This window comes from Dyella sp. 2HG41-7, assembly GCF_021390675.1.
Lineage (GTDB): Bacteria > Pseudomonadota > Gammaproteobacteria > Xanthomonadales > Rhodanobacteraceae > Dyella_B.
Genome location: NZ_JAJEJV010000004.1, coordinates 1,091,299 through 1,206,641, shown reverse-complemented (window position 1 = coordinate 1,206,641; position 115,343 = coordinate 1,091,299). Strand labels below are relative to the sequence as shown.

Sequence of the window (115,343 nt, the reverse complement as noted above, 5' to 3'; positions counted from 1 at the left end):
CGATCCGCTTCGAATCCCGGTGTTTTCATTGCAAGGTAATAAAGCGTTTTCCCATCCGGCGACGGCACGGGAGACGCGTCCCATGCCTTGTTAGCTTCGGTCAGATTCTGCGGCGCGGAAGAACCGTCGGCGGAAACCTTGTAGACATCGAAGTTGGTCGACCACGGCTCGCTATTTCCCGCGATACGCACATCGAAATAGACGGTATTGCCATCCGGTGAGAAAGCAAATTCGCTCTCGTCGCCGAACGGTTTGCTGGGAACGTCGCCATCGATGCCATGGCTGAGCAAGGTCGGCTCGACCGGCAGTTGTCCATCCGCACCGAAATGGGCGATGTACAACTGGCTGCGGCGGCCATCCGACCACGTATCCCAGTGGCGAACAAAAAGTTTCTGGTACACGGTTCCGGTGGTTTTATCTTTGGCGCGGCCGTCGAGCCGTTCCTTAGTGCACGCCAAATCGTTGCAATCGGTGAATACGGCATACGACAACAACACGCTCTTGCCATCGGGCGAGAGTTTGTAGGCATCGACATCCAAGGGACCATGACTTACTTGTGTCGGCGAGGACGCCGCTTGTAAATCGAGACCGTGCTTGCCGCTGGTGAAATCCAACCGCCACAACTGAGCGACACCATTGGCAGCCGCTACGTAATACAGGCTGTGACCATCCGGCGACCAGCGCGGCGACGATCCCTTCGCAACGACTTTGATCGGCTTTCCCGATTCGCCCAAGTCCTGCACATACAACGCGCTGACACCTTTGTTCGCCGCGTAATCGGTGCTGCGTACGCTAAACGCCGCATAGCGGGCATCCGCCGAAAGCTGCGGATCGCTGACCCGATCCATCATGACAAGATCATTGATACTGAATGGGTGGATCGAATGATCTTCCAGAGGCGTGCCGTTAGTGGCTGCCGATGCCATTGGCAACCCCAACAGCAATGCAGCGAACATTACTTTCATAGCGTCTCCCTTCAATGTTTTTTTGGCTCGGCGGATGCCCCGATTGGAGCACTGCCAACCTTGTCTATGCGCACGGAATTCGCAGGTCCCTACGCCCAGTGCACCATAGTCCCCAACGACGCTCCCGGCGGCAAGCCGGGTTTCACGGTGTTACCTGCTTAGTCACCTAAGCGTGTGTCTGCCAGCGGCAAGACTGACAAAAAACGTCACAGATGGACGCAAAAGAATCATCCACTTCCCGCTTGCCACGCGAATGTCCTTTGTGACAGGGATCGAGTCTTTTGCCCCGCGACTCAACCGCTTTCGTGATGCTTAACACATTACGAGCAAGGCCCTTGTTCAGGCCTTTTTGCAGGGCATCTTGTGGCATGTATAGTGCTTCGACTTCATCAGCTTCCTGGTCGTTCCTGACCATGATGAATGGGGCCGAGCCTGCCTAGGGGGTTTCGGGTTTAGGGCTCAGGGGGCATCTACGGTTAGCTAACCAAGTAAAAGGAACCATCCATGAAGACCATGCAAAAAGGTTTTACCCTGATCGAACTGATGATCGTGGTTGCGATCATCGCGATCCTGGCTGCGATCGCTATTCCGCAGTATCAGAACTACATCACCAAGGCTCAGTTTTCGGAAACTCAAACCATCGCTGACGGCCTGAAAACGCCGATCGTGGAGTACTACAACCAGACCGGTCAGTGCCCGAATAATGGCCAGGGCGGCATTTCGCTGGACACCAGCTACTTCGGCAAGTACGTTGCTACCGCAACCACCTCCGGTGGTGGCGGTCCGTGCGTGATCACGATGACCTTCAAGCCTTCGGGTTCGGTGTCTTCACCGCTGGTAGGTCAGAGCGTAACTTTCACTGGCACGAACAACGGCGGCACCTTCTCGTGGGTTTGCGCAGACGCAGCGCTTGATCAGAAGTACAAGCCTGCTGCTTGTAACTAATAGGTAGCACTCAGTAACTGCCTCTGTGCAATTGTTTTAATCCGAAGGGGCTCCAAATTCATGGAGCCCTTTCTTTTAGTACCTAAGTCTGTTTTGAACGGCTTCATGGCACGCCGGTTGCTCTGCTTTGATACATAGAAACGGGGGGTTTCTGCAAACCATGAAGATCCAAAAAGGATTCACGCTGATCGAACTGATGATTGTGGTGGCAATCATGGCAATTCTTGCTGCCATCGCCATCGCTATTTATCAAAACGCCACCGGCAAGGCACAATTGAGTGAAGCCGTTACTTTAGCCGATGGCCTGAAGACCGATGTGGCCGACTACTACAACCAGGCTGGCGTCTGCCCCACAGCCGGCAGCAACGGACTCAGCGCGGCAACAAGCTACAGCGGCAGATACGTTGCGCAGGTGAACGTGGCGCCGATCGCAGCCGGAGGCTGCGCGGTGACCGCCACCATGCGCAATGCCAGCGTCTCGCCTCGTTTGCAAGGCAAAACAGTCACACTCAGTATGAGCGTCAACAACGGCACAACCAACTGGCAGTGCACGAGCAACGCGGACATAGTCTATCTGCCGACGACCTGCCAATGAACGTTTAATCATCGACTTTGATCATCGCCGTAGCTGCGGCATCGGCCACCTAGTCCACGCCACTAAGGCCCATCATGCCGCTGCAACAACGTGCCTTGTTTTTCCTGGTTCTGCTGCTAATTGTTTGTACCGCACTTTATTGGCCTGCTCTGCACGGTCCATTTCTATTCGATGATTTTCCCAATCTCGCAGCATTGACCAGCATCGATCATGTTTCGAGCTGGCGCGACTTGGGCCTCTACCTGTCTCAGCCCCGTAGCTTCCCTGGCCGACCATTGGCCATGCTTAGTTTCTTGCTGCAGAAGTCGGCATGGCCCGATCATCCGATGCCGTTCCGCTTGGTGAATGTCGGCCTGCATTTGCTCAATGGCGTGCTGGTGTTTCTGCTTGTGCTGCGCCTCGCGCGCAACTACCTAGCGGACCATGCCGAAGACAAGCGTGCCTGGCTGGCCGCCTGTCTCGCAACGGCGGCATGGTTGCTCGACCCGATCCAGATATCGGGCGTTGTGCTCGTCGTGCAACGCATGACTCTTCTGATGGCGTTCTTTGTGCTGCTTGGTCTGCTGGCCTATCTGCGCGCCCTGTTGGCGACAAGCGAGCCACTGTGGCGCCGCGGCGCATGGTTGATGTTTGGTCTTGGCGCATGCATGGGGCTGGCCTTTCTCAGCAAGGAGAATGGAATCCTGTTGCCGCTGTATGCCTTGGTGCTCGATGCCACGGTGTTGCGCCAAGCCGTGCATCGACTGCCCCGCAAGCTTTTATGGCTACGCCGCTTGCTTATCTGGCCGCCAGTGTTGTTCGTGATCGGCTACTTGCTGTGGCAGATACCTGAACAGTGGGGTGTTCACGGATTCCGTGATTTCACCCTTGGTGAGCGTCTATTGACCGAGCCGCGTGCACTAGTCAGCTATCTCGGCAAAACGTTTCTGCCTCAATTCGGGCTTTACGGTCTATACCACGATAGTTTTGCCGTATCGCAGAATGTGTTCAGCCCGTGGACCACAGCTCCGTCCCTGCTCGCTCTTTTGGCCGCGCTGATGGTGAGCCTGGGTGGCATGCGTCGTTGGCCGTTGCTGTCAATGGCCATTCTCTGGTACCTCGGCGGTCAGTTGCTCGAAAGCTCCACGACGATGCTGGAGTTGTATTTCGAGCATCGCAATTACATGCCGTTGGTGGGTGTCATGGCGGCGATCGCCATCGGGATTGCACGGCAAGTTCCACAACGCAGGCGCGTTCTCCTACTTGTTTACGGCTTGTGGCTGCTGGCCTGCTGTTTCACGACAGCCCTCAGTGCCAGTGTCTATGCCTCCGCGGACCGTCTTGCTGCCACGTGGGCGCATAGTCAGCCGGACTCGATCCGCGCCCAAACGTTTCTGGCCCAGCAACTGTTGCAGCACGGCATGGTAAGCCAGTCCCTACAGGTGATCGAAACCATCGACGCTCGCCATCAAAACAACGCGGGTCTTGCGGAAAATCGTGTCTATTTGCTGTGCATGGAAGGTCAGCTGACGACCGCGGACGTGCAACGAATGGACGACGTCCTACGCGTGGCGCCATTCGATCGCAGCGGTTTTGAAAATGTGTCGACATTGCGCGAGCTTGCATCCGGCGGGCATTGTCCGGCATTTGACGATCAGGCATGGCTGCAAAGCGCCAACATCTTGCTAGACAACCCAGCTTATCGAAATGATGGCCTGGCCGCTGGATTTCTGCATTACCAAAAACATTTCTGGGCGGTGGCGCATGGCCAATTGGGTATGACCATCCAGGAACTAGACGAGACCTTTCGTAACGACCCCGATGCTGAAATTCCACGCCTGCAGGCCAAGTACTTGGCGAGCGCAGGATTGTACGGCCAAGCGATGGAAACGCTGCGCCGAGCGGACTACAGCCATCTACCGTTTTTACGGCACTTGCTAGTGGATGATCGAGCGATCAATACGGCCGACATCGCCGAAATCGAAAAAATGCGCGAAACGCCATCGTCCGGGACTAACAAAGCTCAATAACCGCATCACACGGCGTCGTGCGGCAGAATAGCAGCTCTCCCTTTGCGCCTGGACGACATGATCATCCTCCGTAAATTGTGCACGACATGCTGGCTGCTTCTCTTTGCGCTGCTGATCACGGCGACGGTCTACTGGCCAGGTCTTTCTGGCGGCTGGTTGTTCGACGACTATCCCAATATCGTCGACAACTCGGGGGTGCAGCCGCACGAGATAAGCGTGCCCGCAATATGGCGCGCCGCGCTTTCCTCGCCCGCAAGCGAATTCAAGCGACCGCTCGCTTCGCTGAGTTTCGCAGTGAACTACCTAATAGGTGGACTAGATCCCTGGACCTGGAAGTTATTCAACCTCGTCACACACCTGTTGAACGGAGTTCTGGTTTTCCTGCTGGCGCGAGCGTTAATACAAGCCATTGACCTCCCCGATCGCTCCCACCCAACAAGTACAGCTCGGGCTGTGCAAGCTGGCAAAGACTGGCAACTCGCGCGTGAGGGATGGCTTGCCGTGCTCATTGCAGCCGGTTGGATGCTATTGCCGATCAACTTGACCTCAGTGCTGTACGTCGTACAGCGCGAAGAGAGTTTGGCGAACGTGTTCGTTCTTTTGGGCCTGCTCTGCTACATGACGGGCCGGAGGCGCATGCTACACATTGGTGCTACGGAAAGTCATTTTTCCGAAAGTGTAAGTACACAAGAGCACGAATCACGCTCGACCGAAGCCGCGCAGACTTCTGCCAGCCGCAAAGACCCAGCACTGGGCGGATTGTGGCTGTGCTGCGCAAGCTTGATTCTGTGCACATCAATGGGATTGATGTTCAAGGAGACAGCGGTGATGTTGCCGCTGTATGCGTTCCTGATCGAATGGATTGTTTTCCGCCTGAAAACGTCGCTTACGAACAGAGCCAAGACCGATCGGCGCATTGCCGCCCTCTTTGTGTTCATGCTCCTGCTGCCGCTCATCGTCGGCTCGATATGGCTGCTACCCAGAGTGCTCAGCCCTGCCGGATGGGCCACGCACAGCTTCAACCCAGGCACTCGATTGCTGAGCGAAGCACGCATTCTCTGCGACTATCTCGTTTGGACATTGTTCCCTCTGCCGCATAACTTGTCGTTCTATCACGACGAGTTCATGGCTTCGACCGGTTTGCTGTCGCCGTGGACCACCCTAGCAGGCATCCTCTGCCTAGCTGTCCTGGTCGCACTCATGTTCACGCTGCGCCGCAAACAACCACTGCTCGCCCTTGGCATCGCCTTGTATCTGGGATGCCACTTGCTGACCGGCACTATCCTGCCGCTGGAACTGGTTTACGAGCATCGAAACTATTTCGCCAGCTTCGGACTGCTGCTGGCCGTTGTTCCCCTGCTCGCTGCCATGCCTACTGAAATGCGTGCATCGGCACACAAATCAGCAACGCCCTTACCAACCTGGTTACTCCGGGCTTTGCTCGCTTGCTTGGTGTTTTGGTGGGCCGCATCGACAGCAAACACCGCGTATGCTTGGGGGGATCCCCTGCGCCTCGCTCAAGAATTGGCATCGCGCGCCCCCGATTCCCCACGTGCTCAGTACGAGTTGGGTCGTACCTATATCATTTACTCGCACTACGATCCCGCTTCGCCTTATACGCAGCTGGCCTATGCGCCACTGGAACGGGCGGCTGCACTACCGCAGTCTTCGATCCTTCCGCAGCAGGCGCTGATATTCATGAATTCGCGCATGGGTCTGCCCCTCAAGGCCCAGTGGTGGGACAGCCTGATTGCCAAGCTCGGGGCAAGACCACCGGGCGTACAGGACGAAAGCTCGCTCGTTGCACTCGTCGAATGCGCTAGGGAAGGTGCCTGCTCCCTCCCTAGCGACCGCATGGTAAAGGCCTTCGAGACTGCTCTAGCCCACCCCACCCCGCGCCTTGAAGCCACATACAGCGACTACGCGTGGAACGTGCTTGACGACCATGCGCTGGGCTTACAAATGATCGAAGCAGCCGTTCAAGGGGCCCCCAGTGAACCCGCGTACCAGGTCACAATGATCCGCATGCTTACGGCGCAGGGGCAACGTCAAGAGGCGATTAAGGCACTGGATCGGCTACGCTTGTTCAATACGGGCGGCAGGCTGGATGGTCAATTGGACGAGCTCAGCAACCGCCTAGACTTGCACTAAGGCAAAAGAATTCCTCGATGAAGCGTGCACTGATTTCAGGCGTCACCGGCCAAGACGGGTCCTACTTGGCCGAATTCCTCTTGGCAAAAGGCTACGAGGTGCACGGCATCAAGCGCCGTGCTTCGTCCTTCAACACAGATCGCATCGACCATCTCTATCAGGATCCGCACGATCCGGAGCGCCGATTCTTTTTGCATTACGGCGACCTCACCGATGCCACCAACCTGATCCGCATCGTTCAGCAGGTCCAACCTGACGAGATCTACAACCTCGGCGCGCAAAGCCACGTGCAAGTGTCGTTCGAGACGGCCGAGTACACCGCAAATGCCGATGCTCTTGGATCTCTTCGCCTTCTGGAAGCTATTCGCATCCTCGGGCTTGAGGACAAGACCCGCTTCTACCAAGCTTCGACTTCGGAGCTGTATGGCTTAGTGCAAGAGAGTCCACAACGGGAAACCACTCCTTTTCACCCACGCTCGCCCTATGGTGTAGCCAAGCTCTACGCCTATTGGATTACCGTCAACTATCGCGAGTCCTATGGGATGTATGCCTGCAACGGCATCCTTTTCAACCACGAATCTCCCTCGCGCGGTGAAACGTTTGTAACGCGCAAAATTACCCGCGGACTGGCGCGTCTCCACCAAGGGCTCCAGCAATGCCTTCATCTTGGCAACCTCGACGCCCGGCGCGATTGGGGCCACGCGCGCGATTACGTCGAAGCGCAATGGCTCATGTTGCAGCAACCGAAAGCCGATGACTTCGTCATTGCAACGGGAGTCCAGCACACGGTTCGTGAATTCGTGGAACTCGCCGCTAAAGAAGTTGGCATCTCGCTCCGTTGGCAAGGTAAGGATGCCGAAGAAGAGGCCATCGTGGTCGACGCGCCGGCTGAATCCGCGGTTCATCCAGGCCAGCGCATCGTGGCGATTGACCCGCGCTACTATCGCCCCGCCGAAGTCGATACGCTGCTCGGCGATGCCAGCAAAGCGCGCGAGCGCCTCGGCTGGTCGCCCCGCATCGGTTTCCGCGAGATGGTTTCCGAGATGATGCGCTCTGATCTGGCATTGGCCCGTCGCGACGCGCTTATGCGCACCGCCGGCTTCCATGCTGCATCGGGACAGGACTAAGCCATGGACCTGCAACAAAGCCGAATCTACGTGGCCGGCCATCGCGGTCTGGTGGGCGGTGCGATCGTCCGTCACCTGACATCTCTGGGTGCGCGCAATCTGATCCTGCGCTCACACCGCGAACTGGATCTTTCCAATCAGGCCGCCGTTGACGAATTTTTCGCTGCCAAGCGACCGGACTATGTTTTCCTGGCCGCGGCGAAGGTCGGCGGCATCCATGCCAACAGCACCTACCCGGCCGAATTTATCCGCGACAATCTAGCTATCCAGACCAATGTCATCCATTCGGCGTGGAAACATCGCGCGAAGAAACTTCTCTTTCTCGGGTCTTCGTGTATTTATCCGCGTGACTGCCCTCAGCCCATCAAAGAAGAGTACCTGTTGACCGGGCCACTGGAGTCCACCAACGAGCCCTATGCAATCGCGAAAATCGCGGGCCTGCGGATGTGCCAGGCGTATCGTCGGGAGCATGGTTTCGACGCCATCGTGACCATGCCGACCAACCTTTACGGTCCCGGCGACAACTATCATCCAGAGAATGCGCATGTCATCCCAGCATTGATCCGGCGCTTTCATGAGTCAAAGCTGTCGAACGCATCCGATATCAATATCTGGGGAAGCGGCAAACCATTGCGTGAATTCCTGTATGTCGACGATCTCGCCCGGGCGCTGGTCCTTCTGATGGAGCATTACAGCGGCGAAGAAATGGTCAATGTTGGATCTGGCATTGAAGTCAGCATCGCGACATTGGCGCATGCGATTTCTAACGTCGTCGGATATGAAGGAAAAATCATGTTCGACCACAGCAAGCCAGATGGAACGCCACGCAAACTGCTGGATTGCAGCCGCATGCGTGCATTGCTCGGACCGACCGTCATGACCGCTCTCGAAGACGGCCTAACGAAAACGTACGTCGATTTCCGCGACAACGTCTTGAACGCACAACGTGACATGCACCCAGACCTTGCGCAGGATGCCGAAAAATGAAAGCTGTCATTCTCGCGGGCGGTCTGGGCACGAGGATTAGCGAAGAATCCACGGTCCGCCCCAAGCCCATGATCGAAATCGGCGGCAAGCCGGTGCTGTGGCACATTTTAAAAATGTACTCCCATCATGGCATCAATGACTTCATTGTTTGCCTTGGCTACAAGGGGTACATGATCAAGGAGTATTTCTCCAACTACTTTCTGCACACATCCGACATCACGTTCGACCTGTCAAAAAATCAAATGCACGTGCATCATCGCCATGCAGAACCATGGCGCATCACACTGGTCGATACCGGCGAGCTGACCCAGACCGGGGGACGACTGAAGAGAGTGAGCGAATTTCTCGACGACGAGACATTCTGCTTCACCTACGGCGATGGTCTATCGGACATCGACATTCAAAGCGAACTCGCTTTCCATCGCTCGCAAGGAACGCTAGCCACGGTATGCGCCGTGCAGCCACCGGGACGATTCGGCGCTCTTGATCTTGTCGGTAACCGCATTACCCGATTCAGCGAAAAACCACTGGGCGACGGCTCATGGATCAATGGCGGTTTCTTCGTGCTTGAACCCGGAGTTTTGAACTACATCGCTGGCGATGACACCACGTGGGAACGAGACCCCTTGGAATTGCTCGCCCATGACCATCAGCTGTCCGCCTACATCCACGACGGCTTCTGGCAGCCAATGGATACGCTGCGCGACAAGATTAAGCTGGAAGAACTCTGGGAAACGGGCAAGGCGCCTTGGAAGGTATGGCCTTGAACCTATTCGATGGCACCTATTCCGGGCGTCGGGTATTAGTCACCGGCCATACCGGGTTCAAGGGCTCATGGTTGGTGATGTGGTTGCGTGCGCTGGGTGCGCACGTCGCGGGGCTCGCATTGGATCCGGACACCGATCCATCGCATTGGCGCCTGCTTGGCTTGAACGATGTCGCCGACCATCGGGTGGACCTGCGCGATGCCAACGGCCTCGCCGGGGTGTTCGACGCCCATCACCCGGAAATTGTGTTCCATCTTGCCGCGCAACCTTTGGTTCGGCGCAGCTACCGCGCCCCCACCGCTACGTTCGATACCAACGTGATGGGTCTGGTCAATCTATTTCAGGCCGTTCGCCATTGCGATTCCGTGCGCGTGCTGGTCAATGCGACCACCGACAAGGTCTACGCCGACCATGCGAATCCTGACGGATATCGAGAAAACGATCCGCTCGGTGGACACGATCCGTATAGCACCTCCAAGGCATGCGCCGAGCTTGTCTCGGACTGCTACCGCAAGAGCTTTTTCGCGGCGGAAGGCGCTGGAGAATTTCCCGTCCGCGTCGCTACGGCAAGAGCCGGCAACGTGATCGGCGGTGGCGATTGGGCCGAAGATCGGCTGGTTCCGGACCTCGTTCGCGCCGCCGCCGCAAATAGCGCGCTTATGATTCGAAATCCTGCAGCGATTCGCCCTTGGCAGCATGTGTTAGAACCACTTTCAGGCTACTTGCGCCTTGGACAGTTGCTCTGGAGCGATGCCGGCTTCGAGGGCCCATGGAACTTTGGCCCTGATGTTACCGATGAGATCAGCGTCGGCGCCCTCGTTGCACAACTCGGTACGCACTGGCCTGCATTGCGTACTGAACCCGATCGAGCATGGCATCCGCATGAAGCAAAGGTTTTGCGCCTCAATTGCGATAAGGCGCGACAACAACTTGCGTGGCGACCTGTCTGGAATCTTGGTAGAGCGCTAGACAAAACGGCCACCTGGTATCGCGCCTACTACGAAGCCGGACGCATCGAAAGTGAACGCGATCTGGCCACCTACGTCGAGGAAGCTCGCCGCATCCATTTGGAGTGGGCAGCGTGACGATTTACCCCACACCGCTTGATGGTTTGTACGAAATTCACGCGACGCCCGTCGACGATGCTCGCGGCCGTTTCACGCGTCTGTTCTGCGAACAGGAGCTCGCGCCGATACGTCCGGGCCTGCATTTTACGCAAATTAATCTTTCCGACACGCGCACGCGTGGGACATTGCGCGGCCTGCACTATCAGATTCCGCCTGCCGCGGAAGCGAAGCTCATTCGCTGCCTGCATGGACGCGTCTTCGATGTTGCCGTTGACCTGCGCAAGAGCTCGCCCACCTTCCTGCACTGGCATGCCTTCGAACTCGCAGCCGACAATGACCGCGCGGTATTCATCCCAGAGGGTTTTGCCCACGGATTTCAAGCGCTGACCGACGGGGCACAACTCCTTTACATGCACACTATGCCCTGGACCCCCTCCTGCGAAGCCGGGCTGCGTCACGACGACCCGCGCCTTGCGATTACATGGCCGCTGGGGGTATCAGCCATCTCCGAACGGGATTCGGGCTATGCGTTGCTCGATGAAGCATTCTTCGGGATCAGCCTATGAAGTGCCGCTTTTGCCAGACCATGCTGCACGATACGTTCCTCGATCTCGGTAGCGCACCGCCGTCGAACGCTTTTCTCAATGCCAATGAACTGAATGCACCGGAGTTGCACTTCCCTCTTCGTCTTTTCACATGCGCCGAGTGCCATCTGGTGCAAGTGGACGAAGTGCAGAAACACGATGCATTGTTCTCCAGTGACTACGTCTACTTCTCTTCGTACTCCCGTACCTGGCTGGCGCACGCCGAGAACTATGTCAATCGCGCTGTGGAGCGGCTGAATCTAGGTTCGAAAAGCCTGGTCATGGAAATCGCATCGAACGATGGTTATCTGCTGCAGTACGTCAAAGCGCTCGGTATCCCTTGTGTCGGCATCGAACCCACTGCGAGCACAGCGACCGCTGCGCGCAAGCGCGGTATCGAGACGCTGGATCACTTCTTCGGCAAACGCTTCGCGCTGGATTACACGGCGACGCGAGGCCAAGCCGACCTTGTGATCGCCAACAACGTACTGGCGCATGTACCAGACCTCAATGACTTCGTCGCAGGACTTGGCGTCGTGCTTTCGGTACAGGGCGTGATCACTGTCGAATTTCCACATCTGCTGCAACTGGTTGCGCAGCGACAGTTCGATACCGTCTATCACGAACACTTTTCGTATTTCTCGTTCCACACCGTGCAACGGATTTTCTCCAGCCACGGATTGCGCATCTGGGATGTTGAGGAACTACCAACGCACGGCGGCTCGCTGCGTCTGTGGGCCTGCCACGACAATGCCTCACGCACCGAAACGCCTGCCGTCGCCACTCTGCTGGCCAAGGAACGCTTCGCCGGTATGTTGGAGATCGACTATTACCATGGCTTCCAGCCGCTGGCTGACGCTATCAAGAACTCATTTCTGGCCTTCCTGCTTGAAAGCAAGCGCTCCGGCAAACAGGTGGTTGGCTATGGAGCCGCAGCGAAGGGCAATACTTTGCTCAACTACGCCGGTGTTCGTTCCGATCTGCTTAATTACGTCGTAGATGCCTCCCCGCACAAACAGGGACGCCATCTTCCCGGTTCCCGCATTGCCGTAGTCGCGGAATCGCATATCCGAGATACTCAACCTGATTTCGTGGTCATTCTGCCTTGGAATCTGCGCGATGAAATCACAGAACAACTTGACTATATCCGCGACTGGGGCGGAAGGTTCATCACAGCAATCCCGCAATTGGTCGTGTCATGAATGATCTTCGCAAAAGCCGGATCTACTACACCAAGCCGTCTATCACGGAACTTGAGAGTCGTTACGCAGCAGATGCTGCGACAAACGGCTGGGGTGAACGCTGTTATGAATATATCGAGCGCTTCGAAGACCTTTTCCGGCAACACCTGGGGGTTCGCCACGCCATTGCGACGTCGAGTGGCACTGGTGCATTGCACATGGGAATGGCAGGACTTGGCATCGGTGCTGGCGACGAGATCATACTCGGTGATATCAATTGGATAGCTTCCGCCGCTCCTATCGCTCACCTCGGCGCAAAACCCGTCTTGGTTGATGTGCTGCCGGACACATGGTGCTTGGATCCTGCGTCGGTGGAGGCCGCGATCACTCCGCAAACAAAGGCGATTCTTGCCGTTCACCTCTACGGCAATCTTTGCGACATGGATTCGTTGGCCACCATTGCTCGCAAACATAATTTGTATCTTATCGAGGACGCCGCCGAAGCGATCGGCTCTGTGTGGCATGGTCAACGCGCCGGCTCCATGGGCACCTTTAGCGCATTCTCATTTCACGGCACCAAGACCGTCACCACTGGTGAAGGTGGGATCTTCGTCACCAATGACGACTCGTTGTACGAGCGCGTACTGACGCTGTCAAATCACGGCCGTGCGCGCGGCGACAAGCGGCAATTCTGGCCGGAGCGAATCGGATTTAAGTTCAAGATGTCAAATCTGCAAGCCGCAATCGGTTGCGCACAAATGGAGCGTATCGAGGACTTGATTGCTGCCAAACGCAGAATATTCGAGTACTACCGCGACACATTCGCCAACCTACCGTTGTCTATGAATCCTGAGCCTCTTGGTACCGTCAACGGCTATTGGATGCCCACGATTGCCGTAGACGAACGTGTAACGTTCGACCGTAGTGCACTGCTGGACATCTTCAAAGCTGACAACATCGACGGTCGTGTATTTTTTTGGCCGCTTTCGTCACTGGGTTTGTTCGATGCTCAACCTTCTCACCATGTCAGCTACTCGCTTTCACGTCGAGCTCTGAACCTGCCCAGTTATCACGACCTTTCGGACGCCGACTTGGCGCGGGTCTGCGCACATGTCACTCACGTGCTCGGAGCAGCACGATGATGTCGGTCATCTTCTGGGGAGCTACTGGGCAGGCGAAGGTACTGCGAGAAGCGCTCCCCGCCGACCGCGCGAGACTCGTAGCGCTGTTTGACAATCGAAACATCCAATCACCATTCGAAGACGTACCCATTTTCCATGGCGAACCAGGATTTCTCGATTGGGAGCAAACTAGCCCCGGCCATCACCAAATCCATGCTTGCGTAGCAATCGGTGGATCCCAGGGAGAGGATCGGCTATCACGCACGCATTGGCTCAGAGGCCGAGGCTACGCCCCTCTCACAATCGTACATGCTCGCGCCTTCGTAGCAGGTGATGTGCAAGTCGGAAACGGCTGCCAGATTCTAGCGATGAGTGCAGTATGCGCGGGCGCACAACTTGGCGAAGCAGTCATCGTCAACACCAACGCTTCCGTTGATCATGATTGCGTCATCGGCGATGGCGTGCATATCGCCCCTGGCGCGACGCTCGCCGGCGAGGTAATGGTAGACAAATTCGCATTCATCGGAACTGGAGCCGTCATTCTCCCGCGTATCCGAATTGGGGCGCATGCAATAATCGGTGCAGGCGCCGTAGTAACCCGGGACGTTGTGGCTGGAACAACTGTCACAGGCTGCCCTGCGCGACCGTATTTCAAGGATCAAAAATGACCACCCATGAGAACCTCGGCACTGACGCAGTATTCGAGTTCGAAAACTCGGTTTCGCGCAATATTGAGGCGCTCAGTCGAGATACCAATCTTGCAAAGAAATCGCACGACTGGTTGTTGAATACACTTCCGCATCACTATTCTTATAACTTTCGCTGGTTAGGTCGGCCGATAATCCAGTACCCGCAAGATATGGTCGCTCTGCAGGAGTTGATTTGGGGAGTTAAACCTGACCTCGTCATTGAAACCGGCATTGCGCACGGCGGCTCGTTGATTCTGAGTGCTTCGATGCTTGCGTTGCTGGACTATTGCGATGCGGTCGAGACGGGTCAGGTGCTCGATCCGAAATCGCCGCGGCGTCGCGTGCTCGGCATCGACATCGACATCCGCGCACACAATCGAGCGGCTATCGAGGCGCACCCGATGGCACATCGGATCAGCATGATCCAAGGATCCTCCATCGCTCCAGAAACTATTGAGAAGGTTTATGCCGCAACTGCTGATCACCAGCGTGTGCTGGTGATCTTGGACTCCAACCACACCCATGAACATGTCTTGGCTGAACTTGAGGCCTACGCGCCCTTGGTCAGTCCCAATAGCTACTGCGTTGTGTTCGATACCGTGGTTGAAGATCTTCCAGACACAATGTACCCCGATCGCCCCTGGGGAAAGGGGAACAATCCCAAGACTGCGGTGTGGGAATATTTGCGGCGACTGAAACAAGAGGGACATCACGCCGCTGATGGCGCGAGGCTCGACTTCGAACTTGATTCGACTTTGGAAAGCAAGTTGTTGATTACGGTGGCTCCCGATGGCTTCTTACGCCGTCTCGGTTGACGGTCTGACACTCTTGCAAAATTAAACTGTGCAGACGCGGCATATCCGAAGCAACCTGCTTGCCAACCTGTTCGGACAGGGCTGGTCGGCACTGATGGCACTGGTCTTCGTACCCTTCTATCTCCATTTCATAGGTGCCTCAGGATTCGGTCTCATCGGATTCTTCATAACCCTGAGCGCCTTGCTGGTGATCATGGACGGCGGCTTAGGGGCAACCGTCACTCGCGAGGCCGTTGCCTATCCGGCCAGTACAGGGGCAGACCGCCAGAATTTAGCCGACATGCTTCGCACCGTCGAAGTGCTGTTCCTGCTTATCGCGGTTGTGGTCGGGGTCGGCTTGGTTTTACTGGCGCCAACACTTGCCGACTCATGGCTCCACGTGCCAAAGGAAAAATATGCCGATATCAGCCGTGGCTTGATCCTTGCCGGCATCGCCATCGCGTTGCAATTCCCATTGGCTTTCTACATCGGCTGCTGGATAGGATTGCAGCGACAAGTCAGCTTAAACATAATTAATTCGGTGTCGACGACTTGTAGGGGCGTCGGCGCAATATTATTGCTTTGGCTATATTCGCCAACGGTCACGGTCTTCTTTGCCTGGCAGTGCGTGGCTAGTGCTCTGACTTTGGTTTGTTTTCATGTGACGGTTTGGAAGTCTCTGGACTCTCCCAAAGCGCGATTCCGGCTGCAGTCAATCCACAGCACCGGCAGGTTCACCGTAAGTGTCGGACTCATCAACGTGTTGGGTCTGATCCTCACTCAACTCGACAAGGTCATACTGTCTCGTTTATTGCCGTTGGAATCTTTCGGCTATTACATGATCGCTTGGTCGGCTGGCACCTTGACGTTGCGAGCGACCGGACCGGTATTCAATACCTACTATCCGAGAATTGCACAGCTCGCCGATGGGCATGGCAGCAAATCAGACCTTCAAGAAACCTATCTACAGGCGGCGAGCCTTTTGTCAGTCGCTGTAGTGCCTACAACGCTCGTACTGGCCTTTTTCGGGCATGCACTGCTGCTCGCATGGACCGGCAACCAGATCGCAGCCAGTTCTGCGAGTGTGCCTTTGACTCTGATTTCCATTGGAACTATGTGCAATGCATTCATGCACCTACCCTATGCATTGCAACTCGCTCACAAAAAGACCCGACTTACACTAATCCAGAATTTGATCGCTGCCGCGCTGTTTCCGATCCTGACCATAACCTTGACGAGGCAGTACGGCTTGCAGGGCGCGGCATGGCCGTGGATGTTATTGAACTTGGGGTACATGCTGTTTTCGGCCCCGCTAGCCTATGGAAAGCTTCTGGATCCGGCGAGGAGGCCCTGGTATCTAAAGTGCGTACTGGCGCCCATAACCTTGGCAAGCGTGGTGGTGGTGCCACTGTTCGCATGCTCTATCCGGCTAAACGCCACCATTGAACAAGTTTTTCTCGCTGCGATTGCATTCGCCGTATCAGTCGCAGCCTGCATTTGGAACGCAGGCTGGAAGCAGGTTTCGAGTTTATGGCTAAAAGATGATTGAAACGGTGCCGCATGTCTAAAGATCGAAAAAATCGCGTAGCGATCGGCATGCCTGTATTCAATGGCGAAAAAACCGTGGCTGCCGCCATTGAATCGCTTTTACAGCAATCATTTTCTGACTTCCAACTGATCGTTTCAGACAATGCATCCACGGATGCCACGTCCGAGATATGCAACGAACTCGCTAGGGAAGACTCTCGCATCTTCTACTTCAGGCAGGCTATCAATATCGGCGCAGAGGCGAACTTCGACTTTGTCCTACAGGCAGCCGATTCCGAATATTTCATGTGGGCCGCCGCGGATGACGTGCGCTCGCGCGATTTTCTGGCACTGTGTGTCAGCTATCTGGATAGCAACTCCGGATATATCGGATCAACTTGCCCGACTCGATTCGAGGGAATGGAACCCGACCCGATTCGCATGGGGGACAGAACGCTTTGCGATGACGATGTAAATGAAAACATAATCGCGTTTTTTGAAGATTGGCACGCCAACGGCAGGTTTTATTCATTGTTTCGTCGAAAGGAGCTTGGCTTCTGGTTGCATCAGCCCAAACATTTTCTCGGAGCCGATTGGGCATTGATCGTGCAACTGCTCAAGATCGGTAAATTCTGCCGCCTAGACTACGGTCATGTGGAACTTGGCCGACACGGCGCCAGCAATCAGCTGAAAATCTTTTCCAGATATCGCACTGGCTTTGTGCACTGGTTTGTTCCGTTTCTGGACTTGTCACGCATCGCGATGAAATCGGCACAGGCCGCGAACAGGAGACAGAAGCTCCTGCTTATGTGGAGACTTTGTCGTTTAAATTTTCGCGCCGCAAGAAAACAAATCCTGCATGAAACAAGACTCAAGTTCTCCGAAATCCAGCGCAGCATCAAGACGCGAATGCGGCACGCTTGAGGGCACAGCATGAATAGAACCTCATCATCATGAAGATAATCTACGACCATCAGATTTTTATTCGGCAGAAGTATGGCGGTATTTCTCGATATTTTTTTGAGCTGGCAAGCCGGATTTCATCGACGCAAGGCAACTCTACCGATATTTTCGCGCCGCTGCATATCAACGCTTATCTGGAAAACGGTCCTCAATCGTTATGTCGAGGAGTTCGCCTCTCGAAATTCCGCGGCTCGACTGTCGCGCTTGATCTTTTCGACATCATCGCCGGAACCGCCTCGATCAAGCGCCGTAAGGGCATAGACATCGTTCACCAGACTTATTATGCCTCGACGAGCTATGCGCCAAAACGATCAAAACGCGTACTGACTGCCTTCGATATGATCCACGAACGCTTTCCGGAGTCATTCAGTGATGAAGGAAGGACTACAGCGATGAAGCAGGTCGCACTGCGCAACGCCGATCATGTCATTTGCATTTCCGAGAACACGCGGCGCGACTTGATTGAACTTTTCCAGGTGCCCGAGCATAGGACTTCCGTCGTCTACCTCGGTCATTCGCTGATTGGAAAGACAGCAGTGGATGATAAGTTCCATTTGCCGGGCAACAAGCCCTATTTGCTATACGTCGGAAATCGCGATGGATACAAAAATTTTGCAAATCTGATCCGCGCATACAGCCAATCACCGGAATTGGAAAAGTCTTTCGCAATGGTCTTCTTTGGTGGCGGCGGATTTACCGATGAAGAGCAGAGATCAATGCGGTCGCTTGGAATATCGACTGAGGATGTCCACCATGTCGAAGGCAACGATCAGGTGCTTGCAAACCTTTATTCCGGCGCTGTCGCGTTTATCTATCCATCCTTGTATGAAGGGTTTGGCATACCGCCCCTTGAGGCCATGGCCCTTGGCTGTCCAGTAATATGCTCTGGCACCAGCTCGCTTCCCGAAGTTGTTGGTGACGCGGCCGAACTTTTCAATCCGCACGATCCGAACGATATTTGCGAGGCGATCGAGCGGGTGGTTTCGTCCCAACAGCGATCATCTATCCTGATCGCGCGGGGGTATCAGAGAGTCAAGCAATTTTCCTGGGAAAAGTGCGCCCTCGAAACGCTTAATCAATACAAACGACTTGCTGAGGCTTGAACCTCCATGAAGCGCGCTCTTATATGCGGAGTAAGTGGCCAGGACGGAAGTTACCTGGCGAGACTATTGATTTCGAAGGGTTATGAAGTCTTCGGGAGCTCGCGCGACGCGCAGATGGAAGGTTTCAACAATCTAAGGGCGCTGGGTATAAAAGATGAAATGAGCCTCTTATCGATCGCCACCACTGATTTCAGAAATGTTCTGCAAGCTATTTCCCAAGTGGCTCCAGATGAGATTTACAACTTGGCCGGGCAGAGTTCCGTTGCCATGTCGTTTGAACAACCGCTGCAAACGATGGAAAGCATCGGCATATCAACGTTGAATTTTCTCGAAGCCATCCGCTTTACCGGGGCCAAGACGAAGTTTTACAACGCCGGGTCAAGCGAATGTTTCGGGGCTGCCGCCGCTCAACCTTGTGATGAAGGCACCCCCTTTCGCCCTCGGAGCCCTTACGCCGTCGCTAAAGCCGCTGCTTTCTGGTCGGTAGCCAATTATCGCGAAGCATATGGCCTGCACGCCTGCACTGGAATCTTGTTCAACCACGAATCGCCGCTGCGCCCCGAACGCTTCGTCACTCGAAAAATCATTTCGACAGCGGCGAGAATTGCATCCGGAAGCGAGGAAAAATTGCATTTGGGCAATCTTTCGATATCGCGCGATTGGGGCTGGGCGCCCGAATACGTCGAGGCGATGTGGATGATGATGCAGTTGGACGACGCGCAAGATCTGGTGATCGCCACGGGCCATACTTGCACCCTGGAGGAGTTCGTCAGTGCCGCCTTCGCATCGGTGGGACTTTGCTGGCGCGATCATGTCGTCACAGACGAAAAATTGTTCCGCCCGACCGACTTGACTGAAAGCAGGGCCAATCCGGCTATGGCGCACAAGCTGCTCGGATGGCGCGCTAAGAGTGCCATGCTTGATGTTGTCCACAGGATGATGGAAGCAGAGCTCGACAGACCAGGAACGATCAATCACTGAGTACCAGCGTTCAAGTCAGTCCAACTTCGTGAATCCATGCGCGCAATCGACGATAGGGTATATACAGCGACCAATACACGCGCAGGATGCCGCGCAGCAAGCGCGATTGTGCATACCTTTCATTGACCCGCTTCTCCTCTTGCATGCGCCTGCGCACTGCCGGCCAATCGAGGCGGCTACTGATACCTCCATCACTCATACAGCTCAAGACGGGCGCCTCATAAGTTATTAGGCGCGCGCCATTGCGCAAGGCTCTGAGGATGTGTTCGTAGTCCATACAGACCTTGAAGCTGGTATCAAAACTGCCAATGCGCCGAAACAACTCATTCCGCACTAGCATACCCTGATGACACATCCCCATTTTGAAGTTGGTCATGTAGCTTACCGGCTTGGGCCGCACCAATCTGTAGCTCGATTCCGTTCCGAAGAAAACCGGAAACACGGCAACATCGGCATTAAGCGTGATCTTGTTTAAAGCTTGCGCCAGCACCCCGGGGTCCGCCAAACAGTCGTCCGCATGAATGAATATCACCCATTCTCCGGTTGCGCGCGCCACACCCTTGTTCATTGCATCCGCGATGCCACCATCGGGCTCCGAACACCAATATGCTAGTCCGGCATCATGTTCACGCAGTATGTCCACCGTGCCATCTTGCGATCCGCCATCGATCACGATGTGCTCAATAGACACACCTGTCTGGCTTGCCACGCTGAGCAAACATTTCTTTATGGATGCACAGGCATTGTAAGTCGCAGTAATGACAGATATGTCTGGAATCGTGGACATCGATGATTATTCCAAGCTACTCGCGAGTATCTATGCAGGTCACATGAGATAAATTGCCTTTCATCTAGCTCACTATTTCGCACTAGGTTCAAAGTGGCAATTCATGGGCGAGTGCATCAGCAATCACCTTCCAAGTCGTAGACCTCCGCTGGCGAATCACAACCTTTGCTTGCAATTGCGCCCGAAGAGCCCTGGCAAGATCGGCGGCATCTGATGGCTTGGCGATAAATTCCCCCAGCCGCGTCACCTCCTCCGGAAAGTTGGTAACGATGTTTGGCGAGCTGGTGGCAACAATCGGAAGCTCCATCGCGAGGTATTCAGCGATCTTGCATGAGGAGGCCATATCGAGGAACGGCGATCTGCGGTAAGGCAAAGCTAAAACGTCACAGCAAGCCATCGCGGTCGGAACACGTTCGAACGGAAGATTTCCGAGATAGACGACCCCATTTCCGACAACTTGGAGCGTGCCTTCCCGCTTTCCTGCTAGCAGCAGTACAACACTGCCATCCCGCTCACGAAGTATGGCAATGGCTCGGATCAAATCGGAGATGCCGCGATCTTCCGTCAAACTGCCGAAGTAGCCAATGACTTTCTGTTCCGGCGTCAACCCCATTGCTGCCCGACTCTCGGTGGACGATCTGGGTCTGAACAAGTCCTCATCGATTCCGTTGGGGACCAAAAGGCTCGATTTCGCTACATCGCTGTAGTGGTCCATTAAAGCCCGGCTTGCAAACAGGTTTGCATCGGCCTTTCTCATCAAATATCGGAAAAGATCAAACCCAGGGAGGCTGCGATACCCGGCGAACTCATCATATTTGTCGTAAACGTCGAACATGAATCGCGCACCGAGTTTTCGGGCTATTCGCCAGCCCATCCAGCCTATGTAGCAATCGCCGCTGGCAACGACTGTGTCGACCCCCTTCTCTTGCGCGTAGCCACCGAAAAACCAGTGCTTGAACAAGGCCAGGTTTCGAACCGGAGTCGATATCACATCCAGCGAATCATCACTCGCTCGGACGGTGTCATGGCTGTGATAGTCGACCAACCACAATTGCGTTTTGATCCCGGACCGCGCCCAATATCTTGGCAACTGGTAGATGCGGCCGTACTTTTCGCGCAACGCGTCACGATTGGTATAGAAACGCTTACCTATAAATAACACGCTCATGCGTCAGTGCCGAGATTTCACGATGCCGTCAATGAGCTCGGCATATCCATTGGATACCACATTCCAATCGATAGTTTTCAAAACGCGTTCGCGCGCCCGCAAAGCTCGTTGTTCTCGCCCTGCCCGATCTTTGAGCACTTCGACGATTGCAGCTGCGAGCTCGCCCGTATTCTTCGGCCGCACGAATTTCGCGCAGCTCGGGTTCAGAAGTCCGTGTGCACCGGGCACATCGCCGATGATGACAGGACAAGCGCAGCCTGCAGCCTCCGCAGCGACAAGCCCGAGTCCCTCCTGGTCCCCTGACTCGGCTTCAATGAAGGGTGCCACGAAAACAGTTGCGCGCTGGTAATAGGCCGGCAGTGATGCCTGCGGCAATGGGCCAACGAACTGGATCTTGTCGCTCAGCCCGAGACTGCTTGCTTGGTTTTCCAACCTGGTACGCTCCGGGCCGAAGCCAACGACAAAAAGACGCACGTCTGGTATCGATTTCAGCACTTCCGGCATGGCATCAATTAGATAACGAAGACCTTTCTTTTCCACCAGCCTTCCGACGAACAACAGCTCCTGGTCAGCACGCTCCACTAATGAATCTGGCTTGAAGACATGCAGAAGATCTACCCCCATCGGCCTGACGAGCACCCTTTCCATACGCGCGCCAATTCGCGCCAACTCGGGACGCATGGCTTCACTGACCACAGTGAACATGTCGACGTTCCGGGCGACAAAGCGTTTCAGCAAACTCGGCAAGAATCCACGAAGTGCAAACAAATCGGCGCCATGCGAAGTCACAAGCACGGGAGGTGCTCGGTGTGTCAGCTTGCACGCCAGCACCGCAATCAACCCCTGTGGAAGCAGCCAGTGTGCATGAATTGCATCGACCTTGTTCCTTCGCAACAGCCTCCACACCGACCACCACTGCGAGATCGCAAAAGTAGGCAGAAGCAACGGCTTCCATGAGCTTTTCTGCAGATTGGCAATGATGCCTCCGTCATTCACCAAGGTCTGTAAGATGCGTGGTGCGTACCGAAAGCGAACAACCTCGACGCCATCTTGCACGCCGCTCTCATCAGCACCTGGCGCATCCGGAACAACCGCAATCACGCGGAAGCGTCCGATGAAGCGGCGTGACAACTCATGGACGAAAGCAGGCTCCGGATCTCCGTGCCACCGGGGATAGGTCGAGGCTACAACTACCAGCGTCGGTGGTGCATCTCGACTCTCCGTCGTGTTCAAGGCTTGCGTACCTCCATTGCATACCCGGTCGCAACATGCGTCCAATCGGGCCATATCCGCGCAAGCACCCATGTAGCCAAATTCGTGAACAAGACCATCATTGCTGCAAATGGCAACAAGCAGGCCCGCCATATCCGCCTCTGCGCATATATCCCACCAGCAATCGCAAGGCAGAGCAGCAGGCCAGCCGTATCAATCGCATGATTGCGCCGCTGAATAGAGACGACTTGCAATCCACACCGGCTGGCGATCCGCATCAATCCCTGTTCGGTATATCGTTGAAAATCGAAAGGCAAGTCGTGCAGAGGATAGAGAAACGGCATGGATATCCAAGCGCGCCCAGCTGGTTTCAACACACGTTCTATTTCGGTCATGACGGCCATTGGATCAGGCACGTGTTCCAGCACCTCCAAGCACGCAACACCATCGAAGCATTCATTCGGAAAAGGCAAACATGCTCCATCGGCAAAGACATGCGGCGTTCCGCCGTACAAGTCACGCCCCGTGGAAGGATAGTCAAGCGCCACATACTCCACACCCGCTGGCAGCAAGGATTCAACCCAGCAATCAGCAGCACCAATATCCAAGAATCTGCCGGTGCAATGAGCTAATCCCGACGGCGCCGATCTCCGGCCCAACAACCATTGCGGGTGCAAGGGGGTATGGGCAAACCCTTCTGCCCATTTTTTCGAAATTGTGGCCATTAGCGACCGAAACGTGTGTAAAGAAGGGCCGTGATCTGCTCAGACACCAATCCGATCAAAAACACGATCACCGCAGCACTCCACATCAAGGCACTACCATTGGTGAGGCGCCCCTCATGCACGTAGGTCCAAGCGTAATTCGCACAGCCCAACAAAAAGAACAGCGCGCTTGCTGGTACGAACAACTTCAGCGGCGAATACAGGGTGGCAATCTTGAAGATGATGAGCAGGAAACGCACGCCATCGCGCAACGGGCGTATATGGCTCTTGCCCACGCGTTGCGCCGCCTTGATCGGTACATAGGCGACCAGGTAGGCACTACGAAAGAAGGCCATAGTGCTGGTGGTTGGATATGAAAAGCCGTTCGGCAATAGGTGTAAAAACTCGCGGAATTTTTCCGCGCGCACGACGCGAAAACCGGAAGTAAGGTCGGTTACTGCGTGACCGGTCATCCGAGTGGCCAGCCAGTTGTAAAGCGTATTGGCGACGCCGCGTCCAACGCCGGCCTGGCTGCCCCAATCACGGGCGCCGACGACCATGTCGTAGCCTTCGTCCAATTTCGCCAGAAGTCGAGCAACATCGACTTCGCTGTGCTGCCCATCGCCATCCATAAATACCAGCACATCGCCTCGCGCAGCGCGGGCACCGCGTTTAATCGCCGCGCCGTTTCCCATCGAGTAAGGAGAGGACAGGCATGTCACGCCGGAATGTGCGCAAATCTGGGGGGTGTCGTCGGTAGAGCCATCATCGACCACGATGATTTCGGCGGCCGGCTGTGCTGCACGGAGCTTCGGCAATAGGTCGGTCAACGCACGCGCCTCGTTTTTGGCGGGCAAAATGATGCTTAGACTGTTCAAACCTGAATTTCCCTGAGTGTTGATTGATCATAACCTGCCGAAGGTACGCCACCTATGGAAGGCGACCTCGAGTTCGGGTGATTCAGTTCACCTTATCGACCAATCAGAAGACCTTTCCGGCCCTCAGCGCTCAGGCACTACTGGAAAACCGGCCCAGGTCCATAGCCTGAGGCTCCGATGTGCGCTAAATTCGAATCCAATCAGGGGATTTAGGTAGGTTTCGTCATGTCATCCCAGCCGCAGCCCAGCGCACTTGGCCTGTCCGGACTAGCCCGTCGACTCGTCTCCGAGGGAGTGCTGCCAGAAGCCGACGTCCGCAAGGCCGTTACCGAGTCGAATCAGCAAAAAAAGACGCTGACCGCCTGGTTATTGGATCAGTCGCTTGTCGATAACAGCCGGTTGACCCAGGTTGCGTCGGCTGAATTTGGCATGCCTATCTTTGATGTAACGGCGCTTGCCCAGTCCAGCATGCCGATCAACCTGATCAGCCAGGACTTGATGACTAAGCACCAAGCCCTGCCTCTGATGAAACGCGGCAAGCGCCTCTTCGTCGGCATTGCCGATCCGATGCAATTGCACGCCCTGGATGAAATCAAGTTCCACTCCAATTGCATGGTGGAACCGGTTTTGGTGGAGCGTGCCCAGCTGAGCCGGGCGATTGACGCCACCGTTAACACGCTTAGCAATGTCACTCCCGACCTCGGCGGCGGTGATTTGGAAGATCTAGCGCTGGAATCGGTCGATGAAGACGGCGAGTCTTCAGGCGGCGGCATTGATGCAACGGCCAACGACGACGCCCCGGTCGTTAAGTTTGTCAACAAAATTCTGGTGGATGCGATTCGGCGCGGCGCCTCGGACATCCACTTTGAGCCATACGAAAGCAATTATCGCGTGCGCTTGCGCATGGACGGTATGCTGCGAGCCGTCGCCAGCCCACCTACCAAGCTGGCAAATCGAATCTCTTCCCGCCTGAAGGTCATGGCCGGCCTGGACATCGCCGAGCGCCGAGTACCTCAGGACGGCCGTATCAAGCTCAACCTGTCCAAAAGCCACGCGATGGATTTTCGCGTCAGCACCCTGCCGACCCTATTCGGCGAAAAGATCGTGCTACGTATTTTGGACAGCTCCTCGGCCAAGCTCGGCATCGACAAACTGGGTTACGAGGATGAACAGAAGCGGCTTTATCTGGACGCCATCCACAAACCCTACGGCATGGTCCTGGTCACCGGTCCCACCGGCTCGGGTAAGACGGTTTCGCTGTATACGGCGTTGAACATCCTAAATACGGCCGAACGCAACATCTCCACGGTGGAAGACCCGGTGGAAATTCGCGTCGAAGGCATCAACCAGGTCCAGCAAAACACTAAGCGAGGAATGACGTTTGCTGCGGCGCTGCGTTCCTTCCTGCGCCAAGACCCGGACATAATCATGGTCGGCGAAATCCGCGACCTTGAGACGGCCGAGATCGCCATCAAGGCCGCGCAGACCGGCCACATGGTGTTGTCGACCTTGCATACCAACGATGCCCCTCAGACCATCTCGCGTCTGATGAATATGGGCATCGCCCCCTATAACATTACGTCGTCGGTCACTCTGGTCATCGCGCAGCGCCTAGCACGACGGCTGCATAGCTGTAAGAAGCCCATAACCCTGCCTCCGCAGGCATTGCTGGCAGCCGGCTTCACCCAACAAGACATTGACGACGGCTTGACCCTATACGAAGCAGTGGGATGTCAGGACTGCAACGAAGGCTACAAAGGGCGTGTCGGTATCTACCAAGTCATGCCGATGGTCGAAGCAATTCAGAAAATCATCCTGGAAGGCGGAAACGCACTTCAGATCGCAGAAATAGCTACCAAGCTAGGCATTAACGATCTGCGCGCCTCTGCCATGTTGAAGGTGAAGGCCGGGGTCACCAGTCTTGCGGAAATCGATCGTGTAACCAAGGATTGACGGTGTATCGGACCGTTTTCATACCGGACTTGCGCGGGCGGCCACGAAATTGGTCACCAAAGTGACGTAAGCTGGTGATTATCTTGCCCGCTGCGCCTCGGCGCCGGGTCCGATTATTGGGGGAATAAACAGCATGGCCACGGTTACAGCCGCCACAAAGACTCGCCAGCAGGGCGCGCAGCGCGCCCAGATCTCGGAGATGCCCACGTTTGACTGGGTGGCGCTGGACAAGCGCGGTAAGCGCATGACCGGTTCGATGCAGTCGAAGAACCCTTCGCTGGTAAAGGCCGCGCTGCGCCAGCAAGGGATGAACCCGCAAACCGTGAAGGAGCGCTCCAAGCCTCTGTTCGGCGGTTCGGGGAGTGCGGTAAAGCCACGCGACGTCGCAATTTTCAGCCGACAAATCGCCACCATGATGGCTTCCGGCGTGCCGATGGTGCAGGCCTTCGACATCATTGCGGATGGCCAGAAGAATCCGCGCTTCAAAACGATGCTGACCGACGTCAAACAAAGCATCGAGGGCGGCTCCGCATTGCATGAAGCTCTTGGCCAGTATCCAGTGCAGTTCGATGAGCTCTATCGCAATCTGGTTCGTGCAGGCGAATCGGCCGGTGTGCTCGACACCATCCTGGACACAGTCGCGACATACAAGGAAAAGACAGAAGCGATCAAAGCAAAAATCAAGAAAGCGCTTTTCTATCCCTTGATGGTACTGGTCGTAGCATTCGCCGTATGCATGATCATGCTGCTATTCGTCGTACCAGTGTTTGCAAAAACCTTTCAGGATGCAGGAGCAGCCCTCCCCGCGCCGACACAATTCGTCGTGTCGATGTCCGAATTCATGCAGCACTATTGGTGGGTAGTTCTTTTCGGAATTGTTGGCAGCATCACCGCTCTCGTCATGGCCAAGAAACGATCGGAGAAGTTTGCGCACTTGCTTGAGCGAGTGACACTTAAACTACCGGTGATGGGTAATATTCTTCGTCAGTCGGCCATCGCACGATTTTCACGTACCTTGGGTGTTACATTCCGCGCCGGCGTACCGCTGGTCGAGGCGCTGGATGCCGTAGCAGGAGCGACAGGTAGTGTTGTTTACGGAGACGCAGTTCATCACATACGCGAAGACGTTGCAGTTGGTCATCAACTCCAATTAGCGATGCGCCAGACCGGACTGTTTCCCAACATGGTCGTGCAGATGGTCGCCATCGGCGAAGAGTCCGGCGCGCTGGACCACATGCTCTTCAAGTGTGCCGAATTCTACGAAGAAGAAGTCAACAACGCCGTCGACACGCTAGCCTCCCTGCTCGAACCCTTGATGATGGTGATATTGGGTGTCTTGGTGGGTGGCATGGTCGTTTCGCTGTACTTGCCGATCTTCAAACTCGCCGCCACCGTCTGACGCCACAGCGCGCCACATTATTGCCGCCACCGCGGCAATAATGTGGCGCGTTTTCATAACCACGGTACCTGCATGCCCGATTTGCCTTTGATCGTCTGGATCGCCGCTGCAGGGGTCCTCGGCCTGCTTGTTGGCAGCTTCCTCAATGTCGTCATCCTGCGCTTGCCGGCCAGGCTGGAAGCGTTTTGGAAACAGGAAGCGCACGACATCCTGCAATTGGGCACTCCTCAGGAAACCTTACCGCCGGGTATCGTCCGCGAAGGCTCGCACTGCCCGCATTGCAAACATCCTCTCGCGGCGCGCGACAACATTCCCGTCTTCGGCTGGCTGCTTCTGCGCGGCCGGTGCCGTTATTGCCAAGCGCCGATCTCCATTCAATACCCGCTGATCGAACTTCTGACAGGCATTTTAAGCGCGCTCGTAATCTGGAAATTCGGTCCCACATGGTCGGGACTTGTCGGTTTGTGTTTGACGTGGGCGCTGGTTGCGTTGTCGGGCATCGATTTCCGCACGCAGTTGCTGCCGGACCAGATCACCCTGCCCCTGTTGTGGCTGGGATTGTTGTTGAGCGTCGCCCATCTCTTTGTGGAGCCGACATCTTCTATTCTCGGCGCCGCCATCGGCTATCTCAGCCTGTGGAGTGTGTACTGGGCGTTTAAGTTGCTTACCGGTAAGGAAGGCATGGGCTTTGGCGATTTCAAATTGCTCGCCGCATTGGGTGCATGGATGGGGCCCGGCTCGTTGCTTCCGGTGATTCTGCTTTCGTCGCTGATCGGCGCGATCATCGGCGGCACGCTAATCGCGCTGCGCAAACACGCCCGCGAAGTGCCGATGCCGTTCGGTCCATTTATCGCCATCGCGGGATGGGTGTGGTTTATCGCCGGCGATACGTTGTGGCAGGCGTATGCGAGTTTCACCGGAATGCGATGAGCAAGACGGCGCCCTTTACGGTCGCCCTGACAGGCGGCATCGCTTCGGGCAAAAGCTCGGTTGAGCAGCATTTCAAAGCGCTCGGCGCGCATGTGTATGATGCCGACGAAGCCGCACGCGCCGCCGTAGCGCAAGGAAGCAGCGGCTTGGCGGCGATCGTCCAAGCCTTCGGCAGTGATGTACTCGATACGCACGGCCGACTCGATCGACCACGGATGCGCGAGTGTGTCTTCAGCGACCCCACCGCACGCAAGACGTTGGAAGCCATCGTGCATCCGCGCGTACGCCAATGGTTGCTCGAACACGTGCAAGCCGACGAAGGCCCGTACGTGATGCTGTCCATTCCCCTGCTTGCCGAAAACATCGGCCATTACCGTTGGGTGGATCGCGTGGTCGTGGTGGATGTGCCGGAAGCGATCCAGGTTCAACGCCTGATTGCTCGAGACGGCATGGACGAGGACCTGGCCGCCCGCATCCTCGCCACCCAAGCCTCCCGTTCGGCCCGCCTGGCGCTGGCGGATGACGTGATCGATAACAGCGGACCCGAATCGGCGCTGGAAGCCCAGGTCGCGGCCCTCCATCAGCGCTACCTGGACCTGGCCTCGGCGCGTCGCTGAATGGATCGACGCATCCCCAAGCTTCAAACGGTTAAACTTGGTGACCCGCTCTCTCGCGAAGCTTTGATCCAATGTCGACCGAATCTGCCGCCGCCAAGCCCGCTGTAACCCTCGATCCCGACGCGCCGCGCGATTTCGTCCGTCAAATCATCCGCGAGGACCTGGCCAGCGGCAAACATCACGCCATCCGCACCCGCTTTCCGCCGGAGCCCAACGGCTACCTGCACATCGGCCACGCTAAAGCGATCTGCCTCGATTTCGGCATCGCGCGCGAATTCGAAGGCTGGTGCAACCTGCGTCTGGACGATACCAACCCGGGCAAGGAAGATCCCGAGTTCGTCGAAGGCATCAAGGACGACGTGCGTTGGCTGGGTTACGAGTGGCACGACCTGCGCCACGCGTCCGATTACTTCGAAGTGCTTTACCGCGCAGCGATCAAGCTGATCGAAGACGGCCACGCCTACGTCGACGACCTCTCCGCCGAGGAAATGCGCGAATACCGCGGCACGCTCACCGAGCCGGGTCGCAATTCGCCGCACCGAGATCGCAGCGTTGAAGAGAACCTCGACCTTTTCCGCCGTATGCGCGCTGGCGATTTCGCCGATGGCAGCAAGACGCTGCGCGCGAAAATCGACATGACGTCCGGCAACATGAATATGCGCGACCCGGCGATCTATCGCATCCGCAAGGTCACCCATCAGAACACCGGCGACGCATGGCCGATCTATCCGATGTACGACTACGCGCACTGCTTGTCGGACGCGCTGGAAGGCATCACGCATTCGCTGTGCACGCTGGAGTTCGAAGATCACCGTCCGCTCTACGATTGGTTTGTCGACAACGTCGACCTCACCAATCATCCCGAGCTGTGGAAGCACATGCGCGACGCCGGTTTCCGCACGGAGCCGGCCAAACCGCGACAGATCGAATTTTCCCGCCTTAATCTCAGCTACATGATCACTAGCAAGCGCAAACTTGCTCAGCTGGTGAATGAGGGATACGTCGACGGCTGGGACGATCCGCGCATGAATACGCTGCGCGGTTTGCGTCGTCGCGGCTTCACGGCCGGCGGCATTCGCCTATTGATCGAACGCTTGGGCATCAGCAAGCAGAACAGCGTGATCGATTACGCGATTCTGGAAAACTGCGTGCGCGAAGACCTGGACGCCACCGCGCCACGTCGCATGGCGGTCATCGATCCGCTGAAGTTGGTGATCACCAATTTGCCCGGGAACCACGAAGAATCGCTGACGTTTTCCAATCATCCCAAAGACGAAACCTTCGGCACGCGTCATGTACCGTTCGCGCGTGAGCTGTGGATCGAGCGCGAGGATTTCGCCGAAGTGCCGCCGAAAGGATTCCATCGTCTGAAGCCCGATGGCGAAGTGCGACTGCGTGGCGTCGGCATCGTGAAGTGCGAAAGCATCGTCAAGGACGCCGACGGCAACGTCAGCGAGGTCCACTGCACGCTCGATCCGGAATCCCGCTCCGGCATGCCGGGCGCCGATCGCAAGGTCAAAGGCACCATCCACTGGGTGAGCGCCAAGCATGGCGTCAGCGCGGAAATCCGCCTGTACGACCGCCTCTTCAACGCCGCCACGCCCGACGACGAAAGCGACGGCAAGACCTGGCTGGATCACATCAACCCGGACGCCAAGCGCATCGTGCGTGGCTGGCTGGAGCCTTCTTCGGCGCAGGCTGGCCCGGAGCAGCGCTACCAGTTCGAGCGTCTGGGCTACTTTGTGGCCGACCGCATCGACCATCGACCGGAATCGCCCGTGTTCAACCGCACGGTAACCTTGCGCGATACCTGGGCCAAGCACTAGAGCCTGCTTACGGCCTCGGCGTGGCCCGCGCCGGGTCTGTTTGCCTGTCGGGCAAGGAGGAGCGAAGACGTGTATGTCGATACACAACTGAGTGAGGACGTAGCCCGGCGGGCAAACAGACCCGGCCCGAAGGGTTGTCACGGATTGGCCGCCATGCGGCAGCGCACAGCTTGGCTTGCCGGCCAGGCAAGCGCTGCGCCGCGCACTACCACCTGGCGGCCAATCCGTGACAACGCGGGCTACGCCGAGGCCGTAAGCAGGCTCTCGGCATGATGTTGCCGCTGCAGATTCATCTCACTCTGCCGCCCTGGATCGATGAAGTGGCCGACACAAGTCGGCGTTATCTCACCGACGAGGAACGCGTAGGGCTGGCGATCGAGTTGTCGCAGCGCAACATCAAACATGCTCAGGGTGGCCCGTTCGGCGCCGCGGTGTTCGACGAGCACGGGCGCGTGATCGCCACCGGCGTCAATCGCGTGATATCGCAGACCTGCTCGGTGGCGCATGCCGAAATGCTCGCCTACATGGCCGCGCAGCAGCGCCTGGCTAGCTATCGTCTCAACGAGCAAGGCGGCCACTACACCCTCGCCACCAGCGCGCAGCCGTGCTGCCAGTGTTACGGCGCCACGTTCTGGGCGGGCATCGATACCCTGCTAATCGGCGCTCGCGGTGAAGACGTGGAGGCGCTTACCGAATTCGACGAAGGCCCTCTGCCCGCCGATTGGATCGGCGAACTGCAACGTCGAGGCATTACCGTCAGGCGCGATATCCTTCGGGAGCAGGCCCGCGCCGTGCTGGCCGCCTACGGTGAAACAGGGGAACACTATTGAGCCGGTTGCGCGCCGCACTTCCATTGCTGTTGCTGATCGCGGCAGGCATCGTGCTGCTGTATTCCGGTGTTTTCGAGCGACTGCATCCTGAGCAACTCGTCGCGCACCAGCAAGAAATGCGCGCGCACATCGCCGAACATCCGTGGACGACGCGGCTGATTTACACAAGCCTGCTCATATTGGCCACCTGCACGGGTGTGCCCGTCACCATCGTCCTGATCTTGGCCGGCGGGTTTGCGTTCGGCATTTTCGAAGGGACGCTTTACTCGTCCATTGGCCTCACCCTTGGCTCGTTGGTTTTGTTTCTCGCCAGCCGCTACGCGTTTGGTGCGGGAAGCAAGAACCCGCCGCCGATCGCCGATAAATTACATCACGGCTTTGAACGCCATCCGGTCGCTTACACCATGTTTCTGCGTTTGGTTCCGGTCGCGCCGTTTGGGCTCGTCACCGTCGCGCTCGCTTGGTTTCGTTGCCCGCTTTGGCTCTTTCTTGGCGCAACGTGGCTCGGCGGCACGGTGATGTTGGGGTTCGAAACGTCGATCGGCGCCGGATTGGGTCATGCGCTCAGTCACGGGCAGCATCTGGGCCCGGGGCTGCTTTTCGATCCGGATGTGATCATTCCGCTCGGCGCGCTCGCCGTGCTGTCGCTTATTCCGCTATTGATCGACCGATTCCGCGACCGACGTCGACACTTGGCTCCTGATACGCAACAGCCGCCGCACTGATTGCGCTGTTTGCTGCAAAGCGAGTTTTGCGGCACTGCACCTTTCGCGTTCAGATTTTTTTACAAAGGCGCAGCACAAGCGCCACATGCTTGTTCAACGCGAAAAAACGGGCGTGTGGTCAGAAACAAAATGTCCTCGCGATTTTCGCAATGCAACATGGCAATTCCTGCCATCGGAAGTAGAGTCCGAGTTTTAATGCCTTCCCTTTTTATGACGAACAACGTGCGTTGATCTTGCCAGACAGGTGCTTCTCCGTTAGCGTAATGGTAGCGCTAACATTTTACGGCTATGGAATTCGTATGAACCTTGTTGTCGGACTCGATGTAGGCACCCAAAGCGTGAAACTCGTCGCCTACGATCCGGCCGCTCGCCAGGTCGTCGCCACGCATGGGCATGCGCTCGATCTGATTGCGTACAACGATGGGAGTCGCGAACAAAACGCCGAATGGTGGATTTACGCCATCCGCGCCTGCTTCGCCAAACTCGATCGCAACCTGCGCGAACGCGTGATCGCTATCGGCGTGTCGGGACAACAACACGGTTTCGTGCCCGTCGATGCGGCAGGCGATGTGTTGGCCACCGCGAAACTTTGGTGCGACACCAGCACGCAGCAGGAATGCGACGACATCATGGATGCCGCCGGCGGTGTGCAGCGATGCATCGAATTAGCCGGCAATCCCATCCTGGTCGGCTATACCGCGTCGAAGTTGCCGTGGACGCGCAAGCATCGGCCCGAGGCGTATCAGCAGTTGGCAACCATTATGTTGCCGCACGACTACGTCAACTTCTGGCTGACCGGCCAACGCTGGATGGAATGCGGCGACGCATCCGGCACCGGTTGGCTGGATGTGCGCACGCGGAGTTGGAGTGCGCACATGTTGCGCGCTACGGATGCGTCGCGCGATTTGTCGGCCTGTCTTCCCCCGTTGGTGCGTGCCGATGCAAGTTTCGCCATCGCGCCCGCCATCGCCGATGAACTCGGCATACCGCACAGCGTGCGCGTTTCCGTGGGGGGCGGCGACAACATGATGGCGGCGATCGGCACCGGCAATGTCGCGCCCGGCATGCTGAGCATGAGCCTCGGTACATCCGGCACGTTGTTCGCTTACGCGGATCATCCGGTCGTCGACGAGCAAGCACGTTGGGCGGCGTTCTGCTCGTCCACTGGCGGCTGGTTACCGTTGATCTGCACGATGAATTGCACGGTCGCCACCGAAAGCGTGGCGCGCGCGTTCGGCTTCAGCACGCGCGACGGCGATCCACTCATCGCCGAAACGTCACCCGGCGCCTCAGGACTGGTCATGCTGCCCTTCCTCAACGGCGAGCGCACACCGGATCTGCCGTTTGCGCGCGGCAGTTTTCAGGGCATGGATCTCAACAACTTCACGCGCGGCAACGCGTACCGTGCAGCGATGGAAGGCGCGACGTATGCCTTGCGCAATGGCTACGACGCGTGGCAATCGGCCGGCCTTCGATTCAATGCCATTCGACTGACGGGCGGCGGCAGTCATAGCGCCGCGTGGCGGCAGATGGTGGCCGATATCTTCGACCTGCCCGTGGAAGTGCCCGTGCAAACCGAAGGCGCTGCGCTCGGCGCCGCGTTGCAGGCGTTGTGGGCGTTGTGGGCGCATGAGTGCGCCAACCAAGGGAACACCGATATCGCCGCCATCGCACGCGAACACGTGCAGATCGCTCCCGAACTCTCCGCGCAACCTAACGCGCGGAACGTATCTGCCTACCAAACGCACTACGCACAGTTTCTGCGCCATCTGGAAACCGCCAAGTCGTTCTACGCGAATCACCAGACCCCGAGCGCCGCTTGATTCGCCGCCGACCCCATCCCTTTCATTTATCGCCAAGGATTCGAACATCATGAGTACTCCTTTCATCGGAAAACGCGAATATTTCCCGGGTATCGGCCGCATTCCATTCGAAGGTCGCCAGTCCGACAATCCGCTGGCGTTCAAGCATTACGACGCCAACAAGAAAATCGGCGACAAGACCATGGCCGAGCATCTGCGTTTTGCGGTGTGCTACTGGCACAGCTTCTGCAACGCAGGACACGATCCGTTCGGCCCGGGAACGCGCAACTATCCGTGGGATGCGGACGCAACGCCGATCGCGCGCGCCGAAGCTAAGGTCGATGCCGCGTTTGAGTTTTTCACCAAGCTGGGCGTGCCCTACTACTGCTTCCACGATATCGATCTGGCGCCGGATGCGGATGACGTCGGCGAGTACGAAAAGAATCTCAAGCACGTGGTCGCGCTTGCGAAGGAGCGCCAGAAAGCTACAGGCGTCAAGCTGCTTTGGGGCACGGCGAATCTCTTCAGCCACCCGCGCTACATGAATGGCGCGGCGACGAATCCCGACTTTGCCGTCGTGGCGCGCGCTGGCGTGCAGATCAAGGCGGCGCTGGATGCCACCGTCGAACTGGGCGGTGAAAACTATGTGTTCTGGGGCGGTCGCGAAGGTTATGCATCGCTGCACAACACCAACATGAAGCGCGAACTGAATCACTTCGCGCGCTTCCTCACCATGGCGCGCGACTACGGTCGCAGCATCGGCTTCAAAGGCAACTTCCTGATCGAGCCCAAGCCGATGGAACCGATGAAGCATCAGTACGATTTCGATTCCGCCACGGTCGCAGGCTTCCTGCAACAGCACGGCCTGGAAAAAGATTTCAAGCTCAACATCGAAGCCAATCACGCCACGCTGGGCGGTCACACGTTCGAGCACGATCTACAAGTCGCGTCCGATCACGGCTTGCTCGGCAGCATCGACGCCAACCGCGGCAATGCACAGAACGGCTGGGATACGGACCAATTCCCCACCGATCTGTACGACACCGTCGGCGCGATGTTGGTCGTGCTTCGTCAAGGCGGATTGGCGCCGGGCGGTTTGAACTTCGACGCCAAGGTGCGTCGCGAATCCACCGACGCCGACGATTTGTTCCTGGCGCACATCGGCGGTATGGACGCGTTTGCGCGCGGCCTGGAAGTCGCGCACGCGTTGTTGACCAAGTCGCCGTGGGAACAGTGGCGCACTGCGCGTTACGCAAGCTTCGACAACGGCGCGGGCCGCGATTTCGAACAGGGCAAGCTCAGCCTGGCCGATCTGCATGCCTTGGCCGCAAAGCAAGGTGAGCCGACCAAGCGCAGCGGCAAACAGGAAGGATACGAAAACCTGCTCAACCAGTACCTGATGCTTTAACGTCGCGGAGGACGCTTCTCGTAACGGAACGCGAGAAGCGTTTGGACGCTCAAGCGCTCGGCTGGGGGAAACCATGGACTACGTCAACGAGGACTGTGCGGCATGAATAACGTCGTGCTTGAAAATGCGCTTCCCGCGAAGCGAGAAGAAAACACGCGATTTATCGTCCAGATCAGCTGCGTCGCCACGCTTGGCGGCTTTCTGTTCGGTTTCGACAGCGGCGTCATCAACGGCACGGTGGAAGGACTCAAAACCGCCTTCCAGTCCAACGATACGCAGATCGGATTCGAAGTCGCCTCCGTGTTGTTGGGTTGCGCGCTGGGCGCGTTCTTCGCCGGACGCGAGGCCGATCGCTGGGGGCGGCGTTCGGTATTGATCATCTCGTCCGTGTTGTTTCTGCTTTCCGCGCTAGGCGCTGGTGCGGCAAGCACCGCTACGCTCTTCGTTGCGGCGCGCATTCTAGGCGGACTCGCCGTCGGCGCGGCCAGCGTCATCGCGCCCGCCTACATCGCGGAAGTGGCGCCAGCGCGCTATCGCGGCAGGCTGGCGACGGTGCAGCAGATCGCCATCATCAGCGGCCTGTTCTGCGCGTTTCTAAGCAACTTTCTGTTGGCGAAGGCTGCCGGCGCATCGACCGACGCGCTGTGGCTGAATCAGGCGGCGTGGCGTTGGATGTTCTGGATGCAAGTGTTGCCCTCGTCGCTGTTCTTCGTATCGCTGCTTTTTATTCCCGAAAGCCCGCGTTACCTGGTAGTGCGCAAGCGCGATAGCGACGCGGCGAACGTGCTAAGTCGCCTCTACGGCGAAAGCGAAGCGAAATCCAAGCTGATCGACATCCGTTCGTCGCTGGCGCAGGATCGGCACCGCCCGCGTTTGTCCGATCTGTTGGACAAAGCATCCGGCAAGGTTCGTCCCATCGTTTGGGTGGGTATCGGCTTGGCCACCTTTCAGCAGTTGGTGGGTATCAACGTCGTTTTCTACTACGGCGCTGTGTTGTGGCAAGCGGTGGGCTTTTCCGAAAACGACGCATTGCTGATCAATGTAATTTCAGGCGCATTGAGCATTGGCGCATGCCTTGTCGCGGTGATGCTGATCGATCGCATCGGTCGCAAGCCGCTGCTTTGGGTAGGTTCGCTCGGTATGGCTATCACACTCACTCTGGTCGCCTTCGCATTTGCGAACGCGGGCCTCGACGCCAGCGGCAAACTCGCACTGTCCCACAACATGGGAATGTTGGCGCTGATTGCGGCGAATGCCTACGTCATCTTTTTCAATATGTCGTGGGGTCCCGTGATGTGGGTGATGCTCGGCGAGATGTTCCCGAATCAGATTCGCGGTTCCGGCCTTGCTGTCGCGGGCGCGGCGCAATGGACGTCGAATTTCGCCATCACCGTCACCTTCCCTATCCTTCTGGCCGGCATCGGCTTGGCGGGTGCATACGGCCTGTATGCAGCCGCGGCCGTGATATCGCTGTTCTTCGTGCAACGCTATGTGCACGAAACGCGTGGTAAAGAACTGGAAGAGATGGAGGGCTAGCTCCATGCGCCGCCACGCGCCCGAATCAACGCGGAATCCCGCAGAAAAGATCAGTACAGAACGGGATTCCGCGTCAGGTGCGCGGTTTGATGGTGGCTGCGAACGGAGCGACCGAATCGCGCGAAATCAACTGGTGCGCGACAACGTGATCGGCCACGACCTTGGTGTTGTTGTCCTTGCGGCGGATCGCACGCAGCAGAATATCGATGGCCGAATCGGCCATCGTGGAAATCGGCTGGCGCACCGTGGTCAACTCCGGCCACACCGTGGTCGCGGCCGATGTATCGTCGAAGCCGACAATGGAAATATCGCGCGGCACATCCAGGCCACGACGATGCGCGACGGAAATCGCGGCAGCCGCCATATCGTCGTTGCTGGCGAAGATCGCGCTCGGCGGCTTGCGCAACGTCAGCAGATTTTCCACCACCGGCAACGCGGAGCGATACGTGAAGTAACCCTGCTGAACCAACGCGGGGTCAGCCGTGATACCCATTTCCTTCAGCGCAGCCTGATATCCCTCAAGACGCCGTGTGCTGGCCGTCTGATTGGGATGGCCCTTGATAAAGCCGATACGTGTGTGCCCCATTTTGACGAGGTATTCGGTGACTTCCTTGGCCGCGAGAAAATCATCGATGCGCACGCTGGAAATATCGTGATTGAAGCGACCGGAAGCGATCGCCACCACCGGCACGCCCGCTTCGACCAGCTCCTCGATAATCGCTTTGGATTCGCACAACGGCGGCGGCAGGATCACACCGGAAACACCACGTGCAAGCGCGCGAGCCGCCTTGCGCTCGGCGCCGATGTCCAGCTCGTCCCAGTCGGCAATCACCAATTGCGCCGCGGCGCGCGCGGCGCCATGCAGCGCGCCAAGCAAGAGCTCTCGCAAATACGCGGCGCTGGGGTTGGTATAAATCAGCGCGATGCGCGCGTCTTGTGCGGCAGCCAGCGAACTGGCGGCCAGATTGGGGATATAACCCAACTCCTGCACCGCTTGCATGACGCGTTCGCGTGTCGATTCGCGCACTTTGCTATGGCCGTTGACCACGCGCGACACCGTCATGGGCGACACTTTGGCGAGCGTAGCCACCTCGTCGATCGTGACGGCCATTCCCTTGCGGCGAACCGATTTCTTACCTGTCTTCTTCAATGCCGTTTCCCTTCAAACGAGCCCGCAACCACGAAACACGGTTGCCGCGGAGCGATATCAGTCCTGATTTCGGATCGAATATGAGCGCATTCTTGCATAGGTTGGCGACAGCGGAGGCATCCATCGACAGGAATGCCTGCGGCGCCGGCTCACCCATCGCCGCTTTCACCCGTGTTTTCGCAGCGTTCGTGCTGATGCTGGCGATGGCGCTAAGCACGGCGCCCGCGCATGCCGAAGACGGATACGAACTGTGGTTGCGTTACCACCCGCTCGCGACGGAGCAGGCCAGTCTCTATCGAAGCCGCGCTTCGCAGTTGATCGCCGGTTCCGCCACGCCGACGCAGACGGTTACTCGCAAGGAACTGTTGAGCGGATTAAACGGGCTGCTAGGTCGCGAACCTACATCATCCGACACCGTAACAAGCGACGGAGCGATTCTTGTTGGCACGCCAAGCTCTTCGCCGTTGATCGCGAGCCTGCGCTTGGATACCAAGGATCTCGGCAAGGAAGGCTATCTTATTCGCAGCGTTACCGTGGACGGTCACACCGCCACGGCCATCGTCGGCAACGAAGATGTTGGCGCGCTCTACGGCGCGTTCCATTTTCTGCGCTTGGTGCAAACTGAGCGATCGATCGATCGCCTCGACGTGCGCGAATCGCCGCATATCAAACTGCGCGTTCTGAATCATTGGGACAACCTCAATGGCGAGGTGGAGCGCGGCTACGCGGGCGCATCCATTTGGGATTGGTGGAAGCTGCCCGACTGGCGCGATCCGCGCTACACCGATTACGCGCGCGCCAACGCATCGATTGGCATCAACGGAACCGTGCTCAACAACGTGAATGCGGGCGCCGAGATTCTTACGCCCAGGTACCTCGAGAAAGTGAAGGCCTTGGCAGAAGTTTTTCGCCCTTACGGCATTCGCGTCTATATCAGCGTACGCTTCAGCGCGCCGATGGAAATTGGCGGATTGAAGACCGCCGATCCGCTCGATCCTAATGTGCAACATTGGTGGCGTTCGAAGGCCGACGAAATCTACAAAATCATTCCGGACTTCGGCGGCTTTCTCGTCAAAGCCAATTCGGAAGGCCAACCAGGCCCGCAAGACTACGGACGCACACATGCGGACGGCGCCAACATGCTCGCCGACGCGCTCGCGCCACATGGCGGTGTCGTGATGTGGCGAACGTTTGTGTATTCGCAAACGAATGCCGACGATCGCGCAAAGCAGGCGTACACCGAATTCAAACCGCTCGACGGACATTTCCGCGACAACGTACTGTTGCAGGTGAAAAACGGGCCCGTCGACTTCCAACCTCGCGAGCCATATGGCCCGCTATTCGGAGCAATGCCAAAAACGCCGTTGATGATGGAATTCCAGATCACCAAGGAATACCTCGGCTTTGCGACGCATCTGGTTTACCTAGGCCCGCTTTACGAAGAAGTGTTGTCCTCCGACACCATGGCGCATGGGCAAGGTTCGACCGTGGCAAAGGTGATCGATGGCTCGCTCGGCCATCACACACTTTCGGGCATCGCTGGCGTCGCAAACATCGGCGCCAATCGCAATTGGAGCGGCTCGGATTTCAATCAGGCCAATTGGTACGTGTTCGGCCGTCTCGCCTGGAACCCTACTCTTGCTTCGCGCACGATCGCCGAGCAGTGGGTGCGGATGACGTTCACTAATAACGAAGCCTTCGTCAAACCCGTAGTCGAAATGATGATGGGATCGCGCGAAGCCGCCGTCGACTATATGACGCCGCTCGGGCTGCATCACATCATGGGCCCTGGTCATCATTACGGCCCGGCGCCCTGGGACGCCAGCGAGGCGCGCGCGGATTGGCGACCCGTTTACTACCACCGCGCGGACCGCAACGGCATCGGCTTCGACCGCACGCGCGCGGGCAGCGATGCTGTCGACCAATACGCGCCGCCCATTGCCGCCCAATTCAACGACGTAAAGCAAACGCCTGAGCAGCTTCTGCTGTGGTTTCATCACGTGCCCTGGGACTATCGAATGCGTTCCGGCCATACGCTTTGGTACGAATTAGTCGCGCATTACACGCAAGGCGTGGACGACGTCAAACACATGCAGGAGACCTGGCGTGGTATGGACGGCTACATCGATGCCGAGCGCTACCAACAAGTCGCCGCCTACCTGGCGATTCAGGAAAAAGAAGCGCAATGGTGGCGAGACGCGTGCATCGCGTATTTCCAGAGCGTATCCGGTCTGCCGCTGCCATCCGGCTTCGCTCCACCGCAGCATGATCTGAAGTACTACGAATCGCTCACCTTCAAAAACGTCCCCGGCTATTCGTCATGGTGATCCGCGCCACACAGGCCATCGACGACATAAGAGGCTCGACTTGCACGCAGGCGCCATCCGATATTCGCTCACTTCGACACACTTCAACTCGCGAGATTTCCCATGAGCACTTCTGAAAGAACGTCACCTGGTTCGTCTCGCGATCGCGAGATCGTCGATGCACGCGTCATCGTCACTTGTCCGGGGCGGAATTTCGTCACGCTTAAAATCGAGACACGCGCAGGCATTACCGGCCTGGGCGACGCAACGCTCAATGGGCGCGAACTTGCCGTGGCGTCATATCTGCAGGATCACGTCGTGCCGAATCTGATTGGACGCGACGCAGGCCGCATCGAGGATATTTGGCAATTTCTGTATCGCGGGGCGTATTGGCGTCGCGGTCCGGTCACGATGACAGCCATCGCTGCGGTCGACGTAGCGTTGTGGGACATTCTCGGCAAGCTCGCCAATATGCCGATCTATCAACTGCTGGGCGGACGTTCGCGCGAAGGCGCGCTGGTTTACGGTCACGCCAACGGTCGCGATATTGCCGAAACCAGCGACGAGGTCGGTCGTTATATGGAAAAAGGTTTTCTCGCCGTCCGCGCGCAGTGCGCCGTACCGGGCGTGAAGAAAACCTATGGCATTTCGGTTGGCGGCAAGCCATACGAACCGGCGGAAAGCGAATTGCCCGCCGAAACTGTGTGGTCGACGCCCAAGTATCTCGAAGTCGTTCCGAAATTGTTCGAGCGTTTGCGCGCCGACCACGGCACGGATGTTCATCTACTGCACGATGCGCATCATCGCCTTTCGCCGATCGAAGCGGCGCAACTGGCGTGCAGCCTGGAGCCCTACCACTTGTTCTGGCTGGAAGATTCCACGCCGGCTGAAAATCAGAAATCGTTCGAGATCATTCGCCAGCATTCGACCACGCCTCTGGCCGTTGGCGAAGTGTTCAATTCAATATGGGACTGCAAGCACCTTATCGAGAATCAGCTGATCGATTACATTCGTACCACCATCGTGCACGGTGGTGGCATTACGCATCTGCGTCGCTTGGCCGACTTCGCAGCGCTTCATCAAGTGCGCACGGGCTTCCACGGCGCCACGGATCTTTCGCCGGTTTGCATGGGTGCCGCGCTGCATTTCGACACCTGGGTGCCGAACTTCGGCATCCAGGAGTACATGTTCCACTCCGACGAAACCAACGAAGTGTTCCCGCACGATTACGAATTCCGCCATGGCCGCCTGCATTGCGGGGAATCGGCCGGCCACGGCGTCACCCTGGACGAGAAACTCGCCGCACGCTTTCCCTATTCACCCAAACAGCTTCCCGTCGCACGACTGGAAGACGGTTCCATGTGGGACTGGTAAGAAAAAAAGGACTTTACCGTGACAACGCTGCGCTTCAAAACGCTTATCGCCACATTGGCGCTCACCACAGTTGCGCTGCCAGTATGGTCGCAGACGGAGATCTACAAGGACCCTGGCCACAGCTTTAAAGATCGCGCTGCCGACTTGGTGTCGCGCATGACGCTCGAAGAAAAAGTATCGCAAATGCAAAACAATGCACCTGCGATTCCCCGCTTAGGTATTCCGGCTTACGATTGGTGGGACGAAGGTTTGCACGGTGTCGCGCGCGCCGGGCAAGCCACCGTATTTCCACAAGCGATCGGCTTGTCCGCCACCTTCGACACCGCGTTGATGAGCAATGTCGCGACCGCCATCAGCGACGAGGCACGCGCCAAAAACAGCGAGTTTCTCCGGCACGGCATGCATGAACGCTACGAAGGTCTAACCTTTTGGTCCCCCAACATCAATATCTTCCGTGACCCACGTTGGGGGCGAGGCCAGGAAACCTACGGCGAAGATCCTTTTCTCACGTCGCGCATGGGCGTAACTTTTGTTCGTGGGATGCAGGGTAACGATCCCAAGTACCGCAAGCTCGACGCCACAGCTAAGCACTTTGCCGTACATAGCGGCCCGGAGTCGGAACGCCATCAATTCGATGTGCATCCCAGCGATCGCGATCTTTACGAAACTTACCTGCCTGCCTTCCAGGCGTTGGTGCAAGAGGGTCATGTCGATGCTGTAATGGGCGCTTATAACCGAGTGAATGGCGAATCGGCATCGGCCAGCCACGTGTTGCTGCAAGACGTCTTGCGCAAGCAATGGGGCTTCAACGGCTACGTGGTCTCCGACTGCGATGCGGTCGAAGACATCTACCTGCATCACAAAATCGTACAGACCGCCGAACAAGCTGCGGCTTTGGCCGTCAAGAACGGCGATGACCTCGATTGCGGCAAGACATACAGCGCCTTGGTCGCCGCCGTGCACGACGGCCTGATCAGCGAAAGCGACATCGACCATTCGGTTGAACGGTTGATGTTCGCGCGCTTCCGCCTTGGTATGTTCGATTCGCCGGAACACGTGCGTTGGGCGCAAATTCCGTACGCGGTAAATCAGTCGCCTGCGCACGACAAGCTGGCGCGCCGTGCGGCGCAAGAATCGATCGTACTACTGAAGAACGACGGTGTTCTGCCGCTGTCACGCAACGTGCACCGCATCGCGGTGATCGGCCCGACGGCAGACGATGTCTCCGCGCTGTTGGGCAACTACCATGGGACACCGGCTGCGCCGGTCACGATTCTGCAAGGCATTCGTGAAGCCGCTCCCGGCGCAGAAATCGCGTACGCGCGCGGTGCCGATCTGGTCGAAGGTATGAGCGGGCCCGGCGATGCTTCGTTAGTCGCATCGAACTATCTGCGCCCGGCGGCGAACGCAACCGAGCATGGTCTCAAGGCGGAGTATTTTTCTGGCACCGATTTCATCGGCTCCCCTGTGTTGACCCGTACGGACTCGCAAATCAGTTTCAACTGGGATCACAGCACGCCCACAGACGATATGGTGCTTCGTGGCGAATTTCCTGCAAGTAAGGCGCTCGCCAATAACGATTTCAGCGTGCGCTGGAGCGGACAACTTTTGCCGCCGGCGTCCGGTCGGTATGCGTTGAGCGATGCCGCCAGCAATGGGTACCGCTTGTATGTCGACAACCGTTTGGTGCTGGATGCATGGAATACCGGCGCCAATTCGGAGCCACACAAGGCGGTGATCGATCTGGAGGCCGGCAAGGCCTACGACATTCGCCTCGAATACGCGAAAAACAATCGCAACAACGATGTGCGATTGGCTTGGCGACTGCCTCATGCCAAAGCGCCTTTGGACGAAGCATTGGATGTAGCCCGCAACGCCGACGTTGTGATCTTTGTGGGCGGACTCACCAGCGAGTTGGAAGGCGAGGAAATGAAGGTCAACTATCCGGGCTTCGCCGGTGGCGACCGTACCGATCTTCGCTTGCCGGCCACCCAGGAAAAATTACTGGAAGCGCTGCACGCCACCGGCAAACCCGTTGTGATGGTGCTTACCACCGGATCGGCGCTCGCCATCGATTGGGCCAAGCAGCACATCCCCGCTATTTTGGTGGCTTGGTATCCGGGACAACGCGGTGGCAATGCGGTTGCCGATGCGCTCTTTGGCGTCTCCGATCCGGCGGGTCGCTTGCCCATCACTTTCTATAAGGCGGACGAAAAGCTTCCGTCTTTCGACGACTACAACATGGAAGGTCGCACGTACCGGTATTTCAAAGGCGAGCCGCTTTATCCATTCGGATATGGCTTGTCGTATACCCAATTTGCATATTCCGATCTCCAGCTTGATCGAAACGCGGTCAGCGCGCACGATCACGTCAAGATCAGCATGAAGCTTAAGAACATCGGCCATCGCGCGGGCGACGAAGTAGTTCAGCTGTACCTGCGCCCTCTGCATGCTCCGCATTCGCGCGTCAACAAGGAGTTGCGCGGTTTTCAGCGCGTGACGTTGCAGCCAGGCGAAGAACGAAGCGTGTCCTTTGATATTTCCCCGGCCGTCGATCTCAGATACTACGACGATCAGCGCCATGCGTATGCGGTCGATCCCGGGAGCTACCAAGTGCAGATCGGCTCGTCGAGCGCCGATATTCATTTGACGAAGGACCTCGTCGTTCAGGACTGACGGAGGAAGGCGATGCATAACGAACCGCGCAAAAACACGCCCCGTATTCGCATCGCCTTCTTTGGCGAACTGCTGATGCGGTTGTCGCCGCCCGGCAATGAGCTACCGTTTCAATCCCCTCGCTTCGACGTGCATTTTGGCGGCGCGGAAGCGAATGTCGCCGCATCGCTCGCGATCCTTGGGCACGACAGCGCGATGATCAGCGCGCTGCCAGATAACGCACTCGGGCGCGCATGCGCCGGCGAGTTGCATCGTCATGGCGTGGATACCAGCAGCCTTCGCTACACGGGAGGTCGCATGGGCATCTACTTCCTGTCGCCGGGCGCCATGCACCGTCCGTCCGAAGTGCTCTACGATCGCGCAAACTCCGTATTCGCATGCACCTCTGCGGATTCTTACGATTGGCCTCGGCTGCTTACAGGCGCACAGTGGCTGCACCTTTCAGGCATCAACCTTGCGCTTGGCGAATCGACGGCGCAGGCGGCTTTGAACGCCGTTCGCGCCGCACGCGCCGCCGGGCTATCGGTTTCATTCGATTGCAACTACCGCAGCAAGCTTTGGGGATCGCGCTCGCCGCAGGCACCCGCCCTGATTCGCGATGTGGCCGGGCAAGCCGATCTGATCTTTGGCAACGATCGCGATATCGCCTTGATGCTTGGCCTGGAATTTACCCACACCAACGCGCCTGAACGCTTTCGCGCCGCAGCGGAAGCGGCCCTAGACGCGTGGCCGCGACTTCGTCGCTTGGCAGCGACGGAGCGCCATCTTCGCAATGTCGACGATCAAGACATCTTTGGCATGATGGCGACACGCGAGCGTCTATGGATAACCAAGCCGCACACGCTCACGCATATTGTCGACCGCATCGGCGGCGGCGATGCCTTTGCCGCAGGGCTTTTGCATGGCCTGTTTCAGCAAATGACCGACGAGGCTGCGCTCGAATTTGCGATGGCCGCCGCCTGCCTTAAACACTCCGTGCCAGGCGATGTGAATCTGCTGCGCGAAAGCGACATGCTTTCATTTCTTGCGCAAGACGGTTTCGAGGTAAAGCGTTGATGTCTGGAAACGTCAACCATAAAGAGCGCCTATCTCGGGCAACGCTCGCTCAGGCGCCGACATCGGTAACCACGCCCGCGTACGACCCAGCCCAAACACGCATCGGTATCGTGCATATCGGCGTTGGCGCATTTCATCGCGCACATCAAGCCGCTTATGTCGACAACTTGCTGAGTGAACATCCAGATTGGGCGATCTGCGGCGTTTCCCTGCATAGCGTCGAAGTGCGCGATGCACTGCAACCGCAAGACGGCCTTTACAGCTTACTGTTGCTTGGCCAGGAGACGCAGCTGCGCGTGATCGGTTCGATTCGCGAACTGTTGTGTGCGCGCGAACAACAAGCCGACGTCTTGGCGCGGCTCGCCGATCCTGCCGTACGACTGGTGACGTTGACGATTACCGAAAAGGGCTATTGCCTTTCGGGTGACGATTTGGATGTCGCCCATACCGATATCGCACACGATCTAGCGTCGCCGAATACGCCACGCAGCGCCATTGGCTACGTCACAGCAGGCTTGCGCATGCGACGGCAGCTAGGAAGCGCACCCTTCACTGTATTGAGTTGCGACAATCTCGCCGGCAATGGCCATCGCCTACGTGCCGCGGTGCTTCAATATGCGCAACGCATCGATGCGGCGCTGGCCACTTGGATCGAGGCTCATGTCGCATTCCCCTGCTCGATGGTCGACAGTATTACGCCAGCGTCAGACGATGCACTGCGCGAACGCGTTCATGCCCAACTCGGCTATCTCGATGTATGGCCGATTCAGCGCGAGACCTATACGCAGTGGGTGATCGAAAATCGCTTCTGCAACGATCGTCCGCCGTTCGAGCGCGTCGGCGCGACGATGAGCGACGATATCGCGGGCTACGATCGTGCGAAGCTTCGTCTTCTCAACGGCGCGCATTCCACGTTGGCCTATCTCGGTTCGCTGATGAACATCGAGACAGTTGTCGATGCGATGAGCGAGCCGTTGCTTGCTCGCTTTGTCGAACGGTTGATGCGCGACGCCATCGCACCGGCCATCGCGCTGCCCGCCGATATGGACGCCGACGCTTATATCGACGCCATTTTGAAGCGCTTTCGCAATCCGACGATCCGACACCGCCTCTCGCAGATTGCCTGGGATGGATCGCAAAAGTTGCCGGTCCGCTTGCTCAGCACGATCGCCGATGCGCTTGCCTTAGATCTGCCGATACGCACGCTGTGCATTTCGATAGCGGCCTGGATGCATTTTGTGCGTCGGCAAGCTCACGCAGGCGTCGCGCTGATCGATCCTTTGAACGAGGAACTTTCCACGGTCGGCCGAGCGTGCAAGGGTGGTACAGCGGCGGATGTCGAGGCTTTCTTGAAACTCACTGCCGTTTTTGCGCTGCTCGCCGACGACAGGCGGTTCACCCACGCGCTGCAGGACGCGTACCTGGCACTTGGTGATGGAACTCCCGCTTCGATCGCACGCGCGCTTGCTGTGGCAAATAACGCATCACCCACACCACTCCCGTCCAATGGTTAACGAAGGTCTCAAGGGCAAAGCATGAAGATGAAGCGCTTGCTGGTCGGGATAGGTTTGATCGCGCTGCTCGCCGCGTCTGCCTATGGCGCGGAGTTGCCCGCCGTGCGATTGGAACATGGCGCCAGCCAATTGATCGTACACGGCCAACCGTTCCTTGCACTGGGAGGCGAACTCGGCAATTCCTCGGCGGGAACGGAAGCACAGGCGGATGCCATCCTGCCTCGCCTGGCTGCCATGCACGTGAACACGGTGCTTATGCCCGTCGCATGGGACCAGTTGGAACCCACAGAGGGTACCTACGACTTCCGTATCCTCGACCATTGGATCGCTACGGCGCGCGCGAACAACATTCATCTTGTGCTGCTGTGGTTTGGCAGCTGGAAAAATGCGTTCTCCAATTACGCGCCGGCCTGGGTGAAAGCGGATACCGCGCGTTTTCCGCGCGCACGCGCCATCGATGGCGCGCCGCTGGATATCCTGTCCACGTTCGGTGCGGAAACACTTCGCCTGGATAGCCGCGCCTTTTCCGCGCTGATGGCGCGTGTGCGCAAAGTCGATTTGCAGCAAACCGTATTGATGGTGCAGGTGGAAAACGAAGTGGGCTACCTCGGCGATCGCAGGGATCGATCCACCGAAGCCGATCGCGCGTTCAACGAAGCCGTCCCGTCCTCGCTCGTGCAGGCCTTATTGGCAAAACGCAACGCATGGACGCCCGAACTCGCCGCCCACTTTCACCCGGAAGGCCATACATGGAAAGAAGTCTTCGGCGATGCGGCGGACGAAGCCTTTATGACATGGCGCTACGCCACCTACATCGACGCTGTCGCGCAAGCAGGCAAAGCGCAGTACTCGCTCCCGATGTACGTCAACACGCAGCTTCCTGCGCCGGCGGAACGCGCGGGCGAGTATCCAAGCGGCGGATCGTATCCATCGTTTCAGCAGATCTATCGTGCGGCTGCACCGCATATCGATTTCTACTCGCCGGATATTTACTGGCCGGAGTTTGCGTACTGGGTGCAGCGTTATCAGACCCTGGACAATCCCGTTTTTGTCCCGGAGGCGAAGATCGAAAGCGCACCGTATAACGCCTTGTACGCCTATGGCGAAGCGAAGGCGTTCGGCTTTTGTCCGTTCGGCATCGACAGCCTGCGCCCTCCGACCAGCGACAAAGATGCCACGCCGCTTGTCATGCAGGTCTACGGCGCATTGAATCAGCTTGGCGCGCTTCTTCCACAGGCTCAGCTGGACGGGCGTACGCGCGGGCTGGTTCTGCATGCTTCGAGCCCGCGACCAACTCAGACAGTTTCCCTGGGCGGTTATCTGTTCGAGGCCACATTGTCGCGATCGTGGCCTCAAAAAACACTGTTGAGCGACGACGGCGCCGTGCTCGTGCTCGAATCCAAACCGGATGAGTTCTATATCGTCGGCAGCGGCCTGACGGTGTCCATCACGCGCGATTCCGATGTCGATGACCGCGTGGCCGGTATCGCCAGCATCGAAGAAGTTTCTAAATTAGGCGCCGGCTGGAAGGTTCTGCGCAGATTAAACGGCGATCAGAGCAATCAAGGAAGACAGCTCTCGATGGACCCGCATGAGATGCGAATTTATCGCGTGCGGCTTTACGCAATCGCTCGTTAGTGGGTCATCGCGCGACGTGCCCTTCCACGCAATCCAACGCGAGAAAAGGTAAGACCGTTAGAGTTTGTATGCCCTCTTCGGCAAGTTGTACGCGAGGTCCACCGCGAGTTCGGCGGCCTCGTCTTCGTCCAGCCGATGCTCGGCCACCAGCTTGGCGAGGAACGCGCAATCGATACGCCGCGCGACATCGTGACGCGCAGGAATCGATAGGAACGCGCGCGTGTCGTCGTTGAAGCCAACAGTGTTGTAGAAGCCGGCGCTCGCCAACGTGCATTCGCGAAAGCGCCACATCCCTTCCGGCGCATCGTGAAACCACCATGCCGGCCCGAGATACAACGACGGATAGTGCCCCGCCAGCGGCGCAAGTTCGCGGCTGTACGTGCTTTCGTCCAGCGTGAATACGATGAGCTTGAAGTTCGGTTCGTTGCCGAATCGATCCAGCAGCGGCTTCAGTGCATGAACGTATTCCGTGCGCATCGGAATATCGGCGCCTTTGTCGCGACCGTAGCGCTCGAACAACGGGTAATTGTGATTGCGAAAGCATCCAGGATGAATTTGCATCACCAAGCCGTCATCCATGCTCATGGCCGCCATTTCCGTGAGTACTTGCGCACGAAACAGTTCGGCTTCTTGCGTGGTTGCGTTGCCATGCACCACTTTGTCGAATAGTTTGGCGGCTTCCACTTTGGAGAGATTTGCGGTTGCCGCCGTCAGATGTCCATGATCGGTGGATGTCGCGCCCGCTTTCGCAAAGAACGTGCGGCGTTGCCGATGCGCCTTTAGATAGCCGTTCCAGGTGTAAACATCTTCCCCAGTGATCTCGCCGAATGCTTGAAGTGCGGATGGAAACCGCTCGTGCTCCGGATCGACCACCGGATCTGGGCGGTACGCGGTGATCACGCGCCCTTTCCAACCGCTTGCGCGGATAGCTGCATGATGTTGCAGCGGATCGAGCGGCGACTCGGTCGTGGCGATTACTTCGATGTTGAACCGTTCGAACAACGCGCGCGGGCGGAATTCGGGCCGCTGCAACGCTTCGGTGATGTGATCGAAATACGTGTCGGCGGTCGACGCATCCAGGCGCACGCGCAAACCGAATACGTCGTGGAATACATGATTCAGCCACATGGACGACGGCGTACCGCGAAACAGATGAAAATTCTCGGCAAAAACGCGCCACGCTTCGCGCGGTTCGACGTTTGCGCGCGAGCCGTCGCGCCGCGGAATGCCTAATGCATCCAGCGATACGCCATGGCTATAGAGCATGCGGAATACATAGTGATCCGGAACCAGCAACAACTCCGTCGCGTTCGCGAACGGAAGGTTTTCCGCAAACCACGATGGATCGGTATGCCCGTGCGGACTGATGATCGGCAACGCCGCAACATGCGCGTATAAGCGCCGGGCGATCCCACGCTGCGTCGCGTCGCTTGAAAAAAGGCGGTCGTCGTGAAGCGTCAAAGCCATCGATCCGGTGTTCATATCTTGAATAGACTTTTTTGTGTGGAGTGCAACGAGATAAGGCGTCGTACGGATCAAACGTGCGCCGCCATCATGACGGCTTTACTGTCTCATTCCTGCACCGTCGAGGCGAGCGGGCTCCAGACGCGGAACCAACATGTGAATCACAACCAGGGCGACGAGATACGCAGAACCCGCCATCAGGAACACAGGTACGTAGCTCCCTGTGTATTGCAAGAGAAGCCCAACGACCGTCGCGATCAGCATACCGCCCACGGCGCCGGCAAACCCGCCCATTCCCACGACCGACGCCACCGCGCGGCGCGGAAACATATCGGAAGCCAGCGTATAGACATTGGCCGACCAGCCTTGATGTCCTGCCGTGGCCAAGCCGATAAGCGCGACGGCAAGCCACAAGTTGTTCGCCTTCGCGGCGAACGCGACGGGAATCACCATCAGCGCGCAGGTCAGCATGGCGCCTTTGCGCGCGCGATTGACGGTCCATCCGCGTTTGATCAACCTTCCCGCGAACCAACCTCCAGCGATGCTGCCGACATCGGCGAGCATAAAGATCGAGATCAACGGCATGCCGAGGCCCATCAAAGTAAGCCCATATTGGTCATGCAGAAATTTCGGCAGCCAAAAGAGAAAGAACCACCAAATGGGATCGGTGATGAATTTCGCAGCGACCATCGCCCACGCCTGTCGATAACGAAGCAATTGAGACCACGGAATGCGAACCGCAGCGGCGGATGGTTCTTCATCGATATAGGCACGTTCGGCGGCCGATAGTTTGGGCTGACGATCCGGCGTTCGGTACGTCAGCAGCCATCCCGTTACCCACAGAGCGCTTAACACGCCTGTGAACAGAAACGCCGATTGCCATCCCCATCGGAAAGCGACGAAGGGAACCACCAGCGGCGCGACCACCGCGCCGACGTTCGAGCCGGAATTGAAAATGCCCGCCGCCAGCGCCCGCTCTCGTTGCGGAAACCATTCGGCGACGGCTTTGACCGCGGCGGGAAAATTTCCTGATTCGCCAAGCCCCAGCACGAAGCGCGCAACGGCGAAACTGGTAACGCCTGAAGCAAGCGAATGAGCCATGGCGGCGAGGCTCCAAATACCGATCGCCAACGCATAGCCGATGCGCGTGCCGAATCGATCGATAACCGCGCCGGCGCTGAGCAACCCTATCGCGTAGGCGGCCTGAAATGCTGTGACGATGTAACTGTAGTCGAGCTCGGTCCACCCCATTTTTTGCTGGAGAAATGGCGCGAGCACACCCAGTACTTGACGATCAATGTAGTTGATCGTCGTTGCCGCCAGCAGCATGGCGCATACGCGCCAGCGATAATTACCCACGTTGGTCATCGACATCGCAGCATCGTTGGTTCGACTGATCTGATCCATATCACATACAGGCCTTTTGACGTTTTGGCCTATTCCCCCCGGCCGTGGTCGACATTGACGCCGCGCGTTGCTCTCCAAGCCTTGAAGCGTGGACTCCCACGCGTCACATCTGCGTGCGCCCTCTGCAAGATATTGGTAGCGCTACCATTATCACAAGCTTAAATCCAAAAGCTATATCGGCCTATTTCGGTACGGAGACCAGTCCCCTTTCGTTCTTGTTCTATAGCGGATTTATCGGTCTTTTTCGAAAAACAGGAGAGAAGACCAATTTCATGCTGCCCTGCAGCGTGCGCCGTCAAAATGTTAGCGCTACCGTTGCTCGGGCCTAAATCAGAGGGTCCCTGGGAAGGCGTCGCGCTCTAAGACCGAAGGGCCTTGGGTTCGAAGAGGGACTACCTAATTCATAAAAAAGTGGGAGGGGAAGAAGGTGCAGACTCCAGGTGCAAGAACGTTGCTGTCCCATGCTTTAACGCTTGCTTTGCTTGGCGCGGCCGGTATGGCCCAAGCGCAAGATCCAGCTCAGCCACAAACCTCGCAGCAGAATCAAACAACGCCGCAGTCGTCGTCGAATTCGCAGGATCAGAACACGCAAGCACCGTCCAAGACACAGGCCAAGCAGCTCGGCGCAGTGAACGTCAGCGGCGGTTATCGCAGCAGTATCGAATTCTCGACGCAGGCCAAGCGTGACGCGACCAATGTGGTCGACACGGTTTACGCCGAAGACATCGGCAAGTTTCCCGACCTGAACATCGCCGAATCGCTGAACCGCGTGCCGGGCGTGCAGTTGACACGCGACGTAGACGGCGAAGGCATGAACATCCAGATTCGCGGTCTGGGCACGGATTTCACCAAGATTCTGCTTAATGGCGATCAAATCGCCGTGGCCTCCGCCGGTACGCTGAACTCGCAGAACCAGAATCGCGAAGTCGATCTCGATCTGCTCCCCACCGAATTCTTCACCCAGCTGACGGTAAACAAAACACCGCAAGCGGGAATGACCGAAGGCGGCGTGGCGGGCGTAGTGGACATGCGCACCACGCGTCCGTTCGACAACCCCGGTACGCATCTCACCTATTCCGCGCAAGGTACGTATGACTCCATCGGCGGCAATATCAAGCCGCGTGGCGCGCTGATCGGCAGTTGGACCAACGACTCGAATACGTTCGGCGCCTTGATCGGCTTGCAATCGTCGCGCAGCGATTACGACGTGCGCGGCTTCGAAACGATCGGTTGGACCACGCCGCAGCTGAGTGCAGCGCAGTGCGGAAACACCGCAGGCCATTGCAGCCCTTCCGGTGGCAGCTGGTTTATCCCCGGCACCGTACCCGCTGGCGCAGGCGCAGGGTTGACGGCCGGTCAGACGATCAACAATGCGTGGTTGCTGGCCAACAATCCCGGTTTGAACACACAACAAGTCGCCAACGCGCTGATTCCGCGATTGGCGCGCAATGCGTATGTCCAAGGCACCAATGATCACCAGTCGGCCTTGATGTCGTTGGAGTTCCGTCCGGACGAGCGCGCGCATTTCTATCTGGACACGCTATTTTCCAAGCAGGAACGCGATTTCAACCGCCTCGACATGGATCTGATCGGCCGCAACGGCGCCATGATCCCGACCAATATGCAGGTGGATCAGAACAACGTCGTCACCAGCGCCACATTCGCGAATGCGCAGTACTTTCTGGAAGCGCGTCCGTACGAAGAACACGTGAAGTTCTACAACATCAATCCGGGTGGCGAATTGCTGTTCGGCAGCGATGAGAACATCAAGCTGGATTTCCAGGGCTATTCGCAGCGTAGCTGGTATCTCAACCAGGCGCCGTCGATCCTGGTCAGCTCGCCGCTTGGCCAAGGCATCACGGTCAATTACAAGAATGCCGGCGGCAACTACCCCACCATCACGCCGAGCGCAAACCTCAACGATCCGAACCTCGGCTGGGGTTACTACCGCGTCAACGTGCAGAACGAATCGCGCGTCACCGACAACAAAGGCACGCGCGAAGATTTGCAGTTCGGCAGCGACGACAACAACCTCCGCGTCGGCATCGCCTACGACGATATCGCGCGCCAGATCACGGCGTTCGACAACAGCACGGCGTGGGGTAACGCGGTGCAGTCCACCGTCACGCCCGGCACGTGGGGACAATATCTGTCGCCGGGACCGGACGGTTTCATTGCAGTGAACTATCCGGCGTTGATGAACGCCACCAATTACGGTTACTACAACGCCACTGCGCCGCTGTCGACGGCCGCATCCAGCGGCGCGAATACGGCGAACATCGAAGAAAGCAGCTGGGCTTGGTATGTGGAAGGCAACGGCAAGTTCGACCTGTGGGGGCGAGATTTGCGCGTCAACGGCGGCGTGCGCCATGCGTACACCGATCAAACCGTGTCCGGTCCGTCGAATTTTGGCGGCCAGCTTCAGTACGTCACACTGAAGCACGCTTACGGGTATTACTTGCCATCGTTCAACCTGGCCTACAACGCGGCGGACGATATCGTTCTGCGCTTGGCGGCGTCGCGTTCGATGACTCGCCCCGATCCAAGCGCGATGGTGCCGGATATCAACTTCAGCGATCCGTCGGCGGAAACCGCCACGCAGGGCAACCCGAAGCTGGCGCCATATCTCGCCACCAACCTCGACTTCGGCGGCGAGTGGTACACGGGCAATGAAGGTTATGTGGGCCTGGATCTGTTCGGTAAGCGCATCACCGGCTTTACCGTCAACGGCGTCAACCTGATTCCCTTTACGCAGTTGGGCGTTCCCTATGCGACGCTGACGCCGCAGCAACAGGCGGCGATCAACCAACGCGGCGGCCCGAACGCGGCGCTGGTGCAAGTTCAGCAGCAGGTCAATGCCGACGGTACGCTGTTTATCAAAGGCGCGGAAGCGACGTGGGTGCAGCCGCTGGACTTCCTCTACAAAGGGTTGGGTCTGCAAGCCAATTACACGCTGGTTTCCCAGCGCAATATCGGCAGCGGCATACCGGCGCAAGCGGTTGGCATCTCACCGCACACCTATAACCTCACCGGCTATTGGGAGGGTTATGGCGCAACGGTTCGCTTGTCGTACGTGTGGAATTCGGCGCAGATCAGCTCGACGGCAAATCAGAACGGCTTGCCGTTCGCGCAGATCAAATCCGATGCGCGCGGCCAGCTCGACTTGTCCGCCAGCTACGAGTTCGCGCATCTGCCGTCGAAACCAATGGTCACGCTCAACTTCATCAACATGACGAAGGCAGGGTTGCGGCAAACGCTTACCTATAGCAACGCCACGTATACCTACTACGATCCGGGCTACACGATTCTGCTCGGTGTGCGCGGCAGCTTCTAAGCGCATCATGCACGCGTGATTTACCCGCGGCCCATCCGGTTCCCCGAGCCGGATGGGCTGTTTTTTATCCGGCCCGTGTTAGATGGCCGCGATACCATTCCACTGTCTGACCTCGGCCACGGCAAGCGCGCATGAACGGTACTTCTCAAACGCTCTCGATCACGGAAAAAGTCGGCTACGCGCTGGGCGATCTTGCCGCCAACCTGATTTTTCAGACACTAGTGACGTTCCTCGCATTCTTTTATACCGACGTATTCCAGATTCCTGCCGCAACGGCGGCGACCGTCATCTTTGTCGTAGGCATACTTGGCGCATTTGTATTTACACCGATCATCGGATTGGTGGCCGATCGCACGCATACTCGCTGGGGCAAGTTTCGGCCATGGGTGCTGTGGACGGCGCTCCCCTTCGGTGCGCTCTCGCTGCTGGCCTTCAGTACGCCGTCGCTGACTGGTCAGGCAAAAGTGACGTATGCCTTCGCAACGTATTCGCTGTTGGTGCTGGTCTACGTGGCGAACAACCTGCCATACGCCGCATTGAGCGGCGTGCTCACCGGCAGCATGGCGGAGCGCAACAGCCTTTCTTCCTACCGCTTTGTGGCGGTGATGGTGGCGCAGTTCATTATTCAGGTGCTGTTGCTGCCGCTGGTGTTGATCCTCGGCAACGGCGACAAGGCGCTTGGCTTTCACAACACGATGACGGTGTTCGCCATCATCGGCACCGTATTTTTCTTGATAACGTTCTTCACGACCAAAGAACGCATCGTGCCGACGCACGAACAGAAATCCAGCGTGCGCGACGACCTCGCCGACCTGGCGAGAAATCGACCGTGGTTGATCATGCTGAGCGTCACGGTGCTGCTGTTTATCAATCTCGCGCTCAAGGGCGGGATGTACATCTATTACTTCAAGTACTACCTGAGCGAAACGCAGCTCGCGACGTTTCTCCAAACCATCGGCTTCAATCGCTTTATCGCAGGGTTGAATAGAATATTGGTCGGCATCGGCCTTACCAATTTCCAATGGCCCAAGGATGCGCCGACGTCGGCATTCAGCCTGTTCAATGCGCTCGGCATCATCTTTATGATTGTGGGCATCGGCTTCTCCAAACGATTGGCCGATCGATTCGGAAAACGCGACGTATTTGCCGGCGCGCTGTTCGTTTCGACGCTCTTTCTGCTGGATTTCTATTTCTTCTCGCCGAACGCCATCGGCTTTGTGGTGATGTCTTATATCTGCCACGGGTTTTTCTACGGCATCACGATACCGCTGCTATGGGCAATGACAGCCGATGTGGCGGACTATTCGGAATGGAAGAATCGGCGGCGCGCCACGGCCATCATTTTCTCCGCCATGCTTTGCGGGCTGAAAATCGGCCTGAGCGTCGGTGGCGCCCTTGTCGCAGGCATTCTGGCTTATTACGGTTACCACGCCGATGCGGCCGCGCAATCGCCGGATGCCGTCAACGGGATTCGGCTCACGGTCAGCGTATTGTGCTCCCTACCCTTTCTCGTGGCCGTCGTGCTGATGTGTTTGTATGAAATCAACAAGCCGATGGAATTGCATATCGAGCAAGAACTCGGTGCGCGCCGCCTTGAGGCCAGCGCGGCTTCGTGATCCCAAACGCCATACGGAACGATTGACCGCAATGTCCAACGAAACTGCAGACCTCGATCTATCGTCCTTGGCGACGCGCGCTATTTCAAGGCCACTGGTAACGCATATCTACACCGCCGATCCTTCTGCACACGTGTTCGACGGCGCGATTTATATCTATCCCTCGCACGACATCGAAGGCGGCGTGCCGTTCAACGACAATGGCGATCACTTCTGCATGGAGGACTACCACGTCTTCCGCATGGCGTCGCCCGATAGCGAGGCCGTCGATTGCGGCGTCGCACTGCATGTGAAAGACATCCCGTGGGCAGCGCGACAGGTGTGGGCGCCGGATGCGGCCTGCAAAAATGGGCGCTACTACCTCTACTTTCCGGCCAAACGCGCCGATGGCATCTTTCAGATTGGCGTAGCGGTATCAGATCGCCCGGAAGGGCCGTTCGCGCCGGAGCCAGAAGCGATTCGCGGCAGCTATTCCATCGATCCTGCCGTTTATGCCGACGACGATGGCGCGTTCTATATGTATTTCGGTGGCATTTGGGGCGGCCAGTTGCAGAAATACCGCGATAACACCTACGCGGCAGCGTATGAAGAACCGTGCGCCGACGAACCTGCATTAGGGCCGCGCGTGGCGAAACTCAGCGACGATATGAAGCAGTTCGCCGAGACACCGCGCGAAATCGTGATCCTGGACGAGAACGGACAGCCGCTACTCGCTGGCGACAATCAACGTCGCTATTTCGAAGGGCCGTGGATGCACCGGTATCAAGGCAAGTACTACTTGTCTTACTCCACCGGCGACACGCACTTGCTTTGCTACGCGATCGGCGACAACCCTTATGGCCCCTTTACCTATCAAGGGCAGATCCTGACCGAGGTCGTCGGCTGGACCACGCATCACTCCATTTGCGAAGTCGACGGTCGGTGGTATTTGTTCTATCACGACGCGATATTGTCGGGCGGCGTGACGCATCTGCGCTCAATCAAGATGACGGAGCTGCACTATGACGAACGCGGAAGCATTCTGACGCTTCACCCCTATGGAAAATAACGTGCACGACACGACGCCGCCACGCGATAGCGCGCAAAATCCGCTGGAGCCCGGCCCGATTATTCGGATCGCGCACGGTGCGCTCGCCGTCGACATCGCCCCTGCAGCGGGCGGCCGCATTGCGCAGATCACCTTCGACCAACACGCGTGGCTGATCGGTCACAGCGCCGGGCACGAAGCCATGATCGCTTGGGGAAGCTATCCGATGCTTCCTTGGGCGGGACGCATACGCCATGGGCGATTCCGTTTCCAGGGTCACGACTATCGGCTTCCCATCAATCTCGGCGATCACGCGATTCACGGCGTCGCACTCGATGCGTCATGGCACGTCGATGCGCGATCGCACACGAGCGTCGCGCTTTCGTTGCAGTTGCCCGAAGACGAGCGCTGGCCGTTCGGCGGTATCGCTCGCCAGCTTATCGAGGTCGGCGAGCGGCGATTGCGGATGGTGCTGACACTCAGCGCGGGCAAGCATGCGATGCCTGCGACGATCGGATGGCATCCCTGGTTTCGGAAGCCGGATCGTATCGATTTCGCTCCTGACTATGTCTATCCGCGCGACGCGGAAGGCATCGCCACGCTTCCTTTGGCGCCACCGCCTGCTGGTCCGTGGGACGATTGTTTTCTCAACACCAAGCCCGTGATGCTCTATCGCAATGGACAACAGGTTCGCCTGACGTCAGATTGCGATCATTGGGTGGTGTACGACGAAACCTCTCACGCGACGTGCGTCGAACCGCAAAGCGGTCCGCCGGATGCCTTCAATCTTGTTCCGTCGGCGACGATCGCGGCGGCCGAGTCCCTCTCCGCGTGGTTTTTGATGGAGTGGTAGTTCATCGATACGCACTGCTTTTGAGCGGCGCAAAAAAAAGGACTTGCACAAAGCAAGTCCTTTTTCACTATTGGTGGGCCGTGACAGATTCGAACTGTCGACCAACGGATTAAAAGTCCGCTGCTCTACCGACTGAGCTAACGGCCCGTAAAAAAGTGAGCTGACAATTTTATGGCTTGGCGGCTCGCGATACAACCCGCGAATGGGACTTTCTGATCAATTCAGGCATATCGGGTGGGGTCGGGCAAACCCGCCTGACGAAATCCCTGCTCACGCAAACGGCAGGCGTCGCAATGACCACAGGCGCGGCCCTCGGCATCGGCCTGATAGCAGCTGACGGTGGCGGCGAAGTCCACGCCCAATCGATGGCCTTCGCGCGCGATGTCGGCTTTGCTCATGGCCATCAGCGGCGCATGAATGCGGATACCGGCGCCTTCCACGCCCGCCTTGGTCGCCACATTGGCAAGCGTCTCGAAGGCTTCGATAAACGCCGGACGGCAATCCGGATAGCCGGAATAGTCCACCGCATTGACGCCGCACCAGATGTCGGTGGAGCCGAGCACCTCGGCCCAACCCAACGCAATCGACAGCATGATGGTGTTGCGCGCCGGTACGTAAGTGATGGGAATGCCTTCACCGCCCTGCTCCGGAACGTCGATATCGGCCGTGAGCGCGGAGCCGCCGATCGAACGCAGATCGACATGCACCGTTTTATGTCTGACGGCGCCGAGCATATGTGCGACGCGCTCAGCGGCTTCCAGCTCGGAACTGTGCCGTTGACCGTAAGCCACGCTCAGTGCGTAAACCTGATAACCCTGTTCGCGCGCGATGGCGATGGTCACGGCCGAATCCATGCCCCCGGAAACGAGGACGACGGCTTTGCGGGGTGTAGAACCTGACATGGTGATTTCCAAGTACCGAAGAACGGCCGGTCACCGGCCGGAAGCGCTGCCGGCGACACAGGCCGAGGCGCATGGTTTTCGCTTTCTATCGTCATTCCGGCGAAGGCCGGGATCCAGTCGAATACGTCGTGCGAAGCACACAAAACCTTTTATATGCCGTGTGCTTCGCACGTCACTTTTTACTGGATCCCGGCCTTCGCAGGGATGACGTTGAGGCAAGCTCGTGCATAACGCACGGAGCGACGTGTTCAATGCCCCGGCGCATCATTCCACAGCAGCTTGTGCAGCTGCAGTTGAAAACGCACCGGCAACTTGTCTTCGATAATCCACTCGGCCAACGCGCGCGGCTCAATGGCGCCGTGCACGGGCGAGAACAGCACCATGCATTTCCGATCGATGCCATGCTCGACCACGACGCCGCGCGCCCATTCGTAATCGGCGCGGCTGGCGATCACGATCTTGACCTGATCCTGCGCAAGCAGATGATCGAGATTGGACCAAAGATTGCGCGCGAGCTCGCCCGAATCGGGCGCTTTCAGATCCATCACTTTGCGCACGCGCGGATCGACGGTTGAAACATCCAGCGCGCCGGAGGTCTCCAGCGATACGTCGTAACCGAGATCGCACAGTTTGCGCAGCAATATCAGGCATCGCTTCTGCGCGAGCGGCTCGCCGCCGGTGACGCAAACGTGCTTGGCGCCATGCGCGGCGACCTCGGCGAGGATATCGTCGATATCGCGCCAGTTACCGCCGTAGAACGAATACTCCGTATCGCACCACACGCAGCGCAACGGGCAACCGGTCAGGCGAACGAAGACGGTGCGCCAGCCGATTGCATCAGCCTCGCCCTGAATCGAATGGAAGATCTCGGTGATGCGCAAACGTTCGGCCGCCGAAGAAGCCGAGGTGGTCGTTTCCACGCTCGCCGAATTACTGCTCACCGCCATACCCTTAACGAGACGGCTGCGACAGTCGACGCAGACGCTCCTGAGCAAGCTTGGCCGCGTTCGAATTGGGGTACTTGGCGACGACCGATTTCAGGGTCGCGACGCCGGCGTCCTTCTGCTTCATTTCCAACTGGCTGTAGCCAAGCTTGAGCGTCGCGTCGGCGATCTTGTCGCTTTGCGGATACTGGCTCAGCAGATGTTTGAACGCCTCCACGGCAACTTGATAGTTGGTGGTGGCGTAGTACGACTCGCCCAGCCAATAGAACGCATTGGGTGTCAGCGACTCGTTGGGATATTTCTGGATGAACTCGCGAAAACCGCGCGAAGAGGCTACATAGTCGCCTGCTCGCAACGATTTGAATGCGGCGTTATACGCGGCAAGCGCGGCCGCTTTTTGCGCGGGCGACTCGGCTGGCGCGGCTGGTGCCGATGCTGCGGCGGCAGGTGCGTTGTTGGTCGCGGGCGGTGTCGCGGTGCTCGCGGCAGCCGGAGCCGGCGCTGTGCCGGACGACGCCGGATTGCCATTGGCGCCCTTTTCGAGGCGGCCGACGCGACTGTCCAAATCCGTGTACTGCGCTTTGCTCTGATCCTGCAGTTGCTGGACCTGATGCTGTAACTCTTCGATCTGCCCTTGCATCTGCTGCATCGTCGACTGCATCTGCTGCAGCTGATTGAGCTGATCGACTTTGTTCTGGCCTTGATTCTGCTGTTGCTGCTCGAGGCGGGCAACGCGATCGGAAAGGCTCATGGGCGAACTTTGCGCATGCACAGGCGCCACAAACAGCAAGGCGGACGCCAAGGCGCCCGCCATGCTGAGATTGGCCGTGAAACGATGAGCCAATCGAACCACCATTAGGTCGCCGTGTAGACGATCTCAACGCGACGGTTCTTGCTCCAGCAATCTTCGTTGTGCTCGCGGCACACCGGCTTTTCTTTGCCGTAGCTGATCACGTTGACCTGGCTGGCCGAACCGCCGTTCGCCTGCAGCGCGCTGGACACGGCATTGCCGCGGCGCTCGCCCAGACCCAGGTTGTATTCACGCGTGCCGCGCTCGTCGGCATTGCCTTCCAGACGCATGCGGGCCGTCGGGACGTCCTGCAGGAACTTGGCATGGCACTGCATGATCTGCTGGAACTCCGGCTTCACTTCGTCCTTGTCGAAGTCGAAGTAAACAACGCGCTGCTTCAGGCAGGCGTCGGTGTCGAGGTCAGCGGCGGTGTACTTGCCGGTGCCCTGCTGGGCGGGAGCGGTCGTGGTTTCCTGCTGCTGTTGCGGCGGGGTCTTCACTTCCTTCTTGGTACAAGCAGCCGCGCCCACGCAAAGCAGGGCGACCAGGGCGATACGAACGGTCTTATTCATGGTGACGTTCCTTCAAACGGGTTTGATTTCCGACAGTCAATGACGATTGCGGTTACGGGACAGCCATCGCCGGTGAACCGGCTGTTGTATTTATTTATTACTTCTTCGACTTCAGCCACGCATTGTACTGCAGAGGCCTATAAAACAGACATGGCAAACCGCCACGCCATCAAGCCCGGAGCATTGGCCATGTTCCGGACCCTTTTCGGGCTGCCTGGCTGCATCCCCTAGGTTCGCAGCCAGACCCAGATTTTACTTCGTGCGATAAGGTCCCCAGGCCGGTTCGCGAACATCGCCATCGGCGAGCGCCAGGCGCTGCCTGACCATGCCATCGCTGGAAACGGCATACAGCACATCGCGAGACCCATCGACGGCGGCGTAGATCAACATACTGGCGTTCGGCGCGAAGCTTGGCGATTCGTCGATCGGACCGGGCGAGATGAAGCGCACCTGCCCTCCGAGGCTCTGGTCCGTAATGGCGATACGATACACGTTCCCGTTTGCCTGCACCATGGCAATTTGCTTACCGTCGAAGCTGACGGAAGCATCCAAATTTTGCTGGCCTTGGAAGCTGACGCGATCGGGCGTGCCGCCGCCGGCGGAAACCCGGTAGATCTGCGGACGGCCGGAACGGTCGGAGGTGAAGTAGATGCTCTGGCCATCCGGCGACCACACCGGCTCGGTGTTGATCGCCAGGCTACGGGTCAGGCGGGTTTCCTGACGGCCGGCCAGGTCCATCACGTAGATCTCGGGATTGCCCGTGTAGGACAGCGAAATAGCAAGCTTGGTGCCATCGGGCGACCAGGCCGGCGCGCCGTTGATGCCCTTCGCGCGACCGGAAATAAGCTGACGCGCGCCTGTAGTGATGTTCTGGATGTAGATGGCCGAATTGCCGCTCTCGAAAGAAACGTACGCAATGCGGGTGCCGTCGGGCGACCACTTCGGCGAAAGCAATGCTTCGTGCGAACGCGCCACCACCTGCGGGTTGTAGCCATCCGAATCGGCCACGATCAACGAATAGGTCGCATTGTTGCCGCTGCCGACCATCGTGACGTAAGCGATGCGCGTCCAAAACGCGCCGCGCACGCCGGTGATCTGCTGATAGATGGCGTCGGCGACTTGGTGCGCGACATTGCGCAGATCGCTCACCGGCGCAGGCGGCATCGCGCTACCCAGCAGGCGCTGCTGACGATTGACGTCCCACAGTTCGTATTCGACCGTCACCATGCCGTTGCCGGCATCTTTGATGCGGCCGATGACGATGTAATCCTGCTTCAGCAAGCGCCACGTGGCGAACTTGATGTCCGAACCCTGGCTCGGCTGTTCGACGATTTCGCTGACCGCCAACGAGCGGAATTTGCCGCAACGATTGAGATCGTTGCGAATCACGTCCGCCACGTCGGTCGGCATTGGCGCGCCGGTTTGAGCGAACGGCACCACCACGACCGGCGTCGCCGACTTGATGCCGCCGACGACCTGCACGCTCAAGGTCTGTGCAGAGACAGGGCCAACGACCAAAGCGGCCATCAGCAGTAAGGAAAAGGTGATCAGTGATCGGAATGATTTGCGCATAGTTACTGGCTCACTGCGGAGTGAAGATGACATCAATTTCACGCGCGAACACGCTTTCAAAGCCTTTGTACGGCAATGGCTGAGCGCGCAACGCAGCGTCTTCGACGGATTTCTTTCCAGCAGCGTCATAAGGGCAACTGGACGAAGCCTTGGCGCTCATCACATTGCCCCCTGGAAGCTGCACGATATGGACCACGCAGGGTGCGTTCGGCATGTTATCCGGCCTGATCCAATTCTGCGTGACGGCGTTCTGAATCGCCGCGCGGTACTGGTCCAGCAAGGTGCTCTTGCCGTTGTTGCCGGTCTGCCGCTGGTCGGCATTGGGCAGGTTCTCCAGGCCGTTCGCCTTCGCATTCTGCAAATCGGCAAGCTGCTGTTTAGCCTGCTTGGCCTTGTTGTCGAGCTTTTGCGTCTGCGACGAAGCGGCATCCAGCTGCTTGAACAGCTGATCCACTTTTTCCTGTTCGGCTTTCTTTTTGGCCGCCTGGGCGTCCAAATCGGCCTGGCGCTGACGTTCTTTCTCTTCTTGCAGCTTCTTGGCGTCTTCGGCCTTTTGCGCTGCGTCTTGCACCACGCGCTCCTGATCGACGACATCCGGATGTTCCGGCGGCGGCGGCAACTGGCTCACCTTGGGCTGCTCGATTTGTGGCGGCGTGGGCGGCGGCACCGACGGCGGCGGCGGCACGGTGTTCGGAATCGGCTTCACTTTTTCCGATTTGGGTGGAGGTGCGGCGGTATTGCCGATCAACGTGGCCTCGATCACCGGACCGCTGAGCTGCATCGGCGGTGGCGTACACGTGATCGGATTGGGCAAATGCAGGGCCGTCAAAAACGCCTCGTACGACGAGCACGAGAGCATCGCCAGAAACAGGAATGCCACGATACCCAAATGGAGAACGGCCGATAGGACGACCGCTAGGGGTGTGCCCTTGGTGTTACGGTCGTCCATTCGGTTTGCCCGTCTCCGGCGCACTCATCAAGCCGACCTTGGCCACGCCGGCTTGCTGCAGCAAGGCCAGCACCTGATACACGCCGTCGTATTTGCCGTCGCGATCGCCTGCGACCAGCACGCTGACATCCGGGTTCTCTTTGACGAACGCGCCGACTTTTACTTTCAGCGCATCCGCTTCGATGGGTTCTTTTTTGGTGTTGCCCAAGGTCAGATACATATGACCCTGGTCGTCCACCGACACGATCACCGGCTCTTTCTTGTCCTGCAGCGACTTGGCGTTGGCTTGCGGCAGGTTGACGTCGACATTGGCATTGAGCATGGGCGCCGTCACCATAAAGATGATCAACAGCACCAGCATCACGTCGATGTAGGGAACGACGTTGATTTCCGATTTGAGTTTGAGGCGCTTATGGCGCGCGGAAGTACGCATGGTCGCGGCCTCCTCAGTTCGTATCGTCGATTTGGATCTGACGCTGCAGCACGGAGGAGAATTCTTCCTGGAACACTTCGTAGCGCGAAGCGACGCGCTCGACTTTGTTCGCGTAGCGGTTGTACGCCCACACCGCAGGAATCGCGGCGAACAGACCCATCGCGGTGGCGATCAGCGCTTCGGAAATATGCGGCGCCACCACGGCGATGGTGACGTCCTTCATTTCGCCCAGGCCCTGGAAGGCGCCCATGATGCCCCACACCGTACCGAACAGACCCACGTACGGGCTGATCGAACCGACGTTGGCGAGAAATTCCAGATTGCGCTCGAGCGAGCCGATTTCCTTGGTGCCGGCCACGCGCATCGCGCGCTCGGAGCCTTCGATCACAGTGGGCATATCCGTACCGCGACGCTGACGCTGACGCACGAATTCGCGGAAGCCCGATTCGAAGATGTTCTCCATGCCGCCGCTTTCGCCGCCGTTGCTCACCTCGCGGAACAGCTGCGCCAGATCCGCGCCGGACCAGAAACGCTCCTCGAAGGATTCGGCGTTCGTCATCGCGGCTTTGAGCTGCGAGTACTTGCGGATGATGATCACCCAGGACAGAAACGAGAGCACCAGCAACACCAGCATCACCAGTTGTACTGGCAAGCTCGCGCTCGCGACGATCTCAAAAACGTTCAATCCACCGTTCATGGCTTTGGGGTTCTCCGCCGCTCAGGGCTATTTTCAAAATACTTAGGTCAGACCGGGGGGACGATCACTTCAGATCGATCCGGCCGGCAATCTCGTTCGGAATTCGGGCGGGCTGCATTCGTTTCAAATCCACGCACGCCGCACGTACTTGCGCCTGGATCAGGGTGGCGCCGTCCGCCCGAGTAATCGCCTGCGCGAAAAGAATACTGGCTGAACGACACTCTTTGACTTCCACCGTTACCGTCAGTTCATCGTCCAGCAGGGCGGGCTTGAGGAAGTCGATCTCCATCCGGTGGACCATAAAAGCCAGCCCAGTCGCCTGTTTGAACGCCATCTGGTCCACGCCGAGCTGGCGCAGCCATTCCGAACGGGCGCGCTCGAGGAAGCGCAGATAGCTGGCGTGATACACCACGCCGCCGGCATCGGTGTCTTCCCAGTAGACGCGCACCGGCCAGGTGAAGCGCTCCGTGCTAGACATCTTGATCGCTACCGAACAAATCGGCCGCCTGCGGTTGCCGCGGCGGCGGCGTCAGGCCGAGATGTCGCCATGCTTTGGCGCTCGCCATGCGGCCGCGGGCCGTGCGCACGAGAAAACCTTGCTGGATCAGATACGGTTCGACCACGTCTTCGAGCGTGCCGCGGTCTTCGCTCAACGCAGCGGCCAGCGATTCGACGCCGACTGGGCCACCGTCGAAATTTTCGATGATGGTGGCGAGCAGACGACGATCGAGTTCGTCGAAACCCTCGGCATCGACCTTGAGCATGTCCATCGCCGCGTTCGCGGCCTGATGGTTGATATGCCCGCCTGCCCGCACCTCGGCGTAATCGCGCACGCGGCGCAAAAGACGATTGGCGATACGCGGCGTGCCGCGCGCGCGACGCGCGATTTCCTGGGCGCCGTCCAAATCACAGGCGATATTGAGAATGCGCGCCGAGCGACGCACGATCGCCGTCAGCTCGTCGGGCGAATAAAACTCCAATCGCTGCACGATGCCGAAGCGATCGCGCAACGGCGCCGTGAGCAGACCGGCGCGCGTGGTGGCTCCGATCAGCGTAAACGGCGGTAGATCCAGCTTGATCGAACGCGCCGCAGGGCCTTCGCCGATCATGATGTCGATCTGGAAATCCTCCATCGCCGGATAGAGCACTTCCTCGACCACCGGCGAAAGCCGATGGATTTCGTCGACGAACAGCACGTCGTTCTTTTCGAGATTGGTAAGCAGCGCCGCGAGATCGCCTGCGCGCTCCAGCACCGGTCCCGAGGTGGAACGCACGTTGACGCCCAGCTCGTTGGCGATCACATGGCTCAACGTGGTCTTGCCCAGGCCGGGCGGTCCGAAGATCAGCACATGGTCCAGCGCACCGCCGCGCTTCTTCGCCGCTTCGATATAGATCGACAACTGCTCGCGCACCGCCTGCTGACCGAGATATTCGGTCAGGCGCTTGGGACGAATCGACGCTTCCAGAGCTTCGTCGTCGAGTTGCGCGGCAGCGGTGATGATGCGGTGTTCGGACATGTGGGGATTATGGCTGAGAGCGAGGGTTTAGGGACGAATCGCTCGCCCCTGTCGCATCAAATTTCCACCTGCGTCCCCAGCTCGATCAGCCGGTTGCCGGGAATCTGGAAAAACGCCGTCGCCGGCAGCGCATTGCGCGACATAAAGGCAAACAGGCGATCTCGCCACAAGGCCATGCCCGGGCGGCGTTTATCGGCAACGATATTCTCGCGCGACAGGAAGAAAGTGGTATCCATCAGATCGAACGGCAAACCGCTCTTCGCGCACTTGGACAGCGCATACGGAATGTTCGGATCTTCGGCAAAACCGAAGCGCAATTCCAAACCGTAGAAAAAGCCGTCCATTTGCGTGAGATGAATGCGCTCTTCCGCTTCGGCAAAAGGTGTATCGAGAATTTCCACCGTCAGCATCACATTGCGCTCGTGCAGCACTTTGTTGTGCTTGAGGTTGTGCAGCAAGGCATGCGGCACCGCGTTCTGATTGGCGGTAAGGAACACCGCCGTGCCGGGAACGCGCAGCGGCGGATGCTCGGTGATGTTTTCGATAAAGGGCTTCAACGCCAGGCCACCCTGCTTGATCTCGCGCACCACCAGTTCGCGGCCACGACGCCATGTGGTCATCACGGCGAACACGCCGAGGCCAAGCACCAAGGGGAACCAGCCACCCGCCTCGACTTTAAGCAGATTGGCGCCGAAGAACGACAGATCGATCGCCAACATGCAGACGCCCACCAAAAACACCAATGGAAGACTCCATTTCCACTGATGATGCGCGACGAACAGCGCCAAGATGGTGGTGATGCTCATGGTGCCGGTCACGGCGATGCCGTACGCGGCGCTCAACGCATCGGAGCTGCCGAAACCCACCACGGCAGCAAGCACCATCACCAGCAAAAAGCTGTTGATCCACGGCACGAAAATCTGCCCCGACATCTCACGCGAGGTATGCACCACCGGCATGCGCATGGAGTAACCGAGCGACATCGCTTCGCGCGTCATCGAAAACGCGCCGGAAATCACCGCTTGCGAAGCGATCACCGTGGCGGCCGTCGCCAAGCCGATCATCGGGTACAGGAACACCGATGGCACCGCCTTGAAGAACGGGTTGTCGATGGCGTGCGGATCGCGCAACAGCAACGCACCCTGCCCAAAATAATTGAGCAGCAGCGCCGGCAGAATGAAGTAGAACCACGCAAGACGAATCGGCTGCTTGCCGAAATGCCCCATATCCGCATACAGCGCTTCGGCGCCTGTCAGCGACAACACGACACCGCCAAGCGCGACAAATGCGCCCCAACCGTGATGCGTGAAAAAGTGCAAGCCGTATTGCGGCAAGACGGCATACAACACGCTCGGGTCTTGTAGCACGTTGTATACACCGATCAGCGCAATGACGATAAACCAAACCACCATCACCGGCCCGAACAGCTTGCCCACGCGATCCGTGCCGTGTCTTTGCAACGCAAACAGAAAAAACAAAATAACGGCGCTGAACGGCATCACCCAATGCCCCAATCCCGGCGCAGCAACCTTCACGCCCTCCACCGCCGACAATACGGAAATGGCCGGCGTAATCACGCCATCGCCGTAAAACAACGCCGCGCCGAAAATGCCGATGATCGCCAACAGCCAGCGTAGACGCGGCTGCTTGCTGACACCGCGCAAGGCCAACGCCATCAGAGCCATGATGCCGCCCTCGCCTTTGTTGTCGGCGCGCATCACGAACATCAAATACTTCAGCGAAACCACGATGATCTGCGCCCAGAAGATCAACGACAGCACACCATAGATGCCGTCGGGCGACGGCATTTTGCCTTCGTAACTCAGCGTGGTTTGCAACGTATACAGCGGGCTGGTGCCGATATCGCCGTAAACCACGCCGATCGCGCCGAGCGCCAAGGCGGCCATTCGTTTCTTGCTATCGGCTTCGCTCACGCGATGGTGAATGTCGTGACCCACAAATCAACTCCCGAGTGCGGCGCGCAGCGCCTTGCGGATGATGGCCTCGGCGTCGTCGCCGGCAGATGCCACCTTTTGCACCAGCCGTGTGACTTCGGCCGGCTTGTAGCCAAGTTGTTGCAACGCCACCGTCGCTTCGGCGGCCGGGTCGAGCGGCGCACCTGGCGCCGCGGAAATCCCGGGCGCATGCGCGCCGAGGCCGTCGACGCGATCGCGCAATTCCACCACCATGCGTTCGGCGGTTTTCTTGCCGATGCCAGGAATTTTTGTCAGCGCGACAATATCGCCCGTCTGCACGAGTCGCGCGAATTCCTGCGTGGATACGCCCGACAGCACGGCGAGCGAAATTTTCGCGCCGATACCGCTAACCTTCTGCAGATTGCGAAACAGCGCGCGCTCCGCTTCGTGCAGAAATCCGTAAAGCGCCACGCTGTCTTCTTTCACGGCGTAATGCGTGAGCAGCGTGACTTCCTTGCCGGTGGCAGGCAAGTCGTAAATGGTGGACATGGGCGCTTCCAATTCGTAGCCAACGCCGCCGACTTCCACCAATAACCATGGCGGCTGTTTCGAAATAAGAATGCCGCGAAGTCGACCGATCATCGGCGCCGCCTCCATGCCGTGCGCGGAATGCCCACGCGTTCGAGACTCGAACGGGTATGCGCGTGCGCGACGGCAATCGCCAGCGCGTCGGCCGCATCCGCTTGAATCGGACCTTTCAGGCCAAGCAGTACACCGATCATGTGTTGTACCTGAGTTTTGTCGCTGCGGCCGCCACCGACCACCGCCTTTTTCACTTCGGTCGCCGCGTATTCGTGCACCGCGATGCCGCGATTGACTACCGCGCAAATCGCGGCGCCGCGCGCCTGCCCGAGCTTGAGCGCCGAATCGGCATTGCGCGCCATAAACACGCGCTCGATGCCGCATTCGACCGGACGATGGGTCGCAATGATCTCATCGACGCCTTCAAAAATGCGTTTCAGGCGCAGCGGAAAAGTTTCCTCTCCCGCCACCATCAACGCACCATGAAAAACGTGCGACAGCTTGCCCGCGGCGTCGACATCTACGATGCCGATGCCCGTGCGCTGGCTGCCTGGATCGATGCCGATGATGCGGATCATTGCGATAAGGCCCGAAAGCCTTTCACTCGGCCGGCAGCAATGCGTTGTGGTAGACCTCGCTCACGTCGTCGAGCGCGTCGAGTTTTTCCAACAGCACCGTGAGCGTCTCCAGCGTTTCGCCCGCCACCGCCGTGCGATTGTTCGGACGCATTACGATGCCCGCGTGCTGCGCATCGAGGCCGGATTCGATCAACTTCTGCTGCACGGCTTCGAAATTTTCCGGCGCGCAAATCACCGTGCTTTCGCCGTTTTCGTTGATCACATCGTCGGCGCCGGCGTCGAGCGCCGCTTCCAGAATTTTTTCTTCCGCCGCCTCGCTGCCGCCCGTGGCGAACGCCAACTCGCCGCAACGCGTGAACTGGAACGCCACCGAACCGCTGGTGCCGAGGTTGCCGCCGTGCTTGGTCAACGCGTGACGCACATCCGCGACGGTGCGCGTGGTGTTGTCGGTGAAGCACTCGATGATCAACGCGATGCCGCCAGGGCCGTAGCCTTCGTAGCGCAGCTCTTCCATCTTCGCGCCGCCGTCGGCGCCGGAGCCGCGCTTGATGGCGCGCTCGATGGTGTCCTTGGACATGTTGGCGGTCAGCGCCTTGTCCACGGCCGCGCGCAGGCGCGGATTGAGCGCGGGGTCTGGCACGCCGGCACGCGTGGCGACAGTGATTTCGCGGATCAGCTTGGTGAAGACCTTGGCGCGCTTGGCGTCTTCGGCGTTCTTGCGACCTTCGATGGACGGGCCTCTACCCATGGTGGTACCTGACTTGAGGTCAAAAGTGGAAAGCGGGGGATTTTACTGCATTGCGCCATGTTTCCCCTCCTCCTTGGAGGAGAAGGCGTCAAAGTGACCCTCGCGTAGGAATAATCCTGTTAATCGCGCGACTTCCGCGGAAAAAACCAGCCCCGTATGGCTGGTTTCGATGACGCAATGATCGGTAAGGCCCGGCAGACGGGTTTCTTCCACCGCCACCGTGCCGTCGTGCTCCCCGTCGATCTGACCGAGCACAGCACCCAGCCCGATCGGCAGGCGGCCGGCGATCATGCCGACCTCGCGCTTCCCGTCCCACACATTGAAGCCCTGCTCCAACAGCGTCCGGTTGTGACCGAGCAGCACTTCGCCACCGCGCCCCCACCCAGCGAACGCCCGGGCGGCGGCGCTCCCCTTAAGGGGCGAACCCAGGCAAACGATGCGCCCCGGCGGCAACGCCGGCGCGTCCAAACAGGCCCGCAACGCCAGCAAACCGCCCAGGCTGTGCCCGACCAGATGCACCGGTTCGGGCGCGCTTTCCAGCATGCCGGCGCGCAGCCGCGCCAGGATGTGCTGCTGCGTGGCCGCCACACTCATATAGTCGAAGCGATGGACGCGATACCCCTGCTCCATCAAACGCCAATGCAGCATGCCCAGCGCAAAGCCTCGCATCCACAAACCGTGCAGCAGGATGATGTGTTCGGTCATGGCATCGACGGCGACAGATCAGCGTCCAGCATGCCACGCCGACATTGCGGCATGGCATGTCCAGTTCAGCCTTTCGCGTTTTCCGTGATGGACACCGCCACGCTCAACTCTTTCAGCTGCGCTTCGCTGACGGTCGATGGCGCGTCGGTCATCAAGTCTTGCGCGCTGGTGGTCTTGGGGAACGGAATCACGTCGCGGATCGATTCGGTACCCGCCATCAGCGCCGCGATGCGGTCGATGCCGAACGCCAGACCGCCGTGCGGCGGCGCGCCGAATTTCAGCGCCTTGAGCAGGAAGCCGAATTTCATTTCCGCTTCGTCCGCGCCGATGCCAAGCAACTCGAACACCGCGCTCTGCATGTCGGGGCGATGGATACGAATCGAACCGCCGCCGATCTCGTTGCCGTTGAGCACCATGTCGTAACCGCGGCTCACCGCCGTCGCCGCGTTGGCGCGCAAATCGGCGATATCGTCGACCTTCGGCGCGGTGAACGGGTGATGCAAGGCGACAAAGCGCTTTTCTTCCTCGTCGTATTCGAACATCGGGAAGTCGGTGACCCACAGCGGTTTCCAACTGTTTTCCACCAGGCCGCGATCCTTGCCGACCTTCAAACGCAGTGCGCCCATAAAATCGGTGACGGTTTTCCACTTGCCCGCGCCGACGAACACCATATCGCCCGACTGCGCACCGGTCGCTTTGAGCAGCGCATCGAGCGCCGCATCGTCGAGAAACTTCACCACCGGCGAATTGACGCCTTCGCGACCCTTGGCCAGATCGTCCACCTTGATCCAGGCCAGACCTTTCGCGCCGTACTTGGCGACGTATTCGGTGAGTTGATCGATCTCTTTGCGGCTAAGCGTGGCGCCGCCCGGCAAACGCAGCGCGGCGACGCGGCCGGCCGAGTCGTTGGCCGGCTCGGCGAACACTTTGAATTCCACATGCTTGAGCGCGCTGGCGACATCCACCAATTCCAGCGCAATGCGCAGGTCGGGCTTGTCGGAACCAAAGCGACGCATCGCATCGATCCACGTCATGCGCGGAAACGAGGTGTCGAGTTGCACGTCGATCACTTCAATGAAGACATGACGAATCATCGCTTCGACGAAATCCTGCACGTCCTTTTCTTCGACGAACGCGAATTCCAAGTCGAGCTGGGTGAATTCCGGTTGGCGGTCGGCGCGCAGGTCTTCGTCGCGGAAGCAGCGCGCGATCTGATAGTAGCGATCGAAACCGGCCATCATCAGGATCTGCTTGAACAACTGCGGCGACTGCGGCAGCGCGTAAAACTGACCAGGATGCACGCGGCTGGGCACCAGGTAATCGCGCGCGCCTTCCGGCGTGGCCTTGGTGAGAATCGGCGTTTCGATATCCTGAAAACCGCGCGCATCCAGATAGCGGCGCAGCGCCTGCACCAGCTTGATGCGGGTGCGGATCATGCCCTGCATATCCGGGCGGCGCAGATCGAGGTAGCGGTACGTCATCCGCATGTCCTCGTTGGGATTTTCGTGCAGCGCGAACGGCAGATCTTTCGCGGCGTTGAGAATGTCCACCGTCTCCGCCAGCAATTCCACCGTGCCGGTCTTGAGTTTGTCGTTGGCCGACAGGCGCTTGCGGATCGTGCCGGTGACGCGTACGCAGTATTCGTAGCCCAGCTCGCCGGCCACGGCGAAGCCCGCGGCGTTTTCGCGCTCGATCACCACCTGGGCGATGCCCTCGTGGTCGCGCAAATCGACGAAGGCGACGTGGCTCTGCAGGCGAAGGGTGTTTACCCAGCCGCACAGCGTGACGGTCTGGCCGACCAGCGACTCATTAATAAGGCCGCAGAAATGCGTGCGCATACGAGAAGGAACTCCGGGCCGCCTGGGCGGCAAATAACGTGGAAAAGGCCCGGAATCTTAACACTGCCGGGCGCGAGAACTCGCCAAACGCCCGTCTTCAGCCGCATGGGGCCCTTAACTTGAGGACGGGCTGCTCGCCGGTTTGCTCTCGGCGGGCGCAGGCGCCGGACTGCTTTCAGCTGGCTTGGCGCCCGAGGTGTCGCCGGCCAGATTGCGCTTTTTGTCGTTGTCTTTTTTGAAATCGGTCTCGTACCAGCCGCCGCCCGACAGACGGAACTGCGGAGCGCTCAACTGACGCTGCACCTGCGGCGCGCCGCAGCTGGGGCACGTGGACGGGTCCGGGTCGGACATTTTTTGCAGGCGGTCGAAACGATGGCCGCAAGCGTTGCATTGGAATTCGTAGATGGGCATAGATCGAAAGGCTCCGCACACGCCATCGAGGTTCTGAATGCGATGGCCGCGGTGATTATCGGGATGAACGGGCGGATTTCAACGGGAAATTCGCGCTAGCGCACGGCTAAGCCTACCAGGATGGCCAGTTCCACGAATTCGGCCAGCGCGCCGGCCGTGTCGCCGGTGAATCCGCCGAGCCGATTCAGACAGGCTTGGCGCCATAAACCGAACACCGAGGCCGCAAAGGCCAACGCCAGCAGGCCGCGCCACCCGAAAAGCAGACAAGAACCCGCCGCGCTGAGCGCGAGCGCCGCGATGCATGCCTGGCGTGGCGCCTCCATCAAGGCCGTGCCCAATCCGCCGCTACGTACATAAGGTGTTGTGAGAAAAAGCGCGGTCAAACCGGCTCGCGCCAGCCATGGCGCCAGCAACAAGGCCGTCCACGGTGTCGACGAAAAACTCGCCAGCGCCGCGAACTTCAACAACAGCACCAAGACGAGCGCCACCACGCCCGCGGGGCCGCAGCGCGGGTCTTTCATGATTGCGAGCGTTTTTTCGCGATCGCCCAGTCCGCCCACCCATGCATCGGCGCTGTCGGCCAGTCCATCCAGATGCAACGCACCCGTCAACACGACCCATGCCGCAATCAGCATGGTGGCGGAAAGTATCGACGGCGTATCGCGCAGCAACCACGCCAAGCCGCTCAACAACGCGCCGATGATCAAACCGACCAGCGGATACCACGCCAGCGACTCGGACTTGGCGCGCGCATCGTCATACACGCGCGAAGGCACCGGCAGCCGCGTAAGAAAACCGATGGCAGCTAGCAAGCCGCGCATCAGGCAGCGACCGCCACAGGCCAACGCAATGGATGCAATGACGCATGCGGTACATCGATGCCCGCCATATCGCCATAGCTGCGTCCTTCGACCAGACAACGCAGCAAACGAATAGCGCCGCCGTGCGTGATCACCAGCACACGTTCGTCCGATGCCTCCGCCGTTACATCATCGAGTGCGCCGCAGAGTCGATCGCGAAATGCGTCGAAGGTTTCGCCACCGGGCGGCGGATACGTCACCGGGTCCGACCAGAAGCGCCCCAACGCATCGCCCTGCTCTTCGGCAATGCGCTCGATGGGCACACCCTGCCACGCACCGAAGTGATACTCCGCCAATCGCGCATCGATACGCAGCGGCACGCCGCGCGATTGCGAGAGTTCCCGCGCAAACGCCGCGCAACGCTGCAACGACGAGGCGACGATGCGATCCCACTCACGCCCTTCCACCGCCGCGCGCAACTGCGACCAGCCCAATTCACTGAGCGGATCGTCGAGCTGGCCGCGATAACTGCGCTGCGCAGTATCGCCATGACGAAGCAATTCGATCGTCGTGCTCATGCGTTCGATACGCCCGCTTGCTCGAACGTCGCCATGCCATTGTGCAGCGCGCACGCAAGACGCAGTAACGGAACCGCCGTAGCCGCGCCGCTCGCTTCGCCCAATCGCAATCCAAGATCGATCAACGGCTCGGCGTTCAGCGCCGTAAGCAATCGCGCATGACCGTGTTCTTTGGAGCGATGCGCAAACAACAACCACGGCCGCAACTGCGGTTGAATGCCCACCGCAACCAACGCCGCCGTGGTGCTGATAAAGCCGTCGACCAATACCGGAATGCCTGTTTGTGCGGCTGCGATATACGCGCCGACCAAAGCCGCGATTTCGAAACCGCCCAGGCAACGCAATTGCTCCAACGGTTGTTTCGCTGTTTCGTGAGCCACCAAAGCACGCTCAAGCACTTTCACCTTGTGCTGAATACCTGCCGCATTCAGACCCGTGCCTGCGCCCGCAAGGCACGACGGCGGCTCTTCCAGCAACGCGCTCGCCAATGCTGCGGCGGATGTCGTATTGGCAATACCCATTTCGCCGCCGATAAAAAGTTGCGCGCCCGATTCCTTCGCCATGCGCACGCTTTCGGCACCGGTGGAAAGCGCCGCTTCCAGCTGCGCGGTGGTCATCGCCGGTCCATTGCAAAAATTCGCCGTCGACGGCGCGATGATTGCGCGACGCACGCCGGAAATGTCGCCGGGATCGTTCACCGTGCCCAGATTCACCACATCCAGCGTCGCACCGAGGCTACGCGCCAACACGCTGATGGCCGCGCCACCGGTCGCGAAGTTGCGCACCATTTCGCCGGTGACGACCTGCGGAAACGCGGATACGCCCTCGTCGGCCACACCGTGATCCGCGGCGAACACGCTGATCCACACGCGATCCGCACCCGGCTCGGAGGTGCGTTGCAACGAAGCGAGCTGGACCGCCACCGCTTCCAACGCACCCAACGAACCAGGCGGCTTGGTGAGTTGCAATTGATGCGCGCGCGCGGATTCGGCCAGTGCGGCATCCGGTTGAACGCAGGGCGCGGAAAGCCAATCGAGACTCATGAGAGTGTTCCTTTAAGTACAAGAGGTAAACCGGCAGCAACGAAAACCACGCGTTCGCTTATCGCTGCAATGGATTGATGCAAGCGTCCGGCCTCGTCGACAAAACGACGGGTCAATTCACCCATCGGCACGATACCAAGACCGACTTCGTTACTGACCATCAACAACTCGCCAGGCAAACCTGGCAGCACGCGAAGCAGCCGGTCGCGTTCGCGCTCGAACGACGACGGGTCGGTATCGCCAAGAAGATTGCTGAGCCACAGCGTAAGGCAATCGACAAGAATGCAACGATCGTCGCGCGCATGCTCGCGTAGCGCATCGGCCAGATGCGACGGCTCTTCCACGCACTGCCATTGTCCAGGCCTGCGCTCGCGATGATGCGCGATACGCGCAGCCATTTCGGCGTCGCCGGCCTGCGCCGTCGCGATGTAAACCACATTTCGGCCGCTTTCGATGGCCAGCCTTTCGGCCAGCGCACTTTTGCCCGAACGCGCGCCGCCGAGTATCAAGGTACGCATGCAGTCATCCCCAACCATTGCTCCAGCCGGCGCGTATCGAGATGCGATTCAATAGCGTCTGCCAGACGTTCAATGCTGACCTCACGCAACGCGTGGACGTCGAGCGTACTCGCACGATGCAATCCCGCCCACTGCAATATCGCGGAAAGTGCTTGCGGATCGTCGAACAAACCGTGCAGATAGCTTCCCGCTATTTGACTGTCCGCCGACATCGCGCCATCGCTGCGTCCGTCGCTCAACCGCGCAAACGGATTTGCCATCGCTTGCCCCCGGCTCACGCCGCAGTGAATTTCATATCCGCGCACGTCGGCATCCGCAAACGCAAGACGACCGGTAACACAATGCAGTTGTTTGATCGGCTCCAGCGTGGTTTCCAGATCGAGCCACCCCAGACCATCGCTGGAACCCGACGCGCCTTCCATTCCCTGCGGATCGTGCACGGCGCGCCCCAGCATTTGCAAACCGCCACAAATACCCAGCACTTTGCCACCGTAGCGCAGATGTCTGGCGATAGCGCGATCCCAACCTTGCGCCTGCAACCAGGCAAGATCCGCGCGCGTGGATTTGGAGCCCGGCAGAACGATCAGATCGCACGCCGGTGGCGCATCGCCAGGCCCGATGATCTGCAGATCCACCTCAGGATGCGCACGCAGCGCGTCGAAATCGGTGTGATTGCTGATGCGCGGCAACGCCGGCACTGCGACACGCAGCCGCGCTTGCGGCTTGTTTTGGTGCTCGCGCGGCAACGCGTCTTCGGCTTCAAGATGCAAGCCGTGCAAATACGGTAGAACGCCGAGCACCGGTTTACCTGTCTCCCGCTCCAACCAATCGAGTCCCGATTGCAGCAACGCCAGATCGCCGCGAAAACGATTGATCACAAATCCGACTACACGCTTGCGCTCGCTGACCGACAGCAACGCGAGCGTGCCGACCAGATGCGCAAAGACGCCGCCACGATCGATATCGGCCATCAAGATCACCGGACAGTCCACCGCTTCCGCATAACCCATGTTGGCGATATCGCGATCGCGCAAATTGATTTCCGCAGGACTACCCGCACCTTCCACGACAACGACATCGTACGCATCGATCAGGCGACGATGTGATTCCATCACCGCGTCGAAAGCTCGACGCTTGTAATCGTGATAGTCGCGGGCGTCCATGTTGGCGACCGGGCGACCATGCACAATCACTTGCGCGCCGACATCGCTATTGGGTTTCAACAAAACCGGATTGAAATCGATCTGCGGATTGAGTCCGCACGCTTGCGCCTGCACGGCCTGCGCACGACCGATTTCGCCGCCATCGACAGTTACGGCCGAATTCAACGCCATGTTCTGCGGTTTGAACGGCGCCACGCGCACGCCGCGCCGATACGCCCAGCGGCACAACGCCGTCACCAGCGCGCTTTTGCCGGCATCGGAGGTGCAGCCTTGCACCATCAGCACGCGCGCGGTCATTGCAGCACCTCGGTCAGTGCGCCATCGAGTCGTTCGAATGCAGCATCGTTGGGGGGCAATCCAAAGCGCAGGCTGGGAGGTAGATCGAACAAACGCGTCAAGATGCCTCGCTCGGCGAGCGCGCGATGCAGCGCCAGCGCATCGCTGCGGCGACACCACTGGAAAAGTCCGCATCCGCCGGACGGTGTCAAACCGTGTCGTGCAAGCAAGGCGGTGAGTTGCTCGCTCGTTTGCAAAAGTCGGGCGCGCGCCTGTGTCTGCCACGCGCCATCCGCCAATGCTTGGCGCAACACATAACGCGTCGGCCCACCCAACGTCCATGGCCCGAGTTTTTCTCGCAAGGCTTCGAGCAGTGTGGGTTCGGCGCAAACAAAACCCGCGCGTGCACCGGCCAACCCGAAGAACTTGCCGACCGAGCGCAGGACGATAAGTCCTTTGCGATGCGTGAAACGGCTGAGGCTATTTTGCGGTGTGACATCCATAAACGCTTCATCGACCACCAGCCAACCATCGCGCGCGGCAAGCTCGGCATGCGCCTGCAACAACTCCTGTGGATCGAATCGTTCCCCACCCGGATTGTTGGGATGAATCAACACCAGCACATCCCACGACGCCGTATTGGCGAGCAAGGCGCTGGCGGCCTGCGTGGTCACGCGATGTCCTGCATGTCGCCATGCACGCGCATGCTCGGCATAACCGGGCGCGATGATGCCGACACGCGATGGCTTACGTAGCAACGGCAAGGCTTGAATCGCCGCTTGCGAACCTGCCACCGGCAATACGTGCGGCGCTTGGTAATAAGCGCTGGCCATTTCAGCCAAGCCATCGTCGTCTTCCGGCAGACGCTGCCAGACCGACGCAGGTACGTCGGGCACCGGCCAGCCGAACGGGCTAATGCCGGTGGAAAGATCCAGCCACCTCTCAACAGGAATGCCGTATTCGCGCGCCGCGCGTTGCAGACGACCGCCGTGCTCAAGCATGCGCGCCTCCGTGCATCGCCAAACCGATCAGGCCCGCAACGATCAGCCAAATGACAACGCCACGTCGCACCAATCGCCACGCGCGATCAATGGTGTTGGCGTCCGGCAATTCGCCTTCGCCCAGATCGGGGCGCGTTTCCCAGACACCTTGGTACGGCGCTGCACCACCCAACTTCACGCCCAAGGCGCCGGCGCCTGCGGCCATGACCGGACCGGCGTTTGGGCTTTTCCACAACGGCCCTTGCCAATGCCAGCAGCGAATCGCGCCATCGAAATGGCCGCACAACGCATAGGTAAATGCGGTAAGCCTTGCAGGCAAAAAATTCAGCACATCGTCGATACGCGCCGCCGCCCAGCCGAAGTGCAAAAACCGCGTCGTGCGATAACCCCACATCGCATCCAGCGTATTGGCCAATCGATAGAGCAACGCGCCCGGCGCGCCGGCGATAGCGAACCAGAACAAGGCGCCGAATACCGCATCGTTGCCGTTTTCCAGCACCGACTCGGTGGCGGCGGCAGCGACCTGTTGCGCGTTCAACGGCGACGTATCGCGGCTGACCATGCGCCCCACCGCTCTGCGCGCTTCCTCCAGATCATGATGCGCAAGAGCGTGCGACACGTGTCGCGCGTGCTCGTCGAGGCTGCGCAGGCCAAGCGTGAAATAAAGCACCGCCACGTTTACGCACCAGGCAAACCGCGCCGACGTATATCGCTGCATCACCCACACGCACAGCACGAAAGGCACGACAGCGAGTGACCACGCAAACAACCCGTTGGTGCGTCGATCCGCATACAGGCGATGTTCGATCCGATTCGCCAAGCGACCGAACGCCACCAGCGGATGGGCACGTTGCGCCTCGCCCAGCCAGCGGTCCAGCAAAACCGCGCACAACATGGCCAGCGCAATACTCATGGCAGAAACAACCGCAACGCCGCCAACGGGTTCGACGGAAAATAGAAGTGCACGAAACTTGCGGTTAGGCGACGATCTCGATAAACCGCTTCCTGCGACGGACCTCGGTTTGGATTGAATGCATGCGCGAGTGGCAGCGCATCGACCCACGCTTGCGCATAGTGAAACGTATGTCCGCGCATTTCGCCTTCGGGCAAGTCGACGCCTTGCAACCCCAACGCCGCCAGCCTTGGCTGCAACGCGGCGCGACCCCGCAACAGGCCGGCCATGCGCGCTTCATGTCCGTCCCGATCGGCAAGCGATTGGAGCGCAAACAACAATCCGCCGCATTCGGCGAGTATCGGTTTACCGGCATCGCGATGCGCGCATAGCGCAGCATGCAAATCCTGCCGCTGCGACAGCGCATCCAGATGCAATTCCGGATAACCGCCCGGTAACCACACTGCATCGCATGCCGGTAGGCCATCCCCGGCGACGGGCGAAAAGAAACACAACTCCGCGCCAGCCTCGCGCAGCACCTCGAGATTGGCTGGATAGATAAAGCAAAACGCATCGTCGCGTGCGACGGCGATGCGTTTTCCCTTCAACAGCGGAGGCACCGCATCGACACTCGGCGCATCAAACTTGACCGGAGGCGGCAAGGCTGTAGATGCATGCTCGGCCCATGCATCGGCCAGCGCATCGAGTCGTGCATCGATATCGGGCAATTCATTCGCCGACTTCAAACCAAGATGCCGCTCCGGCAACGCAAGTTTTTCGTCACGCGGCAACGCGCCTAGCCAATGTAACGAACAAGGAAGGCTCTCTTTCAGCAACTGCGCGTGATAAGCGCTGCCCACACGATTGGCGGCCGTGCCGTACATGGATAAGCCATCGCGATACGCCGCCAGTCCACACGCCAACGCACCGAACGTTTGCGCCATGGCCGAACCGTCGATCACCGCCATCACCGGCAAACCCAACGTTTGCGCGAGATCGGCGCTGGATGGTGCGCCATCGAACAAACCCATCACGCCTTCCACCAAAATCAAATCGGCGTCGCCCGCCGCATCGAACAAGCGCTTGCGCACATCGATTTCGCCGCACATCCACAAATCGAGCTGATAGGCGCGTGTGTGCGCGGCGCGCGCCAACACCATCGGATCGAGAAAATCCGGACCCGTTTTGAACACACGCACGCGCCGGCCTTGCCGAACATGCCAGCGCGCAAGCGCAGCAGTGACTGACGTCTTGCCTTGCCCGGATGCAGGCGCGGACACCAGCAGCGCGGAGCAATGACGAACGTCGGTCACAGTTCCACGCCTTTTTGGGCTTTGATGCCCGCATCGAAGGCGTGTTTCACCACGCGCATCTCGGTCACGGTATCGGCCACTTCAATCAGTCCATCCGGCGCGCCGCGTCCTGTGATCACGACATGTTGTCGCGGAGGTCGTGCGGCTACGGCGGTGAGCACTTGCTCCAATTGCACGTATTGCTTCACCAGCGCGATGTTGAGTTCGTCGAGCAACACGAAATCGTACGCGGGATCGGCCAGCATGCGCGCAGCAATCGCCCATGCGGCTTGCGCCGCCGCAATGTCGCGCGCCTTGTCTTGCGTTTCCCAGGTGAAGCCTTCACCCATCACGTGGTAGTCGAGCTGCTCGCCCGCAAAGAGACGGAAGAACGCTTCTTCGCCCGTCGAAAACGTGCCTTTGATGAACTGCACCACGCCGCACTTGAAGCCGTGCCCGAGCGAACGCGCCAGCATGCCGAAGCCCGAGGAGCTCTTGCCTTTGCCGTTGCCGGTATTCACGACAAGCACGCCGCGATCGATGGTGGCGCGGGCGATTTTGCGATCGACCAGTTCTTTCTTGCGCTGCATGCGCTCGCGATAGCGCTCTTCGGGCGTCAGGTCGTCGCTCATACGAACACCACGCGATACCGCGCGCGCGATAGAGATGTCGTTGCAAACTTCATAACGTCGAAAGTCCTCCGCGTGACTTGCACAAGGGCAACGGAGGAAGCGGTAACTGCATCGCGATGGATGCAGCGACCCGACACGGCCCTCCGCCTGTCTGGTTTCAATGCGAGGCCGGTCTCCGGGCTTGCGAGCGAAGGCTTGCGCCTCCCGATCCACGCCTTCCCATGCTCCAGGATGCTCGGAATTGATCAGAGCTTCTTTCAGCACAGTGGCAGTGAGTGGACGGTGTGCTCGCTTACCGTTGCGGGGGCAGCTCCGGGATTGCCGCGCGAACGCGACGCACCGGATTCCCGTTTCAACCGCCAGCTATGCGCAAGCGGTCACCTCAACTCGACGATCTTAGAGCCTGCACTCTGGCGCGCCTAGCCTGGCGTCGGAGAGGTTTTCTACACGCCACCTAGACGACCGGATAACGATGCTGGCTGCAAACGCAGGTTCCGAACACGTAGCAACTTGCGCAGGGTGGGATCGAAGGCAGCCGCAGCGGGCCTCTCATGCGAGCTAAGCACATGCTCAACTTGGATATTCTTATTTGGACTTTGAATCGCCTGATGATCCATTAGGTGCGTGGCGCTATTGTCACTAACCTGAAATTGTTGCTAAGCAGCAAATTTTACGTTTAGGGGAATACACCGAATGAAAAAAACCAATAACGGGTTCGACCGCAACGCGCCCACGAAACACACTCGCCATTTGAACGCCTTTACACCACTCGCTGCCGCGCTCCTGCTTGCGTTGGCTTCCAACGCCGCCGCACAGGACGCATCGCAAAGCGCCCTCCCGTCCGGCAACACGAAGAATCTGCAGGCGGTGATCGTCACCGGTACGCGCACGCAAAACCGTACCGATAGCACGTCGTTGTCGCCGATCGACGTGGTTCCCGCATCGGCGCTGCAGAGCACCGGCACCACCGAACTCACTACTGCATTGGCGCGCCTGATTCCGTCGCTGAATTTCCCGCGCCCATCGGCGACCGACACCACCGACTCGCAGCGTCCCGCGCAATTGCGCGGCCTCGCACCGGACGAAGTGCTGGTGCTGGTGGACGGCAAGCGCTGGCACACCAGCTCGATGGTGAATGTGGACGGCACCATCGGTCGCGGTTCGTCGCCGGTGGATCTCAATACGATTCCGCTTTCCGCGATCGATCATATCGAAGTACTGCGCGACGGCGCGTCCGCGCAATACGGCTCCGACGCGCTGGCCGGCGTGATCAACATCATTCTCAAGCACGGCGCGCAAGGCGGCTCGGTCGAACTCGACGGCGGCAAGTACGAGCGCGGCGGCGGCAAGCAGTGGCAAGGGTCGGCCAACTTCGGCATTCCGTTGAACGGCGACAAGGGCTGGCTGCGCATCAGCGTGGATGACGGCCATCAGGATCCGACCAACCACGGCGGCGTGGATATTCGCTATCCGCAGCTCGGCGAGAAACAAGTGTTCGGCGATCCCACAGTCAGCCAGCACAACCTGTTTCTGAATTCGCAGTACGACATCACCAGCAACATCCAGTTCTACGCATTTGGCAGTTATCACGCGCGCAATGCGATTTCCGACGAGTTGTATCGCAATCCGTTCGGTTACTCGTCGTCGGTGAAATCGCTGTTGACAGCGCTTTATCCGGACGGATATCAGCCGCTGTTGCAGGCGCGCAGCACCGATCAGCAATTCGTAGCCGGCGTACGCGGCACCACCAGCGGCGGTTGGCGTTGGGATGTCAGCGCCAACTACGGCGGCAATCGCGTGTCGCTGGATACGATCCACACGGCGAACTACGCCTTCCTGCACGACTTCGGCTACACGCCCACCCAATTCTTCGATGGCATCGTGTCCTCGTCGGAACAGGTGGCGGATGTCGATATCGCCAAGGACTTCAACCTGAGCTGGCTGCCCAATGCGGTAACGCTCGCGTTCGGCGGCGAATACCGGCGCGATACGTATCAGATCAGCGCGGGCGATCCGAGTTCGTATTACATCGGCACGTCGGGCGTGAGCGGCGGCGCGCAAGGTTTTAGCGGCTACAGCCCGGTCAATGTCGGTTCGTGGAGCCGCAGCGACGTCGCGCAATATGTGAGTTTGGAAACCAACCTGACCGACAAGCTCGGCACCTCGTTCGCCGTGCGCCACGAGGATTACAACGATTTCGGCAACACGGTGTCCGGCGCGCTGGCGGCGCGTTACGACTTCACCGACCGCTTCGCCTTGCGCGGCAGCGTGTCGAGCGGCTTCCGCGCGCCGTCGCTGGCGCAGGAAGACTATTCGCAGATCGGCTCGCTCTACCTCACGCCGAGCAACACCGGCCCCGGCATCGCGCCGGGCATTTACCAAACGGGTCTGCTGCCGGTAGGAAATCCGGTGGCGCAACTGCTGGGCGCGCAGGCGCTGCGACCGGAGCGCTCGCATAACTACACCGTGGGCGCGGTGTTCAATCCGATCGACGCGCTAACGCTCACCTTCGACGTCTACCAGATCAATGTCTACAACCGCGTGGTGCTCTCCAACACGTTGAGCGGACTGAACAAGCCGGTGGTGGTGGACTACCTGGCGGCCAACGGCATCACCAACGTCGCCTTCAGCTCCGCGCAGTACTTCACCAACGCGGTGGATACGCGCACGCAAGGCGGCGATCTGGTCGGCAGTTATCGTTCCGATTTCGGCAATGCCGGCGCGCTGCAGAGCACGCTGAGCTACAACTACAACCGCACGCAGGTCACGCATGTGGCGGCGAATCCGGAACAGTTGGATGCGCTTGGACTGCAGTTGCAGCGCGTCACGTATCGCGATATCAAGGGCTTGCTTGCCAACTCCACGCCGCGCAGCAAGTTGATTCTCAACGAGAACTACTCGCTCGGTCACTGGGCGCTCAATGGCAACCTAACGCGTTACGGCAGTTTCACCGCGTACAGCAACAGTTCGTATCTGCTCAATCAGACCTTCAGCCCGCAATGGGTGCTCGATCTGGCAGGCAGTTACAACCTCGACAACTGGACATTCACGCTTGGCATGGACAATGCCACGAACAGTTATCCGGACAAGGTGATCGCTGCTAATAACAACAACGGCACCATTCCGTATTCAGAATTTTCACCCGCGGGCTTCAATGGGCGTTACTATTACACCAAAGTGATCTATCACTGGTGATTCGACCCACTGCCAATCCTGTGCGATCCATGCATGAAAATCCCGGCCATTGGCCGGGATTTTTTTATGCGCGTTACGCAATGCACTCCCTCCCCTGCTTGCAGGGGAGGGCTGGGGTGGGGTTGCACGTGCTTGCCGCGATGCTGACATTCGAAGTGCGATTGAAGACTTCACCCCACCCCAACCCTACTGCACGTAGGGGAGGGAGTTGTTCCTCAGTGTTTGTGGAAAGCCAAATGTCCGCCTTCCGCGCCCACTACGATCGTATCGCCCGGTGCGAAGCGTCCTTCCAGAATTTCCTTCGCCAGCGGATTTTCCAGCTGCTGCTGGATCGCACGCTTGAGCGGGCGCGCGCCGTACACCGGATCGAAGCCGACATTGCCCAGCAGATCCAGCGCCTTCTCGTCGATCTCCAGTTTGAGCTGACGCTCTGACAAGCGCTTTTCCAGGCCGACCAGCTGAATCGCCGCGATCTTGCGGATCTGCTTTTTCTCCAGCGGGCGGAACACCACCAACTCATCCAACCGGTTGATGAACTCAGGGCGGAAATGCGCCTGCACGACGCCCAGCACGGCCGCTTTCATCTGCAGATAGTCGGCTTCCGAATCGCCGGCTTGCTCTTGAATAAGCTGCGAGCCGAGGTTCGACGTCATCACGATGACGGTATTGCGGAAATCGACCGTGCGGCCCTGCCCGTCCGTAAGACGCCCGTCGTCGAGCACTTGTAGCAAGATGTTGAACACATCCGGATGCGCTTTCTCCACTTCGTCCAGCAGGATCACGCTGTACGGGCGACGACGCACCGCTTCGGTGAGATAGCCGCCTTCCTCGTAACCGACATAACCCGGAGGCGCGCCGATCAAGCGCGAGACGGAGTGCTTCTCCATGAATTCGCTCATGTCGATACGCACCATCGCGTCCTGCGTGTCGAACAGGAATTCGGCCAACGCCTTGCACAGTTCCGTCTTGCCCACGCCGGTGGGACCGAGGAACAGGAACGAACCGTACGGACGATTTGGATCGGATAGACCCGCGCGCGCACGCCGAATCGCGTCGGACACCGCGCGAACCGCTTCATCCTGCCCGACCACGCGCTTGTGCAGCGATTGCTCCATATGCAGCAACTTGTCGCGCTCGCCTTCCAGCATTTTGGAGACGGGAATACCTGTCCAGCGCGACACCACTTCAGCGATCTCTTCCTCCGTGACGCGATCCTGCACCAGTTTGAATTCCTGCTGCTCGGCCGCTTGCGCCGCGGCGAGCTGCTTTTCCAATTCCGGCAAGCGGCCGTACTGAAGCTCGCTCATCTTGGCGTAGTCCTGCCGGCGCTGCGCGCCTTCGAGTTCCAGGCGCGCCTGCTCGATCTGTTCCTTCACTTTCGTCGCGCCTTGCAGCGCGGCCTTTTCAGACTTCCAGACTTCGTTGAGGTCGGAGAATTCACGCTCCAGTTTCGCGATATCGGCGTCGAGATCGGCGAGGCGTTTCTTCGACGCATCATCGGTTTCCTTCTTCAGCATCTCGCGCTGAATTTTCAGCTGGATCAGGCGGCGTTCCAGGCGATCGAGCTCTTCCGGCTTGGAGTCGATTTCCATGCGGATGCGCGAGGCCGCTTCGTCCATCAGATCGATGGCTTTGTCCGGCAACTGACGATCGGTGATGTAGCGATTGGACAGCGTGGCCGCGGCGACCACCGCCGGATCGGTGATTTCCACGCCGTGATGCACGGCGTAACGTTCTTTCAATCCGCGCAGGATGGCGATGGTGTCTTCTACGCTCGGTTCGCCGACAAACACTTTCTGGAAACGGCGTTCCAGCGCGGCGTCTTTTTCGATGTACTTGCGGTATTCGTCCAGCGTGGTGGCGCCGATGCAATGCAGTTCGCCACGCGCGAGCGCGGGCTTCAGCATATTGCCGGCGTCCATCGCGCCATCGGCTTTGCCCGCGCCGACCATGGTGTGCAACTCATCGATAAACAGAATGATCTGACCTTCGTTTTTCGATAGGTCGTTGAGCACAGCTTTCAGGCGTTCTTCGAACTCGCCGCGAAATTTCGCGCCGGCGATCAGCGCGCCCATATCGAGCGCGAGCACGCGGCGGTCGCGCAGACCTTCGGGCACTTCGCCTTTCACGATGCGCTGCGCGAGACCTTCCACGATGGCCGTTTTGCCCACACCGGGTTCGCCGATCAATACGGGATTGTTTTTGGTGCGACGCTGCAGCACCTGGATCGTGCGGCGGATTTCTTCGTCGCGACCGATCACCGGATCGAGCTTGCCGCTTTCGGCGCGCGCGGTAAGGTCGACGCAATATTTCTCCAGCGCCTGGCGCTGATCTTCCGCGTTTTCGCTTTGCACTTTTTCGCCGCCGCGCAATTTTTCGATCGCGGCTTCGAGATTGGCTTTGGTGGCGCCCGCAGCTTTCAACGCCGCGCCGAGTTCGCCTTTATCTTCCAGCGCCGCCAGCACAAACAACTCGCTGGCGATGAATTGATCGCCGCGTTGCTGCGCGAGTTTGTCAGTGAGATTGAGCAGGCGCGTGAGTTCGTTGCCGGCGTGGATATTGCCTTCCTGACCGCTGACTTTGGGCAGCCGGTCGATCAGCTCATTCACCCGTTGGCGAAACGCTGGCACGTTGACGTGCGCCTGCGTCAGCAAGGGCGCCGTCGAACCGCCTTGCTGATCGAGCAAAGCGGCCATCACGTGCACCGGTTCGAGCATATTGTGATCGCGTCCCACGGCCAGCGATTGCGCATCGGCAAGCGCCTGCTGGAAACGCGACGTGAGTTTGTCCATTCGCATCGAGGTATCCCCAAAAAGGTTTTGGCGGACACGCCGCCACTGCCCAAAAAGATGCGGACAGTGCGGGGCGATTCAAGCGGAATGCGGATCGAATTCCACCGGCATATTAAGCCGTGGGTTGGGCTGGAACCTAAGGTTCGAGCCAGATTAGGCTGGCGAAGCGGCCGCTGCGGGCGCCTTCGCGCCGATAGGAATAAAAACGAGCATCGCCACGGGTATCAAACCCGCCGCCGTAGATGCGCAGCACGCCCGCCGCCTCCAGGCGCTGCCGGGCAAGCAAGGCCAGATCGCAAAGCCAGTGGCCGGGACGCGTGGGCGTGAACGCGGATTCCGCCGCTGGGTGGTGATGCAGAAAGGCTTTGCGCACTTCCTCGCCCACTTCGTACGACGGCCCGCCGATGCAGGGGCCGAGCCACGCCAGCACGTTTCCAGGGGGTCTCTGCATATCGTCGATGGTCTCTTCCAGCACGCCCGCGGCGAGCCCACGCCAACCGGCATGCGCCGCGCCGATCACGCTGCCGTCGTCGGCGCAGAACAACACGGGCAAACAATCGGCGGTGAGAATCGCCAGCACGGTGCCGGGCAAATGCGATACCGCGGCGTCCGCTTCGGGTTCGACGGGACTGGGCAGCGGCCCAAGATCGGCCACTACGGTGCCGTGCACTTGCTTGAGCCAGCGCGGCTCGGCCGGCAACGCCAGCGATTGGCGCAACGCGCTGCGATTGCTGTGCACGACGGCGCCATCTTCGCCACTGCGCAAACCGAGGTTGAAGCGCCCGAACGGCGACTGCGACACACCGGGACCATCGCGCGTCGTGATGGCCGCATGCACGCTGCGCGGCGCGGGCCAGTCGGGAAAGATCCAGGCGTCGGTCATGGAAGACACCGCGTCAGTCGTCCGTGCCGTTGGCGGCCAGATCGTCGCGAATGGCGACGATCAAGGCATTCATATCGTCCGGTCGCGGCGATTCGAACGACAGCGTTTCGCCGCTCACCGGATGCACGAACGACAAACGCTCCGCATGCAAAGCCTGACGACGGAACCCGCGCAACGCGGCGACCAGTTCGGGTGTCGCGCGCTTGGGCAGCTTCAAGCTGCCGCCGTATAGCGGATCGCCGACGAGCGGATGACCGATATGCGCCAAATGCACGCGGATCTGGTGCGTGCGTCCGGTTTCCAGATTGCACTGAATCAGGCTGTGGGCGCGAAAGCGTTCGCGTAGACGATAGTGCGTGACGGCGTGCTTGCCATCCTCTTCGTCGCGCACCGCTTGTTTCAATCGGTCGGTGTGATGACGGCCGATCGGCGCATCGACGGTGCCCCCGGCGATCAGCGCGCCCAGCACCACGGCTTCGTACTGACGCTCCACATCGTGACGGGACAACATGTCGACCAGCGCCGTGTGCGCGGCGAGCGTCTTGGCGACCACCATCAGGCCGGACGTGTCTTTGTCGAGCCGATGCACGATGCCGCCGCGCGGCAATTCCGCCAGCTTCGGATCGTGATGCAGCAGCGCGTTGAGCACCGTGCCGGCCGGATTGCCGGCGCCAGGGTGCACCACCAGACCGGCCGGCTTGTTCAGCACCAGCAGGTGTTCATCTTCATGCCGGATGTCCAGCGCGATGGCCTCGGGCGCGCTGGCGACTTCGACCTCCAGCTCCGCCTCCAGTAACACACGCTCGCCGCCTTTGAGCAGCTGGCGCGGCGCGGCCGGCGCGTTGTCCAACGTGACGGCGCCGGCCTTGATCCAGGTCGTGAGCCGGGAGCGGGAATAATCGGGGAACATCTCGGCCAAGGCCTGGTCGAATCTCCGACCCGCCGCCGAGAGGGGGACAATCGCCTCGTGACGGATGACGGTCATGCGGCCGAGCTCCCCGGCCGGCGGCCGGTTTCGGCTATCATCCCTTTTCGCTCAAACATCTGAACCCTACCTCATGCGCGTAACCAAGCTGCCGGCTAACCCGACAACTGTCCTTAAAGTACTGATCGTGCTGGTTCTGGCACTGACGATGAGCGCTTGCTCGTGGTTCCGGCGCGGCGGCGATCCGCTCGACACCCTGCCCGTGCAGCAGCTTTACGCCAAAGCGCATAACGATCTCGTCCATGCCGATTACTCGGCAGCCGAGAAAGCGTACCAGCGTCTGATCGCCCGCTTCCCGTCCGGCCCGTTCAATGAGCAATCCCAGCTTGAGCTGACGTACGCTCAATACAAGAACAACAAGCCGGACGACGCGTATTCCACGATCAACCGCTTCATCAAGACCAACCCGCTCAATCCGCACGTGGATTATGCCTATTACTTGCGCGGTATGATCAATTTCGATCGCACTACCGGCATTATCGAGCGCACGTTCTCCGATGAGGCCAAAGGTGCGCAGGCGCGCCGCGACCAGGGCTACAACCTGAAATCGTTCGACGATTTCGCGGAACTCAGCCGCCGCTTCCCCGACAGCGCCTACACGGCCGACGCCCGCCAGCGCATGATCTACCTTCGCAACGTGCTGGCGCAGTACGAAATCAACGTGGCCGAGTTCTATCTACGAAACAAGGCGTATGTAGCATCGGCCGACCGCGCGCAGTACGTGATCGAGCACTATCAGGAGTCGCCGCAGGCTGGCGATGCGCTGGCGATCATGTGCCGCAGCTATCTGGCGCTGGGCCAGAAGCAGCAGGCGGAGCAGGTGCGCCAGGTGTTGACGACCAACTATCCGGATCATCCGTACCTGAAAGACGCCCGGTGGCCGCACTCGCCGTCGATCATCCGCAAGATGATTCCGTTCTCGGGTCACTACTGAGTCATCGCTTCACAGAAAACAAAAAGCCGGTGCGCGTCGAGCCACCGGCTTTTTTATTGGTTGAAGTTTTTGCGCGCTATTTCCAGCCCGACGTGATCGGATAACGACGCTCGCGGCCGAACGCGCGCGTGGTCACGCGCGGACCCGGCGCCGCCTGACGACGCTTGAATTCGTTGATCAGCACCAAGCGCACCACACGATGCACGGTGCTTTCATCGAAGCCTGCGGCAATGATCTCCGCCTGCGATTGTTCGTCCTCGATAAAACGCGCAAGGATTGCGTCCAGCTCGTCGTACGGCGGCAAGGAATCTTGATCGGTTTGATTGTCGCGCAGCTCCGCGGACGGCGGACGCTCGATCACCGCAGGCGGAATTACCCAATCGTTCGCGTTGCCGGTTTGGCGAGTTTCCGCTTCGTTGCGCCAGCGTGAGAGGCGATATACCTCGGTTTTGTACACGTCCTTCAACGGCGCATACGCGCCGCACATATCGCCGTACAACGTGGCGTAGCCCACCGCCATCTCGCTCTTGTTGCCGGTCGCGAGCAACAGTCGACGATGTTTGTTGGACATGGCCATCAGCATCACACCACGCGTGCGCGATTGCAGATTTTCCTCGGTGATATCCGGCTGCTTGCCGGCGAACACCGGCGTAAGCGCCGTGATGAACGATTCGTAGACCGGCTCGATGCCGATCACGTGATAGTCCACGCCAAGCCGCTCGGCCTGTTCGCGCGCGCCGTCGAGCGAAAGCTGCGAGGTGTAACGCATCGGCATCATCACCGCCGTGACGCGATCGGAGCCCAGCGCATCCACCGCAAGCGCCAGGGTAAGCGCCGAATCGATGCCGCCGGAAAGACCCAGCAGCACGCCATCGAAACCGTTCTTGTCGATGTAATCGCGAATGCCGCGCACCAGCGCCACATACAGCGTCGCTTCGTGCGAGGTATCCGGCACGCTGGGCCAATCGCGAGCATGCAAGCTGCGATCTTCCGTATCGAAATCCACCCACAGCAGCGCATCGACGAACGTCGGCGCGCGCGCGGCGATGCTGCCATCGCCGTTGACGAGCATGGAACCGCCGTCGTAGACCACTTCGTCTTGCCCGCCGACGAGGTTGAGATAAATAAACGCGCAACCGGTTTCTTTGGCGCGCGCGACCAGCACTTCTTCGCGTGCCGCCTGTTTGGCGTCGTCCCAGGGCGAGGCGTTGATCACCACGATCAGCTCCGCGCCAGCGGCCGCGGCTTCTGCGGCGGGTTCCGCCTGCCATACGTCTTCGCAAATCAGATAGCCAACGCGAACGCCGTCTACGACGGCGACCGCGCTGCTGTGGCCGCGCCGGAAATATCGCTTGTCGTCGAACACGCCGTAATTGGGCAACGCTTGTTTGTGCGTGATCTGGGCGATCTGGCCGCCGCGCAGAAACGCGGCCGCGTTGTAAACCTCGCCGAGGCTGTGCGGAAAACCCACAATCGCGGCCAATCCGTTGGTATCCGCCGTCAGTTCTTCGATCGCGTCTTGGCACGCCGCGAGAAAGCTCGGCCGAAGAAGGAGATCTTCCGGCGGGTAGCCGCTGATTGTGAGCTCAGGAAACACGGCCAGCGATGCGCCGCCTTCGTGGGCTTGCGTCATCAGGTCGCGCACTTTGACAGTATTGGCGGCGACGGCGCCAACGGGGAAATCGTGCTGAGCCAGCGCCAGGCGAAGTACGGCCATCGGTTTGTCATGGTCCAGGGACGGTGGGTGCTAAATGGTAGTCGAAGCGGCGTTGGACAAGGCATTTCCCTTAAGGCCTGGTCAACCCGAAAGGCACGCGCTCACGCCATTGGACCATCGGAGCGACGCAAATTTGGAACCCGATGCCTCGGCGACGTCGGTCCACCCGCTTTCGGTGAGTTTCGCAATGAATCGAAACCCACCGAAAGCCGCGAAGATCCGCCATTTCTTCCTGCGCCCAGCCCCCTGTGCCAGTGCTACCATCGCCGGACGCAGACTGGCTAAGGGGCGCAGCTTTGCGTCGTCACTTGCACGCGCAGGAACCCGCGTTGCGGCGGTCGCTGGACCGTGGCCTGGTCAGCCTTTTGCTTTGCTTTTTCGTGTTGATCGGTCGGCCGACGCCGGTCGACGCCCGGCCTTTGCAGCTCTTCGGTCCCGCGCCACAGTCGCCGCCGCTCGCCACCTATCAGGCCGACGTGAACGACGCCCGCCCGCAAAGCTACGCCGAATTGAATCATTGGCTGGCCGCACGCCCGCCATTGCCGTCGGTCAATATGCTCGGCGGCGATTTCTGGCTGGTGGCGCGCTTCACCCCGTCGAAACCCGCGTCCGCCTGGGTGGTGACGTTCGACAATACGTACTACGACAGCGCCCGCATGCTTGTGCTGGGCGACGATGGTTCGCAGCAGTACGTAGAGACGGGCGCGACGCAGGATGTCTACGAAGTGCCGCGCGGCGTTGCCGCCGTGACGCTGACGCCGGGGCATCGCTATGCGGTGGTGATTCGCGTGACGTCCAAGTTTTTTACGGCCATGCCGCGCGTCGACGTGCAGACGCGCGCCGAATATCACCAGCGACGAACCAATGAATCGGCGCTTATGCTCGGCTCGCTGGGCGTGCTGTTTGGGCTGGGCATTTTCATTTTGTTCGTGGGTTTGTGGATACGCGATCAGGGTTATCGGCTTTACGGATGCCAGGCGTTGATCCTGGTCGCCGGCTGGGGCTTCTTTTTCGGCGTGCCGCAAAGTTGGCTGGGTATCGACACGGAGCCGGTCAACTTCGCGCAGTGGTTCATTCTGCTTCCCGTTGTGCATGCGCGCTTTACGATTCGCTTTCTGGATTTGCGTCGGCATGCGCCGCAGATGGCGCGCGTAGGTTATGGCATTGCGGTGGCGGCCATTATCGCGCTGCCGGTATCGCTGCTCTTTCCGAAGTTGGCGTTTCTTATCGCCACGTTCGCGGTGTCGATCGTGGTGCTTTATTCGGCGGGCATGGGTTTGTGGGCGTTGTGGCGAGGCGTCCGCCGCGCGCGCTTTTTCACCTTGGCGTTTATGGCGGTTCTGGTGCCGGGCGTGATCATTCTTCCGGTCAACTTCGGCTTGATTCCCAGCATGGTGGACAACGCCGATCTGCTAACATTGATGGGCAATGCGTGCGAAGCGATGTTGCTGGCGTTCGCGTTGGCCGATCATGTCAAATTGGTCGAAGACGGCCGCGAGCGCTTTCGCCGCGGCATGCAGGAAGCCATCGCCAAGGCTTCCATCGATCCCTTGACGGGCCTGGGTAATCGCCTCGCCTTCAACGTGATGGTCGAAGAGATCACGCGCCGCGAAAACACCAATCCTGCGCAGGGCACCTGGCAGATCGGCATGATCGATCTGGACGGACTCAAACTCGTCAACGACAGCCAAGGTCACGAACGAGGCGATGATTTGTTGCGCGCCGTCGGCGAGGGCTTGGCGCGCCTGGGCGACTTGATCCGAGCCTTTCGCCTGGGCGGCGACGAATTCGCAGTGATCGCCTACGGCGACGAACTCGGGCAGCAACGTTTGGCGCGCGCGCTGGGCGAACTGGATCAATCGCTGCGCCACAGCGATTTCCCCGGCGCCGGCATCAGCTTCGGGTTATGCAGCGCGCCGCCGGATCAACGCCGTTTCAGCAGCGCCGATTTCACCGAGCTGGTGCGCCAAGCCGATCGCACTATGTATGCGCACAAGTCGTACCGCCGCACCGAACGCCTTAGCGAGCAGGCGCTGCCTGAAGCGCGCTCCGAGTAATCAGGCTACCAACCACGCTCGCCTTGAATGTGCGCGGGCACACCGCAAATCGCCCTGCTCGCCTGCATACCCCCCATCACGGCCGCTTCCACGCAACCCGCGTCGAGTCCGGTTTTCAACCAATCGCCCGCGAGAAAAAGATTGGCGAAACCGGATTTATCAGCGTGCAATCGATACTGGCTCGTGTTGACCAACGACAACACATAGCGCTCGGAAGGATCGACATTCGCACGCCAATACTGACTGTCGAAGCGCGCTACACCTGCGCCTTCCTTAGGATCGACCAGCCAGTTCCATGGAAATCCCCGATGGCCCACTTCGCTCCAGAGCGCGCCGATATCCGTTTGCAACTGATGAATCGCCGTCGCCTTCACTAAGGTGGCGCAGCGCGCGGGAAAATCGCTGTCTCCAGGCTGCGGATAGTTATCGAGCGCCAGCGCGTTGCAGAAGTAGCCGATGTTTTTCGGCGTGTGATCCGGCGGCCATGTTTCGCGGCACAGCAATTGATCCATCGACGCCCAAGTGTCGAACGGCTCGGTGAATCCCGATAGCACGGGCTCTTCGTCGTTTTCGCCGCGATCGCTCCAGCCGATGCCCTGCAAATCCTGATTCAACCAGACCTGGTAAGCCTGCGTCGCAACGGCTTCGATGTGATCGCTGCATCGCTTCAGCGCATCGCTGATTTTCAACAAAGGCTGCGCCACCACAGCAAGGCTCGCGACCGACAAACCGAACACCACGTGGTCGAAATCGATGCCTCTACGCAATGTTTTATGCGGCAGCGATGCGCCGGTCGCCTGGCGATACACGTCGGGCCAATTCGTCCAATGGCTTTCCAGATTGACGTCATGCGCTTGAAGCAAGGCCGCTTGCCGGGGATCGATCTGCTCGTAACACGGCTGCGAAGGCCAGCATGGCAACCCGTTTACGTCGACCAATGGCTCGTAGTTATCGCCGAGCAGCGCAATCTGTTGCTCCAATTCGATCTCGTCGACGTTTGTATTGGACGCATCGGGGCGCAACTCGCACAACTTGTGGAAATAGTGGAATTGCACACCACGGCGCTTGAGCACTTCGTACACCGGCGCAAACACCACATCGCCCATGCCGGCTTGCATCTTGTACATCAACGCGCCGCGATAACTCAGGCCCACTTTGAGCATGCCGCGCAACATGGTGCCGGCTTCGATATTGGGTTGTGCGGGATTGCCATTTCGATAGGCAAACACTAGATCGTAAAAGCCACGCACGGGCGCACCGTTCACGCTGACTGGTTGCGCGCCGTGCTGCGTCAACCAGGCGCGGAAGTCGATGTGGTTGATGACTTCGAAACCCTTTCCGATCACGTCGTCCATCAACATACCGACACCGACAGCTAACGATGTATCCAACGCCAAATACAGTCGACGCCAGTCGTCGGACCAGGTATCGGGATCGCCAAATGGCGCAGCGACATCGTGCAGAGCGTGTTGAAGCTCCTGCAACAACTTCAGCACGGCCGGCCAATCGGCGGCCGCGGCGCCGTCGCCCGGCGCGGATTTCGCGGACGAACGCGCCAAGTCTCTCGCCTTGCGCGCAACCGTCAAGGGATCGCCCACGTCTTCGTATGCCGTCAGGCCGGCGCGCGCTGCCGCCAGCAAATCGTGCAATCGACTTTCACGATGTTCGCCCATGCGAAAGGGCGAACCCGCATGTTTGAGAAACGTCATCGCCCAGGATTCGAACCACGAACGTTGCCAATCCAGCAATTCACCCACGATGTCGCCGATCGTTTCAGGCCCGCGCGGCATGCCGGGCGTGCCGGGCAATTGCGGCGTATCGATCGGCCACACGCGCCAACTCGCTTCGATAAGTTCGGCGAGACAAACGAAATGCTGCGGTTTGAACGCATCCGTCCAGGCCGCCAGCGGGCTGCCGGGAGGACGCGCGAGTTCCGCATACGTTTGTTGCATGAGTTGAAATGCGTTGTCGTAAAAGCCGAACCAGATATGCAATCCGTGCTCTTCGATACGCTGCGCCATGCTTGCATTGCGTCCGCTAGCTCCTTTGCCGCCGAGTCGCCAACCCATTTGATAGACGTCGATCTGATAGCGCTCTTGCCAGTTCTCCACGCTGCTCAACCAAAACGCAGCCGTCATCGCTCCTACACCGCCACCGAGAATGGCGATGCGCTCGGGTTGTGTTTCCATCAATCGTGCTCCTTGCGAATGGAGTTATCGACCAACTCGACGCCCTCGCCGACCTCAAAATCGAAATCGATGCGAAAGCCGCAATGCGCTTGCTGCAACCCAACCTTCCAGCCCAGCGTTCGATCGAGCGGAAAGCTGTCGAAGGGATGCAGTCGCATGTCGTAGCGACCGCTCAAGAGCGCGAGCGCGCGAATTTCTTTGACTTTGGCCGGTGCGGCGACAATGGCTTGATACACCGCGCGATGCCCGGTGCCGTCGGGAAATTGTTTGAGGAAGATCTGATCGACGCCGGGAAAAAATTCGAACCATTTGTCGAAGGTTTTGCGCCACGCCGGATGCGTATCCCAGAAACCCGGCGTTTCATGCATGGCCGCAACCAACCCTTCGCGCCACGCAAGCACATCTTTCGTGGGCTCATCGAGCAAGCCGGGCAACGCATCCAGATCGAGCAAGGGATGCATCGCCAATTCGGATTCCGGCGAAAACGGTTGAAAGCCTTTGGCCGCGAGACGAAACGTGGTGGGCAGTTCGTCCGGATTCGGCATGGCGTACAAGCAGTCGTATTTCGGATAGCCGTACAACTCGCGACCGTTGATCAACGCCATAGCGTCGTCGACCCAAATGTGCAACGGATACGCGTAAAACGTCGGCAACACCTCGCCCGGCTTGGTCGCGCCCACCATCACCCAAGTAACGATGTCGACTTCCTTCCCCCAACCCTTCACCACATCGACGGGATATGCGCTATGCGCGTGGCGGATCTCGGCAAAACTCAGCAACACGTAATGCGTAAGCACAGCGAAGTGCATGTCGCCGCGACTGCAATCGTTGAGCGTGCGATCGATGCTCTTTTGCAACGCATTTAAATCGCCGGGCACCCAGAAACCGTACAGACGCGCCTTCTGCAGCGCGAGCGGCGGATGCATCAACGGCGAGCCGGGCGGATACAAGAACGGCGGACGTGACGAAGCGGTCATGCAGAGCACCCCCCAATGCCATCATGCGCGGAGCTTTACGCTGGCACGAAACGCACGCGTTGTCGAATGACATATCGGCGCGCGTTGTGGAGTGTTACAAGCTTGAAACATCGCCCAACAAAAAGGCCGCGTTGCCGCGGCCTTTTTGCATGCGTCGATGACGACGACTTACTTCTTCAACAGACCTGCGAGCGTCTTGCCCAGATCCGCCGGCGACTTCACCGTGGTGACGCCGGCCTTTTCCAGCGCAGCGAACTTCGCCGCCGCCGTGCCCTTGCCACCGGAGATGATCGCGCCGGCATGACCCATGCGCTTGCCGGCCGGAGCCGACGCACCTGCGATGAACGACACCACCGGCTTCTTGACGTATTCGCCGATGAATTCAGCCGCTTCTTCTTCCGCGCTGCCGCCGATTTCACCGACCATGATGATGCCTTCGGTCTGCGGATCGTCCTGGAACAACTTCAAGCAGTCGATGAAGTTCAGGCCGTTGATCGGGTCGCCGCCGATACCGATACAGGTGGACTGACCCAGGCCTTCGTTGGTCGTCTGGAACACGGCTTCGTACGTCAGCGTGCCGGAGCGCGACACGATGCCAACCTTGCCCGGCTTGTGGATGTGACCCGGCATGATGCCGACCTTGCATTCGCCCGGCGTGATGATGCCGGGGCAATTCGGTCCGATCAGCACGGTTTCCGGATGCTGCGCCAGCACGTTCTTCACGCGCAGCATGTCGAGCACCGGAATGCCTTCGGTGATCGTCACGATCACGCGCACGCCGGCGTCGATCGCTTCGAGGATCGAATCGGCGGCGAACGGCGGCGGCACGAAGATCACCGACGCGTCGGCGCCGGTTTCTTCCACCGCTTCGGACACGCTGTTGAAAACCGGCAGACCGATATGCTCGGTGCCGCCCTTGCCCGGGGTCACGCCGCCGACAACTTTGGTGCCGTAGTCGATCGCCTGTTCGGCGTGGAAGGTGCCCTGCTGGCCGGTGAAGCCCTGCACGATCACCTTGGTGTTTTTATTGACCAAAACGCTCATGGTTTACTCGCTCCTCACTTCGCGGCGGCCACGGCTTTCTTCGCCGCGTCGTTGAGATCGTCGGCCGGCGTGATCGCCAGACCGGAGTTGGCCAGCAGCTCGCGGCCCTTCTCCACGTTGGTGCCCTGCAGGCGCACCACCACCGGAATCTTCAGGCCCACTTCCTTCACCGCGGCAATGATGCCTTCGGCGATCAGGTCGCAGCGAACGATGCCGCCGAAGATGTTGACCAGGATGGCCTTCACCTTGTCGGAGGAAAGAATCAGCTTGAACGCTTCGGTGACGCGCTCTTTGGTGGCGCCGCCGCCAACGTCGAGGAAGTTGGCCGGCTCGCCGCCCGCCAGCTTGATCACGTCCATGGTGGCCATGGCCAGACCCGCGCCGTTGACCATACAGCCGATGTTGCCGTCCATGGTCACGTAGTTGAGGTTGTGCTGCACGGCGGCCGCTTCGGCGGCGTCTTCCTGCGACAGGTCGCGCATCTTGGCCAGGTCCGCGTGGCGGAACTCGGCGTTGTCGTCGGAGTTGACCTTGCCGTCGAGGGCGGCGAGGTTGCCGTCTTCGAGGATGGCGAGCGGGTTGAGCTCGACCAGCGAGAGGTCTTTCTCGTTAAAGAGCTTGTACAGGCCCAGCATGATCTTGGTGAGCTGGGTTACCTGCTTCGCGTTGAGATCCATCGCGAAACCGAGCTGGCGGCACTGGTACGGCTGCAGGCCTTCGACGAAATCGACCACGATGGTGTGGATGTCGTCCGGCGTTTCCTTGGCCACCTGTTCAATGTCCACGCCGCCGTGCTTGGAGGCGATAAAGGTAACGGCCTTGCTGTCGCGGTCGACCAGGATCGACAGATACAGCTCTTTGGCGATGTTCGTGGCATCGGTGACCAGCACCAGGTTCACCGGCAGCGCGCGGCCGGCGGACTGGTAGGTTTCCATGTTCTTGCCCAGCATGCCTTTGGCGGCGGCATGGACGTCATCCAGACTCTTGCAGAACTTGACGCCGCCGGCCTTGCCGCGGCCGCCTGCGTGGATCTGGGCCTTGACCATCCACTGCGAACCACCAAGGTGCTTGGCGGCGTCGACGGCGGCGTCGGGGGAATTGGCAACTTTGCCCGGCGGCACGGCGATGCCGTACTGCGCGAACAGCTCTTTAGCCTGGTACTCGTGGAAATTCATTCGATACCTCGAGTGAATGGGGAAAAATCGAGCTTGTGCGGTAACGACAGCACAAGCTTGGGAGGACGGACGGCGGTGAAACGCACTACCGGCTTGCAGTGCGCTGCGGTCGTGGTTCGCCACGACGAAAACCGCGCAATACGGCCCGATATTTTCGCGGAAGCCGGCCGCGATGGAAAGGGGCGGGCCCGAAATACCCTCACGACGCGTAAGGAGAACGGCTACATAGCGGGCGAGACTTTCCTACCGATACACTGACCCAAACCCACCTGCCGAGCGCCCAAAACCCGTGTCCAGCCGCGCGATGTCCGATTCGCCCAACAGCACGACGACCCGCCACGAGCTTTTATTCCTGAATTATTTCAGGCTGGCCCAGGCCCTGGTTTATTCCGGCCTGGCCTTCACCCCAGCCGGCATGGGTTGGCCGCACCTGGACAATATCGAGCTCGCCCGTCTGGTCGCGGCCGGCTACCTGCTGTTCGCCCTCGGGGTGGTTTCCCTTACGCATATGACCCGGTCGCTGGGTTGGCTCGGGATTCTGGGCACCCTGGTCGTGGATATAGCGGCGGCGGTGCTGGCCATCGCCGCCATGAACGACGCCCGCATCGGCATCGCCATGATGCTGGCGATGAACCTAGCGGCCGGAGCGCTGCTGCTGCCGCTGCGCCTGGCCTTGTTTCTTGCGGCGCTCGCGACCCTGGGCGTCTTGGGGCGCAGCTTTTTTTTGCTGCCGCATGCGGCGGCGACCGACGACCGGGATCTGCTGGAATCGAGCCTGCTCGGCATGGCTTATTTCGCGATCGTGGTGCTGTGTAATGTTTTAGGTCGCCAACTGCGCGCCAGCGAAGCGCTGGCCGAGCAGCGCAGCATCGATTTGGTCAACCTGTCGCAGGTCAACGAGCTGATCATCCGGCGCATGAAAACCGGCGTGATGCTGGTGGACGACGCCAATCGCATCCATCAGATCAACGAGGCGGCGTGGATGCTGCTGGGCAATCCATCGTCCGATCAACGCGATCTGGGGCGCGTCGCGCCGGAATTGTCGCGCCGCCTTTATCACTGGATCACCTCGGGCAAGCTGGACGAAACCGCCACGCAATTGGCCGACGGTATGCCCGAAGTGGTGCCGCGATTCAGTCGCCTTGCGCCGAACGACGATTCCCTGGTGCTGATTTTTCTGGACGACACCTCGCTGGTATCGCGCCGCGCCGAAGAACTCACACTCGGATCGCTGGGACGCCTGTCGGCTTCGATCGCCCACGAGATCCGCAATCCGCTCGCGGCGATTCGCTACTCCGCCCAATTGCTGGCCGAGTCTACCGAGATGGGCCCCACCGATTTGCGCATGGTGGAAATCATCAACAACCACTGCAGTCGCCTCAACGACATCATCGAAAATATTTTGCAGTTGTCGCGACGCGAGCGATCGCGACCCGAGTCGCTGAATCTCGGCGATTGGTCGCAAAGTTTTGTCGAGGAATACAAGCAAGGCAACGATCTGGGCAACGATTCGTTGCGCGTGATCGACAACAGCGCCGCGCCCGTGATCGCGGTGGCCGATCCGCAGCAATTGCATCAAGTGGTGTGGAATCTGGTGCAAAACGCGCTGCGTTACGGACGCATGCCCGGCGAATCGGCGCGCGTGCTGGTGGTGGTGCGTCACGGCGAACACGGCGTACCGATTCTGGAAGTGATCGACCGCGGCCCGGGTATCGCGCCGAAAGTCGCGGCGCAGATTTTCGAACCCTTCTACACCACGCACGAATACGGCACCGGCTTAGGGCTCTATCTCGCACGACAAATGTCGGAAGCCAATCAAGCCGCGTTGGAATACGTGCGCGTGGCTGGTGGCGGCAGTTGTTTCAGATTGGTGCTGACGCCGCCGGTGCGGATCGAACCGGCGGCCTGACGTCGACCGTCAGGTCGATCTGACCACCAAGGTCGTCGCCATCATCTGCGACTGCACCGACTGCCCGTGTATCTGCGCGAGCACTTTGCGCGCAAGCAGAACGCCGCCTTCCTGCCAGTTCTGCCGCACCGTACTCAACGGCGGCAGGAAGCTCGCGCCGAGCGGCGTATCGTCGTAGCCGATCACGGAAACATCGTTAGGCACCGACTGACCCAGTTCCACCAGTGCGCGAATCGCGCCCATGGCGAGCAAGTCGCTGCACGCGAAGATCGCATCGAAACGCACTTTGCGTTCGGACAGCGACTGCACGGCTTCGATGCCCGATTCCAACGTAAAGTCCGCCCGGCGCATCAGCAGCGGCTTGATGCCGTGCTTGGCCAGTTCGTCGACGAATCCGAACAGGCGTTGCGCCATTTCCGGGTGATCGGGATTGCCGATAAAAACCGGATGACGCCGCCCAATGGAAATAAAACGCTCCGCCACGCTGATGCCGCCCTGGCGGTTATCGCTGCCGACCACGATGTGGTCGTCGCCGCCTTGCCCGGCCGCGCCCCACACCACCATCGGCAACCCGACCTTGTCGTAGTAGCGTACGGCGTCCTGATGCACACCCTGACCCAGCAAAATCAAACCGTCCGCCGCTTGCACTGGGGCATTCGAAGCACCTTGCCGCGTGGTGAGCAGCACGCTGTAACCGGCCGACGTCAGCTCTTGCGAGATACCACCGAGCAGCGATAGCGGGTATGGATCCCACATGGTGCGTTCGGAAGACGGCTTCATCTCCACGATCACCGCAACCGTATGGCTGCGGCGCAAACGCAGGTTGCGCGCACTGACGTTCAACTTGTAGCCATGTTTGCGCGCCAGCGCTTGGACCCGTTCCCGTGTCTCGGCATTGACCAAAGGGCTTTCGCTCAAGGCCCTGGACACGGTGATTTTCGATACGCCGGCAAGCTCCGCGAGGTCCGCCATGGTGAGGCTGGGACGGTGCGCAAGAGGTTGTTTCTTCTTGGGCTGCGTCAAACGGCGACCCCCTCAAGTGGATGCATCAATACGGTTGCGACGTGCACGGCAAGTGTGCCGTAGCGGCGTCCATTGCACCAATACAGTTTCTTTTGCAACCACATTTTGGACACGCCCCGAGGCGCATCATGCTGCGCTGCGAATATGATATCGATATCTTGATATCGATATCACTGAAATCTTATGCTCGCGCACCACAGGCCGAGGCGGCCGATGAAAAGACCTACCAAGCGATGCCAAGGGGAGAATGCGTGCACAGCCACGATGCACAAGCCGTAGCCATGGAACCGGCATACCAGGCATCCCCCGATCCCTGGCGGGTCGTTCATGCTCAGCGTCCAAAGGGATTCGAACTGGCCAAGTTCGAAAGCCTGTTCGCGCTGGCCAACGGCACACTCGGCGTGCGCGGCGCATTGGAAGAAGATCGCAGTCCCACCCAAGGCACGTTTCTCACCGGCGTATGGGAACGCACGCCGATCGAATACCACGAACGCTTCCCCGGCTTCGCCCGCACCACCGACACGCGCATCCCGGTACCGGACGGCGTACGCATCGGCTTGCGTTTGGGCGAGGCGCCGGTCTATCTGCGCGAAGGCGAATGGCTGGCGTTCGAGCAAGCGCTGGATTTGCGCGCCGGCTGTCTGGAAAGAACCCTGCGCTGGCGCTCCCCCACCGGCGTCACCCTGCAGATCGACGCGGAGCGGATCGTTCCCCTGCACACCCCTAACCTGTTGTGCATCCGTTATCGCGTCACCTCCGTTGATTACCACGGGCCGATCACGCTCGAATCCCAACTGATCGCCAGCAACACCGCCGCCGAACAAGGCGACGATCCGCGTATCGGCGCGCGCATCAGCGGCGGCCTGAGCGTCACCGCGTCCGATGCCGATCGCACCATCGCGTCGATCTGCCAACGCACGCAAAGCAGTCATATTCGCCTGGCGAGCGTGCAACGGCATCGTATGACGCAGCCGAACCTCGCGTTCTCGCGCGCCCTCGTCGACGACGCCGAAGACGTGCAGCAGGACTTTGTCGCCGAGCTGCATCCCGGCGACAGCGTGGTGCTGGAAAAGTACGTCGCGTATGCGTGGAGCCGCCCCGAAGGTGGCGACACCGAAGCCTCGTTGCTCGATGCGGCCGCCACCACGCTGGAACGTGCGCTCACTGTTGACTTCGACACGCACCGCGCCGAGCAAGCGAAAGCCTGCGATGCGTTCTGGCGCGAAGTGGATCTGGAGATCGACGGCGACACCGCCGTGGAGCAAGCGCTGCGCTTCAACCTCTATCACTTGCTGCAATCGGTCGCGCGCGACGGCAGCGGCAGCGCCGCCGCCAAAGGCCTGACCGGCGAAGGTTACGAAGGCCACTATTTCTGGGACGCCGAGGCGTTCATTCTACCGGTGCTGGCGGCGACCTCGCCCGAGCGCGCACGCAGCATGCTCGAATATCGCATCAGCACGCTGGACCGCGCGCGCAATCACGCGCGCGAAATGAATCATCCCGCCGGCGCGTTGTACGCGTGGCGCACGATCAGCGGTGATGAGTGTTCGGCGTATTTTCCTTCCGGCTCGGCGCAATATCACATCAATGCGGCGATAGCGTTCGCCATTCGCATGTATGTGGACGCATCCGGCGATACGGATTTTTTTGTGCGCGGCGGCGCCGAAATGTTGTTCGAAACGGCGCGCCTGTGGCACCACGTGGGCAACTACAACCCACGTCGCGGCCATGCGTTCTGCATTTGCCAGGTAACCGGGCCGGACGAGTACACCGCGCTGGTCGACAACAACTACTACACCAACTTGATGGCGCAACAGCATCTGCGCTACGCCGCCGACATCGCATCGCAACTGGGGCGCGAACGTCCGCACGAGTACGCGCGCATCGCCACGGCACTGGAGTTGTCGGATAAGGAAATTGCCGCATGGCTCGCCGCCGCGGATGCGATGTATCTGCCGGTCGATCCGCAGCTGGGCATTTTTCCGCAGGACGACGACTTTCTCGATAAACCCCGCCTTCCCATCGCACGCCCCGGCGAGCACGGTCATCGTCCGCTGTTATTGCAACTGCATCCACTGACGATCTATCGCCATCAAGTGTGCAAGCAGGCGGACGTGCTGCAGGCCTTTGTGCTTGCCGGCCACGGCATCGACAAAGAAAGCAAGCGGCGCAACTTCGATTACTACGAAGGAGTGACCGTGCACGATTCCACGCTGTCCGCGTCGACCTTCAGCATCGTTGCGTCCGAAGTCGGATACGCGCAGAAGGCGTATCAATATTTTCTGGATACGCTGCGCGTCGATTTGGACAACCTGCACGGCAACACCTCGCACGGCGTGCATATGGCGGCGATGGCCGGCAGCTGGCTTGCGTTGGCATGGGGATTCGGCGGCATGCGCGCGGTGGATGGTCGGCCGTCCTTCTCGCCAACCTTGCCCGCGTCGTGGAACAGCTACCGCTTCGGCGTGAACTGGCGCAACAACCACATTCGCGTTTCGGTCAACAAAGATCGCGTGGAATACACGCTGACCGAAGGCGTGCAGCTGGAAATCATGCATCACGGCAAGAGCCTGCTGCTCTATGCAGGCCACACGGCCAACTTGCCGCTGCAAGCGTCGGCGCATCCATCGACCAAGGGCGTGATCTTCGACCTCGACGGCGTGATTGCCGACACGGCGGTGGTGCATCACGCCGCATGGAAAAAACTCGCGTCGGAAATCGGCGTTCCGTTCGACGACTCGGTCGGCGAGCGGCTCAAAGGCGTCGATCGCCGCGCTTCGCTCGACATCATTTTGGAAAACGCATCGCACACGTATTCCGAAGACGAGAAAGAAGCGCTCGCTTCGCGCAAGAACGAGTATTACAAGCAGCAGATCGAATATTTCGGTCCGGAAAATCTGCTGCCGGGCGCGCGCCACGCCGTCGAATCGGTGCGCCGCGCTGGCTTGAAAACCGCGCTGGCGTCGGCCAGCCGCAATGCACCCCTTTTGCTGGAAAGGCTCGGTATCGCCGAATTGTTCGACTACGTGGTGGATGCAAACCGCATCAGTCGCGCAAAACCCGATCCCGAGATTTTCCTGGCCGCGGCAAGCGGCCTCGGCTTGGAGCCGAGCGAGTGTCTTGGCGTGGAAGACGCCGCGGCAGGGATCGCCAGCATTCACGCTGCAGGAATGAAAGCGGTTGGAGTCGGCCAGGCGCAAGCCTTGGCCGGTGCAGATCTGCTGTTGCCGAACGTAGGTGCGTTCGACATCAGTTTGTTTGTTTAGAGAAACAAGAAACAAGAACGAAGAAACAACTAAACACGCGGTTACGCCGCACCATCACATACAAACCGTTGGGGAGAACGTTTGATGAAGACCAAGCCACTCACACGCGTAGCGTTGTCGGCTGCTATTACGGCCACGCTTGTGTCCGGCGCCGTCTATGCGCAGGACACGAGCCAGACGCAAACGACGACGACGCCGGCGACTACGGCACCGACGACGCCCGCCGTCAAAGCCAGTCCCGGTGCACAGCAGAGCGCCAATGCCAAGAATGCTTCAACCCTGCAGCAAGTGGTGGTGACCGGCACCGCCACGTTCGGCGGTATCAAGAAAATCGACGCCGCGTACTCGATCACCTCGATGACCGCGCAACAGATCAAAGAAGCCAACCCCAAGAGCGTGGCCGATCTGTTGAAAGCCTCGCCAGGTGTGTATCCCGAATCGTCCGGCGGTCAGACCGGCGCCAATATCGAAGTCGCCGGCTTCCCGGGCGGCGGCGACGCGCCGTACTACACGGGCCAGCTCAATGGCACGCCGATCTACCCGATGTCGAATCTGTCGTTCATGGATCAATCGTCCATGTTCCGCCTCGACGACACCATCGATCGCGTCGAAATCGTGCAAGGCGGTCCGTCGGTGTTGTACGGCAACGGCCAGCCTGGCGTGACGTCCAACTTCATTCTGCGCGAAGGCACCGATACGCCATCCGGCGACATCGGCGTCACCTACGGTTCGGAAGGGTTGTATCGCCTCGACGGTTTCCTTGGCTTCAAGATCGCCAACAACTGGTATGGCAGCGTGGGTGGCTTCTGGCGTCGTTCCGACGGCGTGCGCGATCCGCAGTTCCCTGCCGACAACGGCGGCCAGTTTACCGCGACGATCACGCGCGACTGGGATAACGGCTCGCTAATGTTCTATGCGCGCGCATTGAAAGATCACAACCAGTTCGTCACCGACACGCCGATCCTCAATCCGAGCAAGGGCCAGTTCTCCAACTATCCGTATTTCGATGCGCTCACCGGCACCTTCGGCAGCAAGGCCGACCAGCGTGAATTCATCGAGACCACGCCTTGCTTCACCCTTGGCTGCAAGCCTGGCGGCGTCGACGCCAATCTCGCAAAGGGCCGCGGTGCGGATATCCGCACGTTCGGCGCGAACTTCGACTGGGATTTCGGCAATGGCTGGTCGATGTCCGACAAACTGGGCTTTACCGCAGGCGAGTTGAACACCATTTCGTTCTTCAGCACGGGCGACAACCCGACCACGCTCGGTAGCTACATCGCGAGCCAGGAAACGGCCGACGGTCTTCCGGCCGGCCTCGTCGCCAACGCTACGTATACGAATGGTCAGTCGGCCAGTTTGGGCCAGAACGTCACGCAGCAAGGTCTGTGGTGGGTGCGCAAGAATCTCGAAGCGGCGAGCAACGAGTTCCACGTCAGTAAGGAGTTGTTCGAAGGCAATACGTTGACGCTGGGCAACTACACGGCCGTCTATCAGGACCATGACACGTGGTTCCTCGGCAACAACATGTTGTTGCAAGCCGTCAACAATCCGAACCCGATCGTGGTGTCGCTCACCAATGGCGTAAACACGTGGGATCTCACCGACCCGCAAGGCTTCGTCAGCGCCGTTTCCGCAGCGGCCATCAAAGAACGTTGGCACGGTTTCAACTCGGCGTTCTTCTTGACCGATTCGTGGAAGATCGACAATTGGCTGATCGACGGCGGCATCCGTGTGGAGCATCAGAACGCCAACGGCGCTATCGCCAACACGGCCAAGGGTGACCTGGACGACAACCCGTACACGCTCTACAACAACAGCTCGCAATACTTCGCACCCGGCAATCAGTACATCAATTTCTCCAAGACGGAGAAGTCCTGGACGCTGGGCGCCAACTACGAGTTCAACCCGAGCATGAGCGCCTACGTGCGCGCAAACCTGGGCGTGCACTTCCCGGACTTCGACGATCTGCGCGGCTTGCCGACTACGCCGGTGCAAAAGATCAAGAACTACGAAATCGGCTTCAAGTATCAGGCCGATTGGATCTACGCCGACGTCAGCGCGTATCGCCGCTTGTTCTACAACGTGCCGTACACCATCACCACCGATACCGGTCAGAACACGTATGTGTACGGATCGCAGTCCAAGGGCGTGGATTTCATCACCACAGTCAAGCCGTTCGAAAATGCCGCGGTTACGTTCTCGGGCGACTATATGGACGGCCATTACTACCGTTACATCGGTTGCATCACCTACACGACGCAGGCCGGCGCCAACGCATGCTCCAGCATCAACGGCATGCAGTTGCAACGTCAGCCGAAGTTCCAGTTCCGTCTGACGCCGTCGTACACCATTCCCACTTCCTGGGGTAGCGTGAAAGCGTGGATCACCTACGAATACGTCGGCAATCGTTACGGCGATCTGATCCAGCAGCAGCCGCTCGGCAACTACTACGATCTGGCCTTCGGCGTGACAGCCAATGTGGGTCAACATTGGGTGGTGGGCGTGCAAGGCACCAACCTGACCAATCAGATCGGCATCACGGAAGGCAATGCGCGTCTGTTCGGCTTCGCCAGTTCCAACGGCGTGATCCTGGCCCGCTCGATCGAGGGCCGCGAGGTGAACGGGCAGGTGAAGTACAACTTCTGATGTGCTTTTCCCCTCTCCCCTGCCAGGGAGAGGGGCCGATTTGTTAGACGCCCTCCCCTCCTTTGGGCACCCATGGCCGGACGCACCATCCGGCCATGGACTTTCCGCCCATAACACGTTGTAGAGTTCGTTCGTCAGTCACTGTCGCGGCGGGTTTATGAACCCGCACGGCTTCGGCGGCTGCGTTCGGCGAGGGGGTTTGTTTCACCACGCAATGTGTCACCAGGCAGGTCGCCATGAACCGATTCCGCATGATCGCCGCGCTCGCTCTGATCTATATGGTCTTTGCGATTTTGCTCAACAGCGTGGGTACGGTCATCTTGCAATCGATCTACACCTTCGGCGTCGATAAGCCGCAGGCGAGCCTGCTGGAGCTGTTCAAAGATCTGCCCATTGCGATTACGTCGTTTCTTGTCGCTTCGTTTCTTCCCCTGCTTGGCTATCGGCGCGCGATGATGATCGCGTTGGGCATCGTTGCCTGCGCATGCGTGCTGATGCCGTTGTATCCCAGCTTCCGCACAACGGAGCTGTTGTTCACCTGCGTCGGCGTGTCGTTCGCGCTTACCAAGGTGGCGGTGTATTCCTCGATTGGACTCCTGACCGACGACCGTAGCGAACACGGCCGGCTCACTAACACCATCGAAGGCTTGTTTATGATCGGCGTGCTTGCGGCAGGGTGGCTGTTCAGCGCCTTCGTCGATCGCACGAAGCCTGGCAATGCGTCGTGGCTGAATGTTTATTGGGTGCTGGCGGTACTGTGCGTGCTGGTGATCGCGTTGCTCGCCACATCGCGCATGGACGAATCGGCCGCGCACACGGAAGAAACCAAAACCATGCGCGGGTCGTTGCTGGAAATGCTTCACCTGTTTTTGCGGCCGCTGGTTTACGTGTTTCTCGCTTCCGCTTTTTTGTACGTGCTAATCGAGCAAAGCTTTAGCACGTGGCTGCCGACGTTCAACAACGAGATCCTCAAGCTGCCCAATGCGATGAGCATCCAGCTGGCGACTATTCTCGCCGGCGCCTCGGCAGTGGGTCGCATCGTCGCCGGACAGTTGCTGCGTCGCATGCGCTGGTACGCACTGTTGAATATTTGCGTGCTCGGCATGGGATTGCTGGTGACGCTGACTTTGCCACTCGCGCAAGGAGTGGTAGAGCGCGCCGATATCGGCTGGTTGAACGCGCCGGTGGCGGCGTATCTGATTCCTTTAATCGGCTTATTGATGGCGCCGATTTATCCGGTGATCAACTCCGTAGCGCTGAGCTCGCTCCCTAAACCCTCGCATGCGCCGATGACGGGTTTAATCGTGATCTTCTCCGCGTTGGGCGGGACGCTCGGCTCACGTATCACGGCAATCGTATTTTCACGCTTCGACGGCATTCACGCGTTTTACTTTTCGCTGTTGCCGATGCTGTTGATCCTGATTACGCTGTTTTTCTTTAAGCGCGAAACCGATCGTGCCGGCGCTGGTCCGGCAACCATCGCCCTCGCCGTCAAATAGCGGCGCCGATCTATCTCGCGTATCGCCTCACTGATGGAGTATCCATGAGTTTTCGCCGCTTCGGCTTTTCCGGTTTGTTTCTCGCCGCTTTTGCCGTGGCGCCCGCGTCGCACGCGGCGACGGATCCGAGTTTTCTGCTTACCGCTTCCGCGGACAATTTTGGCAGCTATTTCCCGAGCTATCTGGCCAACGGTTATTTCTCGACGATGACCTCGCCGCGCGGCACCGAGCCTGCGCGTGCCTACATGGTCGCGTTTATGGATTACGACAAACGCGATGCGTCGCGCCCCGCCGCGATTCCCGGCTGGAGCGAGATCGACTACAACCCCGGCGGCGGCTGGATCAATTCCACGCGTCTGGACAAGAAAATTTTCGCCGACTACGCGCAGACGCTCGACATGCACGACGGCACGCTCACCACGCGCTATCGCTTCGATTACGCCAACAAGTCGACCGATGTGAAGGTGATCACCTTCGTCAGCCAGGCGGATACGCATCTTGCGGCCACGCAAATTTCCATAACGCCGCAGTTCGACGGCAGCGTGGAACTCACCTTTCCCATCCGCCTGTGGACGGAACATCAGCCGCGCTTCCCCATCGGCAGCATGACGGGCGACGAAATGATTTCGGCCGTGATTGCGAGCGGACAGAATCTCGACAACAAACCGGTCCCCACACCCGACCGCGCAGCGGTCTGGTATCCCGGTTACACCGAAGTCACGTCGAGCGATGGCGATACGAAAACGCTGACATTATGGCTCGATGGCCGCGCCAAAGAAGGCTTGAGCATGGCCGAGGCAGCGGCCGTCGCACTGCCGAAGAATCTGACGATCCAAAACGTGAAGCTGGACAAAACCTCCAACCTGCTCTCGCTGCACGTCACCGCGAAAGTCGCCAAGGGAACCACATACACCTTCACCAAATACCTCGCCGCATCGCGCCAGGATTGGGGCGGCGATGCGCAATCGGATGTCGCGCTCGCTAAGCAAGCGCGCGAAAGCGGTTTCGATGCGCTGCTCGCCAAGCATCAAACTGCATGGCATGAGCTGTGGAAGTCGGACATCGTGGTGGACGGCGACCCGCAGGTGCAAAAAGCCGTGCACTCCGATCTCTATTATCTGCTCTCCAATACGACCGTCGGCACCGCGTGGCCGATGGGCGCTTGCGCGCTGACGCCCAATTACGCCGGTCACGCGTTTTGGGACAGCGATTCATGGGTCTTCCCCGCGCTGTTGTTGCTGCATCCGGAACGCGCCAAGCCGATCGTGATGTTCCGCAATCGCACCATGCAGCCCGCACGCGAACGCGCGATCCAGTACGGCGCGAAGGGCACGATGTATCCATGGGAATCCGATCCGCAAACCGGCGTCGACAACACACCGCATTTCGCATACGGCGTATTCCGCGAGATCCACGTCAACGCCGATATCGCCATCGCACAATGGCAGTACTACCTGGCCAGCGGCGACGATGCGTGGCTCAAGCAATACGGCTGGCCGGTGATTCGCGAGATCGCCGAGTTCTGGGCCAGTCGCGTCACCTATAACAAGGCGGAAGATCGCTACGAGATCATGCACGTGACGTCGCCCGACGAAGCGTACGACGACGTGCCGAACGATTCGTTCACCAACGCGGCTGCACGCAAGGCGCTGCAAATCGCCATCGAAGCGGCGAAGAAAGTCGGCGAGCCTGCCGACCCGCAATGGGCGACGATCGCGTCGAAGATGTACATCCCGTTCCTGGAAAAAGAACAGCGCCATCTGGACTTCGACCAATCCGTGCCGCACGACAAGATCACCTGGATGGGCTCGTCGCTGGCGTGGCTGATGTATCCGAATCTCGATCTGCCGATGTCGGAAGCTGTGCGTCGTAACGACTTCGACTTCCAGCTGCACGAACTGAAAGTTCACGGCGACGATCCGAACGAAATGATGATGGTTATGCTCGCCGTCGGCGCGTCGGAACTGGGCGATGCTAAATCGGCCGGCGATTGGATTCAGCGCAACCTGGTCGGATTCCTCAAGCCGCCTTTTAATGTACGCACGGAAACCGTGGCGAACAATGCGGGCTACATCCTCGCCACGTCGTCCGGCTTTCTGCAAAGCATGATTTACGGACTGACCGGTTTGCGTATCGACGACAAAGGATTGGACGCGGAATATGCCCCCGTGCTGCCGTTGCATTGGAACGCGCTGACGCTCAAGCGCGTCAGCTTCCAGGGCAAGCAATACGACATCACCATCAAGCGCAATGCCCAAGACAAGGCGGAGCTGGTCCGCAGGGCATTGTGACACCCATGTCCTCACTCGCGCCCGCGCTTCTCGCATCTATGCAGCAGGTCGGCAAGCTGCTGCAGGCGGGGGATCTTCGCGGCGCGCACGGGCAATTGCAGTCCATCGTCGAACACTATCCCGACTACGCCGAAGCGATGCGCCTGCTCGGCGGCATTCGCCAGACGCAAGGCGATATCGATGGCGCGGAGGCGCTGCTGCGCAAAGCCATGACCGTCGATCCAGGCTGGGCGCCGACCTGGGTTTCGCTCGGCGAATTACTGTTGAACCGCGGCCGCACGGACGAAGCGATACCGCTGCTGCAACGTGTCGCCCCGCGCTTGCCGCACGCGGCGCTCTTGCTCGCACGCCATTACAACGATCAGCAGCGCCCGACGGAGGCGCTGGCCGTGCTTGCGCCGCTGTGCAACGCAGGGCAACTCTCGGCCGAGTTGATCTCGCAACATATCGCAGCGCTCGCCGCGCTCGGTCGACAGGACGAAGCCGTCGCGTTTTATACCCAGCGCGTGGAAGCGTCTCCCAACGATCCTGCAGCCGCGCACGCGCTGGCGATGGCGCTGGCCACGGCATCCAGACATGCCGAAGCCGAACTCGCGACCCACCACGCGCTCGCACTCGGGCATCGGACCGCGGCCGTCTATTTCACGCACGCGAACAGCCTGATCGCACTGGGCAAGCTCGAATCCGCCGAAGCGGCATTGCGCGATTGCGTGCGACAGGAGCCGCGCCATGTCGAAGCGCACGATCATCTCGCGCGATTGGTGTGGATTCGCACCGGCGATACCGCAGAAACTACCGCGGCGCTCGATCTTGCGTTGCAAATATTCCAGGGCGATGAAGCCTTGCTTGCGGCGAAAGCGGCCGTCCTGCAAGGCGCGGGCGATGCGCGCGGCGCTTACCTCTGTCTGGCGGCGTCGGCGGCGCATGAACATGCTTCACCGACATTATTGGTGCGCGCTGGATTGGCTGCGCTGGAATTCCATCCGGCCGCCGCGCTGACCTTGGCGGAACGCGCTTTACGGCAATCGCCCTCTTCTGCCGCCGCGCAAAACGTGTTGGCGGCCGCGCTGCTCGGTACCGGCGATGCGCAACAAGCACTGCATCACTGCGAAACGCTGCTCGCCAACAACCCGGACGATCAATACCTGATCGCACTGCAAACCACCGCATGGCGTTTGCTCGGCGACGAACGCTACGACGAGCTTTGCGATTATTCGACGTTGATTCGCGCGCAAACCTTGCAAGCGCCGCCACCATGGTCGGATCTGCCGCAATTCCTCGACGACCTCAAGCGCAGTCTGGAACGCCTTCACAATCCGCACGGTCATCCGCTGCTGCACCAATCATTACGACACGGCACTGAAACCACCGGCGATCTGACGCGTCAAGCGGACCCGGTCATCCAGGCGCTGTTTCGCGCGTTCGACGAACCGATCCAGGCGTATCTCGCACATATCGGCAACGGCTCCGATCCATTGCGCCGTCGCAATCGCGGGACGTATCGCTACAACGGCGGTTGGTCGGTACGGCTACGCAACGCGGGCTATCACAACAATCACGTGCATCCGCGAGGATGGATTTCTTCCGCGTTCTACGTGGATCTTCCCGACAGCATGGACAACGCCTCCACACCGGATGGATGTCTGGCGTTCGGACAGCCCAGCATCATGACGACGCCTCTGTTACGCACGCAGCATATTGTCCGACCCGAAGCGGGCAAGCTCGTCTTGTTCCCCTCGTATTTCTGGCATGGCACCGTGCCGTTCCACAGCGACAAGACACGACTTACGGTGGCGTTCGATGTCGTGCCGAGAAACTCGACATGATGAAGCGGAGCACGACGCTCGTCTGCTCGGCGCCAGTCGACATAAGCGCTCGCGGGTCGGAAGCGCCAGGCGCTCAGACACATCACGTTTCGCCCCAAAAAATGGATATCGCGCTAACACGCGATATCCGCGGACACGCAACACTCACCTGCCACGATCTCTGATGCAAACACGCGTAGGGCTGCCGGCACGGCCGCCGTTCGCCTCGGATGGGGAATGGGTATGAAGACACAACGCCGTACATTCGATCTTTCAAAAACAAAATTCTTGGCACTGCTGCTTTCCACTACCCTAGTTGCAACTGCCTCGGCGGCTCAGCCCGATCCCGTCAAGACTCGCGCCTATATCGACAAAGCCTGGAGCACGCTCACGCGTTCTCAGGACAATTGCGCGTCGCTGACCGATCCTAAAATTAAAACGCGTCCCGTACTCTACGTGCCGGCGCAATTCACGCCACCCGCCGATCTCGCGCAAGTGCAGAAGCGATGCAATATCGACTTGCATACCTTGCCGCACACGGTCGAGCAACTGGGCGATATCGACGCGACCAAACTTCCGGTGCAGGGGCTTTTGTATTTACCGCATCCGTACGTCGTGCCCGGCGGGTTCTTCAACGAGATGTACGGTTGGGACAGTTATTTCATCTTGCTGGGATTGGTGGCCGATCACCGCATCGAGCTTGCGCGCGATATGGTCGACAACGCACTGTTTGAAGTGCAGTACTACGGCGGCGTGCTCAACGCGAATCGCACGTATTACCTCAGCCGTTCGCAACCGCCGTTTCTGACGCAGATGATGGTGGCGGTGCTCAACGATCCAGCTGGCTTCCACAATGCGGAC

91 protein-coding genes, 1 tRNA gene and 1 riboswitch (2 of these 93 only partly in view) are annotated in these 115,343 nt (G+C 59.2%); of the genes, 47 read left to right on the top strand and 45 right to left on the bottom strand.

Annotation, left to right across the window (positions count from 1 at the left end; genetic code table 11):
* Nucleotides 1-965: the 5' portion of a S9 family peptidase gene (locus tag L0U79_RS06675; RefSeq protein WP_233841094.1), read on the bottom strand. Its footprint begins 1,153 nt before the window's first position; the window shows 965 of its 2,118 coding nt (coding positions 1-965); its start codon is at nt 963-965; the stop codon falls past the left edge of the window.
* A gap of 504 nt (nt 966-1,469) precedes the next feature.
* Here L0U79_RS06675 and L0U79_RS06670 point away from each other — a divergent pair.
* From L0U79_RS06670 to L0U79_RS06590, 17 genes are all read left to right on the top strand, one after another.
* Entirely contained in the window at nt 1,470-1,910 is a 441-nt protein-coding gene (locus tag L0U79_RS06670; protein WP_233841093.1) for a pilin, read from the top strand.
* 160 nt (nt 1,911-2,070) lie between these two features.
* The gene (locus L0U79_RS06665) at nt 2,071-2,505 is read left to right on the top strand and encodes a pilin (protein WP_233841092.1); all 435 of its coding nucleotides are present in this window, start codon (nt 2,071-2,073) and stop codon (nt 2,503-2,505) included.
* A 281-nt stretch (nt 2,506-2,786) separates the two neighbouring features.
* Nucleotides 2,787-4,514, top strand: a complete 1,728-nt coding sequence (locus L0U79_RS06660) for a hypothetical protein (RefSeq protein WP_233841091.1) — start codon at nt 2,787-2,789, stop codon at nt 4,512-4,514.
* A 42-nt stretch (nt 4,515-4,556) separates the two neighbouring features.
* Entirely contained in the window at nt 4,557-6,665 is a 2,109-nt protein-coding gene (locus tag L0U79_RS06655) for a hypothetical protein (RefSeq protein WP_345778423.1), read from the top strand.
* Nucleotides 6,666-6,682: 17 nt separating this feature from the next.
* Complete coding sequence (gene gmd, locus L0U79_RS06650; RefSeq protein WP_233841090.1) at nt 6,683-7,792, top strand: GDP-mannose 4,6-dehydratase; 1,110 nt, start codon at nt 6,683-6,685, stop codon at nt 7,790-7,792.
* A gap of 3 nt (nt 7,793-7,795) precedes the next feature.
* Nucleotides 7,796-8,779 carry an NAD-dependent epimerase/dehydratase family protein gene (locus L0U79_RS06645; protein ID WP_304488648.1) on the top strand — a complete coding sequence of 328 codons (984 nt, stop codon included), beginning with the start codon at nt 7,796-7,798 and terminating at the stop codon, nt 8,777-8,779.
* Nucleotides 8,776-9,546, top strand: coding sequence for a glucose-1-phosphate cytidylyltransferase (gene rfbF / locus L0U79_RS06640; protein ID WP_233841089.1), 771 nt, complete (start codon nt 8,776-8,778; stop codon nt 9,544-9,546). The genes L0U79_RS06645 and rfbF overlap by 4 nt, the downstream gene beginning before the upstream one ends.
* Entirely contained in the window at nt 9,537-10,631 is a 1,095-nt protein-coding gene (gene rfbG / locus L0U79_RS06635) for a CDP-glucose 4,6-dehydratase (RefSeq protein WP_233841088.1), read from the top strand. The genes rfbF and rfbG overlap by 10 nt, the downstream gene beginning before the upstream one ends.
* The gene (locus tag L0U79_RS06630) at nt 10,628-11,179 is read left to right on the top strand and encodes a dTDP-4-dehydrorhamnose 3,5-epimerase family protein (RefSeq protein ID WP_233841087.1); all 552 of its coding nucleotides are present in this window, start codon (nt 10,628-10,630) and stop codon (nt 11,177-11,179) included. The genes rfbG and L0U79_RS06630 overlap by 4 nt, the downstream gene beginning before the upstream one ends.
* On the top strand, nt 11,176-12,399 hold the full coding sequence (locus tag L0U79_RS06625; protein ID WP_233841086.1) for a class I SAM-dependent methyltransferase: 1,224 nt from the start codon (nt 11,176-11,178) through the stop codon (nt 12,397-12,399). Before L0U79_RS06630 ends, L0U79_RS06625 begins: the two co-directional genes overlap by 4 nt.
* Nucleotides 12,396-13,520, top strand: coding sequence for a DegT/DnrJ/EryC1/StrS aminotransferase family protein (locus L0U79_RS06620; RefSeq protein WP_233841085.1), 1,125 nt, complete (start codon nt 12,396-12,398; stop codon nt 13,518-13,520). Before L0U79_RS06625 ends, L0U79_RS06620 begins: the two co-directional genes overlap by 4 nt.
* Nucleotides 13,517-14,167 carry a NeuD/PglB/VioB family sugar acetyltransferase gene (locus L0U79_RS06615; protein WP_345778422.1) on the top strand — a complete coding sequence of 217 codons (651 nt, stop codon included), beginning with the start codon at nt 13,517-13,519 and terminating at the stop codon, nt 14,165-14,167. The genes L0U79_RS06620 and L0U79_RS06615 overlap by 4 nt, the downstream gene beginning before the upstream one ends.
* The gene (locus L0U79_RS06610) at nt 14,164-15,003 is read left to right on the top strand and encodes a cephalosporin hydroxylase family protein (RefSeq protein ID WP_233841084.1); all 840 of its coding nucleotides are present in this window, start codon (nt 14,164-14,166) and stop codon (nt 15,001-15,003) included. The genes L0U79_RS06615 and L0U79_RS06610 overlap by 4 nt, the downstream gene beginning before the upstream one ends.
* Nucleotides 15,004-15,031: 28 nt before the next feature.
* Entirely contained in the window at nt 15,032-16,531 is a 1,500-nt protein-coding gene (locus L0U79_RS06605) for an oligosaccharide flippase family protein (RefSeq protein WP_345778421.1), read from the top strand.
* Between the two features lie 11 nt (nt 16,532-16,542).
* The gene (locus tag L0U79_RS06600; RefSeq protein ID WP_233841082.1) at nt 16,543-17,433 is read left to right on the top strand and encodes a glycosyltransferase family 2 protein; all 891 of its coding nucleotides are present in this window, start codon (nt 16,543-16,545) and stop codon (nt 17,431-17,433) included.
* 29 nt (nt 17,434-17,462) lie between these two features.
* Nucleotides 17,463-18,575 (top strand): glycosyltransferase family 1 protein, encoded by a 1,113-nt coding sequence (locus tag L0U79_RS06595; RefSeq protein ID WP_233841081.1) that lies wholly within the window; start codon nt 17,463-17,465, stop codon nt 18,573-18,575.
* 6 nt (nt 18,576-18,581) lie between these two features.
* The gene (locus L0U79_RS06590) at nt 18,582-19,556 is read left to right on the top strand and encodes a GDP-mannose 4,6-dehydratase (protein WP_233841080.1); all 975 of its coding nucleotides are present in this window, start codon (nt 18,582-18,584) and stop codon (nt 19,554-19,556) included.
* A gap of 10 nt (nt 19,557-19,566) precedes the next feature.
* Here the strand turns inward: L0U79_RS06590 and L0U79_RS06585 are convergent, their stop codons facing one another.
* The 5 genes from L0U79_RS06585 to L0U79_RS06565 form a co-directional block, all read right to left on the bottom strand.
* Entirely contained in the window at nt 19,567-20,343 is a 777-nt protein-coding gene (locus L0U79_RS06585) for a glycosyltransferase family 2 protein (RefSeq protein WP_233841079.1), read from the bottom strand.
* An 88-nt stretch (nt 20,344-20,431) separates the two neighbouring features.
* A complete protein-coding gene (locus L0U79_RS06580) occupies nt 20,432-21,511 on the bottom strand; it encodes a glycosyltransferase (protein WP_233841078.1) in 1,080 nt (359 codons plus the stop codon).
* A 3-nt stretch (nt 21,512-21,514) separates the two neighbouring features.
* Nucleotides 21,515-22,744 carry a glycosyltransferase gene (locus L0U79_RS06575; RefSeq protein ID WP_233841077.1) on the bottom strand — a complete coding sequence of 410 codons (1,230 nt, stop codon included), beginning with the start codon at nt 22,742-22,744 and terminating at the stop codon, nt 21,515-21,517.
* A complete protein-coding gene (locus tag L0U79_RS06570; RefSeq protein WP_233841076.1) occupies nt 22,741-23,331 on the bottom strand; it encodes a class I SAM-dependent methyltransferase in 591 nt (196 codons plus the stop codon). Before L0U79_RS06570 ends, L0U79_RS06575 begins: the two co-directional genes overlap by 4 nt.
* Before the next feature lie 116 nt (nt 23,332-23,447).
* Nucleotides 23,448-24,305, bottom strand: a complete 858-nt coding sequence (locus tag L0U79_RS06565; protein WP_233841075.1) for a glycosyltransferase family 2 protein — start codon at nt 24,303-24,305, stop codon at nt 23,448-23,450.
* Nucleotides 24,306-24,530: 225 nt separating this feature from the next.
* Between L0U79_RS06565 and pilB the strand changes: the two genes are divergently transcribed.
* From pilB to L0U79_RS06515, 10 genes are all read left to right on the top strand, one after another.
* The gene (gene pilB, locus L0U79_RS06560; protein WP_233841074.1) at nt 24,531-26,258 is read left to right on the top strand and encodes a type IV-A pilus assembly ATPase PilB; all 1,728 of its coding nucleotides are present in this window, start codon (nt 24,531-24,533) and stop codon (nt 26,256-26,258) included.
* A 133-nt stretch (nt 26,259-26,391) separates the two neighbouring features.
* Complete coding sequence (locus L0U79_RS06555) at nt 26,392-27,657, top strand: type II secretion system F family protein (RefSeq protein WP_304488647.1); 1,266 nt, start codon at nt 26,392-26,394, stop codon at nt 27,655-27,657.
* A 72-nt stretch (nt 27,658-27,729) separates the two neighbouring features.
* Entirely contained in the window at nt 27,730-28,587 is an 858-nt protein-coding gene (locus L0U79_RS06550) for an A24 family peptidase (RefSeq protein ID WP_233841073.1), read from the top strand.
* Nucleotides 28,584-29,204 (top strand): dephospho-CoA kinase, encoded by a 621-nt coding sequence (gene coaE, locus L0U79_RS06545; protein WP_233841072.1) that lies wholly within the window; start codon nt 28,584-28,586, stop codon nt 29,202-29,204. The genes L0U79_RS06550 and coaE overlap by 4 nt, the downstream gene beginning before the upstream one ends.
* Nucleotides 29,205-29,275: 71 nt before the next feature.
* Complete coding sequence (locus tag L0U79_RS06540; RefSeq protein WP_233841071.1) at nt 29,276-31,030, top strand: glutamine--tRNA ligase/YqeY domain fusion protein; 1,755 nt, start codon at nt 29,276-29,278, stop codon at nt 31,028-31,030.
* Between the two features lie 272 nt (nt 31,031-31,302).
* Nucleotides 31,303-31,860, top strand: coding sequence for a nucleoside deaminase (locus tag L0U79_RS06535; RefSeq protein ID WP_233843851.1), 558 nt, complete (start codon nt 31,303-31,305; stop codon nt 31,858-31,860).
* Nucleotides 31,857-32,585, top strand: coding sequence for a VTT domain-containing protein (locus L0U79_RS06530; RefSeq protein WP_233841070.1), 729 nt, complete (start codon nt 31,857-31,859; stop codon nt 32,583-32,585). Before L0U79_RS06535 ends, L0U79_RS06530 begins: the two co-directional genes overlap by 4 nt.
* 299 nt (nt 32,586-32,884) lie before the next feature.
* A complete protein-coding gene (xylB, locus tag L0U79_RS06525) occupies nt 32,885-34,408 on the top strand; it encodes a xylulokinase (protein WP_233841069.1) in 1,524 nt (507 codons plus the stop codon).
* Between the two features lie 49 nt (nt 34,409-34,457).
* Nucleotides 34,458-35,795, top strand: a complete 1,338-nt coding sequence (gene xylA / locus L0U79_RS06520) for a xylose isomerase (RefSeq protein WP_233841068.1) — start codon at nt 34,458-34,460, stop codon at nt 35,793-35,795.
* A 102-nt stretch (nt 35,796-35,897) separates the two neighbouring features.
* Entirely contained in the window at nt 35,898-37,331 is a 1,434-nt protein-coding gene (locus tag L0U79_RS06515) for a sugar porter family MFS transporter (RefSeq protein ID WP_233841067.1), read from the top strand.
* Between the two features lie 73 nt (nt 37,332-37,404).
* Here the strand turns inward: L0U79_RS06515 and L0U79_RS06510 are convergent, their stop codons facing one another.
* Nucleotides 37,405-38,481 (bottom strand): LacI family DNA-binding transcriptional regulator, encoded by a 1,077-nt coding sequence (locus L0U79_RS06510; protein ID WP_233841066.1) that lies wholly within the window; start codon nt 38,479-38,481, stop codon nt 37,405-37,407.
* A gap of 194 nt (nt 38,482-38,675) precedes the next feature.
* Here L0U79_RS06510 and L0U79_RS06505 point away from each other — a divergent pair, with 194 nt between their 5' ends.
* From L0U79_RS06505 to L0U79_RS06480, 6 genes are all read left to right on the top strand, one after another.
* Complete coding sequence (locus L0U79_RS06505; protein WP_233843850.1) at nt 38,676-40,808, top strand: alpha-glucuronidase family glycosyl hydrolase; 2,133 nt, start codon at nt 38,676-38,678, stop codon at nt 40,806-40,808.
* A 102-nt stretch (nt 40,809-40,910) separates the two neighbouring features.
* Entirely contained in the window at nt 40,911-42,161 is a 1,251-nt protein-coding gene (gene manD / locus L0U79_RS06500; protein ID WP_233841065.1) for a D-mannonate dehydratase ManD, read from the top strand.
* Nucleotides 42,162-42,236: 75 nt separating this feature from the next.
* Nucleotides 42,237-44,837, top strand: coding sequence for a glycoside hydrolase family 3 C-terminal domain-containing protein (locus L0U79_RS06495; RefSeq protein WP_233843849.1), 2,601 nt, complete (start codon nt 42,237-42,239; stop codon nt 44,835-44,837).
* Nucleotides 44,838-44,849: 12 nt separating this feature from the next.
* On the top strand, nt 44,850-45,893 hold the full coding sequence (locus L0U79_RS06490) for a sugar kinase (RefSeq protein WP_233841064.1): 1,044 nt from the start codon (nt 44,850-44,852) through the stop codon (nt 45,891-45,893).
* A complete protein-coding gene (locus tag L0U79_RS06485; RefSeq protein ID WP_233841063.1) occupies nt 45,893-47,407 on the top strand; it encodes a mannitol dehydrogenase family protein in 1,515 nt (504 codons plus the stop codon). The genes L0U79_RS06490 and L0U79_RS06485 overlap by 1 nt, the downstream gene beginning before the upstream one ends.
* Nucleotides 47,408-47,428: 21 nt before the next feature.
* On the top strand, nt 47,429-49,045 hold the full coding sequence (locus tag L0U79_RS06480) for a DUF5597 domain-containing protein (RefSeq protein WP_233841062.1): 1,617 nt from the start codon (nt 47,429-47,431) through the stop codon (nt 49,043-49,045).
* Between the two features lie 57 nt (nt 49,046-49,102).
* On the opposite strand, the gene uxaC is transcribed toward L0U79_RS06480, so the two are convergent.
* Nucleotides 49,103-50,512 carry a glucuronate isomerase gene (gene uxaC / locus L0U79_RS06475; RefSeq protein ID WP_233841061.1) on the bottom strand — a complete coding sequence of 470 codons (1,410 nt, stop codon included), beginning with the start codon at nt 50,510-50,512 and terminating at the stop codon, nt 49,103-49,105.
* A 96-nt stretch (nt 50,513-50,608) separates the two neighbouring features.
* Nucleotides 50,609-51,883 carry an MFS transporter gene (locus L0U79_RS06470; protein ID WP_233841060.1) on the bottom strand — a complete coding sequence of 425 codons (1,275 nt, stop codon included), beginning with the start codon at nt 51,881-51,883 and terminating at the stop codon, nt 50,609-50,611.
* A 460-nt stretch (nt 51,884-52,343) separates the two neighbouring features.
* On the opposite strand from L0U79_RS06470, the gene L0U79_RS06465 reads away from it, so the two are divergent.
* The 4 genes from L0U79_RS06465 to L0U79_RS06450 all read left to right on the top strand — a co-directional run bounded on the left by L0U79_RS06465 (nt 52,344) and on the right by L0U79_RS06450 (nt 58,746).
* Nucleotides 52,344-55,250: a TonB-dependent receptor gene (locus L0U79_RS06465; protein ID WP_233841059.1), complete on the top strand. Its 2,907-nt coding sequence runs from the start codon at nt 52,344-52,346 to the stop codon at nt 55,248-55,250.
* Between the two features lie 131 nt (nt 55,251-55,381).
* Nucleotides 55,382-56,866, top strand: coding sequence for an MFS transporter (locus tag L0U79_RS06460; protein ID WP_233841058.1), 1,485 nt, complete (start codon nt 55,382-55,384; stop codon nt 56,864-56,866).
* 31 nt (nt 56,867-56,897) lie between these two features.
* The gene (locus L0U79_RS06455; RefSeq protein ID WP_233841057.1) at nt 56,898-57,914 is read left to right on the top strand and encodes a glycoside hydrolase family 43 protein; all 1,017 of its coding nucleotides are present in this window, start codon (nt 56,898-56,900) and stop codon (nt 57,912-57,914) included.
* A 1-nt stretch (nt 57,915) separates the two neighbouring features.
* Nucleotides 57,916-58,746 carry an aldose epimerase gene (locus L0U79_RS06450; protein WP_233841056.1) on the top strand — a complete coding sequence of 277 codons (831 nt, stop codon included), beginning with the start codon at nt 57,916-57,918 and terminating at the stop codon, nt 58,744-58,746.
* A gap of 71 nt (nt 58,747-58,817) precedes the next feature.
* On the opposite strand, the gene L0U79_RS06445 is transcribed toward L0U79_RS06450, so the two are convergent.
* From L0U79_RS06445 to cobO, 27 genes are all read right to left on the bottom strand, one after another.
* Nucleotides 58,818-58,893: transfer RNA gene (locus L0U79_RS06445), tRNA-Lys, on the bottom strand.
* 74 nt (nt 58,894-58,967) lie between these two features.
* Entirely contained in the window at nt 58,968-59,648 is a 681-nt protein-coding gene (gene queC / locus L0U79_RS06440) for a 7-cyano-7-deazaguanine synthase QueC (RefSeq protein WP_233841055.1), read from the bottom strand.
* A 248-nt stretch (nt 59,649-59,896) separates the two neighbouring features.
* Nucleotides 59,897-60,595, bottom strand: coding sequence for a 7-carboxy-7-deazaguanine synthase QueE (gene queE / locus L0U79_RS06435; RefSeq protein ID WP_233841054.1), 699 nt, complete (start codon nt 60,593-60,595; stop codon nt 59,897-59,899).
* Between the two features lie 4 nt (nt 60,596-60,599).
* Nucleotides 60,600-61,445 carry a tol-pal system protein YbgF gene (gene ybgF / locus L0U79_RS06430; protein ID WP_345778450.1) on the bottom strand — a complete coding sequence of 282 codons (846 nt, stop codon included), beginning with the start codon at nt 61,443-61,445 and terminating at the stop codon, nt 60,600-60,602.
* Nucleotides 61,446-61,447: 2 nt separating this feature from the next.
* Entirely contained in the window at nt 61,448-61,954 is a 507-nt protein-coding gene (pal, locus tag L0U79_RS06425) for a peptidoglycan-associated lipoprotein Pal (protein WP_233841052.1), read from the bottom strand.
* 252 nt (nt 61,955-62,206) lie between these two features.
* Entirely contained in the window at nt 62,207-63,526 is a 1,320-nt protein-coding gene (tolB, locus tag L0U79_RS06420; protein ID WP_233841051.1) for a Tol-Pal system beta propeller repeat protein TolB, read from the bottom strand.
* Between the two features lie 10 nt (nt 63,527-63,536).
* Nucleotides 63,537-64,475, bottom strand: a complete 939-nt coding sequence (tolA, locus tag L0U79_RS06415; RefSeq protein ID WP_233841050.1) for a cell envelope integrity protein TolA — start codon at nt 64,473-64,475, stop codon at nt 63,537-63,539.
* On the bottom strand, nt 64,462-64,908 hold the full coding sequence (tolR, locus tag L0U79_RS06410) for a protein TolR (RefSeq protein ID WP_233841049.1): 447 nt from the start codon (nt 64,906-64,908) through the stop codon (nt 64,462-64,464). Before tolR ends, tolA begins: the two co-directional genes overlap by 14 nt.
* A 13-nt stretch (nt 64,909-64,921) precedes the next feature.
* Complete coding sequence (tolQ, locus tag L0U79_RS06405) at nt 64,922-65,605, bottom strand: protein TolQ (RefSeq protein ID WP_233841048.1); 684 nt, start codon at nt 65,603-65,605, stop codon at nt 64,922-64,924.
* Nucleotides 65,606-65,669: 64 nt separating this feature from the next.
* Nucleotides 65,670-66,083, bottom strand: coding sequence for a tol-pal system-associated acyl-CoA thioesterase (ybgC, locus tag L0U79_RS06400; protein WP_233841047.1), 414 nt, complete (start codon nt 66,081-66,083; stop codon nt 65,670-65,672).
* Nucleotides 66,076-67,122: a Holliday junction branch migration DNA helicase RuvB gene (gene ruvB, locus L0U79_RS06395; protein ID WP_233841046.1), complete on the bottom strand. Its 1,047-nt coding sequence runs from the start codon at nt 67,120-67,122 to the stop codon at nt 66,076-66,078. Before ruvB ends, ybgC begins: the two co-directional genes overlap by 8 nt.
* A 56-nt stretch (nt 67,123-67,178) precedes the next feature.
* The gene (locus L0U79_RS06390) at nt 67,179-69,029 is read right to left on the bottom strand and encodes a potassium transporter Kup (RefSeq protein WP_233843848.1); all 1,851 of its coding nucleotides are present in this window, start codon (nt 69,027-69,029) and stop codon (nt 67,179-67,181) included.
* Nucleotides 69,030-69,083: 54 nt separating this feature from the next.
* Nucleotides 69,084-69,680, bottom strand: a complete 597-nt coding sequence (gene ruvA, locus L0U79_RS06385) for a Holliday junction branch migration protein RuvA (RefSeq protein ID WP_233841045.1) — start codon at nt 69,678-69,680, stop codon at nt 69,084-69,086.
* Nucleotides 69,677-70,198 (bottom strand): crossover junction endodeoxyribonuclease RuvC, encoded by a 522-nt coding sequence (ruvC, locus tag L0U79_RS06380; RefSeq protein WP_233841044.1) that lies wholly within the window; start codon nt 70,196-70,198, stop codon nt 69,677-69,679. The genes ruvA and ruvC overlap by 4 nt, the downstream gene beginning before the upstream one ends.
* Nucleotides 70,199-70,220: 22 nt before the next feature.
* Nucleotides 70,221-70,946: a YebC/PmpR family DNA-binding transcriptional regulator gene (locus tag L0U79_RS06375; RefSeq protein WP_233841043.1), complete on the bottom strand. Its 726-nt coding sequence runs from the start codon at nt 70,944-70,946 to the stop codon at nt 70,221-70,223.
* A 42-nt stretch (nt 70,947-70,988) separates the two neighbouring features.
* Complete coding sequence (locus L0U79_RS06370; RefSeq protein ID WP_233841042.1) at nt 70,989-71,651, bottom strand: alpha/beta hydrolase; 663 nt, start codon at nt 71,649-71,651, stop codon at nt 70,989-70,991.
* 65 nt (nt 71,652-71,716) lie between these two features.
* The gene (gene aspS / locus L0U79_RS06365) at nt 71,717-73,489 is read right to left on the bottom strand and encodes an aspartate--tRNA ligase (RefSeq protein ID WP_233841041.1); all 1,773 of its coding nucleotides are present in this window, start codon (nt 73,487-73,489) and stop codon (nt 71,717-71,719) included.
* Nucleotides 73,490-73,603: 114 nt separating this feature from the next.
* On the bottom strand, nt 73,604-73,900 hold the full coding sequence (locus L0U79_RS06360) for a zinc ribbon domain-containing protein (protein WP_233841040.1): 297 nt from the start codon (nt 73,898-73,900) through the stop codon (nt 73,604-73,606).
* 95 nt (nt 73,901-73,995) lie between these two features.
* Nucleotides 73,996-74,724 carry an adenosylcobinamide-GDP ribazoletransferase gene (locus L0U79_RS06355; protein WP_233843847.1) on the bottom strand — a complete coding sequence of 243 codons (729 nt, stop codon included), beginning with the start codon at nt 74,722-74,724 and terminating at the stop codon, nt 73,996-73,998.
* Nucleotides 74,721-75,278 carry a histidine phosphatase family protein gene (locus tag L0U79_RS06350; protein WP_233841039.1) on the bottom strand — a complete coding sequence of 186 codons (558 nt, stop codon included), beginning with the start codon at nt 75,276-75,278 and terminating at the stop codon, nt 74,721-74,723. Before L0U79_RS06350 ends, L0U79_RS06355 begins: the two co-directional genes overlap by 4 nt.
* A complete protein-coding gene (cobT, locus tag L0U79_RS06345; RefSeq protein WP_233841038.1) occupies nt 75,275-76,321 on the bottom strand; it encodes a nicotinate-nucleotide--dimethylbenzimidazole phosphoribosyltransferase in 1,047 nt (348 codons plus the stop codon). The genes L0U79_RS06350 and cobT overlap by 4 nt, the downstream gene beginning before the upstream one ends.
* The gene (gene cobU / locus L0U79_RS06340; RefSeq protein WP_233841037.1) at nt 76,318-76,839 is read right to left on the bottom strand and encodes a bifunctional adenosylcobinamide kinase/adenosylcobinamide-phosphate guanylyltransferase; all 522 of its coding nucleotides are present in this window, start codon (nt 76,837-76,839) and stop codon (nt 76,318-76,320) included. The genes cobT and cobU overlap by 4 nt, the downstream gene beginning before the upstream one ends.
* Entirely contained in the window at nt 76,827-78,299 is a 1,473-nt protein-coding gene (locus tag L0U79_RS06335) for a cobyric acid synthase (protein ID WP_233841036.1), read from the bottom strand. The genes cobU and L0U79_RS06335 overlap by 13 nt, the downstream gene beginning before the upstream one ends.
* A complete protein-coding gene (gene cobD / locus L0U79_RS06330; protein ID WP_233841035.1) occupies nt 78,296-79,279 on the bottom strand; it encodes a threonine-phosphate decarboxylase CobD in 984 nt (327 codons plus the stop codon). Before cobD ends, L0U79_RS06335 begins: the two co-directional genes overlap by 4 nt.
* Nucleotides 79,272-80,192: an adenosylcobinamide-phosphate synthase CbiB gene (gene cbiB, locus L0U79_RS06325; RefSeq protein WP_233841034.1), complete on the bottom strand. Its 921-nt coding sequence runs from the start codon at nt 80,190-80,192 to the stop codon at nt 79,272-79,274. The genes cobD and cbiB overlap by 8 nt, the downstream gene beginning before the upstream one ends.
* Nucleotides 80,189-81,484, bottom strand: a complete 1,296-nt coding sequence (locus L0U79_RS06320; protein WP_233841033.1) for a cobyrinate a,c-diamide synthase — start codon at nt 81,482-81,484, stop codon at nt 80,189-80,191. The genes cbiB and L0U79_RS06320 overlap by 4 nt, the downstream gene beginning before the upstream one ends.
* A complete protein-coding gene (gene cobO / locus L0U79_RS06315; protein ID WP_233841032.1) occupies nt 81,481-82,095 on the bottom strand; it encodes a cob(I)yrinic acid a,c-diamide adenosyltransferase in 615 nt (204 codons plus the stop codon). Before cobO ends, L0U79_RS06320 begins: the two co-directional genes overlap by 4 nt.
* A gap of 148 nt (nt 82,096-82,243) precedes the next feature.
* Nucleotides 82,244-82,495, bottom strand: a riboswitch (cobalamin riboswitch).
* A gap of 293 nt (nt 82,496-82,788) precedes the next feature.
* On the opposite strand from cobO, the gene L0U79_RS06310 reads away from it, so the two are divergent.
* Nucleotides 82,789-85,290 (top strand): TonB-dependent receptor, encoded by a 2,502-nt coding sequence (locus tag L0U79_RS06310; RefSeq protein ID WP_233841031.1) that lies wholly within the window; start codon nt 82,789-82,791, stop codon nt 85,288-85,290.
* Nucleotides 85,291-85,505: 215 nt separating this feature from the next.
* Here L0U79_RS06310 and clpB read toward each other — a convergent pair whose 3' ends face one another.
* The 3 genes from clpB to rluD all read right to left on the bottom strand — a co-directional run bounded on the left by clpB (nt 85,506) and on the right by rluD (nt 89,950).
* Complete coding sequence (clpB, locus tag L0U79_RS06305) at nt 85,506-88,088, bottom strand: ATP-dependent chaperone ClpB (RefSeq protein ID WP_233841030.1); 2,583 nt, start codon at nt 88,086-88,088, stop codon at nt 85,506-85,508.
* Between the two features lie 130 nt (nt 88,089-88,218).
* Entirely contained in the window at nt 88,219-88,965 is a 747-nt protein-coding gene (gene pgeF / locus L0U79_RS06300) for a peptidoglycan editing factor PgeF (RefSeq protein WP_233841029.1), read from the bottom strand.
* Nucleotides 88,966-88,978: 13 nt separating this feature from the next.
* Nucleotides 88,979-89,950 (bottom strand): 23S rRNA pseudouridine(1911/1915/1917) synthase RluD, encoded by a 972-nt coding sequence (gene rluD / locus L0U79_RS06295; protein ID WP_233841028.1) that lies wholly within the window; start codon nt 89,948-89,950, stop codon nt 88,979-88,981.
* Between the two features lie 73 nt (nt 89,951-90,023).
* Between rluD and L0U79_RS06290 the strand changes: the two genes are divergently transcribed.
* The gene (locus L0U79_RS06290; RefSeq protein WP_233841027.1) at nt 90,024-90,884 is read left to right on the top strand and encodes an outer membrane protein assembly factor BamD; all 861 of its coding nucleotides are present in this window, start codon (nt 90,024-90,026) and stop codon (nt 90,882-90,884) included.
* 76 nt (nt 90,885-90,960) lie between these two features.
* On the opposite strand, the gene L0U79_RS06285 is transcribed toward L0U79_RS06290, so the two are convergent.
* Entirely contained in the window at nt 90,961-92,601 is a 1,641-nt protein-coding gene (locus tag L0U79_RS06285) for an NAD+ synthase (RefSeq protein ID WP_233841026.1), read from the bottom strand.
* 296 nt (nt 92,602-92,897) lie between these two features.
* Between L0U79_RS06285 and L0U79_RS06280 the strand changes: the two genes are divergently transcribed.
* Nucleotides 92,898-94,658 (top strand): diguanylate cyclase, encoded by a 1,761-nt coding sequence (locus L0U79_RS06280; RefSeq protein WP_233841025.1) that lies wholly within the window; start codon nt 92,898-92,900, stop codon nt 94,656-94,658.
* A gap of 5 nt (nt 94,659-94,663) precedes the next feature.
* On the opposite strand, the gene L0U79_RS06275 is transcribed toward L0U79_RS06280, so the two are convergent.
* The 4 genes from L0U79_RS06275 to sucC all read right to left on the bottom strand — a co-directional run bounded on the left by L0U79_RS06275 (nt 94,664) and on the right by sucC (nt 100,043).
* Nucleotides 94,664-96,847 (bottom strand): NAD(P)-binding protein, encoded by a 2,184-nt coding sequence (locus tag L0U79_RS06275; RefSeq protein ID WP_233841024.1) that lies wholly within the window; start codon nt 96,845-96,847, stop codon nt 94,664-94,666.
* Nucleotides 96,847-97,824: an acetoacetate decarboxylase family protein gene (locus tag L0U79_RS06270; RefSeq protein ID WP_233841023.1), complete on the bottom strand. Its 978-nt coding sequence runs from the start codon at nt 97,822-97,824 to the stop codon at nt 96,847-96,849. The genes L0U79_RS06275 and L0U79_RS06270 overlap by 1 nt, the downstream gene beginning before the upstream one ends.
* Before the next feature lie 168 nt (nt 97,825-97,992).
* A complete protein-coding gene (gene sucD, locus L0U79_RS06265; RefSeq protein WP_233841022.1) occupies nt 97,993-98,868 on the bottom strand; it encodes a succinate--CoA ligase subunit alpha in 876 nt (291 codons plus the stop codon).
* Between the two features lie 14 nt (nt 98,869-98,882).
* Nucleotides 98,883-100,043, bottom strand: coding sequence for an ADP-forming succinate--CoA ligase subunit beta (sucC, locus tag L0U79_RS06260; RefSeq protein ID WP_233841021.1), 1,161 nt, complete (start codon nt 100,041-100,043; stop codon nt 98,883-98,885).
* Between the two features lie 304 nt (nt 100,044-100,347).
* Between sucC and L0U79_RS06255 the strand changes: the two genes are divergently transcribed.
* The gene (locus tag L0U79_RS06255) at nt 100,348-101,952 is read left to right on the top strand and encodes an ATP-binding protein (RefSeq protein ID WP_233841020.1); all 1,605 of its coding nucleotides are present in this window, start codon (nt 100,348-100,350) and stop codon (nt 101,950-101,952) included.
* A gap of 9 nt (nt 101,953-101,961) precedes the next feature.
* Here the strand turns inward: L0U79_RS06255 and L0U79_RS06250 are convergent, their stop codons facing one another.
* Nucleotides 101,962-102,924 (bottom strand): LacI family DNA-binding transcriptional regulator, encoded by a 963-nt coding sequence (locus L0U79_RS06250; RefSeq protein WP_233843846.1) that lies wholly within the window; start codon nt 102,922-102,924, stop codon nt 101,962-101,964.
* A 302-nt stretch (nt 102,925-103,226) separates the two neighbouring features.
* Here L0U79_RS06250 and pgmB point away from each other — a divergent pair, with 302 nt between their 5' ends.
* The 6 genes from pgmB to L0U79_RS06220 all read left to right on the top strand — a co-directional run.
* Nucleotides 103,227-106,241, top strand: a complete 3,015-nt coding sequence (pgmB, locus tag L0U79_RS06245) for a beta-phosphoglucomutase (RefSeq protein ID WP_233841019.1) — start codon at nt 103,227-103,229, stop codon at nt 106,239-106,241.
* A gap of 84 nt (nt 106,242-106,325) precedes the next feature.
* A complete protein-coding gene (locus L0U79_RS06240) occupies nt 106,326-108,887 on the top strand; it encodes a TonB-dependent receptor (RefSeq protein WP_233841018.1) in 2,562 nt (853 codons plus the stop codon).
* A gap of 236 nt (nt 108,888-109,123) precedes the next feature.
* Nucleotides 109,124-110,386: an MFS transporter gene (locus L0U79_RS06235; protein WP_233841017.1), complete on the top strand. Its 1,263-nt coding sequence runs from the start codon at nt 109,124-109,126 to the stop codon at nt 110,384-110,386.
* Nucleotides 110,387-110,430: 44 nt separating this feature from the next.
* Nucleotides 110,431-112,677: a glycoside hydrolase family 65 protein gene (locus L0U79_RS06230; RefSeq protein WP_233841016.1), complete on the top strand. Its 2,247-nt coding sequence runs from the start codon at nt 110,431-110,433 to the stop codon at nt 112,675-112,677.
* A gap of 5 nt (nt 112,678-112,682) precedes the next feature.
* Nucleotides 112,683-114,503, top strand: coding sequence for a putative 2OG-Fe(II) oxygenase (locus tag L0U79_RS06225; RefSeq protein ID WP_233841015.1), 1,821 nt, complete (start codon nt 112,683-112,685; stop codon nt 114,501-114,503).
* Nucleotides 114,504-114,725: 222 nt separating this feature from the next.
* Nucleotides 114,726-115,343, top strand: the beginning of a protein-coding gene (locus L0U79_RS06220; protein WP_233841014.1) for an alpha,alpha-trehalase. 1,074 nt of this gene lie beyond the right edge of the window; only the first 618 of its 1,692 coding nucleotides appear in the window; its start codon is at nt 114,726-114,728; its stop codon lies beyond the right edge, outside the window.

What these genes read in the sequence shown, in the direction of transcription:
- L0U79_RS06360 (WP_233841040.1), bottom strand. Translation starts at nt 73,900, where the DNA reads ATGCCCATCTACGAATTCCAATGCAACGCTTGCGGCCATCGTTTCGAC.
- L0U79_RS06645 (WP_304488648.1), top strand. Translation starts at nt 7,796, where the DNA reads ATGGACCTGCAACAAAGCCGAATCTACGTGGCCGGCCATCGCGGTCTG.
- L0U79_RS06610 (WP_233841084.1), top strand. Translation starts at nt 14,164, where the DNA reads ATGACCACCCATGAGAACCTCGGCACTGACGCAGTATTCGAGTTCGAA.
- cobD (WP_233841035.1), bottom strand. Translation starts at nt 79,279, where the DNA reads ATGCTTGAGCACGGCGGTCGTCTGCAACGCGCGGCGCGCGAATACGGC.
- L0U79_RS06535 (WP_233843851.1), top strand. Translation starts at nt 31,303, where the DNA reads ATGTTGCCGCTGCAGATTCATCTCACTCTGCCGCCCTGGATCGATGAA.
- cbiB (WP_233841034.1), bottom strand. Translation starts at nt 80,192, where the DNA reads ATGAGTATTGCGCTGGCCATGTTGTGCGCGGTTTTGCTGGACCGCTGG.
- L0U79_RS06505 (WP_233843850.1), top strand. Translation starts at nt 38,676, where the DNA reads ATGCTGGCGATGGCGCTAAGCACGGCGCCCGCGCATGCCGAAGACGGA.
- gmd (WP_233841090.1), top strand. Translation starts at nt 6,683, where the DNA reads ATGAAGCGTGCACTGATTTCAGGCGTCACCGGCCAAGACGGGTCCTAC.
- xylA (WP_233841068.1), top strand. Translation starts at nt 34,458, where the DNA reads ATGAGTACTCCTTTCATCGGAAAACGCGAATATTTCCCGGGTATCGGC.
- L0U79_RS06270 (WP_233841023.1), bottom strand. Translation starts at nt 97,824, where the DNA reads ATGACCGCTTCGTCACGTCCGCCGTTCTTGTATCCGCCCGGCTCGCCG.
- sucC (WP_233841021.1), bottom strand. Translation starts at nt 100,043, where the DNA reads ATGAATTTCCACGAGTACCAGGCTAAAGAGCTGTTCGCGCAGTACGGC.
- aspS (WP_233841041.1), bottom strand. Translation starts at nt 73,489, where the DNA reads ATGCGCACGCATTTCTGCGGCCTTATTAATGAGTCGCTGGTCGGCCAG.
- L0U79_RS06595 (WP_233841081.1), top strand. Translation starts at nt 17,463, where the DNA reads ATGAAGATAATCTACGACCATCAGATTTTTATTCGGCAGAAGTATGGC.
- L0U79_RS06230 (WP_233841016.1), top strand. Translation starts at nt 110,431, where the DNA reads ATGAGTTTTCGCCGCTTCGGCTTTTCCGGTTTGTTTCTCGCCGCTTTT.
- L0U79_RS06310 (WP_233841031.1), top strand. Translation starts at nt 82,789, where the DNA reads ATGAAAAAAACCAATAACGGGTTCGACCGCAACGCGCCCACGAAACAC.
- tolA (WP_233841050.1), bottom strand. Translation starts at nt 64,475, where the DNA reads ATGGACGACCGTAACACCAAGGGCACACCCCTAGCGGTCGTCCTATCG.
- coaE (WP_233841072.1), top strand. Translation starts at nt 28,584, where the DNA reads ATGAGCAAGACGGCGCCCTTTACGGTCGCCCTGACAGGCGGCATCGCT.
- rluD (WP_233841028.1), bottom strand. Translation starts at nt 89,950, where the DNA reads ATGACCGTCATCCGTCACGAGGCGATTGTCCCCCTCTCGGCGGCGGGT.
- uxaC (WP_233841061.1), bottom strand. Translation starts at nt 50,512, where the DNA reads ATGGCTTTGACGCTTCACGACGACCGCCTTTTTTCAAGCGACGCGACG.
- L0U79_RS06515 (WP_233841067.1), top strand. Translation starts at nt 35,898, where the DNA reads ATGAATAACGTCGTGCTTGAAAATGCGCTTCCCGCGAAGCGAGAAGAA.
- L0U79_RS06490 (WP_233841064.1), top strand. Translation starts at nt 44,850, where the DNA reads ATGCATAACGAACCGCGCAAAAACACGCCCCGTATTCGCATCGCCTTC.
- L0U79_RS06390 (WP_233843848.1), bottom strand. Translation starts at nt 69,029, where the DNA reads ATGGCCGCCTTGGCGCTCGGCGCGATCGGCGTGGTTTACGGCGATATC.
- L0U79_RS06370 (WP_233841042.1), bottom strand. Translation starts at nt 71,651, where the DNA reads ATGACCGAACACATCATCCTGCTGCACGGTTTGTGGATGCGAGGCTTT.
- tolR (WP_233841049.1), bottom strand. Translation starts at nt 64,908, where the DNA reads ATGCGTACTTCCGCGCGCCATAAGCGCCTCAAACTCAAATCGGAAATC.
- cobU (WP_233841037.1), bottom strand. Translation starts at nt 76,839, where the DNA reads ATGCGTACCTTGATACTCGGCGGCGCGCGTTCGGGCAAAAGTGCGCTG.
- L0U79_RS06275 (WP_233841024.1), bottom strand. Translation starts at nt 96,847, where the DNA reads ATGGAAACACAACCCGAGCGCATCGCCATTCTCGGTGGCGGTGTAGGA.
- L0U79_RS06470 (WP_233841060.1), bottom strand. Translation starts at nt 51,883, where the DNA reads ATGTCGATGACCAACGTGGGTAATTATCGCTGGCGCGTATGCGCCATG.
- ruvC (WP_233841044.1), bottom strand. Translation starts at nt 70,198, where the DNA reads ATGATCCGCATCATCGGCATCGATCCAGGCAGCCAGCGCACGGGCATC.
- L0U79_RS06620 (WP_233841085.1), top strand. Translation starts at nt 12,396, where the DNA reads ATGAATGATCTTCGCAAAAGCCGGATCTACTACACCAAGCCGTCTATC.
- clpB (WP_233841030.1), bottom strand. Translation starts at nt 88,088, where the DNA reads ATGCGAATGGACAAACTCACGTCGCGTTTCCAGCAGGCGCTTGCCGAT.
- L0U79_RS06600 (WP_233841082.1), top strand. Translation starts at nt 16,543, where the DNA reads ATGTCTAAAGATCGAAAAAATCGCGTAGCGATCGGCATGCCTGTATTC.
- queC (WP_233841055.1), bottom strand. Translation starts at nt 59,648, where the DNA reads ATGTCAGGTTCTACACCCCGCAAAGCCGTCGTCCTCGTTTCCGGGGGC.
- rfbF (WP_233841089.1), top strand. Translation starts at nt 8,776, where the DNA reads ATGAAAGCTGTCATTCTCGCGGGCGGTCTGGGCACGAGGATTAGCGAA.
- L0U79_RS06350 (WP_233841039.1), bottom strand. Translation starts at nt 75,278, where the DNA reads ATGAGCACGACGATCGAATTGCTTCGTCATGGCGATACTGCGCAGCGC.
- L0U79_RS06460 (WP_233841058.1), top strand. Translation starts at nt 55,382, where the DNA reads ATGAACGGTACTTCTCAAACGCTCTCGATCACGGAAAAAGTCGGCTAC.
- manD (WP_233841065.1), top strand. Translation starts at nt 40,911, where the DNA reads ATGAGCACTTCTGAAAGAACGTCACCTGGTTCGTCTCGCGATCGCGAG.
- ybgC (WP_233841047.1), bottom strand. Translation starts at nt 66,083, where the DNA reads ATGTCTAGCACGGAGCGCTTCACCTGGCCGGTGCGCGTCTACTGGGAA.
- L0U79_RS06660 (WP_233841091.1), top strand. Translation starts at nt 2,787, where the DNA reads ATGCTTAGTTTCTTGCTGCAGAAGTCGGCATGGCCCGATCATCCGATG.
- L0U79_RS06455 (WP_233841057.1), top strand. Translation starts at nt 56,898, where the DNA reads ATGTCCAACGAAACTGCAGACCTCGATCTATCGTCCTTGGCGACGCGC.
- sucD (WP_233841022.1), bottom strand. Translation starts at nt 98,868, where the DNA reads ATGAGCGTTTTGGTCAATAAAAACACCAAGGTGATCGTGCAGGGCTTC.
- ruvB (WP_233841046.1), bottom strand. Translation starts at nt 67,122, where the DNA reads ATGTCCGAACACCGCATCATCACCGCTGCCGCGCAACTCGACGACGAA.
- L0U79_RS06225 (WP_233841015.1), top strand. Translation starts at nt 112,683, where the DNA reads ATGTCCTCACTCGCGCCCGCGCTTCTCGCATCTATGCAGCAGGTCGGC.
- L0U79_RS06290 (WP_233841027.1), top strand. Translation starts at nt 90,024, where the DNA reads ATGCGCGTAACCAAGCTGCCGGCTAACCCGACAACTGTCCTTAAAGTA.
- tolB (WP_233841051.1), bottom strand. Translation starts at nt 63,526, where the DNA reads ATGCGCAAATCATTCCGATCACTGATCACCTTTTCCTTACTGCTGATG.
- L0U79_RS06240 (WP_233841018.1), top strand. Translation starts at nt 106,326, where the DNA reads ATGAAGACCAAGCCACTCACACGCGTAGCGTTGTCGGCTGCTATTACG.
- rfbG (WP_233841088.1), top strand. Translation starts at nt 9,537, where the DNA reads ATGGCCTTGAACCTATTCGATGGCACCTATTCCGGGCGTCGGGTATTA.
- L0U79_RS06585 (WP_233841079.1), bottom strand. Translation starts at nt 20,343, where the DNA reads ATGTCCACGATTCCAGACATATCTGTCATTACTGCGACTTACAATGCC.
- L0U79_RS06550 (WP_233841073.1), top strand. Translation starts at nt 27,730, where the DNA reads ATGCCCGATTTGCCTTTGATCGTCTGGATCGCCGCTGCAGGGGTCCTC.
- xylB (WP_233841069.1), top strand. Translation starts at nt 32,885, where the DNA reads ATGAACCTTGTTGTCGGACTCGATGTAGGCACCCAAAGCGTGAAACTC.
- L0U79_RS06285 (WP_233841026.1), bottom strand. Translation starts at nt 92,601, where the DNA reads ATGGCCGTACTTCGCCTGGCGCTGGCTCAGCACGATTTCCCCGTTGGC.
- ruvA (WP_233841045.1), bottom strand. Translation starts at nt 69,680, where the DNA reads ATGATCGGTCGACTTCGCGGCATTCTTATTTCGAAACAGCCGCCATGG.
- L0U79_RS06540 (WP_233841071.1), top strand. Translation starts at nt 29,276, where the DNA reads ATGTCGACCGAATCTGCCGCCGCCAAGCCCGCTGTAACCCTCGATCCC.
- L0U79_RS06480 (WP_233841062.1), top strand. Translation starts at nt 47,429, where the DNA reads ATGAAGATGAAGCGCTTGCTGGTCGGGATAGGTTTGATCGCGCTGCTC.
- pgeF (WP_233841029.1), bottom strand. Translation starts at nt 88,965, where the DNA reads ATGACCGACGCCTGGATCTTTCCCGACTGGCCCGCGCCGCGCAGCGTG.
- L0U79_RS06590 (WP_233841080.1), top strand. Translation starts at nt 18,582, where the DNA reads ATGAAGCGCGCTCTTATATGCGGAGTAAGTGGCCAGGACGGAAGTTAC.
- pal (WP_233841052.1), bottom strand. Translation starts at nt 61,954, where the DNA reads ATGAATAAGACCGTTCGTATCGCCCTGGTCGCCCTGCTTTGCGTGGGC.
- queE (WP_233841054.1), bottom strand. Translation starts at nt 60,595, where the DNA reads ATGGCGGTGAGCAGTAATTCGGCGAGCGTGGAAACGACCACCTCGGCT.
- L0U79_RS06580 (WP_233841078.1), bottom strand. Translation starts at nt 21,511, where the DNA reads ATGAGCGTGTTATTTATAGGTAAGCGTTTCTATACCAATCGTGACGCG.
- L0U79_RS06485 (WP_233841063.1), top strand. Translation starts at nt 45,893, where the DNA reads ATGTCTGGAAACGTCAACCATAAAGAGCGCCTATCTCGGGCAACGCTC.
- L0U79_RS06625 (WP_233841086.1), top strand. Translation starts at nt 11,176, where the DNA reads ATGAAGTGCCGCTTTTGCCAGACCATGCTGCACGATACGTTCCTCGAT.
- cobT (WP_233841038.1), bottom strand. Translation starts at nt 76,321, where the DNA reads ATGAGTCTCGATTGGCTTTCCGCGCCCTGCGTTCAACCGGATGCCGCA.
- L0U79_RS06335 (WP_233841036.1), bottom strand. Translation starts at nt 78,299, where the DNA reads ATGACCGCGCGCGTGCTGATGGTGCAAGGCTGCACCTCCGATGCCGGC.
- L0U79_RS06665 (WP_233841092.1), top strand. Translation starts at nt 2,071, where the DNA reads ATGAAGATCCAAAAAGGATTCACGCTGATCGAACTGATGATTGTGGTG.
- L0U79_RS06235 (WP_233841017.1), top strand. Translation starts at nt 109,124, where the DNA reads ATGAACCGATTCCGCATGATCGCCGCGCTCGCTCTGATCTATATGGTC.
- L0U79_RS06615 (WP_345778422.1), top strand. Translation starts at nt 13,517, where the DNA reads ATGATGTCGGTCATCTTCTGGGGAGCTACTGGGCAGGCGAAGGTACTG.
- L0U79_RS06255 (WP_233841020.1), top strand. Translation starts at nt 100,348, where the DNA reads ATGTCCGATTCGCCCAACAGCACGACGACCCGCCACGAGCTTTTATTC.
- L0U79_RS06250 (WP_233843846.1), bottom strand. Translation starts at nt 102,924, where the DNA reads ATGGCGGACCTCGCGGAGCTTGCCGGCGTATCGAAAATCACCGTGTCC.
- L0U79_RS06670 (WP_233841093.1), top strand. Translation starts at nt 1,470, where the DNA reads ATGAAGACCATGCAAAAAGGTTTTACCCTGATCGAACTGATGATCGTG.
- cobO (WP_233841032.1), bottom strand. Translation starts at nt 82,095, where the DNA reads ATGAGCGACGACCTGACGCCCGAAGAGCGCTATCGCGAGCGCATGCAG.
- L0U79_RS06375 (WP_233841043.1), bottom strand. Translation starts at nt 70,946, where the DNA reads ATGGGTAGAGGCCCGTCCATCGAAGGTCGCAAGAACGCCGAAGACGCC.
- tolQ (WP_233841048.1), bottom strand. Translation starts at nt 65,605, where the DNA reads ATGAACGGTGGATTGAACGTTTTTGAGATCGTCGCGAGCGCGAGCTTG.
- pilB (WP_233841074.1), top strand. Translation starts at nt 24,531, where the DNA reads ATGTCATCCCAGCCGCAGCCCAGCGCACTTGGCCTGTCCGGACTAGCC.
- L0U79_RS06555 (WP_304488647.1), top strand. Translation starts at nt 26,392, where the DNA reads ATGGCCACGGTTACAGCCGCCACAAAGACTCGCCAGCAGGGCGCGCAG.